Source organism: Mycobacterium sp. Root265 (assembly GCF_001428895.1).
Taxonomy (GTDB): domain Bacteria; phylum Actinomycetota; class Actinomycetes; order Mycobacteriales; family Mycobacteriaceae; genus Mycobacterium.
Map to the genome: position 1 here is coordinate 573,536 of NZ_LMJA01000030.1, position 115,343 is coordinate 688,878.

General features: G+C 68.5%; 97 protein-coding genes (2 of these 97 running past the window's edge). 55 read left to right on the forward strand and 42 right to left on the reverse strand.

Annotated features, from left to right (window positions below; all coding sequences use genetic code 11):
* From ASE48_RS25155 to ASE48_RS25210, 12 genes are all read left to right on the forward strand, one after another.
* Window positions 1–645, forward strand: the 3' portion of a protein-coding gene (locus ASE48_RS25155) for an ABC transporter substrate-binding protein (protein WP_057169864.1). Its footprint begins 423 nt before the window's first position; only the last 645 of its 1,068 coding nucleotides appear in the window; the start codon falls outside the window, past its left edge; its stop codon occupies window positions 643–645.
* An 18-nt stretch (window positions 646–663) separates the two neighbouring features.
* Entirely contained in the window at window positions 664–1,533 is an 870-nt protein-coding gene (locus ASE48_RS25160) for an ABC transporter permease (protein WP_057170029.1), read from the forward strand.
* A complete protein-coding gene (locus ASE48_RS25165; RefSeq protein WP_057169865.1) occupies window positions 1,509–2,285 on the forward strand; it encodes an ABC transporter ATP-binding protein in 777 nt (258 codons plus the stop codon). Before ASE48_RS25160 ends, ASE48_RS25165 begins: the two co-directional genes overlap by 25 nt.
* A 117-nt stretch (window positions 2,286–2,402) precedes the next feature.
* A complete protein-coding gene (locus ASE48_RS25170) occupies window positions 2,403–3,554 on the forward strand; it encodes a YeiH family protein (RefSeq protein WP_057169866.1) in 1,152 nt (383 codons plus the stop codon).
* A 16-nt stretch (window positions 3,555–3,570) separates the two neighbouring features.
* Window positions 3,571–4,515, forward strand: coding sequence for an ABC transporter substrate-binding protein (locus ASE48_RS25175; RefSeq protein ID WP_057169867.1), 945 nt, complete (start codon window positions 3,571–3,573; stop codon window positions 4,513–4,515).
* 21 nt (window positions 4,516–4,536) lie between these two features.
* Window positions 4,537–5,217 carry a queuosine precursor transporter gene (locus ASE48_RS25180; RefSeq protein ID WP_057170030.1) on the forward strand — a complete coding sequence of 227 codons (681 nt, stop codon included), beginning with the start codon at window positions 4,537–4,539 and terminating at the stop codon, window positions 5,215–5,217.
* A 74-nt stretch (window positions 5,218–5,291) separates the two neighbouring features.
* A complete protein-coding gene (locus tag ASE48_RS25185; RefSeq protein ID WP_057169868.1) occupies window positions 5,292–5,951 on the forward strand; it encodes a 5-oxoprolinase subunit B family protein in 660 nt (219 codons plus the stop codon).
* 61 nt (window positions 5,952–6,012) lie between these two features.
* Window positions 6,013–6,891, forward strand: a complete 879-nt coding sequence (locus ASE48_RS25190; RefSeq protein ID WP_057169869.1) for a 5-oxoprolinase/urea amidolyase family protein — start codon at window positions 6,013–6,015, stop codon at window positions 6,889–6,891.
* A 50-nt stretch (window positions 6,892–6,941) separates the two neighbouring features.
* Window positions 6,942–7,484: a GNAT family N-acetyltransferase gene (locus tag ASE48_RS25195; protein ID WP_057170031.1), complete on the forward strand. Its 543-nt coding sequence runs from the start codon at window positions 6,942–6,944 to the stop codon at window positions 7,482–7,484.
* A gap of 189 nt (window positions 7,485–7,673) precedes the next feature.
* Window positions 7,674–8,822 (forward strand): uroporphyrinogen-III synthase, encoded by a 1,149-nt coding sequence (locus ASE48_RS25200; RefSeq protein WP_057169870.1) that lies wholly within the window; start codon window positions 7,674–7,676, stop codon window positions 8,820–8,822.
* Window positions 8,819–9,529 carry a sirohydrochlorin chelatase gene (locus tag ASE48_RS25205; protein WP_057169871.1) on the forward strand — a complete coding sequence of 237 codons (711 nt, stop codon included), beginning with the start codon at window positions 8,819–8,821 and terminating at the stop codon, window positions 9,527–9,529. Before ASE48_RS25200 ends, ASE48_RS25205 begins: the two co-directional genes overlap by 4 nt.
* Before the next feature lie 50 nt (window positions 9,530–9,579).
* Complete coding sequence (locus tag ASE48_RS25210; protein ID WP_057169872.1) at window positions 9,580–9,843, forward strand: transcriptional repressor; 264 nt, start codon at window positions 9,580–9,582, stop codon at window positions 9,841–9,843.
* On the opposite strand, the gene nirD is transcribed toward ASE48_RS25210, so the two are convergent.
* Together nirD and nirB are read right to left on the reverse strand one after the other, a co-directional pair.
* Complete coding sequence (gene nirD, locus ASE48_RS25215; protein WP_057169873.1) at window positions 9,809–10,180, reverse strand: nitrite reductase small subunit NirD; 372 nt, start codon at window positions 10,178–10,180, stop codon at window positions 9,809–9,811. The two genes, ASE48_RS25210 and nirD, sit on opposite strands and share 35 nt — an antisense overlap.
* A complete protein-coding gene (nirB, locus tag ASE48_RS25220) occupies window positions 10,177–12,738 on the reverse strand; it encodes a nitrite reductase large subunit NirB (RefSeq protein WP_057169874.1) in 2,562 nt (853 codons plus the stop codon). The genes nirD and nirB overlap by 4 nt, the downstream gene beginning before the upstream one ends.
* A 150-nt stretch (window positions 12,739–12,888) precedes the next feature.
* Between nirB and ASE48_RS25225 the strand changes: the two genes are divergently transcribed.
* Window positions 12,889–13,725 (forward strand): hypothetical protein, encoded by an 837-nt coding sequence (locus ASE48_RS25225; protein ID WP_057170032.1) that lies wholly within the window; start codon window positions 12,889–12,891, stop codon window positions 13,723–13,725.
* Between the two features lie 61 nt (window positions 13,726–13,786).
* Here ASE48_RS25225 and ASE48_RS25230 read toward each other — a convergent pair whose 3' ends face one another.
* Window positions 13,787–14,545 (reverse strand): isocitrate lyase/PEP mutase family protein, encoded by a 759-nt coding sequence (locus tag ASE48_RS25230; RefSeq protein WP_057169875.1) that lies wholly within the window; start codon window positions 14,543–14,545, stop codon window positions 13,787–13,789.
* 114 nt (window positions 14,546–14,659) lie between these two features.
* Here ASE48_RS25230 and ASE48_RS25235 point away from each other — a divergent pair, with 114 nt between their 5' ends.
* The 5 genes from ASE48_RS25235 to ASE48_RS33225 all read left to right on the forward strand — a co-directional run bounded on the left by ASE48_RS25235 (window position 14,660) and on the right by ASE48_RS33225 (window position 18,866).
* A complete protein-coding gene (locus tag ASE48_RS25235; protein WP_057169876.1) occupies window positions 14,660–14,953 on the forward strand; it encodes a hypothetical protein in 294 nt (97 codons plus the stop codon).
* Between the two features lie 78 nt (window positions 14,954–15,031).
* Complete coding sequence (locus ASE48_RS25240) at window positions 15,032–15,871, forward strand: hypothetical protein (RefSeq protein WP_057169877.1); 840 nt, start codon at window positions 15,032–15,034, stop codon at window positions 15,869–15,871.
* Between the two features lie 33 nt (window positions 15,872–15,904).
* Window positions 15,905–17,818, forward strand: a complete 1,914-nt coding sequence (locus ASE48_RS25245) for a fumarate reductase/succinate dehydrogenase flavoprotein subunit (protein WP_057169878.1) — start codon at window positions 15,905–15,907, stop codon at window positions 17,816–17,818.
* Between the two features lie 2 nt (window positions 17,819–17,820).
* On the forward strand, window positions 17,821–18,570 hold the full coding sequence (locus ASE48_RS25250; RefSeq protein WP_057169879.1) for a succinate dehydrogenase/fumarate reductase iron-sulfur subunit: 750 nt from the start codon (window positions 17,821–17,823) through the stop codon (window positions 18,568–18,570).
* Window positions 18,571–18,704: 134 nt separating this feature from the next.
* On the forward strand, window positions 18,705–18,866 hold the full coding sequence (locus ASE48_RS33225) for a hypothetical protein (protein WP_200962258.1): 162 nt from the start codon (window positions 18,705–18,707) through the stop codon (window positions 18,864–18,866).
* Here the strand turns inward: ASE48_RS33225 and ASE48_RS25255 are convergent.
* Both ASE48_RS25255 and ASE48_RS25260 read right to left on the reverse strand, forming a co-directional pair.
* Window positions 18,863–19,345, reverse strand: coding sequence for a flavin reductase family protein (locus ASE48_RS25255; protein WP_057169880.1), 483 nt, complete (start codon window positions 19,343–19,345; stop codon window positions 18,863–18,865). The two genes, ASE48_RS33225 and ASE48_RS25255, sit on opposite strands and share 4 nt — an antisense overlap.
* A 13-nt stretch (window positions 19,346–19,358) precedes the next feature.
* The gene (locus ASE48_RS25260; RefSeq protein WP_057170033.1) at window positions 19,359–20,405 is read right to left on the reverse strand and encodes an isopenicillin N synthase family dioxygenase; all 1,047 of its coding nucleotides are present in this window, start codon (window positions 20,403–20,405) and stop codon (window positions 19,359–19,361) included.
* 43 nt (window positions 20,406–20,448) lie between these two features.
* Between ASE48_RS25260 and ASE48_RS25265 the strand changes: the two genes are divergently transcribed.
* Both ASE48_RS25265 and ASE48_RS25270 read left to right on the forward strand, forming a co-directional pair.
* Window positions 20,449–22,161, forward strand: a complete 1,713-nt coding sequence (locus ASE48_RS25265; RefSeq protein WP_057169881.1) for an AMP-binding protein — start codon at window positions 20,449–20,451, stop codon at window positions 22,159–22,161.
* A 12-nt stretch (window positions 22,162–22,173) separates the two neighbouring features.
* A complete protein-coding gene (locus ASE48_RS25270) occupies window positions 22,174–22,806 on the forward strand; it encodes a GAP family protein (RefSeq protein ID WP_057169882.1) in 633 nt (210 codons plus the stop codon).
* Window positions 22,807–22,809: 3 nt separating this feature from the next.
* Here ASE48_RS25270 and pe read toward each other — a convergent pair whose 3' ends face one another.
* The 3 genes from pe to ASE48_RS25285 are packed head-to-tail and all read right to left on the reverse strand — an operon-like array spanning window position 22,810 to window position 28,406.
* Window positions 22,810–23,958: an acyltransferase PE gene (pe, locus tag ASE48_RS25275; protein ID WP_057169883.1), complete on the reverse strand. Its 1,149-nt coding sequence runs from the start codon at window positions 23,956–23,958 to the stop codon at window positions 22,810–22,812.
* On the reverse strand, window positions 23,955–26,930 hold the full coding sequence (locus ASE48_RS25280) for an MMPL/RND family transporter (RefSeq protein WP_057170034.1): 2,976 nt from the start codon (window positions 26,928–26,930) through the stop codon (window positions 23,955–23,957). Before ASE48_RS25280 ends, pe begins: the two co-directional genes overlap by 4 nt.
* Before the next feature lie 54 nt (window positions 26,931–26,984).
* The gene (locus ASE48_RS25285; RefSeq protein ID WP_057169884.1) at window positions 26,985–28,406 is read right to left on the reverse strand and encodes a condensation domain-containing protein; all 1,422 of its coding nucleotides are present in this window, start codon (window positions 28,404–28,406) and stop codon (window positions 26,985–26,987) included.
* 289 nt (window positions 28,407–28,695) lie between these two features.
* On the opposite strand from ASE48_RS25285, the gene ASE48_RS25290 reads away from it, so the two are divergent.
* Window positions 28,696–39,714, forward strand: a complete 11,019-nt coding sequence (locus ASE48_RS25290; RefSeq protein ID WP_057169885.1) for a type I polyketide synthase — start codon at window positions 28,696–28,698, stop codon at window positions 39,712–39,714.
* Here ASE48_RS25290 and ASE48_RS25295 read toward each other — a convergent pair.
* The gene (locus ASE48_RS25295) at window positions 39,711–40,799 is read right to left on the reverse strand and encodes an NAD(P)H-dependent amine dehydrogenase family protein (RefSeq protein WP_057169886.1); all 1,089 of its coding nucleotides are present in this window, start codon (window positions 40,797–40,799) and stop codon (window positions 39,711–39,713) included. The two genes, ASE48_RS25290 and ASE48_RS25295, sit on opposite strands and share 4 nt — an antisense overlap.
* Before the next feature lie 276 nt (window positions 40,800–41,075).
* Here ASE48_RS25295 and ASE48_RS25300 point away from each other — a divergent pair, with 276 nt between their 5' ends.
* The 3 genes from ASE48_RS25300 (at window position 41,076) to ASE48_RS25310 (ending at window position 44,287) form a co-directional block, all read left to right on the forward strand.
* A complete protein-coding gene (locus ASE48_RS25300; RefSeq protein ID WP_057169887.1) occupies window positions 41,076–42,911 on the forward strand; it encodes an acyl-CoA dehydrogenase in 1,836 nt (611 codons plus the stop codon).
* Between the two features lie 184 nt (window positions 42,912–43,095).
* On the forward strand, window positions 43,096–43,695 hold the full coding sequence (locus ASE48_RS25305) for a ClpP family protease (RefSeq protein ID WP_057169888.1): 600 nt from the start codon (window positions 43,096–43,098) through the stop codon (window positions 43,693–43,695).
* A gap of 1 nt (window position 43,696) precedes the next feature.
* Complete coding sequence (locus ASE48_RS25310; RefSeq protein ID WP_057169889.1) at window positions 43,697–44,287, forward strand: ClpP family protease; 591 nt, start codon at window positions 43,697–43,699, stop codon at window positions 44,285–44,287.
* Here the strand turns inward: ASE48_RS25310 and ASE48_RS25315 are convergent.
* Both ASE48_RS25315 and ASE48_RS25320 read right to left on the reverse strand, forming a co-directional pair.
* Window positions 44,284–44,604, reverse strand: a complete 321-nt coding sequence (locus ASE48_RS25315) for a helix-turn-helix domain-containing protein (RefSeq protein WP_057170035.1) — start codon at window positions 44,602–44,604, stop codon at window positions 44,284–44,286. The two genes, ASE48_RS25310 and ASE48_RS25315, sit on opposite strands and share 4 nt — an antisense overlap.
* 218 nt (window positions 44,605–44,822) lie before the next feature.
* Entirely contained in the window at window positions 44,823–45,779 is a 957-nt protein-coding gene (locus tag ASE48_RS25320; protein ID WP_200962259.1) for a TIGR03564 family F420-dependent LLM class oxidoreductase, read from the reverse strand.
* A 72-nt stretch (window positions 45,780–45,851) separates the two neighbouring features.
* On the opposite strand from ASE48_RS25320, the gene ASE48_RS25325 reads away from it, so the two are divergent.
* The gene (locus ASE48_RS25325; RefSeq protein ID WP_235571528.1) at window positions 45,852–46,910 is read left to right on the forward strand and encodes a TDT family transporter; all 1,059 of its coding nucleotides are present in this window, start codon (window positions 45,852–45,854) and stop codon (window positions 46,908–46,910) included.
* Window positions 46,911–47,104: 194 nt separating this feature from the next.
* Here ASE48_RS25325 and ASE48_RS25330 read toward each other — a convergent pair whose 3' ends face one another.
* Window positions 47,105–48,406 (reverse strand): acetyl-CoA C-acetyltransferase, encoded by a 1,302-nt coding sequence (locus tag ASE48_RS25330; RefSeq protein ID WP_057169892.1) that lies wholly within the window; start codon window positions 48,404–48,406, stop codon window positions 47,105–47,107.
* A gap of 47 nt (window positions 48,407–48,453) precedes the next feature.
* On the opposite strand from ASE48_RS25330, the gene ASE48_RS25335 reads away from it, so the two are divergent.
* Window positions 48,454–49,806, forward strand: a complete 1,353-nt coding sequence (locus tag ASE48_RS25335; RefSeq protein WP_057169893.1) for a 3-oxoacyl-ACP reductase — start codon at window positions 48,454–48,456, stop codon at window positions 49,804–49,806.
* A gap of 33 nt (window positions 49,807–49,839) precedes the next feature.
* Window positions 49,840–50,685, forward strand: a complete 846-nt coding sequence (locus tag ASE48_RS25340; RefSeq protein ID WP_057169894.1) for a MaoC/PaaZ C-terminal domain-containing protein — start codon at window positions 49,840–49,842, stop codon at window positions 50,683–50,685.
* On the opposite strand, the gene ASE48_RS25345 is transcribed toward ASE48_RS25340, so the two are convergent.
* Genes ASE48_RS25345 through ASE48_RS25355 form a run of 3 tightly spaced genes read right to left on the reverse strand, consistent with a single transcriptional unit; the run spans window position 50,682 to window position 52,798 of the window.
* Window positions 50,682–51,284, reverse strand: a complete 603-nt coding sequence (locus tag ASE48_RS25345) for a TetR/AcrR family transcriptional regulator (RefSeq protein ID WP_057169895.1) — start codon at window positions 51,282–51,284, stop codon at window positions 50,682–50,684. The two genes, ASE48_RS25340 and ASE48_RS25345, sit on opposite strands and share 4 nt — an antisense overlap.
* 19 nt (window positions 51,285–51,303) lie before the next feature.
* The gene (locus ASE48_RS25350; RefSeq protein WP_057169896.1) at window positions 51,304–52,464 is read right to left on the reverse strand and encodes a glycoside hydrolase family 3 N-terminal domain-containing protein; all 1,161 of its coding nucleotides are present in this window, start codon (window positions 52,462–52,464) and stop codon (window positions 51,304–51,306) included.
* 40 nt (window positions 52,465–52,504) lie between these two features.
* On the reverse strand, window positions 52,505–52,798 hold the full coding sequence (locus tag ASE48_RS25355) for a hypothetical protein (protein WP_156409358.1): 294 nt from the start codon (window positions 52,796–52,798) through the stop codon (window positions 52,505–52,507).
* A 31-nt stretch (window positions 52,799–52,829) separates the two neighbouring features.
* On the opposite strand from ASE48_RS25355, the gene ASE48_RS32325 reads away from it, so the two are divergent.
* Together ASE48_RS32325 and ASE48_RS25360 are read left to right on the forward strand one after the other, a co-directional pair.
* A complete protein-coding gene (locus ASE48_RS32325; protein WP_082614413.1) occupies window positions 52,830–53,003 on the forward strand; it encodes a DUF2613 domain-containing protein in 174 nt (57 codons plus the stop codon).
* A 34-nt stretch (window positions 53,004–53,037) separates the two neighbouring features.
* Window positions 53,038–57,195, forward strand: coding sequence for an alpha-(1->3)-arabinofuranosyltransferase (locus tag ASE48_RS25360; protein WP_200962268.1), 4,158 nt, complete (start codon window positions 53,038–53,040; stop codon window positions 57,193–57,195).
* Here ASE48_RS25360 and ASE48_RS25365 read toward each other — a convergent pair.
* Together ASE48_RS25365 and ASE48_RS25370 are read right to left on the reverse strand one after the other, a co-directional pair.
* Window positions 57,167–58,237: a PDR/VanB family oxidoreductase gene (locus ASE48_RS25365; protein WP_057169898.1), complete on the reverse strand. Its 1,071-nt coding sequence runs from the start codon at window positions 58,235–58,237 to the stop codon at window positions 57,167–57,169. The genes ASE48_RS25360 and ASE48_RS25365 overlap by 29 nt on opposite strands.
* Entirely contained in the window at window positions 58,234–59,130 is an 897-nt protein-coding gene (locus tag ASE48_RS25370; protein WP_057169899.1) for a metal-dependent hydrolase, read from the reverse strand. Before ASE48_RS25370 ends, ASE48_RS25365 begins: the two co-directional genes overlap by 4 nt.
* Window positions 59,131–59,216: 86 nt before the next feature.
* Here ASE48_RS25370 and ASE48_RS25375 point away from each other — a divergent pair, with 86 nt between their 5' ends.
* Window positions 59,217–60,194, forward strand: a complete 978-nt coding sequence (locus ASE48_RS25375) for a phosphotriesterase (RefSeq protein WP_057169900.1) — start codon at window positions 59,217–59,219, stop codon at window positions 60,192–60,194.
* Here ASE48_RS25375 and ASE48_RS25380 read toward each other — a convergent pair.
* Window positions 60,188–61,351, reverse strand: a complete 1,164-nt coding sequence (locus ASE48_RS25380) for an acyltransferase family protein (RefSeq protein WP_057169901.1) — start codon at window positions 61,349–61,351, stop codon at window positions 60,188–60,190. The genes ASE48_RS25375 and ASE48_RS25380 overlap by 7 nt on opposite strands.
* A 191-nt stretch (window positions 61,352–61,542) precedes the next feature.
* Between ASE48_RS25380 and ASE48_RS25385 the strand changes: the two genes are divergently transcribed.
* Together ASE48_RS25385 and ASE48_RS25390 are read left to right on the forward strand one after the other, a co-directional pair.
* Window positions 61,543–62,754 carry a DUF3068 domain-containing protein gene (locus ASE48_RS25385; RefSeq protein ID WP_057169902.1) on the forward strand — a complete coding sequence of 404 codons (1,212 nt, stop codon included), beginning with the start codon at window positions 61,543–61,545 and terminating at the stop codon, window positions 62,752–62,754.
* A 38-nt stretch (window positions 62,755–62,792) separates the two neighbouring features.
* A complete protein-coding gene (locus ASE48_RS25390; protein WP_200962269.1) occupies window positions 62,793–64,388 on the forward strand; it encodes a hypothetical protein in 1,596 nt (531 codons plus the stop codon).
* A 53-nt stretch (window positions 64,389–64,441) separates the two neighbouring features.
* Here the strand turns inward: ASE48_RS25390 and ASE48_RS25395 are convergent, their stop codons facing one another.
* Entirely contained in the window at window positions 64,442–65,614 is a 1,173-nt protein-coding gene (locus tag ASE48_RS25395; protein WP_057169904.1) for a glycosyltransferase family 4 protein, read from the reverse strand.
* 78 nt (window positions 65,615–65,692) lie between these two features.
* On the opposite strand from ASE48_RS25395, the gene ASE48_RS25400 reads away from it, so the two are divergent.
* The 3 genes from ASE48_RS25400 to ASE48_RS25410 all read left to right on the forward strand — a co-directional run bounded on the left by ASE48_RS25400 (window position 65,693) and on the right by ASE48_RS25410 (window position 68,956).
* Window positions 65,693–66,454, forward strand: coding sequence for a class I SAM-dependent methyltransferase (locus tag ASE48_RS25400; RefSeq protein ID WP_057169905.1), 762 nt, complete (start codon window positions 65,693–65,695; stop codon window positions 66,452–66,454).
* Between the two features lie 47 nt (window positions 66,455–66,501).
* Window positions 66,502–67,974 (forward strand): aldehyde dehydrogenase, encoded by a 1,473-nt coding sequence (locus ASE48_RS25405; RefSeq protein ID WP_057169906.1) that lies wholly within the window; start codon window positions 66,502–66,504, stop codon window positions 67,972–67,974.
* Between the two features lie 178 nt (window positions 67,975–68,152).
* Window positions 68,153–68,956, forward strand: a complete 804-nt coding sequence (locus ASE48_RS25410; RefSeq protein ID WP_057169907.1) for a transglutaminase-like domain-containing protein — start codon at window positions 68,153–68,155, stop codon at window positions 68,954–68,956.
* Between the two features lie 73 nt (window positions 68,957–69,029).
* On the opposite strand, the gene ASE48_RS25415 is transcribed toward ASE48_RS25410, so the two are convergent.
* Window positions 69,030–70,865 (reverse strand): acyl-CoA dehydrogenase, encoded by a 1,836-nt coding sequence (locus ASE48_RS25415; RefSeq protein WP_057169908.1) that lies wholly within the window; start codon window positions 70,863–70,865, stop codon window positions 69,030–69,032.
* A gap of 178 nt (window positions 70,866–71,043) precedes the next feature.
* On the opposite strand from ASE48_RS25415, the gene ASE48_RS33715 reads away from it, so the two are divergent.
* Entirely contained in the window at window positions 71,044–71,166 is a 123-nt protein-coding gene (locus ASE48_RS33715) for a hypothetical protein (protein WP_268766330.1), read from the forward strand.
* Here ASE48_RS33715 and ASE48_RS25420 read toward each other — a convergent pair.
* Together ASE48_RS25420 and ASE48_RS25425 are read right to left on the reverse strand one after the other, a co-directional pair.
* Window positions 71,163–71,687, reverse strand: a complete 525-nt coding sequence (locus ASE48_RS25420; protein WP_057169909.1) for a dihydrofolate reductase family protein — start codon at window positions 71,685–71,687, stop codon at window positions 71,163–71,165. The genes ASE48_RS33715 and ASE48_RS25420 overlap by 4 nt on opposite strands.
* Window position 71,688: 1 nt before the next feature.
* Window positions 71,689–72,603: a helix-turn-helix domain-containing protein gene (locus ASE48_RS25425; protein WP_057169910.1), complete on the reverse strand. Its 915-nt coding sequence runs from the start codon at window positions 72,601–72,603 to the stop codon at window positions 71,689–71,691.
* Between the two features lie 110 nt (window positions 72,604–72,713).
* Here ASE48_RS25425 and ASE48_RS25430 point away from each other — a divergent pair, with 110 nt between their 5' ends.
* Together ASE48_RS25430 and ASE48_RS25435 are read left to right on the forward strand one after the other, a co-directional pair.
* Window positions 72,714–73,859, forward strand: coding sequence for an acyl-CoA dehydrogenase family protein (locus tag ASE48_RS25430; protein WP_057169911.1), 1,146 nt, complete (start codon window positions 72,714–72,716; stop codon window positions 73,857–73,859).
* Window positions 73,856–74,842, forward strand: a complete 987-nt coding sequence (locus ASE48_RS25435; protein WP_057169912.1) for an acyl-CoA dehydrogenase family protein — start codon at window positions 73,856–73,858, stop codon at window positions 74,840–74,842. Before ASE48_RS25430 ends, ASE48_RS25435 begins: the two co-directional genes overlap by 4 nt.
* A 3-nt stretch (window positions 74,843–74,845) precedes the next feature.
* On the opposite strand, the gene ASE48_RS25440 is transcribed toward ASE48_RS25435, so the two are convergent.
* Complete coding sequence (locus ASE48_RS25440; protein ID WP_057169913.1) at window positions 74,846–75,667, reverse strand: arylamine N-acetyltransferase family protein; 822 nt, start codon at window positions 75,665–75,667, stop codon at window positions 74,846–74,848.
* 108 nt (window positions 75,668–75,775) lie between these two features.
* Between ASE48_RS25440 and ASE48_RS25445 the strand changes: the two genes are divergently transcribed.
* From ASE48_RS25445 to ASE48_RS25455, 3 genes are read left to right on the forward strand one after another with little or no spacing between them, the layout of a single operon-like run.
* The gene (locus ASE48_RS25445) at window positions 75,776–76,585 is read left to right on the forward strand and encodes a 1-acyl-sn-glycerol-3-phosphate acyltransferase (RefSeq protein WP_057169914.1); all 810 of its coding nucleotides are present in this window, start codon (window positions 75,776–75,778) and stop codon (window positions 76,583–76,585) included.
* Window positions 76,585–78,252: an acyl-CoA ligase FadD12 gene (fadD12, locus tag ASE48_RS25450; protein ID WP_057169915.1), complete on the forward strand. Its 1,668-nt coding sequence runs from the start codon at window positions 76,585–76,587 to the stop codon at window positions 78,250–78,252. The genes ASE48_RS25445 and fadD12 overlap by 1 nt, the downstream gene beginning before the upstream one ends.
* Entirely contained in the window at window positions 78,230–79,441 is a 1,212-nt protein-coding gene (locus ASE48_RS25455; RefSeq protein ID WP_057170037.1) for an alpha/beta hydrolase, read from the forward strand. Before fadD12 ends, ASE48_RS25455 begins: the two co-directional genes overlap by 23 nt.
* A gap of 70 nt (window positions 79,442–79,511) precedes the next feature.
* Here ASE48_RS25455 and ASE48_RS25460 read toward each other — a convergent pair whose 3' ends face one another.
* From ASE48_RS25460 to ASE48_RS25470, 3 genes are all read right to left on the reverse strand, one after another.
* On the reverse strand, window positions 79,512–80,300 hold the full coding sequence (locus tag ASE48_RS25460; RefSeq protein WP_156409360.1) for a hypothetical protein: 789 nt from the start codon (window positions 80,298–80,300) through the stop codon (window positions 79,512–79,514).
* A 42-nt stretch (window positions 80,301–80,342) separates the two neighbouring features.
* Window positions 80,343–81,698 (reverse strand): WS/DGAT/MGAT family O-acyltransferase, encoded by a 1,356-nt coding sequence (locus tag ASE48_RS25465; RefSeq protein WP_442928763.1) that lies wholly within the window; start codon window positions 81,696–81,698, stop codon window positions 80,343–80,345.
* Window positions 81,699–81,786: 88 nt separating this feature from the next.
* A complete protein-coding gene (locus ASE48_RS25470; protein ID WP_057169918.1) occupies window positions 81,787–83,010 on the reverse strand; it encodes an alpha/beta hydrolase in 1,224 nt (407 codons plus the stop codon).
* Between the two features lie 126 nt (window positions 83,011–83,136).
* Between ASE48_RS25470 and ASE48_RS25475 the strand changes: the two genes are divergently transcribed.
* The 3 genes from ASE48_RS25475 to ASE48_RS25485 all read left to right on the forward strand — a co-directional run bounded on the left by ASE48_RS25475 (window position 83,137) and on the right by ASE48_RS25485 (window position 86,844).
* Window positions 83,137–85,305 carry an acyl-CoA dehydrogenase gene (locus ASE48_RS25475; RefSeq protein WP_057169919.1) on the forward strand — a complete coding sequence of 723 codons (2,169 nt, stop codon included), beginning with the start codon at window positions 83,137–83,139 and terminating at the stop codon, window positions 85,303–85,305.
* 79 nt (window positions 85,306–85,384) lie between these two features.
* Window positions 85,385–85,915: a hypothetical protein gene (locus tag ASE48_RS25480; protein ID WP_057169920.1), complete on the forward strand. Its 531-nt coding sequence runs from the start codon at window positions 85,385–85,387 to the stop codon at window positions 85,913–85,915.
* A gap of 14 nt (window positions 85,916–85,929) precedes the next feature.
* Window positions 85,930–86,844: an alpha/beta hydrolase gene (locus tag ASE48_RS25485; protein ID WP_057169921.1), complete on the forward strand. Its 915-nt coding sequence runs from the start codon at window positions 85,930–85,932 to the stop codon at window positions 86,842–86,844.
* Between the two features lie 25 nt (window positions 86,845–86,869).
* Here ASE48_RS25485 and ASE48_RS25490 read toward each other — a convergent pair whose 3' ends face one another.
* On the reverse strand, window positions 86,870–87,256 hold the full coding sequence (locus tag ASE48_RS25490) for a heme-binding protein (protein ID WP_057169922.1): 387 nt from the start codon (window positions 87,254–87,256) through the stop codon (window positions 86,870–86,872).
* Window positions 87,257–87,635: 379 nt separating this feature from the next.
* Between ASE48_RS25490 and ASE48_RS32895 the strand changes: the two genes are divergently transcribed.
* On the forward strand, window positions 87,636–87,773 hold the full coding sequence (locus tag ASE48_RS32895) for a hypothetical protein (protein WP_156409361.1): 138 nt from the start codon (window positions 87,636–87,638) through the stop codon (window positions 87,771–87,773).
* 3 nt (window positions 87,774–87,776) lie between these two features.
* On the opposite strand, the gene ASE48_RS25495 is transcribed toward ASE48_RS32895, so the two are convergent.
* From ASE48_RS25495 to ASE48_RS25520, 6 genes are all read right to left on the reverse strand, one after another.
* A complete protein-coding gene (locus ASE48_RS25495; protein ID WP_057169923.1) occupies window positions 87,777–89,078 on the reverse strand; it encodes an amidohydrolase family protein in 1,302 nt (433 codons plus the stop codon).
* Window positions 89,072–90,187, reverse strand: coding sequence for a CoA transferase (locus ASE48_RS25500; protein ID WP_057169924.1), 1,116 nt, complete (start codon window positions 90,185–90,187; stop codon window positions 89,072–89,074). Before ASE48_RS25500 ends, ASE48_RS25495 begins: the two co-directional genes overlap by 7 nt.
* 27 nt (window positions 90,188–90,214) lie before the next feature.
* Window positions 90,215–91,111: a hypothetical protein gene (locus ASE48_RS25505; protein ID WP_057170038.1), complete on the reverse strand. Its 897-nt coding sequence runs from the start codon at window positions 91,109–91,111 to the stop codon at window positions 90,215–90,217.
* A gap of 85 nt (window positions 91,112–91,196) precedes the next feature.
* Window positions 91,197–91,571, reverse strand: a complete 375-nt coding sequence (locus ASE48_RS25510) for an ArsR/SmtB family transcription factor (protein ID WP_057169925.1) — start codon at window positions 91,569–91,571, stop codon at window positions 91,197–91,199.
* On the reverse strand, window positions 91,513–92,778 hold the full coding sequence (locus ASE48_RS25515; protein WP_057169926.1) for an MFS transporter: 1,266 nt from the start codon (window positions 92,776–92,778) through the stop codon (window positions 91,513–91,515). Before ASE48_RS25515 ends, ASE48_RS25510 begins: the two co-directional genes overlap by 59 nt.
* A gap of 48 nt (window positions 92,779–92,826) precedes the next feature.
* Window positions 92,827–93,645 carry a helix-turn-helix domain-containing protein gene (locus ASE48_RS25520; RefSeq protein WP_057169927.1) on the reverse strand — a complete coding sequence of 273 codons (819 nt, stop codon included), beginning with the start codon at window positions 93,643–93,645 and terminating at the stop codon, window positions 92,827–92,829.
* Between the two features lie 101 nt (window positions 93,646–93,746).
* Here ASE48_RS25520 and ASE48_RS25525 point away from each other — a divergent pair, with 101 nt between their 5' ends.
* The gene (locus ASE48_RS25525; protein WP_057170039.1) at window positions 93,747–94,457 is read left to right on the forward strand and encodes an SDR family oxidoreductase; all 711 of its coding nucleotides are present in this window, start codon (window positions 93,747–93,749) and stop codon (window positions 94,455–94,457) included.
* Here ASE48_RS25525 and ASE48_RS25530 read toward each other — a convergent pair.
* Both ASE48_RS25530 and fadD4 read right to left on the reverse strand, forming a co-directional pair.
* Window positions 94,420–95,334, reverse strand: a complete 915-nt coding sequence (locus ASE48_RS25530; RefSeq protein WP_057169928.1) for an enoyl-CoA hydratase/isomerase family protein — start codon at window positions 95,332–95,334, stop codon at window positions 94,420–94,422. The genes ASE48_RS25525 and ASE48_RS25530 overlap by 38 nt on opposite strands.
* A gap of 13 nt (window positions 95,335–95,347) precedes the next feature.
* On the reverse strand, window positions 95,348–96,865 hold the full coding sequence (fadD4, locus tag ASE48_RS25535; protein ID WP_057169929.1) for a fatty-acid--CoA ligase FadD4: 1,518 nt from the start codon (window positions 96,863–96,865) through the stop codon (window positions 95,348–95,350).
* Window positions 96,866–97,144: 279 nt separating this feature from the next.
* Between fadD4 and ASE48_RS25540 the strand changes: the two genes are divergently transcribed.
* From ASE48_RS25540 to ASE48_RS25550, 3 genes are all read left to right on the forward strand, one after another.
* Window positions 97,145–97,924: a hypothetical protein gene (locus ASE48_RS25540; protein ID WP_057169930.1), complete on the forward strand. Its 780-nt coding sequence runs from the start codon at window positions 97,145–97,147 to the stop codon at window positions 97,922–97,924.
* Between the two features lie 102 nt (window positions 97,925–98,026).
* On the forward strand, window positions 98,027–99,244 hold the full coding sequence (locus ASE48_RS25545) for a mechanosensitive ion channel family protein (RefSeq protein WP_057169931.1): 1,218 nt from the start codon (window positions 98,027–98,029) through the stop codon (window positions 99,242–99,244).
* Window positions 99,241–99,672, forward strand: coding sequence for an SRPBCC family protein (locus ASE48_RS25550; protein ID WP_057169932.1), 432 nt, complete (start codon window positions 99,241–99,243; stop codon window positions 99,670–99,672). Before ASE48_RS25545 ends, ASE48_RS25550 begins: the two co-directional genes overlap by 4 nt.
* Before the next feature lies 1 nt (window position 99,673).
* Here ASE48_RS25550 and ASE48_RS25555 read toward each other — a convergent pair whose 3' ends face one another.
* The 4 genes from ASE48_RS25555 to ASE48_RS25570 all read right to left on the reverse strand — a co-directional run bounded on the left by ASE48_RS25555 (window position 99,674) and on the right by ASE48_RS25570 (window position 105,135).
* Window positions 99,674–100,624 carry an SDR family NAD(P)-dependent oxidoreductase gene (locus ASE48_RS25555; RefSeq protein WP_057169933.1) on the reverse strand — a complete coding sequence of 317 codons (951 nt, stop codon included), beginning with the start codon at window positions 100,622–100,624 and terminating at the stop codon, window positions 99,674–99,676.
* 127 nt (window positions 100,625–100,751) lie between these two features.
* On the reverse strand, window positions 100,752–102,581 hold the full coding sequence (locus tag ASE48_RS25560) for a phosphoenolpyruvate carboxykinase (GTP) (RefSeq protein WP_057169934.1): 1,830 nt from the start codon (window positions 102,579–102,581) through the stop codon (window positions 100,752–100,754).
* Window positions 102,582–102,754: 173 nt separating this feature from the next.
* Complete coding sequence (locus tag ASE48_RS25565) at window positions 102,755–104,200, reverse strand: hypothetical protein (protein WP_235571475.1); 1,446 nt, start codon at window positions 104,198–104,200, stop codon at window positions 102,755–102,757.
* On the reverse strand, window positions 104,197–105,135 hold the full coding sequence (locus tag ASE48_RS25570) for a hypothetical protein (protein WP_057169935.1): 939 nt from the start codon (window positions 105,133–105,135) through the stop codon (window positions 104,197–104,199). Before ASE48_RS25570 ends, ASE48_RS25565 begins: the two co-directional genes overlap by 4 nt.
* A gap of 156 nt (window positions 105,136–105,291) precedes the next feature.
* On the opposite strand from ASE48_RS25570, the gene trmB reads away from it, so the two are divergent.
* The 3 genes from trmB (at window position 105,292) to ASE48_RS25585 (ending at window position 109,722) form a co-directional block, all read left to right on the forward strand.
* The gene (gene trmB / locus ASE48_RS25575) at window positions 105,292–106,074 is read left to right on the forward strand and encodes a tRNA (guanosine(46)-N7)-methyltransferase TrmB (protein WP_057170041.1); all 783 of its coding nucleotides are present in this window, start codon (window positions 105,292–105,294) and stop codon (window positions 106,072–106,074) included.
* Between the two features lie 2 nt (window positions 106,075–106,076).
* The gene (locus tag ASE48_RS25580) at window positions 106,077–106,769 is read left to right on the forward strand and encodes an NYN domain-containing protein (RefSeq protein ID WP_057169936.1); all 693 of its coding nucleotides are present in this window, start codon (window positions 106,077–106,079) and stop codon (window positions 106,767–106,769) included.
* A 64-nt stretch (window positions 106,770–106,833) separates the two neighbouring features.
* Window positions 106,834–109,722, forward strand: a complete 2,889-nt coding sequence (locus ASE48_RS25585) for an MMPL family transporter (protein WP_057169937.1) — start codon at window positions 106,834–106,836, stop codon at window positions 109,720–109,722.
* Here ASE48_RS25585 and ASE48_RS25590 read toward each other — a convergent pair.
* Window positions 109,682–110,827: an AI-2E family transporter gene (locus tag ASE48_RS25590; RefSeq protein WP_057169938.1), complete on the reverse strand. Its 1,146-nt coding sequence runs from the start codon at window positions 110,825–110,827 to the stop codon at window positions 109,682–109,684. The genes ASE48_RS25585 and ASE48_RS25590 overlap by 41 nt on opposite strands.
* Before the next feature lie 79 nt (window positions 110,828–110,906).
* Here ASE48_RS25590 and ASE48_RS25595 point away from each other — a divergent pair, with 79 nt between their 5' ends.
* From ASE48_RS25595 to ASE48_RS25605, 3 genes are read left to right on the forward strand one after another with little or no spacing between them, the layout of a single operon-like run.
* The gene (locus tag ASE48_RS25595) at window positions 110,907–111,989 is read left to right on the forward strand and encodes a TIGR00374 family protein (protein WP_057169939.1); all 1,083 of its coding nucleotides are present in this window, start codon (window positions 110,907–110,909) and stop codon (window positions 111,987–111,989) included.
* Window positions 111,989–113,248, forward strand: coding sequence for a M23 family metallopeptidase (locus tag ASE48_RS25600; RefSeq protein WP_082614417.1), 1,260 nt, complete (start codon window positions 111,989–111,991; stop codon window positions 113,246–113,248). The genes ASE48_RS25595 and ASE48_RS25600 overlap by 1 nt, the downstream gene beginning before the upstream one ends.
* On the forward strand, window positions 113,241–113,603 hold the full coding sequence (locus tag ASE48_RS25605; protein WP_057169940.1) for a DUF3054 domain-containing protein: 363 nt from the start codon (window positions 113,241–113,243) through the stop codon (window positions 113,601–113,603). Before ASE48_RS25600 ends, ASE48_RS25605 begins: the two co-directional genes overlap by 8 nt.
* Here the strand turns inward: ASE48_RS25605 and ASE48_RS25610 are convergent.
* Complete coding sequence (locus ASE48_RS25610) at window positions 113,542–114,969, reverse strand: sensor histidine kinase (protein WP_082614418.1); 1,428 nt, start codon at window positions 114,967–114,969, stop codon at window positions 113,542–113,544. The two genes, ASE48_RS25605 and ASE48_RS25610, sit on opposite strands and share 62 nt — an antisense overlap.
* A 16-nt stretch (window positions 114,970–114,985) precedes the next feature.
* Window positions 114,986–115,343 carry the 3' portion of a response regulator transcription factor gene (locus ASE48_RS25615; protein ID WP_082614434.1) on the reverse strand. The gene runs 311 nt beyond the window's last position, so only the last 358 of its 669 coding nucleotides appear in the window; its start codon lies off the right edge, out of view — the gene reads right to left on this strand; it ends in the stop codon at window positions 114,986–114,988.

Genomic DNA, 115,343 nt, shown 5'->3' on the forward strand with positions numbered 1-115,343 from the left:
ATCGAGAAGCTGGAGGATCTGCGCGGCAAGAAGATCGCGATCAACGAGGGCACCGCCCAGCAGGCGATCGTGTTGCGCAACCTCAAGTCCGCAGGCCTATCCATCAAGGACGTGCAGCCGGTGAACCTCGGGCTCGCCGAATTCGCCGACGGTCTGCGCGCCAACCAGGTCGACGCCGCGGTGCTCAAGCAGCCCGACCGGTTCCGCTACCTGGCCTCCACCGAGGGCAAGGGCAGCAAGGAGATTCCCAACGCTCCGGGCGCCAATCCAGGCCTCTACTACGTGTACGCCAGCAATGACGCGCTCGGAAATGCGGCCCAGGCGGCCGCGATCCGTGAGTTCGTCATCCGCTGGTACCGCGCCGAGAAGTGGCTGAACGAGCACAAGGATGTCTGGGTGCAGGAGTATCTGATCAAGGATCAGAACGTGACGCCCGAGGACGCGAAGGTGATCGCGGAGTCCGACGGCTTGAGCAGCGTACCCGGATTCACCGACGAGACCATCGGCATCCAGCAGGAGACCATCGACCTGTTGCAGAGCGCGGGGGCATTCGCCGGAGAAGACCTGAAAGCCAAGGACGAGTATGACTTCCGCTTCGCGGACCTGACGCTGGATGCCCCGCTGCCGAGCCCGGCGAAGCAGTAGCCGAATCGGGGGACGATGATGACCAGCATTCAGACGGCCGCGCCCGGCAAGGACACTGCCGCCACGGCGCAGAGTTACCCGAACCTGGAGCACCGCTCCGGGACAACCCGCGGCAAACGCCTCGGGCCGGGCCGCAACATCCCCGCCGCCCTGGCCATCGGGCCGTTGTTGCTGGTGATCATCTGGTTCGTCACCTCCGAGCTGGGCATCCTCGATCCGGGCACACTGCCGCATCCGTTCGAGATCGCCCGCACCGCAAGCGAACTATGGGCCGACGGCCGGCTACCCACCAACATCCTCGCCTCCCTGAAACTCGCCTCGGTGTCCCTGGTGATCGGTGTGACACTCGGATTGGTGCTGGCGCTGATCTCCGGGCTCAGCCGTATCGGCGAAGCCATCGTCGACGGGCCCATCCAGGTCAAGCGTGCGGTGCCGACGCTGGCGATCATCCCGCTGGCCATCATCTGGTTCGGCATCGGCGACACCATGAAGATCATCATCATCGCCACCAGCGTGCTGATCCCGGTGTACATCAACACCACCGCACAACTCAAAGGCGTGGATCTACGCCACGTCGAGCTGGCCGAGACCGTCGGGTTGTCCCGGACCCAGTTCATCCGCAAGGTCGCCATTCCCGGTGCGCTGCCGGGCTTCTTCACCGGCCTGCGACTGGCCGTCACCATTTCCTGGACGGCTCTGGTGGTCGTGGAGCAGGTCAACGCGACCCAGGGCATCGGCTACCTGATGACCCAGGCCCGGCTGTACGGCCAGCTCGACATCGTGGTGGTCGGCCTGGTGGTGTACGCGGTGTTCGGGCTCACCGGTGACTACATCGTCCGCGCCATCGAGAGGAGGGCCCTGTCATGGCGACGCGCACTGGGGAACTGACCCGCGACGAAACCGCCTCGGGCTACGGCGATCCCGTGGCGGTGGTACGCGAACTGACCCGGTCCTTCGGTGACAAGGCCGTCCTGGACGCGGTGAACCTCACCATCCACCAGGGCGAGTTCGTCGCCCTGCTGGGCCGCAGCGGTTCCGGCAAGAGCACCCTGCTGCGAGCGCTGGCCGGACTGGACCACGGCGTCGCCGGCGAGGGCGATCTGTTCGTCTCCCGCGACGTCTCGGTGGTGTTCCAGGATTCCCGGCTGCTGCCCTGGGCCCGGGTGCTCGACAACGTCACCCTGGGCCTGTCTGGACGCGATGTCGCGCAACGTGGTTCGACGGTACTCGCCGATGTCGGACTACCCGGCCGGGAACGCGCCTGGCCCTACGAGCTGTCCGGGGGCGAACAACAACGCGTCGCGCTGGCCCGCTCGCTGGTGCGCAACCCGGCGCTGCTGCTGGCCGATGAACCGTTCGGCGCGCTCGACGCGCTGACCCGGATCCGGATGCACGCACTACTGGAAGACCTCTGCGCCAAGTACCGTCCCGGCGTCCTGCTGGTCACCCACGACGTCGACGAAGCGGTCACCCTGGCCGACCGGGTGCTGGTGCTGGACGACGGACGGTTCGTGGCCGACCGGCAACTCGATTTCCACGAGTCCGATTCTCACGGGGCCGGAGAGCGCACGTACCGCAATCCGCAGTTCGTGGCCCACCGCGAGGCCCTGCTGAGCGCGCTCGGCGTCCAACAACACTGACGTACCACGAGCATTGAGAGGTTCGATGAAACTGAACGAGGACTGGTTGGCCGTCATCGTCGGACTGGCGCTGCTCGCCCTGGTACTGGTCGGCGCCATCCCGGGCAGCGTGATCCCGTGACCGACACCGAGAACACCGAGACCGAAGAACGCACCGACCCACGAACCGGGCGCCTCGGCTATGCCGTCGCCGGTGTGCTGGTCGTGATCGCTCTCGGCGCGGCCACCCGGTTCCTGGAGCAGGAGGTTCCGGGCTGGGCGGCCGGGACTTCGCTGGCCAAGGTCGCGAAGTCCATCGAATTCCCGGTCTACGCCATCGCTTTGGGCCTGATCGGCAACTTCGTGCTGTCCAAGCTCGCGCTGCGCGACGCGCTGTCGCGGGGGTTCCGCACCGAGTTCTTCATCAAGACGGGTCTGGTGCTGCTCGGCGCATCGATCAACCTGAAGATTCTCGTCACCGCCGCGGGCCCCGCCATCATCCAGGCGCTGCTGTTGATCAGCATCGTCTTCGGCTTCACCTGGTGGCTGGGCGGCAAACTGGGCCTCGACGACAAACTGCGCGCGCTGCTGGCCTCCGCGGTATCGATCTGCGGGGTGAGCGCGGCCATCGCGGCCGCCGGTGCGGTGCAGGCCAAACGCGAGCAGCTGGCCTACGCCGCGTCGCTGGTGATCATCTTCGCGCTGCCATCGATCTTCCTGTTGCCTTGGCTCGCCTCGGTTTTCGGGCTCCCCGACGCGGTGGCCGGCGCCTGGATCGGCGGCAATATCGACACCACCGCCGCGGTGGCGGCCGCCGGCGCGATCGCCGGCGAGGACGCGCTGCAGATCGCCACCATCGTCAAGACCACCCAGAACGCCTTGATCGGTGTGGTCGCGATCGCGCTGACCGCGTACTTCGTGCTGAAGGTGGAGCGCAAGAGTTGGGCCGGGGCGAGCGACGCGACGGGAGATGATTCTGCGGCGCGGCCGTCACTGCGCGAGTTCTGGGACCGCTTCCCCAAGTTCGTGCTGGGGTTCATCGCCGCGTCCGTCGTCGGCACGCTGTACCTGCAGTGGGGTGGAGACAAGGCCGATATCGCCACCATCAACGATCTGCGGACCTGGTTCCTGATCTTCGCCTTCGTCGCCATCGGGCTGGAGTTTTCGCTGCGCGGCCTGCGTGAGGCGGGCTGGCGCCCGATCGCCCTGTTCGCCTCGGCGACCGTGGTGAACATCGTGGTGGCCCTCGGCCTGGCGCTGCTGCTCTTCGGGAACTTCAGCGTCAGTTAGCGGTTACGCTCACCGCGTGCCGACAAACTGGTCCCGGCGTGCTTTCCTGATGGCGCTTGCCGCCGGCTCCGCGGCCGCGGTGACCGCCTGCAGATCCGACCCGCCGGGCGCCATCGCAGACGACGGCTCCGTCACCGTCGACCACGCCTTCGGCGAGACCAAGGTGCCCGCGCCACCCACCCGGGTGGTCAGCGCCGGGCTCACCGGTCAGGACTGTCTGCTGGCCGTCGGCGTGGTGCCGATCGGGGTCACCGAATGGTTCGGCGGGCAGCCGTTCGCGGTGTGGCCGTGGGCGGTCCCCGCGCTGGGCGCGGCTCAGCCGGCGGTGCTCACCCTCGACGGCGGCATCAACTTCGAGGCCATCACCGCGCTCAACCCGGATCTCATCATTGCCACCAACGCCGGCCTCGACCAGGACACCTACACCCGGCTGTCCAATGTCGCGCCGACCATCGCGCAGGCCGGCCAGGACGCGTTCTTCGAGCCGTGGAAGGACCAGGCCACGGCGATCGGTGCGGCGGTGTTCAAGCACGATCAGATGCAGCAGCTCATCACCGATATCGACACCCGGTTCACCACGCTGGGCACCGAGACCCCGGCGTTCAAGGGCAAGCGGGCGCTGCTGCTGCAGGGCAGCCTGGACGACGGCGGCCTGGTGACCACCCCGGCCGGCTGGCGCACCGAATTCCTCACCCAGATGGGCTTCGAGATACCGGAGGTCGACGCGACGGTGCCGCGCGACCGGATGGCCGACGTGCTGGGCGGCGCGGACGTGCTGATCTGGACCGCCGACGACGCGGAGACCGCGGCGCTGGCCGCCGACCCGATCATCGCCGAACAGGGCCCGCGCAATGTCTTCACCGGCCGTGACCTGGCGGCGGCGATCGCGTTCTCCTCGCCGCTGTCGCTGCCGCTGGTGGCCGATCAGCTGCCACCGATGCTGCGCACCGCACTGGCCTGACAAGATATCCGGGTGAGCAGCCTGACCGACTCCCCCGAACAGCGACCGTCATTTGCCCAAGTCGGTTCGGCCTACTATCCGGTTCTCGTCGCGGTCTTCACCGCCCTGGTGATCATCTCCAACGTCACCGCCACCAAGGGCGTCGCGTTCGGCCCGATCATTACCGACGGCGGCTTCATCGTCTTCCCGCTGACCTACGTGATCGGCGACGTGCTCTCCGAGGTCTACGGCTTCAAGGCCGCCCGCAAGGCGATCCTGCTCGGTTTCGGGATGAACGCCCTGGCCGCGGCGGCCTTCTGGGTGACCATCTATCTGCCCGCCGCCGACTTCTACGTCAACCAGCCGCACTTCGAGAACGTCGTGCACGCCTACACGCAGCTGATCGTGGCCGGGTTGGCCGGCTTCCTCGTCGGCCAGACCATCAACGCCTGGCTGGTGGTGAAGATCAAGGAACGCACCAAGGAGAAGCACCTGTGGGCCCGGCTGATCGGCTCCACCTTCGGCGGCCAGCTCGGTGACACCCTGGTGTTCTGCGCCATCGCCGCCAACGCGATCGGGATCACCACCTTTCACGATTTCGTCGTCTACACCGCCCTGGGCTGGCTGTACAAGACGGTGATCGAGATCGTCATGCTGCCGGTGACCTACCGGGTGATCGCGGTGATCAAGCGTCGCGAGCCGACGTACCAGCCCGCTGTATGAGCCGCGCTTAAGGCTCCTCTGGCAAAGCTCGCAGACCCCTCGAGAATTAACTTACTCGGCGGTAGCTTCGGTAGATGAGCCTGACAACGGAAATCAAGGCGCCCGGCGCACTGGGCACCGTTCACGACTATGGCGACCAGGCGCTGCTGCTCGAGTTCGACAGCACCGCGGATGTATTGGCCTGGACCGACACCCTGCAACGGGCCGGCCTGCCGGGCGTTCTCGATATCGTGCCTGCCTCCCGCACCGTGCTGGTGAAGCTCGACGGGCCGCGATATCTGGCGCCGACCCGGCAACGGCTCGGAAAACTGAGCCCGGAGCAGTCCATCGCCGAGGGCACGACGGCCGACGAGCCCGATGCGGTCATCGAGGTGACCTACGACGGTGCCGACCTGGACGCCGTGGCGGAGCTCACCGGGCTGAGCACCGCCGAGGTGATCGCCGCCCACACCGGCACCCTGTGGCGGGTCGGATTCGGCGGCTTCGCACCGGGATTCGCGTATCTGGTCGGCGGCGATCCCCGCCTGCAGGTACCGCGGCGCGACGAACCGCGCACCCGGGTGCCGGCCGGATCGGTGGCCCTGGCCGGCGAGTTCAGCGGCGTCTACCCGCGCGAATCCCCCGGCGGCTGGCAGCTGATCGGCCGTACCGACGCCACGCTGTTCGACGTCACCCGGGAGAAACCCGCCCTGCTGACACCGGGTATGACCGTCGCGTTCCGGGAGGTCTCATGAGCGACGCTTGCGGAGCGAATCAACAATCGTCATGCGAGACCCGAGCCTGCGAGGAGATCTCATGAGTATCACACTGGAAGTCCTGCGCACCGGGCCGCTGGCCCTCGTCGAGGATCTCGGTCGGCCCGGCCTGGCCCACATGGGGGTGACCCGCTCCGGAGCGGCCGACCGCCGGGCACACACGCTGGCCAACCGGCTGGTCGCCAACCCCGGCGAACGGGCCACCGTCGAGGTCACCTTCGGCGGCTTCTCCGCGCGGGTGCACGGCGGTGACGTCGCCATCGCGGTCACCGGCGCCGACACCGACCCCGCCGTCAACGGAGTTCCGTTCGGCACCAACAGTATTCACTACGCGCGCGACGGCGAGGTGATCTCGCTGGGCTCCCCGCACTCCGGGTTGCGCAGCTACCTGGCGGTGCGCGGCGGCATCGACGTGGAGCCCGTGCTCGGGTCACGCAGTTATGACGTGATGTCCAGCATCGGACCCGCGCCGCTGCAGGCCGGCGATGTGCTGCCCGTCGGTGACCACACCGCCGACTTCCCCGAACTGGACCAGGCACCCGTCGGCACCATCGAGCCCGACATCCTGGAGCTGCAGGTCGTACCCGGCCCGCGCGACGACTGGTTCGTCGACCCGGACATCCTGATCCGCACCAACTGGCAGGTGACCACTCGCAGCGACCGGGTCGGGATGCGGCTGGTCGGCATGCCGCTGGAATACCGCTGGCCCGATCGGCAGCTGCCCAGCGAGGGCGCCACCCGCGGAGCGATACAGGTCCCGCCCAACGGATTTCCGGTGATTCTGGGACCGGATCACCCGGTGACCGGTGGCTACCCGGTGATCGGGGTGGTGACCGACGAGGACATCGACAAGCTGGGTCAGACCCGGCCCGGCCAGACGGTGCGGCTGCACTGGTCGCGGCCCCGCCGCGACCACTGATTGGTGGTAGAAACGCAGTTGTGCGCAGTCACACGCAGGGGCAGGGTGCGGTGCGGGAGGTCCACACCGCCCGACTGATCCACACCGCCGATCTGGACGCCGAGACCCGCGCTGACGCCCACCGGATGGTCGTCGACGCGTTCGCCGGTGACTTCGACGATGCGGACTGGGAGCACGCGCTGGGCGGCATGCATGCACTCATCGGGCACCGCGGCGCCATCATCGCGCACGGGTCGGTCGTGCAGCGCCGGTTGCTCTACCGCGGCACGGCACTGCGCTGCGGGTACATCGAGGCCGTCGCGGTGCGTGAGGACTGGCGCGGGCAGGGGCTGGCCACCGCCGTCATGGATGCGCTCGAGCAGGTGCTGCGCGGCGCCTACCAACTGGGCGCCCTGGGCGCGTCGGAGGCCGGGCTGGCGCTGTATCTGCCGCGGGGCTGGCAGCAGTGGAACGGACCGACCTCTGTGCTGGCGCCGACGGGCATCACCCGCACCCCCGACGATGACGGCGGCGTGTACGTGCTGCCGGTCAACGTCGACCTGGACACCTCCGAGGACCTCGCCTGCGACTGGCGCGACGGTGACGTCTGGTAGGCCGGCACCTCACAGGCAGGCGCCGTTGGTGGTGAGCGGAAGTTCACTGCCGGGTTATCGCGAGCAGCGACTGTGCAACATTGCCCTTCTAGCCTCTGACCTCATGCACAACGCGCACCGGCCCAGTGCGACACCGCCACGCAATCGCCAGGTAACACCGGAGAAACATGCACTGAATAGACAGGGCAAATGACCGAACCTGATTGGGCGCCGCTCACCGGGTTCCGCGTCGCAGTGACCTCGGCCCGGCGGTCCGAGGAGCTGAGCGCGCTGCTCACCCGACGCGGCGCCGCGGTGACCAGCGCCGCCGCCATCACCATGGTCCCGCTGCCCGACGACGACGAACTGCGGACCAACACCGCGGCCCTGATCGCCGAACCCCCCGACATCGTCATCGCCACCACCGGCATCGGGCTACGCGGCTGGATCGCCGCCGCCGACGGCTGGGGGCTGGCCCACGAACTGACCGCGGCGCTGGGCAACGCCCGCATCGTCTCCCGCGGACCCAAGGCGACCGGCGCGCTGCGCGCCGCCGGACTGCCCGAGGAGTGGTCCCCGGAGTCGGAGTCCTCCCGCGAGCTGCTGCACTACCTGTTGGAGGGCGGCATCGTGGGGATGCGGGTCGCCGTCCAGTTGCACGGCACCAATGACGACTGGGACCCGTTCCCGGAGTTCCTCGACGAGCTGCGCGCCGCCGGCGCCGATGTGGTGCCGATCCGGGTGTACCGGTGGAATCCGGCGCCCCGCAACGGCCCGTTCGACCAGCTGGTCCTCGGTATCGCCGAACAGCGGTTCGACGCGGTCAGCTTCACCTCCGCGCCTGCCGTGGCGGCGCTGCTGCTGCGCGCCCGCGACCTCGATGTCGAACCCGCCGTCCTGGAAGCGCTCCGCACGAACGTGCACGCGATGTGCGTCGGACCGATCACCGCCCGCCCGCTGGTGCGCCTCGGCGTGCCGACCTCGGCGCCGGAGCGGATGCGCCTGGGCGCGCTGGCCCGCCACATCACCGATGAGCTGCCGCTGCTGCAGTCCCGCCGGATGCGGGTCGCCGGGCACCTGCTGGAGATCCGCGGCACCTGCGTGTTGGTCGACGAGGTGGTCAAGGAGCTGCCGCCGGCCGGGATGGCAACCATCCGGGCGCTGGCCCACCGTCCGGGCGCGGTGGTGTCGCGCTCCGATCTGCTGAGCGCACTGCCGGGCAGCGGCACCGACACCCACGCCGTCGAGACCGCCGTGCTGCGCCTGCGAACAGCGTTGGGCGACAAGAACATCGTGTCGACCGTCGTCAAACGCGGGTACCGGCTGGCCGTCGACGAGTTCCCGGCAGGTGCGGCATGAACCGGGACACCGCCGCCGTGCTGGTGGCGCACGGCACCCGCAAACCGGGCGGCGTCGCCATGGTCGAGGATCTCGCGCGGCGCGTCGGCGATGTGCTCGACCGTGAGGTGCATGTCGCGTTCGTCGACGTGCTCGGCCCGACCCCGACCGAGGTGCTCGACCGTCTTCCCCAGCACCGGCCCGCGGTCCTGGTACCCGCGTTCCTGGCCGGGGGCTATCACGTCCGCGTCGACGTCCCCGCCCATGTGGAGACCAGTACCCATCCGCAGGTCCTGGTGACCAGGCCGCTGGGCCCGTGCGCGGGGACCGTTCGGGTTCTCGCCGACCGGCTTTTCGAATCCGGATGGCGCCCTGGTGATTCCGTCATCCTGGCCGCGGCCGGGACCTCGGATCGCAGCGCACAGTCCGACCTGCGGCAGACCGCGGCGATGCTCTCCGCGCTCATCGGCGACCGGGTCGAACTCGGCTACGCCGCCACCGGTGCCCCGACGGTCGCCGACGCGGTCGCTGCCGCGCGCGCCCGCAGCGGCGGCGGGAAAATATGCGTGGCGTCCTACCTGCTGGCCGACGGACTGTTCCAGGACCGGCTGCGCGCATCCGGTGCCGACATCGTCAGCGAGCCGCTGGGCATCCACCCGGGCATGATCCGGCTGATCGCGAGCCGGTTCCGGCGCGCGCATGCCGCGCACCTGCCCCTGGCCGCCTGAGCTGAGCTGGCGATTCGGGGACGCCATGTTCCTCGGCTAATATCGCACAAATGGTTTCGCAGGGGGGAGGTGAGCAGTTGCGTGCGCAGCTGCTCACGATATTGCAGGATGCCGACCGCCCGATGACGACCGCGGAACTGCGTGACCACCTGCACACGCATTACGCTTCACGAGTGGTGATCGAGACCGTCTACCGCAATCTCACCGTGCTGCAGCGCCGCGACGAGGTGGAGCGGCGCCCGGGTGCCGGCCGCGACGCGTGCTGGGGCCCGACGGAGGCTACCCAGCGATCTGCACGTAACCGTCCGGCGTGACGCGGGTGCGGTAAACCTGTACCGAGATCTCCGGATCATCCAGGCAGACACCGTCATCGAGCGCAAATGCCTGCTTCTTGATCGGCGACTGCACGCAGGCGCGGCCGGCGCGGTCCCCGACGATGCCCCGGGACATCACGGCAGCACCGGAGAACGGGTCGATATTGCTCACCGCGTGCAGTGCACCGTCATCGAGACGGAACAGCGCAACCTGCACACCGCCGGGTAACAGCACCGCGACACCGCGGCACGGCAGCAGCCGGTCATACGCACACGCCGAGGTCCACTCCGAATTCCCCTGGGCGTCCATCTCTTTGCGATCGTCGAGCAAGGTCATGAGGCCTCCTGTGCTGGCATCTTCGGCATCCCGATCGGCACCTTGCGGCCGAACGACTCGGTGAACTCGATGGTCGGGTCCACGATGTCGGGGGCGTTGACGAACGAGACGAAACGCGACAGCTTCTCCGGGTCGTCCAGCACGCCCTTCCATTCGCAGGCGTAGCCGTCGACATGGCGGGCCACCGCGGCCTCGAATTCCTCAGCAAGACCCAGTGAATCGTTGCAGACCACGTCGCGCAGATGGTCCAGACCGCCGTCGAGGGCGTCCAGCCATGGCGCGGTGCGCTGCAGGCGGTCCGCGGTGCGGATGTAGAACATCAGGTAACGATCGATATAGCGGATCAGCGTCTCGTCATCGAGATCGCCGGCGAGCAGCTGGGCGTGCTTGGGGGTCATCCCGCCGTTGCCGGAAACGTAGAGATTCCACCCGGTTTCGGTGGCGATGACACCGACGTCCTTGCCGCGGGCCTCCGCGCATTCGCGTGCGCAGCCCGAGACACCCATCTTGATCTTGTGTGGCGCACGCAGACCCCGGTAGCGCAGCTCCAGGTTGATCGCCATCTGCACCGAATCTTGCTGACCGTAGCGGCACCAGTCGCTGCCCACGCAACTCTTGACGGTGCGCAGCGACTTACCGTAGGCCTGACCGGATTCCATGCCGCCTTCGACCAGCCTGCGCCAGATCTCGGGCAGCTGGTCGACGCGGGCGCCGAACATGTCGATGCGCTGGCCGCCGGTGATCTTGGTGTACAGGTCGAAATCCCGTGCGATCTCCCCGATCAGGATCAGCTGCTCGGGGGTGATGTCACCGCCGGGTACCCGCGGCACCACCGAGTAGCTGCCGTTCTTCTGGATGTTGGCCAGGAAGTGGTCGTTGGAGTCCTGCAGAGAGGCCTGCTCGCCGCCGAGCACATGGTCCGAACTCGTCGAGGCCAGGATCGACGCGACGGTGGGTTTGCAGATATCGCAGCCCTTTCCGGTGCCGAACTTCTCGATCAGACCGGAGAAGGTACGGATCTCGGTGGCGCTGATAATCTCGAACATTTCGGCGCGCGACTGACTGAAATGCTCGCACAGGGACTTGGACTGCTCGACGCCCTCGGCCTCCAGCAACTGCTTGAGCAGCGGGACACACGATCCGCAGGAGGTGCCGGCCAACGTGCACTTCTTCAGACCCGGCACATCGGTGCAGCCACCGCAGATGGCTTCCTTCAGATCGCCTTTGGTGACGTTGTTGCACGAACAGATCTGCGCGATGTCGGGCAGGGCGCCGACGCCCAGCGCGCTGGCTCCCTCGCCGTTGCCGGCCGGTGCGATGAGTGAGAGCGGATCGCCGGGCAGCTCACTGGCCACCATCGGCCGCAGCACACCGTAGGCCGACGCGTCACCGACCAGGATGCCGCCCAGCAGCGTCTTGGCGTCGTCGGAGAGCACCAGTTTGGCGTAGGTCTGCTTGACCGGATCGTTGACGACGACGTCCAGGCTGTTGGGCGTATGCCCTTTGGCATCACCGAAACTGGCCACGTCCACACCGAGTAGTTTGAGTTTGGTGGACATGTCGGCCTCGGGGAACTCGGCCGCACCGCCGAGCAGCCGGTCGGCGACCACTTCGGCGCTGGTGTAACCCGGGCCCACCAGCCCGTAGCAGCGGCCCTCGATGGCGGCCACCTCACCGACCGCGTAGATGTTGGGATCGCTGGTGACACAGGATAGATCGGTCATCACGCCGCCGCGCTGGGCCAGCTCCAGGCCGACCTCGCGGGCCAGCTCGTCGCGTGGGCGCACACCGGCGGCGAAGATGACGACACCGGCCTCGATGGTGCTGCCGTCGTTGAGCGTCACCCGCACCGCGTCATTGGACTGGGATTTGCGCAGCGGCTGGTTCTTCTGGGCGGGCTGGATGCTCTCGGTGCTCACGCCGGTGTGCACCTCGATGCCCAGGCCCCGGATCATCCGGGTCAGCACGGCGCCACCGGCCTCGTCGAGCTGGGCGGCCATCAGATGCGGCGACATCTCCAGCACGTGGGTGTCCAAGCCGAAACCACGCAACGCGTTCGCGGCTTCCAGACCGAGCAGCCCACCACCGATGACCACGCCGACCGGCGTCTTCGTCTTGGCCGCGGCCAGCGCGCCGTCCCGGATGGCGTCCAGGTCATCCAGCGTGCGGTAGACGTGGCACTGCGGCAGATCGCGCCCGGGTACCGGCGGCACGAACGCGTAGGAGCCGGTGGCCAGCACCAGGGCGTCGTAATCCAGGGACCGGCCGTCTGCCAACGTGACGGTCTTGGCGGCCCGGTCGATGCCCCGGGCCGCCAAGCCCAGATGCAGGACGACACCGTTGTCGCCTGCATAGTCATTGCCGGGCAGGGCCAGCTGAGAACGGTCCCAGTGCTCGGTGTAGCCGGTCAGGCCGACACGGTCATAGGCCGCGTCGGTTTCCTCGGAGAGCACGGTGACCCGCCAGGCGCGGTCGGTGTCGCGGGCCCGCAGCGCCTCGACGAAGCGGTGTCCGACCATGCCGTGTCCGACCACGACCACATGCTTGGCTGATTGCATACCGCGACGGTAGGGAGTCGATATTGCCGCAATGTCGCCTCGTGTGAATCGGCCGTCACGGTGTTCTCACATCGGGCATCGGGCGAGTGTGAGTGCGTCCCTCCCGGACCAACCGTCAGGTCTGTCGGTGTGCCGGCGGACACTGCCGGCATGCGGGATCCGTTCATCGGTAGCGAGGCATTGGCCGATGGCCGCCTGACGCGGCACGAATTGCGGACCCGTTTCGTCGCCGTGCACCAGGACGTCTACGTGCAACGAGGCACCCGTCCGACCGCTGTACTGCGCGCGAAAGCCGCCTGGCTGCGGTCCCGCCGTCATGGGGTGCTGGCCGGTTACTCGGCCGCCGCGCTGCACGGTGCCCGCTACATCGATCCAGGCCTACCCGCGCACATCATCGACACCAATCGACGTCCGACCCGAGGGATCACGGCCTGGGCCGATGCCATCGATCAGGACGACATCTGCGCGGTCGGCGACATGCGACTCACCGATCCGGCCCGAACGGCGATCGACCTGGCCCGTCGAATCAACGAAGACGACGCGATCGTGATCATCGATGCACTCGCCCGGGCAGCGCGACTGAAGACGACCGACATCGCGTTGGCCGCCGATCGCTTCGAGGGCTGGAAGGGCATCGTGCAAGCCCGCAAGACCATCGCCTTGGTGGACCCGGGGTCGGAATCCCCGCAGGAAACCCGGCTGCGACTGCTGATCGTGAGAGAAGGATTCCCGCCGCCCGGTACGCAGCATCCGATCTTCAACGAATACGGGGTACTGATCGGGGAGGCCGACATGGCCTGGCCGGAACTCAAGATCGCGGTCGAGTATGAGGGCCGGCACCACACCGATCCCGACCAGCTGCGCAAGGACATCGCGCGGATGGACGAGATGATGGAGATGGGCTGGATCGTGATCAGGGTGACGGCGCGCGATACACCCGCCGTCACGTTGCGAAAGATACGCCGGGCGTGGGCCTTACGTTCGTAACGCCATGGCGGTCCAAGACCGGAAATTCCGCCGTGACGTTACGAACGACCCCCATGCGGCGTCATTTCCAGGGCGCCACCAATTCGTTGATCCGTTCGGTCAGGGTGAACTGCAGGAACGGCCCGAAGCTGATCCGGCCGACGCCGAGCGGGCCGAAACGCGCCGGGTCGTCCTGGCCCGGCAGCGCGATCGCGTTGATCGGCAGCGGCAGCTCCTCGACGAGCCTGCGGTAGGTGTCGTCATCGTGGCGGCCCACCGGGTAGAGGCTGTCCGCGCCCGCGTCGGCGGCCAGCTTCAGCTTGCGCACCGCGCGCTCGAAACGGTCGGACTCGTCGCCGACCTCGCGCAGGAAGAGGTCGGTGCGGGCGTTGATGACCACATGCACACCGGCGGCGTCGGCGGCCTTGCGAAGATCACCGACGAGTGCGGCGTGATCCTCGTCGGAGCGGATGCGGCCACCCTCGGAGTGCACGGTGTCCTCGATGTTGAGTCCGACCGCGCCGGCGGCGAGCAGACCGTCGATCAACCGGGCGCCCGACTCGCCGTAACCCGACTCGATGTCCACCGAGATCGGCACATCGACGGCAGCGGTGATCTGCGCGACCCGGGTCAGCAGATCGTCGTAGCTCATGCCCTCGCCGTCGGGCTTGCCCACCGAGTCGGCCACCGGGTGGCTGCCGACCGTGAGCGCGGTGAAACCGGCCGCCACCACGGTTTTCGCCGACCATGCGTCCCACACTGTCGGCAGGATCGCGGGGTCGCCGGGGCGGTGCAGCGCGAGCAGCGCGGAGGCTTTCTGCTGAAGATCTTCGTTGGACATCGAAATCCCTTTCCTGGGCATAGACGTGATCTGTCTCACTCTCAAGTCCGTGTTGTGGCTAACATCAAATGCGTAATGTGATCCCTGACACCCTTCAGCCCAAGGAGGTCACCCTTGTCCACCACGACCGAACTTGCCGAACTGCACGAACTGATCGGCAACCTTCGCCGCTGCGTCACATCGCTGCGGGCCCGCTACGGCGACACCCCGGCGATGCGCCGCATCGTCAACGACGCCGAACGCATGCTCAACGATATCGACCGGCTGGACATCGATGCCGCGGAACTGGAGACGCGTGGAGCCCCCGCGCACTCCCGCCCCGCCGAGAAGGTCTCCATCCCCGACACCGACTACACCAGAGATTTCTGGCAGGGAGTCGATGACGAGGGTCTCGGCGGCAGCCGCTAGACCGCCTGACGAGCGGTCGCGCGAGGAAGAAACAGCCGCGGCCGCGTAGTCACCGACAACAGAAGAAGAGGGAACTAAGTGAGCGCACCGACCTCGAATCCTCAAGGGACCGGCGTCTTCTCACCCACCAGAGCGCGAATCAAGCAGCGCACACTGCGTACCGACGCGTGGTGGAAGTCGCCCCTGATCACCGATCTCGGCTTCGCCGCGTTCGTGATCTACGCGACGGTGCGGGCGTTCCTGCAGAACAACTACTGGGTCGCCGACTACCACTACCTGACGCCTTTTTATTCACCGTGCGTCGTGAAGTGGAACGAGGCGACCCAGTCCGGTTGTGTCCCGGAAGCCAGCCACTTCGGCCAGATCCTGCCGGACGTGTGGTGGCTGCCCTACGCGGCGTTCTCCCTGCCGTTCCTGCTGCTGTTCCGGCTCACCTGCTACTACTACCGCGGCGCCTACTACCGGTCGGTCTGGCAGTCGCCGACCGCCTGCGCGGTGGCCGAGCCGCACGCCAAGTACACCGGCGAAACCCGCCTGCCGCTGATCATCCAGAACACCCATCGGTACTTCTTCTACATCGCGGCCATCATCTCGGTGATCAACACCTACGACGCCGTCCTGGCGTTCCGCTCGCCGACCGGATTCGGTTTCGGGTTGGGCAACATCGTGCTCGTCGTCAACGTGGTGATGCTGTGGGTCTACACGCTGTCCTGCCACTCCTGCCGGCACGTCGTCGGGGGACGTCTCAAGCACTTCTCCAAGCACCCGGTGCGGTACTGGATGTGGGGACAGATCAGCAGGCTGAACACCCGGCACAAGCTGTACGCCTGGATCACCCTGGGCACGCTGATGTTCACCGACTTCTACATCATGCTGGTCGCCAGTGGAACCATCAGTGACCTGAGATTCATTGGCTGACAACTCAATACACGAACTAGCGAGGATTACTGAATGACAGAGCTGGAGCGGCACACCTACGACGTCGTCGTGATCGGCGCCGGCGGGGCGGGGTTGCGTGCGGTGATCGAGGCCCGCGAGCGCGGCCTGCGGGTGGCGGTGGTGACCAAATCGCTGTTCGGCAAGGCGCACACCGTGATGGCCGAGGGCGGCTGCGCGGCGGCGATGCGCAACGTGAACACCAAGGACAGCTGGCAGGTGCACTTCGGGGACACCATGCGCGGCGGCAAGTTCCTGAACAACTGGCGGATGGCCGAGCTGCACGCCCAGGAAGCCCCGGACCGCGTCTGGGAACTGGAAACCTATGGGGCGCTGTTCGATCGCACCAAGGACGGCCGTATCAGCCAGCGCAACTTCGGTGGTCACACCTACCCGCGGCTCGCGCACGTCGGTGACCGCACCGGCCTGGAGATCATCCGCACCCTGCAGCAGAAGATCGTGTCGCTGCAGCAGGAGGATTTCAAGGAACTCGGCGATTACGACGCCCGCATCCGGGTCTTCCACGAATGCTCGATCACCGAACTGATCCTCGACGACGGGAAGGTCGCCGGTGCGTTCGGCTACTACCGCGAGACCGGCAAGTTCGTGCTGTTCGAGGCCCCGGCGATCGTGCTGGCCACCGGTGGTATCGGCAAGTCCTTCAAGGTGTCGTCGAACTCCTGGGAGTACACCGGCGACGGGCACGCCCTGGCCCTGCGCGCCGGCTCCGGCCTGATCAACATGGAGTTCATCCAGTTCCACCCGACCGGCATGGTCTGGCCGCTGTCGGTGAAGGGCATCCTGGTCACCGAGGGTGTCCGCGGTGACGGCGGAGTGCTGAAGAACTCCGAGGGCAAGCGCTTCATGTTCGACTACATCCCCGATGTCTTCAAGGGGCAGTACGCCGAAACCGAAGAAGAAGCCGACCAGTGGCTCAAGGACAACGACTCCGCGCGGCGCACCCCGGACCTGCTCCCCCGCGACGAGGTGGCCCGCGCCATCAACGAAGAGGTGAAAGCCGGCCGCGGCACCCCGCACGGCGGCGTCTACCTCGACATCGCCTCGCGGATGCCCGCCGAGGAGATCAAACGCCGGCTGCCCTCGATGTACCACCAGTTCATCGAGCTGGCCGAGGTCGACATCACCAAGGACGAGATGGAGGTCGGGCCCACCTGTCACTACGTGATGGGCGGTATCGAGGTCGATCCCGACAGCGGCGGCGCGGCCACCCCCGGCCTGTTCGCCGCCGGTGAGTGCTCCGGCGGCATGCACGGCTCCAACCGGCTGGGCGGCAACTCGCTGTCCGACCTGCTGGTGTTCGGCCGCCGGGCCGGGCTCGGCGCGGCCGACTACGTCCGATCCCTGGCCGACAACCGGCCCACGGTCACCGAGGACGCCCTCGCGGCGGCCACCCAGCTCGCGCTGGACCCGTTCACCCCGAAGGCCAACGCGGAGAACCCGTACACGCTGCACTCCGAACTGCAGCAGTCGATGAACGACCTGGCCGGCATCATCCGCAAGGAGGGTGAACTCCAGGAGGCCCTGGACAAGATCGACGAGCTGAAGGCGCGCTACGCCAACGTCGTCGTCGAGGGCGGTCGTGTCTTCAACCCGGGCTGGCACCTGGCCATCGACATGCGCAACATGCTGCTGGTCAGTGAATGCGTGGCCAAGGCCGCACTGCAGCGCACCGAGAGCCGTGGCGGGCACACCCGCGACGACTTCCCGCAGATGGACTCGCACTGGCGCAACAAGCTGCTGGTGTGCCGGGCGGTGGAAGGTGACCACCAGGTGGTTCCCGACATCACCGTCGAGGCCGAACAGCAGCCGGTGATGCGGCCCGACCTGCTGGCCACCTTCGAGCTCTCCGAGCTCGAGAAGTACTACACCGAAGACCAACTGGCCGAACACCCGGAGCGGAAAGGCTGACCATGGCTGCTTACGACGCGAAGCTACGGGTCTGGCGCGGCGACCCTTCCGGCGGCGAGCTGCAGGACTACACCGTCGAGGTCAACGACGGCGAGGTGGTGCTCGACATCGTGCACCGGCTGCAGGCCACCCAGGCCGGCGATCTCGCGGTGCGCTGGAACTGCAAGGCCGGCAAGTGCGGGTCCTGCTCGGCCGAGATCAACGGCCGCCCCCGGCTGCTGTGCATGACGCGGATGTCCACGTTCGACGAGAACGAGACGGTCACCATCACGCCGCTGCGAACCTTCCCGGTGATGCGCGACCTGGTGACCGACGTGTCCTTCAACTACGAGAAGGCCCGCCAGATCCCGTCGTTCACGCCCCCCAAGGATCTGCAGCCGGGTGAGTACCGCATGCAGCAGGAGGACGTGAACCGCAGCCAGGAGTTCCGCAAGTGCATCGAGTGCTTCCTGTGCCAGAACGTGTGCCATGTGGTGCGTGATCACGAAGAGAACAAAGAGAACTTCGCGGGTCCGCGTTTCCACATGCGCATCGCGGAGCTGGACATGCATCCGCTGGACACCGTGGACCGCAAGGACATGGCCCAGGAGGAGCACGGGCTGGGTCTCTGCAACATCACCAAGTGCTGCACCGAGGTGTGCCCCGAACACATCAAGATCACCGACAATGCGCTGATCCCGATGAAGGAGCGCGTCGCCGACCGCAAGTACGACCCGATCGTGTGGCTGGGGAACAAGCTTTTCCGGCGCTGACGGCATTGGCTCTGCGCTCAGGGCGCGCAAGTGCGAGGGGCATGCGCCGCTGACGCAGAGTCAATGCCTGTGCGGGCCGCAGGATCGGGCGTACGGTTGTGACAGCGGCCAATAATCAACGAAGAGGCACAGCTATGTCACAGCGAGAAACGATCAGCGTCAACGATATTCGCACTGCGATCCGGGAGCTCTCGACCCGCGCGGAACTTGCCCGCAAGGAGGGCAGACCCGAGGATGCCGCCGAACTGGAGCGGCGGGTGGCGAAATACCGCGACGACCTGGGCGCGCGGCCTTAGCTGCCCAGTTTGCGGAACGTGCTGCGGTGGAACACGATCGGCGGCACGTCGTGCACGGTGATCTCACTGACCTGCAGCACCACGATGGTGTGATCCCCGGCGGGAACCTCCTGGGTGATCTTGCTTTCCAGCCACACACTGGTGCCGTGTACGAACACCGCACCGCTGTCGCGGGACTGGGTCTCCAGTCCGGCGAACCGGTCACCGGTCTTGGCGGCCAGGGTGCGCGCGGCGGCGTCATGTGACTCGCCCAGGACACTGATGCCCAGCGAGGGCAGATCCTTGAGCTTGGGCCAGGTCTCCGATGAGTTCTGCACGCAGAACGACACCAACGGCGGGTCCAGCGACACCGGCACGAAGGTGCTGGCCGCCAGACCGACCCGGACGCCGTCCACCTCGGCGGCGATGGCGATGACTCCGGTCGGGAAATGCCCGAACGCCTCGCGCAGCGAAGCCGGGCTCAGTTCTGTGTCGCTCATAACACTTCCATCTTCACACGTAACGGTGCGCGGCGGCCACGTCGGGGTGTGCGCGTACCCGACTCTTCCACGCATTGCGGCCGTATACCGCGTAGATCCGGTCATTGGACGGGTCGTCGCTGACTCCGCGGGCCCGGGCCGCGAGTTCGGCAGGCAATTGCAGCACGGGCAACTGGGCATCCAGCCGGGGATTGAAGAAATAGGCCACCGAGAGGCGTTCGGTGTCCTGGATACGCACCCGGTGCTCGGTGGCGCGCAGGTATCCGCCGCTGGCGATCTCCAGCATCTCGCCGATGTTGACGATCAGCGCCCCCGGCAGCGGGTCGACATCGACATACTCCGCATCGATGCCCGAGTCGCTACGCTCCGGCCCGCCGGACCCGGCCGTCCGTACCTGCAGCCCCCGGCTGCCCGGCTCGGCCAGCAGCAGGGTGAGCACCCCGGCGTCGCGATGCGCCCCGACGCCCTGCTCGGAGTCCGCGCGGCCCGGATAGCGGATCACCTTGATCAGCGTCGCGGGCACCTCGGCGAACGCCGAGTCGAACACCTCGGCCGGGTTACCCAGCGCGGCGGCCCAATGCTGCAGCAGGGTGCGGCCCACCCGCGCGAGTTCGGCATCCCATTCGGCGATGACGGCCGGCAGCTCCGGCAGCGCGGCCGGCCACTGATTGGGCCCCTGCAGGCGCAGATACGGCTCGGCGGGGTCGGCCAGCGGGACGCGTTCGGGTCCGATGTCGATCTGCTCGCGCCAGTCCACCGCGCCGCCGGTCAGCTCGCCGCCGAGCCGGGTGTAGCCCCGGAAGTGCGGGCTGTTGACCATCGCGATGGCGTCCTTGTCGGCCTGTGGCAGGGCGAAGAAGCGCCGGGAGGCCGCGAGCAGCCTGGCGATCAGGTCCTCCGGGACGCCGTGGCCGGTCAGGTAGAAGAAGCCCACCTCGTGTGCCACCTGGCCCAGACGCTGCCGCAGCGCCGCGGGCTCATCGCGGAGATCGACGACGGGCAGCGCCGTCTGCACAGAAACCACCCGTCCATCGTGCCCTCCGAATGCCCGGGCGGCCATGGTCACGCTCAGCCTGAACGCAACCTTGAGTAGCCTGACCCCCATGCCCAACGCGTCCATCCTCACCGTGCTGCGGGAACGTGCTGGCGATACACCCGACGAGCTCGCGTTCACCTACACCGACTACGACCGGGATCCCGAGGGCGTCGCGGAAACCCTGACCTGGGCGCAGCTGTACCGGCGCACCCTGAACATGGCCGAGGAAGCCGCGCAGTACGGATCTCCGGGGGAACGGGCGCTGATCATCGCGCCGCAGGGGCTGCCCTACATCGTGGCGTTCCTGGGCGCCATGCAGGCCGGATTCATCGCCGTTCCACTGTCGGCGCCGGTCCCCGGCTCCCATGACGAGCGCATCGGCGCGGTGGTCGCCGACACCTCGCCCGCGGTGGTGCTGACCACGTCCGCCCTGTTCGACATCGCCGCCCAGTACGTGGACGACGGCGCCGCCATGACCGCGGTGATCTCGGTGGACACCCTGGATCTGGACGCAGGTGAACCCGTCCCCGCCGACGCGCCCGACGGCCCGGACATCGCCTACCTGCAGTACACCTCGGGGTCGACCCGGGCACCGGCGGGCGTGATGATCAGCCACCGCAACCTGATCGCGAACTTCGAGCAGCTGATGCCCGATTACCTGCGCCAATACGGCGGTAGGGTGCCGGCTGGCGGTGCCATGGTGTCGTGGTTGCCCTTCTACCACGACATGGGACTGATGCTGGGCGTCGCGGCGCCCATCCTGTCCGGGACACAGGCCGACCTGATGAGCCCGCTGGCGTTCCTCACCCACCCGACCCGCTGGCTCAAGACCATGGCCCGGCACCCCGTGACGGTCTCCGGCGGACCCAACTTCGCCCTGGATCTTGCCGCCCGGCGGACCACCGACGATGATCTCGCCGGCCTGGACCTGAGCGTCATCGAGAGCATCATCTGCGGCGCCGAACGGGTCCAGCCGCCCACCGTCACCCGCTTCCTTGATCGGTTCGCGCCGTTCGGTTTTCGGCCGGAGGCTCTTATGCCCTCCTACGGCCTGGCCGAGGCGACGGTGTTCGTGGCCAGTGGCGGCATGGGGCGTGTCCCCGAGGTCGTCGAGTTCGCGGTCGACGAGCTGACCGAGGGCACGGCGGTACGCAAGCCCGGCGGGACCCCACTGATCCGTTACGGGGTGGCGCCCTCGCCCCTGCTGTTGATCGTTGACGCCGAGACCGGCCGGCCCTGCCCGGACGGCACCGTCGGCGAGATCTGGACGCACGGCGAGAACGTGTCGGCCGGGTACTGGCGCAAACCCGACCAGACCGGCACCGGATTCGGCGCGCAACTGATCGACGGACCGGCCGGCGCGCCGACGACCGACTGGCTGCGCACCGGGGACCGTGGGTTCATCTCCGAGGGCGATCTGTTCATCGTCGGACGCATCAAGGACATGCTGATCGTGCGCGGCCGCAACCACTACTCCGAGGACATCGAGGAGACGGTGCGCGGGATCACCCGGGGCAGGGTGGCCGCGATCGCCGTGACCGATGATCACGACGAAAAGCTGGTCACCATCATCGAGTTCAAGAAGCGCGATGAATCCGAGGAACTCGGCGAGGCGAAAAGTGATGTGACCGCGGCGATCTCGCGGGCTCACGGATTGCAGGTGGCCGATATCGTGCTGGTGCCGCCCGGGTCGATCCCCACCACCACCAGCGGCAAGATCCGTCGCTCGGCATGCGTCGAGCAGTATCGACAAGGGCAATTCGTGCGGCTGGACGCGTAGCCAGCGCCCGCGATGTGGATCACCCTGCTGGTCATGGCTGTCGCCGTCAGCCTCGAACCGTTCCGCATCGGGATGTCGGTGCTGATGCTCAACCGTCCGCGCCCACTGCTGCAGCTCACCGCCTTCCTGTGCGGTGGCTTCCTGATGGGCCTGACGGTCGGCGCGGTGGTCTTGTTCCTGCTCGAATCACGGCTGGAGTCGGCGCATTTCACCCTCCCCCGGGTGCAGATCGCGATCGGGCTGCTGGCCCTGCTGGTGGCCGCTTTCCTGGCGCTCACCAAGGGCCGTCCCCGTACACCGCCGGCCTGGCTGACGCGGTTGCTCGACGGCCAGTCGCTCTGGGTCGCCGGTGCGGCCGGACTGGGCATCGCGCTGCCCTCGGTCGACTATCTGGCCGCGCTGGCGGTCATCGGCACCGCCGACATCGGCTCCACGACGCGGTTCGCGGCCCTGCTGATTTTCAACGTGGTGGCCTTCGCCCTCGTCGAGATCCCGCTGCTGGCTTACCTTGTCGCGCCGGATCGCACCCGCGCGCGGCTGGCCGCACTCAACGACTGGTTGCGTGAGCGCGGCCGCCGCGGGGTGGCCGTGCTGGTTGCGGTCGTCGGCGTGGTGCTGCTCGCCGTCGGCCTGGCCGGGCTGTAGTCGCTATTTGGGCGGGTTGTTCAACACATACTGCAGGCCGGCCATCAACTGCGACACCGGGTCCGCGCCGCCACCGAAGGCGGCCTGGGTGGCCGGGGCGGTGACCTCGGCGGGATCGTAACCGTTCACCGGGTCCACCGTGATGGGCGCCGTCAACGGATCGTCGTTACGCGTATAACCGGCATCCACATAGGGTTTCAGCACGTTGTCGAGATCGGTGAGGGTCTTCTGATCCACCCCGAGGTACTTGAACGGCAGCACCAGCGGCAGATGCTGCTCGGGGATCATGTAGGTCGTCGTCCGCGCACCCCGCGAGTTGACGGTCGTCCGGATGTTCTGCGGCGGAACCATTTTCGGGTTGGTGAACGCGACCGCAGTGTGGCCGGTGGCCAGGCCGACGATCGCATTGGCCACCGAGATCCAGTTGTCCGGACGCTGCGGCCAGTCCGCGATGCTGTCGTAGGCCGAGACGAACAGATGCGAGTCGTACTGGCTCTCCACCGGGGCGGGCATCCGGTAGTCGAGCGAGGGCACGACGCTGCCGACGGGGAAGTTCTGACTCAGGAAGCTCTCGCCGAACGCGTGCTTGCCCACCGGGTTGCCGTAGGTCGCGAAGCTCAGCTGGTCCGGCGGCGGGGCCGTCGGATCATTGGCCAGCCGCGCCCGCACGTCATCGAGTACCGACGCACCCTCGGACAGGCCGATGGCCATGCCGGGGCCGCCGGACTTGATCGCATTCAGCAGGTTGGGACCGCCGACGTCGATCGACTCGCCGTAGCTGGGGCCGTCGATCCCGAGGCCCGGGAAGCTGTCGTCGAGGCGCCCGATACCGGGGAACAGCCGTTCCAGAGTGTGTCCCTGGACCTGGCCCGCGGGGTAGTCGACGATCTGGCGGTCCAGGCCCGGGAACCACTCGGCGCCGGTGCGCATGATGTATTCGTCGTACGGGATGCCGAGCACGTGCGCGCCACCGAGGGCGTAGCCGCGGCCCTCGATGGTGCGCGCAGCTTCGGGACCTGCCGGGCCGGGCACGGCCGGGCCGGGGACGGGCGGTCCGGGCGGCGGCTCGTCGGCGGTGGCGATCCCGACGCCCAGCGGGCCGGAGGCGCCGATGGTCAGCATTGCGGTGGCCGCTGCGAGAAGCTTCTTCATGCTCTACTGCTCCCCCGCGCTGTGAGTCGAGACGGCCACCAATTCGCCTTTCCGACCAGCGTAGCCATGGCTGGCACGGTGACGGTCCGGACCAGGAAGGTGTCCAGCAAGATGCCGATGCCGATGACGAACCCGCCCTGCACCACAGTACCGATGCTGGAGAACAGCAGGCCCCACATGGAGGCGGCGAAGATCAGGCCCGCCGCGGTGATGACACCGCCGGTCGAGCTCAAGGTCCGGATGATGCCGAACCTGCCCAGCGGGGCCTCGTCGCGCATCCGGGAGACGAGCAGCAGGTTGTAGTCGGCGCCGACGGCGACGAGCACCACGAAGGCCAGCGGAGGCACCGACCAGTGCAGCTGCTGGTCGAGGATGACCTGGAACACCAGCACCCCGAGGCCGAGCGCGGCGAAGTACGAGATCACCACGGAACCAACCAGATACAGCGGCGCGATGACCGCTCGTAGCAGGGCCATCAAAATCAGCAGCACCACGATGATGGTCACGATGACGATGAACCGGATGTCGTTCTCGTAGTAGTCGCGGGTGTCGGCCAGCGCCACCGGATAGCCACCCATCGATACCGAGGCATCCGCCAGCTCGGTGTTGGGCAGCGCGCCGCGGGCAGCGTCCTCGATGGCGCCGACCTGATCCATCGCGGCCGGGCCGAACGGATCGAGCTTGGTGAACACCAGATACCGCGCGGAGTGCCCGTCGGGCGAGACGTAGGCCTTGGTGGCCGCCTTGAAATCCTCCAGCTGCAGGATCTCGGGCGGGATGTTGAACCCCGCCATGGCCGGCGAGCCGGCGTTCTCGGCCATGGTCAGCAGGAAGGCCGCGGCCTGATCGAGCCCGGTGCGCATCACCTTGATCTGATCGACGATCTGATCCACCCCGTCGGCCACCTGCCGGCTGCCGCTGGCCGAGCGTTCGGCGCCCTGCTGAAGCTGGGCCAGCGTCGCCTGGGCGCCCTTGGGTGAATCCAGTCCCATGGCCTGCATCGCCTTGGTGAGCCGGGTGAACGCGGTGCCGACCTGTTGCAAGGCGGCATTGAGGGACTGGCGGTCCTGCAACGACTCCAACTGCCCGGCCAGATCCTCGATCTCGGCGAGGGTGCCGTCATTGCGGGCGGCGGCGAGCCGGGACAGGTGGATGCGGGTCTGGCTGCAGGATGGGTCCAGATCACAGACCACGCTGCCCTGCAGGGCGGTCAGCACCGGAGGGACCCAGGCGAACATGTCCCTGGTCGCCATCAGGTTCACGCCCATGGAGTTGCCGAGCCGGTTGATGGCGGCCACCAGTTTGGCCGCCACGTCGACGTTCTTGACCAGCTTGTCGCCGCCGTACTGCCCCCGCAGTGCCGCGAACGCGTCGACCATCTGCTGCAGGCTGCCCGCGATGTCGGTGACCTGGCCCCGCACATCGCTGAGGCCACCGGCCAGCGTGTTGGCACCCGAGGACAACCGGTTCATATCGGCGGTGCCGTCTGTGATCATCTTCGCGCCGTCGGCGAGCCGGGTGCCGACAATGCCGGCCTGGTAGGTGGCCCGGAACTCGGGCGGTACCGACCCCAGCGGCCGGGTGATACCGCTGACCATCTGGATGTCGGGCAGCTGGCCGATCCGCTCGGCCAGCTGCTCCAGGTCGGCGAGCGCCTCCGGATTGCGCAGATCCTTCGGGGAGCGGATCAGCACATAGGACGGGATGGACTGGTTGATGTCGAAGTGCTTCTCCAGCGCGACATATCCCAGCGAGCTGGGCTCCGAGGCCGCGACGGCCTTGCGATCGTCGTAGTTGAACGTCGCGAATCCGGCGAGACCGGCCAGCAGGAAGAGCACCAGCAGGCTGCCCACCAGGTGCGTCCACGGCCGGCGCACGATGCGCACGCCCGAGCGTCGCCACAGCCGGGAGGTCAGTTCCTTGCGGGGCTTGATCCAGCCGAGCGGTCCGACGACGGCGAGCAGGGCGGGCAGCAGCGTCATCGCCGCCAGGTAGGCGACGCCGACGCCCACCGCGGAGGACACGCCCACGGTGGAGAACACGCCCATCTTGGCGAAGCTGATGGCGAGGAAGGTGACGCCGACGGTCGCCGCCGACGCGGTGATCACCTTGCCCACCGAACCCAGCGCCTTGCGGACCGCGTCGTGCTGGTCCTCGCCCATCCGCACGTAGTCGTGATATCGGCTGATCAGGAAGACGGCATAGTCGGTCCCCGCGCCGAAGATGATCGCGCTGAGCAGGATCATCGCCTGGTTCGAGACCCCGAGCCCGGTGAACTCCGACAGCGCGGCGACCGTCGACTGCGCGATCACCAGCGACATCCCGATACCGGCCAGCGGCAGCAGCATGGTCACCGGGTTGCGGTACACCACCAGCAGCACCAGCAGCACCAGCACCGCGATGGCGATCTCGATCGGCAGGCGGTCCTTCTCACCGGCGACCGTGAGGTCCGCGACGGTGGCGGCCGGTCCGGCCAGGTGGACCTCCAGCGGTCCCCCTGCGGTGGTCCGTTCGATGAGCTCGGAGACCTGATTGAACGAGGTGTAGGACTGCGGGGTTCCCAGCGCACCGGCCAGCCCGACCGGCAGCACCCAGGACTTCTCGTCCTCGCTCGTCAAAGTCGAACGCAGGGCCGGTGTTCCGATGAACTCCTGCAACATGACGACGTTCTGTTGGTCATCGCGCAGGGCGTCCACCAGCTTGCGGTAGGTGGCCTCGTGCTCGGGGCCCAGCCCGTCTTCGTCGGTGAGCACGACCAGCAGCAGGTCGTCGGTGCCCGGTTCCTGGAACGCTTCCTCCATCTGCCGGGCCGCGACGCTGGACGGCGCGTCACCGGGCAGCATCGAGAGCGGGTGCTTCTGGGCCATCTCGTTGAGGCTGGGCACCGTCAGTGGCAGGGCCACCGCCAGCGCGACCCACAACGCGATCACGACCAGCGGCCAGCGCACGACGACATCGGCTAGCCGTCGCAACACACACCCCCTGGAGATACCGACCCGGACATACCCATCGGCAGACCCCTACGCTCAGGCAAAACGGCCCCAGTCTCCGCTGTCGGCGACCTGCTCGATCACGGATCTCATGGTGGCGATATAGCGGGCGACCGACTTATGGGCCACCTCGTTGTCCGGGAACATCACCGCCATTGCGGTGCCGGCCTCGTAGCGGAATACATAGATCGTCAACTGGTAGGAGAACCGGCCGTCGGAGTAAATGCCGATATTGTTCGAATAACCCATCTCGGCTGCGGCGAGTACGGCATTCAGTGGCGCGGCGCCGCCGTGCAGGAAGTTCGACACCGGAAAGTTGGGTCCCGGTTTGTCCAGCCACGGCGCCAATTCCAGCACGCGGTAATACGGGACCCGCGCCAGGTTCAGACCCGAGTCGAATGAGGTCTGCGCCGACCACGCGGCCTCGGCAAACGTCGTCGCGGCGATCGGCACGGTGATCGGGACCAGGCCGGTGAACCAGCCCTGGGTCATGAAATTGTCCGACGTGCGGCGGGTGTCCCGCGGAGTGAGTCCGTAATAGGTTGCCGCACCGGTCAACTCGTGCTCGACCATGGCGGTACAGGCGTACAGGCCGCCGACGAAGCGGGTACCGGCGGCCGTGCAGGCCGCCTCGAACCGGGCGGTCTGGTCCGCGTCGAGCAGCATCTCCCCGACCATGTCGGCAACCGTGGGTTCCAGCGGATTGCCCAGCGGCAAAGGAAATTCGGGCATGCTGCCGTTGTTGTTCTCGGCGAACTCGATCCAGGCCTGGACCTCCGGGGAATCCACCGTCAATTCCGCGGTGTTCTCGCGTTCCTGAATGCAGAAATCGTCGAATCGGCCGGCGTCCGGCAGCGCCATCGGCTGACCGGTGGAAAGCAGCGAGGTGTACATGCCGTGCGCCTCGAGCATGGTGATCCCGATCAGCGCCGCATCCCCGTGCACATGGTCGATGGCGGCATAGAAATCGAAATGGTCCTCGCTCTGCACGATTCCGAATGAGAAACAGCCCCACTCCAGCGGAGTGGGGATGTCGACAATGTGTTTGCGCGCGTCCTCGGCCGTTATCTCGCCATGGTTGACAGGTTCGAATTCGATATCGGCGGGGTCGACGATGCTGTGCCGGACGATCTCCCCGGAACCGGAGTATTCGAACCAGGAGCGGTAGGTGTCATGGCGCCGCAGATAGTGGTTGAGCGCGTGGTCCATCGCCGAGATATCGCAGATACCAGGCACTTCACAGGTGGCGATGATCTGCCGCGAATAATCGAGGCCTTTGGCGTCCTGCTCGTAGACGCCGCGGATGTGCTGGCCCTGCATGTAACTGACCGGGACGGCGCTGACCGGGGCCTGCCGGGCCTTCTCCATGGACGCGCTCGTGGGGTGCCAGGACGTCACCACACCGGGGGCCGGTTTCCAGTCATCGATCGTGCCGATCGTGATCTTCCCGATTTGCAAGACTTTCCCTCCCGGGTCTGATCGGCGGCGGTCCGGCAACACCGACGGCGACTTCACGATAGCGGCTGTCGGCATCGGGGGCCTCCGCCCACCGCCGGGCTCAGCGGCAGATATGAAACCGCATGCGGTAGCAACCTACATGCAATACTGACCGACGAGTAAGGTACCGGCCGTTGCTGTCGGCAGATAGCGGGTCGCGGCCGTTCAACAGACCTGTGCGCGGCCTCCACCGATGGCACCGAAATCTCATCACCGGTAGTTCATCGGATCGACGCGGGGAGTACACCTCATGGCAGCAACCGACCATGCACAGTCTGGCGTAGAGCCGACCCGTTTCGCCATCATCGGCTACGCCGCGCGGCTGCCCGGTGCCGCCGACGCCGAGCAGTACTGGGATGTCTTGCACGACGGCCGCGACGCGGTCTCGGAGATCCCCCAGGACCGGTGGGACGTCGACGAATTCTTCGACCAGGATGCCTCCACGCCCGGCAAGATCGTGGCCCGCCGCGCCGGCTTCGTCGACGACGCCACCGGGTTCGATGCGCCGTTCTTCGGCGTGTCCGCCCGTGAGGCCAGGCTCATGGACCCCCAACACCGGCTGCTGCTGGAGACGTCCTGGCGCGCCGTGGAGCATTCCGGCACCGCGCCAACATCTTTGGCGAACACCCAGACCGGTGTCTTCGTCGGTCTGTCCACCCACGACTACCTGGGCATGGCGTCCTCGGAACTGACCTACCCCGAGATCGAGGCCTACCTGGCCATCGGCACCTCGGGTGCGGCCGGAGCGGGCCGGATCAGCTACCGGCTGGGGCTGCACGGGCCGGCGGTCACCGTCGACACGGCGTGCAGCTCGTCGCTGGTCGCCATCCACCAGGCCTGCCAGGCCCTGCAGCTCGGGGAGTGCGACCTCGCGCTGGCCGGCGGTGCGAACGTCCTGCTGAGCCCGGCGACCATGATCACCTTCTCGCAGTCCCGGATGCTCTCCCCGGACGGCAAGTGCAAGACCTTCGATGCCGCGGCCGACGGCTACGTCCGCGGCGAGGGCTGCGGTGTCGTCGTCATCAAGCGCCTTGAGGACGCAGTGCGCGACGGCGACCGCATCCGGGCCGTCATCCGCGGCAGCGCGGTCAACCAGGACGGCGCCTCCGGCGGACTGACGGTGCCCAACGGTGTCGCCCAGCAGCGGGTCATCACCGAGGCCCTGGAACGCGCCGGTATCGCCGCCGGCGATGTCGACTACCTGGAGGCGCACGGCACCGGAACCTCGCTGGGTGATCCCATCGAGGTCCAGGCCGCCGCCGCCGTCTTGGGCAAGGGCCGCGCCGCCGACCAGCCGCTGCTCATCGGGTCGGCGAAGACGAACATCGGCCACCTTGAGGCCGCCGCCGGTGTCGCCGGGGTGCTCAAGGTCGTCCTCGCGCTGGAGCACCAGGAGCTGCCCAAGCACCTGAACTTCCGCAATCCGTCCCCGCACATCCCGTGGGACCGCATCCCGGTCCGCGTGGTGGAGGAGTCCACCGCCTGGGAGCGCACCGCACGTCCCCGCGTCGCCGGCGTCAGCTCGTTCGGATTTTCGGGCACCAACGCGCACATCATCCTGGAGGAAGCGCCGGCCGTGGCGCCGGCTGCCGCCGAGGACAAGGCCGACGCCCGGCGCTTCATGGTGCTACCGCTGTCCGCACGCACCCCGGCCGCCCTGGTGCAGACCGCCGAGAAATACCGCAGCTGGTTGAGCGAGCATCCCGACGCCGACCTGGCCGACGTGTGCCTGACCGCGGGTGACGGACGCGCCCACCTCGAACACCGTGCCGCGCTGGTGGTGAACTCGATCGAGTCCGCCCGCGAACTGCTCGGTGCCCTCGCCGACGACCGGCCCGCGCCGGGACTTGTGCGCGGCCACTGCGCCGACGCCCCGAAGACCGCATGGCTGTTCCCCGGACAGGGCAGCCAGTACGCCGGGATGGCCCGGGAGCTCTTCGAGACCGAACCGGTGTTCGCCGAGACCGTGCAGCGGTGCGCCGACGCCGTCGCCGGCATTCTGGAAAGGCCTTTGCTGGAGGTCATCTACGACTCGGCCGACGGTGACGAGGCACTGCGCCAGACCCGGCACACCCAGCCGGCGATCTTCGCCATCGAGATGGGCCTGGCCCAGCTCTGGCAGTCGTGGGGTTACGAACCGGACGTGGTGCTCGGCCACAGCGTGGGCCAGTACTCGGCGGCCTGTGTCGCCGGTGTGTTCAGCCTCGAGGACGGCGCCCGACTGCTGGCCGAGCGGGGCCGCCTGTTCGGCGATCTGCCCGCCGGCGGGCGGATGGCCGCCATCTTTGCCGCCGCCGACCGCGTCGAGCGGCTCACCGACGAATACCCCAGCCTGTCGGTGGCCGCCTACAACGGCGCCAACACCGTGCTCTCGGGCCCCGGCGGGGACCTGGAGCGCGCGGTGGCCGGATTGACCGCCGACGGTGTGCGCTGCGACTGGCTGGACACCAGCCACGCCTTCCACTCCGCACTGCTGGATCCCGCGCTCGACGCGTTCGAAACCTACGCGGATCAGTTCACCTTCGCAGCGCCGCAACGGATTCTGATCTGCAACCGGACCGGCGCCGCGCTGGGCCGCACCGCCAAGCTGGACGGCGCCTATTGGCGCCGCCACGCCCGCCAGCCCGTCGAGTTCGCCAAGAGTGTGGCCACGCTGTCCGATCTGGGCTGCGCGATGCTGCTGGAGGTCGGCCCGCAGCCCGTGCTGACCGCTTCGGCCATGCGGGCCTGGCCCGACCCGGCGAGCGCACCGCGCGCCGTTGCCTCCATGCGGCGCAACGGCTCCGACCATCGCCACATCGCCGAGGCCGTGGCCAACACCTACGTGGCCGGGCACCTGCCCGACTTCGCCGCGCTGCTGGCTCGTCCGGCGCGCAAGCTGGATCTACCCACCTACCCGTTCGAGCACCGGCAGTACTGGTTCCGCGACAAGCAGGTGCAGCCGACCAAGAACGATGCCGTTCGCACCGACGCCGTCCGGTTCCTCGAAGACGGCCGGATCGAGGAACTGGCGGCGCTGCTCGACAATTCGGGCACCAGCCTGACCACCGCTGACGTTCTCAACAAGCTTGCGGCCCAACATAATCGGCAGCGTGACGCCCAGTCCATCGCGGACGCCCGGTACGAAATCCGCTGGCTGGTGTCCGCGCCGGCCTCCGCCACGCCGACCGGTGAGGGCTCGGCCTGGCTGGTCATCGGGGATGACGCCGACACGGTGGCACCGGTGCTCGACGCGCTGACCGCGCAGGGCCACCGACACCGGACGCTACGGCTGCCGGCATCCGACGCCGACGAGGAGCGCCTGGCCGCCGATCTGCGCGCCGCGGTGGAAGACGAACCGACGCTGCGTATCCTGCATGTCGCGGCGCTGGAGAAGGACAACGCGCCGTCGATGCGGACGCTGCTGCGGATGCAGCATCGCGTCCTGGACGGCACCCAGCGACTGTTCCGTGCCGCCGCCGCAGCCGATCTGCGCGCCCCGATCTGGGTCGTCACCCGCGGTGCGCAACGCGTACTCGACACCGACCCGGTGTCACCGGAGCAGACCAGTCTGTGGGGCTTCTGCCGGGCCGTCGCCCTGGAGTACCCCCAGGTCTGGGGTGGGCTGGCCGATGTCTCCGGCGTTGCCGAAGAGTGGTCGCGGCTGATCGGCCAGATCGTCGGTGCCGGTCGCGGGGAAGACCAGATCGCGCTGCGCGGGCAGCTGATCCACGTGCCCCGGCTGAGCAGGCGCACCGGGCAACCGAACCCCACCGCCCTCGAATTACGTTCCGATGCCACCTATCTGGTCACCGGCGGTCTGGGTTCACTGGGACTGGAGATCGCCGGCTACCTGGCCGCACACGGCGCCCGCCATCTGGTGCTGACCAGTCGTCGCGCTCCCAGCACCGCCGCGCAGCAGCGGATGGATGCGCTGCGCCAGCAGTACGGCTGTGAGGTTCGTGCCGTCGCCTCCGACGTCGCCAACCCGCACGACATCGCGCATCTGATGGCCACCATCGCCGCGGAGTTGCCGCCGCTGGCCGGCATCGTGCACGCCGCCGGCGAGAACAGCACCACACCGCTGAGTACCCTGGATCCCGCCGAACTGGATCGAGTCTTCTCCGGAAAAGTCTGGGGTGCTTGGTATCTGAGTGAGGCGATCACCGATCTGCAACTGGACTTCTTCCTGTCCACGTCCTCGATCTCCTCGGTGTGGGGCAGCTACGGACAGAGCGCCTACAGCGCGGCCAACGCGTTCCTCGACGGATTGACCTGGCGGCTGCGTGAGCAGGGCGTGCCCGGCTTCAGCGTCAACTTCGGCCCGTGGTCGGCCGGCATGGCCGACGGCGAGGCCCGCGCCCAACTGGACAAGCGCGGCGTGCGCACGCTGTCACCGGTCGACGCGCTGGCCGGTATGGCCGATGTCATGGTCGGCGCCGACAATCAGGGTGTGGTGGCCCGGATCGACTGGGCCCGCTTCCTGCCCATCTATCTGCAGGCCGGCCAGCGTGCACTGCTGGCCGAGGTGGCCGGTGAGGTTCCCGAGACGGCATCCATACCGGCGGGATCGGTGGGTACGACCCGGCTGGTCGAACGCCTCACCTCCGCTCCGATACAGCAGCGCAAGAAGCTCGTCCTGGAGGAACTGCGCGACGCGGTCGCCGAGGTGACCCAGATCGACGCCGCCGAGATCCGTGAGGAGACCGGGCTTTTCGATCTCGGCCTGGATTCGCTGATGGCCGTCGAACTGCGACGGCGACTGGAACAGTCCGTCGGCGCCGAACTGCCCGCCACGCTGGCGATGGATCACCCGCGCCTGACCGACATGGCGGACTATCTGCTCGGCGATGTGCTGAAGCTCAACGAGCGAGGCGCCAAGAAGGCTGCCGCGCAGCCGGTCTCGCTGACCACCACGGCCGCCGACGAGCCGATCGCCATCATCTCCGTCGCCTGCCGCTTCCCCGGCTCACCCGATCCGGACGCCTACTGGGATCTGCTGGCCGGCGGAGTGGATGCCATCCGGGAGATCCCGGAGGACCGCTTCGACGTCGACGAGTTCTACGACCCGGATCAGCAGATGCCGGGCAAGATCTACACCCGAAGCGGCGGCTACCTGGAGAGCGTCGACGGATTCGATCCGGAGTTCTTCGGCATCTCCCCGCGTGAAGCCGTCTGGATCGACCCGCAGCAGCGCCTCATGCTCGAACTCTCCTGGGAGGGTCTGGAGCGGGCCGGCTATTCGGCTGCGTCCCTGCGCGGCAGCCGCACCGGCGTGTTCGTCGGTGTCGGCGCCAACGAGTACTCGCACCTGCTGTCCAGCGACTCGCTGGAGAACCTGCAGCCCCACTTCATCACCGGCAACGCCCTCAACGCCATCGCCGGCCGGGTCTCCTTCACCCTCGGACTCGAGGGCCCCGCGATGGCGGTGGACACCGCGTGCAGTTCCTCGCTGGTCGCCGTGCACCAGGCCGCTCAGGCCCTGCACTCCGGTGACTGCGACATGGCCATTGCCGGCGGGGTGAACGTGCTGCTGAGCCCGGCGTCGGTGGTCGCCGCCTCACGGGCCCGGATGCTGTCCCCCGATGGCCGGTGCAAGACGTTCGACGCCGCCGCCGACGGCTACGTCCGCAGCGAGGGCTGCGGTGTGCTGGTGCTCAAGCGGCTGTCCGACGCCCAGCGCGACGGCGACCGGATCAGCGCGGTCATCCGCAGCAGCGCGGTGAACCAGGACGGCGCCTCCAGCGGTCTCACGGTGCCCAATGGTGGTGCCCAACAACGACTCATCAGCTCGGCGCTGGCCCGGGCCGGCCTGTCCGGCGACGACGTCGACTACCTCGAAGCGCACGGCACGGGCACCCCGCTGGGAGACCCGATCGAGGTGCAGGCGGCCGCGGCCGTGTACGGCGAGGGCCGGGACCCGAACCGCCCACTGCTGATCGGCACCGCGAAAACCAATGTCGGCCATCTGGAGTCGGCGGCCGGTGTCGCCGGCCTGGTCAAGGTCGTGCTGTCGCTGCAGCACGACCTGCTGCCGCAGACCCTGCACTTCCACAACCCGTCACCGCACATCCCGTGGGACAGCCTGCCGGTGCAGGTCGTGGACAAGCCCACACCGTGGCATGCCAACGGCCGGCCGCGCCGGGCCGGGGTCAGTGCCTTCGGTTTCACCGGCACCAACGCCCACGTCCTGATCGAAGAGGCCCCCGAAGTTCTCCCGGCACAACCCATTGACGAGTCCCCGGCCGAGCCGGTCGCGGACCCAGCGACTCCCGCACGGGAACCGCTGAGCGTGTTGCCGCTGTCGGCGCGTTCGTCGCAGGGGCTGGTGGCGTTGGCACAGCGGTATTCCGCTTGGCTGGATGCCCACCCGGACGCCTCGGTCGCCGATGTGGCGTTCACCGCCGGTGCGGGGCGCTCGCACTTCGAGCACCGGGCGGCGGTGGTCGCCAATACCGTCCCCGAAGCCAAGATGCTGCTCGACGACCTGGTGGCCAACCGGCTACGCCCGGGCGTGGTGCGCGGCGAATGCACCGACCCGCCGACGACGGCCTGGTTCTTCCCCGGCCAGGGCAGCCAGTACCCGGGGATGGCGCGCGAATTGTTCGAGTCCGAGCCGGTTTTCGCCGACACCGTGCGCCAGTGCGCGAAGGCCGTCGACGGCATGCTGCCCCGCCCGCTGCTCGACGCGATCTTCGACACCGGCCGGGAGGCCACCGAAACGCTGCGGCACACCTCGTTCGCCCAGCCGGCGATCTTCGCCGTCGAGATGGGCCTGGCCCGGTTGTGGCAATCCTGGGGTATCGAGCCCGACGTGGTGCTCGGCCACAGCGTCGGCCAGTACGCGGCGGCCTGCGTGGCCGGGGTTTTCAGCCTCGAGGACGGTGCCCGGCTGATCGCCGAGCGTGGCCGGCTGTTCGGCAGCCTGCCTGCCGGTGGCCGCATGATGGCGGTGTTCGCCGACCCCGAGTACGTCGAGGGCGCCGCCGAGGCGTTCCCGCGGGTGTCGGTCGGCGCCTACAACGGCCGCAACACCGTGCTGTCCGGGCCCGGTGAGGATCTCGAACAGATCGTCGCCAACTGCAGCGCCGACGGCGCACGCTGCACCTGGCTGGAGACCAGCCACGCGTTCCACTCCGAGCTGCTGGACCCGGTGCTCGACGAGTTCGAGGCCTTCGCCGGCCAATTCGAGTACGCCGTGCCGACCCGCCCGCTGGTCTGCAACCGGACCGGGGCCGTGCTGACGGCCGAGACACCGATCAACGCGCAGTACTGGCGGCGGCATTCGCGCCAGCCGGTGCAGTTCACCGAGAGCGTGCGCACCGTGGCGGCCCTGGGCTGCTCGGTGCTGATGGAGGTCGGCCCGCAGCCGATCCTCACCGCCGCCGCGCTGCAGAGCTGGCCGGAGTCCTCGGCCACGCCGCGGACCATCGTGTCGCTGCGCAAGGGCGCCAACGCGCAGCGTCAGATCACCGAGGCCCTTGCCACCGCCTACATCTGCGGGCACCGGCCCGATTTCGCCGCCAAGCATCACGGCGAGCAGCACCGGCTGGAACTGCCCACGTACCCGTTCCAGCGTCGCCGCTTCTGGCCCAAGACGTCCATCGCCGGCATGGGCTCCGGCGGGGTGTCGGTGTCCGGACTCCTGGGCAGCGCCAAGGACCTGGCCTCCGGCGACACCGTCTACAGCAATGTGCTGTCGGTCAAGACCCAGCCGTGGCTGGCGCACCACGTCATCTACGGCACCGTCGTCGTGCCGGGTGCGACGTACGCCGCGATGGCCCTGGCCGCCGCGGAAGCTCCGGCGCACGTGAAGGATGTCTACTTCTACGAGCCGATCATCCTGCCCGACAAGGCGTCTCGCGAGGTGCAGCTGACCCTGCATCCGCAGGATGACGGCTGGAAGTTCCAGGTGCACAGCCGCCCCTACGGCGTGCGCGAGGCCGAGTGGTCGCTGAACGCGGACGGCACGCTCGGTTCGGGCGCCGACATCGACGCGCCGTCCGAGGACGCCCCGGCCCTGAGCCCGGACGAAGCGGTCGAGCACATGAACCGCACCCGCCCGCAGGAACTCTTCGAGATCTTCAACGATCTGGAACTCGCCTGGGGACCCACCTGGTCGACCTCGCTGAAATCGCTGTGGGTCGGCGAGGGTGAGGCGATCGGGGATGTGTCCGTCGGTGAAGAACTCGCCGAGCATCTGGGCAGCGAGCCGATCCACCCCGTCCTGCTCGATCTGTGCACGGGTGTCGCCTTCCCGGCCTTCCCGGCGGTACTCGCCGCCGAGCAGGGCATGCACGACCTGTTCCTGCCGCTGCGGTACGGGCGGGTGCAACTGCTGGAGAAGATGCCGAACCGGTTCTACTGCCGGGCACGCTGGCACGAGGGTCCGCTCAACAGCGAAACCCTGGTCTTCGACATCGATTTCGTGCACCGCGACGGGCGGGTGCTGGGCGGGATCCGTGAGTTCACGGTGAAGCGCGCACCGCGCGAGGCGTTGCTGCGTGGGCTCGGCGGTGACTCGACCCGGCTGCTGTACACGGTGGGCTGGCACGAGGGCGCGGCCCCGGGCAGCGTCGTCGACGCCGGTGAGGAGGCCGCCAAGATCGCCGGCGGCGCCTGGCTGGTCGCCGGCGATGACGCCTTGGCCGGCATCGTCCCCCATGCCGTGTCCGTGGACCAACCGGCCGATCCGGATGCCTGGAAGAAGGCGTTCGCCACGGCCGCCGAACGGGGCACGCCGGTCAGCGGGATCGTCTGGCGCAGTTCGGGACAGACCGGTGCTGGGGCGAGCGGAGCCACGGGGAAAATCAGCGACGGACCCACCGCGGATCTCGCGGTGCGGCTGGAGGCCGAGGTGTCGGCTCTGCTCGCGGCCACCCAGACCGCGCTGGCCGGGCAGACGAGCAATCTCCCCGGCGGGCTGTGGATCATCACCGAAGGCGCGGTCGCCACCGAACCCGGTGAACCGGTCGACCCGGTGCAGGCCGCGCTGTGGGGATTCGGGCGCACCCTGATCGCCGAACAGCCGACCCTGCGCTGCCGGCTGCTGGACGTGGCGGGTTCCGGAGAGTCGCTGGGCTGGCTGGCCGACGCACTCGGCACGCCGGTCGTCGAACCCGAAATGGCGGTGCGACAGGGACGGTTCCTGGTGTCGCGGCTGCTGCACTGGGCCCGCACCGGTCATCTGCCCATGCCGCGGTCCGACGACTTCGCGCTGGCTCCCACCGAGCGCGGCGCGATCGACAACCTGCGTCTCACCGAGGCCGAGGTGACCCCGCCGGACGTCAATGAGGTCCAGGTGCGGATCGAGGCCGCGGGCCTCAACTTCCGCGACGTGCTCAATGTGCTCGGTCTCTACCCCGGCGATCCGGGTCCGATCGGTGGCGACCTGTGTGGTGTCGTCACCGAGATCGGCTCGGAGGTCACCGGATTCGAGGTCGGCCAGCGGGTCTTCGGCTCCATGCAGGGCGCGTTCGCCAGTCGGCTCAACGTTCCGGCGCAGCTGCTGGCGGTGGTGCCGGACGGGATCGGCGCGGTCGATGCCGCGACCATTCCCGCTGCGGCGCTGACGGTTCGGCTGGCGTTCGACTGGGCCAAGCTCAAGCCCGGCGACAAGGTGCTCATCCACGCCGCCAGTGGTGGTGTCGGGTTGGCCGCGGTGCAGATGGCACGCCACCACGGCGCGACCGTCTTCGCCACGGCCAGCACCTACAAGCGCGCCACACTGCGCGCCATGGGTGTGGAGTATGTCTACGACTCGCGGAGCACCGATTTCGCGGATCAGATCCTCGCCGACACCGACGGCACCGGCGTGGACGTGGTGCTCAACAGCCTGACCAACGAGGGCTTCATCGAAGCCACGGTGCGGGCGACCGCGCAGGGTGGCCGCTTCGCCGAGATCGCCAAGCGCGATATCTGGACCGCCGCGCAGATGTCGGCGGTGCGTCCCGATATCGACTACGAGATCGTCGCACTGGACGTGACGATGATGAGCGATCCCGACCACATCCAGCGGCTGATGTCCGAGGTGTCCGACGGGCTGGCCAGTGGCGAGTGGACGCCGGTGCCTGCCGAGGTCTACCCGCTGACCGAGGCCAGGACCGCCTTCCGCCGCATGCAGCAGGCGCGCCACATCGGCAAGATCGTGGTGCAGATGCCCAAACCGCTACAGCCGCACGGCGATCGGAGTTACCTGGTCACCGGCGGTCTGGGCGCGCTGGGGCTGCACACGGCGGCATATCTGGCTCAGCTCGGCGCCGGTGACATCGTGCTCACCAGCCGCCGGGCTCCCGATGCCGAGGCCCAGCAGGCCATCGACGCCATCACCGAGCGCTACCACTGCCGGGTCCACGTCTACTCCGCCGATATCGGCGAGGTGGCCGAGGTGGCCGCGCTGCTGGAGAAGATCCGTGCGGAGCTGCCCCCGCTGGCCGGCGTGGCTCATCTGGCGGGCGTGCTCGACGATGCCCTGTTGCCGCAGCAGAGCCTGGAGCGTTTCCAGGCGGCGTTGGGGCCCAAGGCTTATGGCGCCCACTACCTGCATCAGCTGACCAAGACCGACGATCTGGATTTCTTCATCGTCTACTCGTCGGCGTCGGCCGTGCTGGGTTCGCCGTCCCAGGCCAACTACGCGACCGCGAACGCCCTGCTCGACGGGCTCGTCGCGCAGCGCAGGGCGCAGGGGTTGCCGGCGACCGCGGTCAACTTCGGTCCGTGGGGCAGTGGCGGTATGGCCAGCTCGCAGGCTGCGCTTGCCAATCTCAGCGCTCAGGGCATGATGCCGCTGGAGCCGTCGGCGGCGCTGGCCGCACTCGGCGAGGTCGTCCGGCACGGCACCGCGCAGGCCACCGTGCTGAAGGCCAATTGGCAGCGGACCGCGAAGATGCTGGGCGGTATCCGACCTCCGCTGCTGGATCAGGTGCTGCCCAGCGGGGACACCGCGACCGGTGGGGACAGCGAGTTGCTCCGGCAGCTGCAGGAGCTGCCGGTGGCGGCGCGAGCCGGTTTCATCACCGAGTTCCTGCAGCGCGAGGTGCAGGGATTCCTGCGGCTGGCGCAGCCGCCGGCCGCCACGAGCCGGTTCCTGGACCTGGGCACCGACTCACTGATGGCCGTGGAACTCCGCAACCGGTTGTTCGGCCAGTTCGGCGGCAAGTTCGATATCAGCCCGACGGCGGTGTTCGACTATCCGACCATCGGCGAACTCGCCGAACACCTGGTCTCGCAGCTGCCCGATGCCGAATCACCCGCGGCTGAGCCAGAATCGGAGCCGAAGACCGAGGGCTAGGCCCAGCGCGTCGCTTCCACCTCGGTGGGCAACGCCGAACGCAGCGGCACATCCAGCCCGTCGTAGATCCCGGCGGGCTGGGTGGCCAGCCAGTCGATGGCGCCCAGCAGCCGGTTGGCGGCGGTGGTGTTGCCGCCGTCGGCGCGGGTACCGCCGGGCACGTCGGCGCGGGTGGTGATGGTGAGCTGCGGATCGCCGTCGACGATGACGCGGTGATCACCCACCCCCTGGTCGGGCTGCGGCCAGTCCGGCGCGCAGGTCGGGTGGATGCGGGTGATGTGTTCGATGATGACCCGCTGCTTGCCGCCGGACCAGCCGATCACCTTGAGGAAGAACGCCCCCTGGGTGCCCTTCTCGAACGGTCCCATCACGGTGTCGACGGTCTCCTCGAGGGCAAGGCGCTCGACCTCCTCGGTGATCTCGTCGATCTCGATGCCCAGACCCCGCCCGATCAGGCGGACGTTGCCGCCCCACACCATCGTCGGGATGGACGGCAGCAGCATCATCGGCGTCTCCTCCATGGAGCCGCCGAATCCGCAGGACACCTTCACCGCGAACGGCTGGTTGTAGGTGGAGTAGTCGAAGATTTCCTGGCAGGTGATCGTCTCGATACGGGTGCACAGGCTGGCCGCCGTCACCGCCAGCGCGTCGTTGCCCCAGCCGGGATCGACGCCGGACACCAGCAGACTGGCGCCGCCGGCCTGCGCGGCGTCGGTGAGGCGCTGCACCCATTCCGGTGGCGCCGAACGCGGGTCGTAGAGCGAGTAGAGCGACGGGGTCACCACGTGCGAGCCGGCGCGCAGGGCGCGTTCGATATCGGCGATGGCCTCTTCGGGCCGGATGTCACCGGAGGCCATGTAGGCGACGGCGTCGCCGTCCTTGAGTGCAGCGTCCACCTCGGCGGGGTCGCTGACCGCGAGGACGCCGGTCTCGGCGTCCAGACCTGCGAAGGAGGCGGCGTCGCGGCCGGTCTTCTCCGCCGATGAGGTGATCAGTCCGGACAGGCTCAACCCCGGAAAGGCGACTGTCGACCGGATTGCGGTCGCGCCCATATTGCCGGTTCCCCATACCACCACACGCCTCATCGGCCTCACTCTAGAGGGCGCGCCGGGGCCATCGTGGCCAGCATCACATTTTCGAAAGACGAGCAGCTCAGGGGCGGTTTTCGACCACGGTACAACGCCCAATCAACCACCGGGTTGGGCGGCTGCGGAAAATTCGCTCCAGACCACTTTGCGCGAAGGTTACTCGGCGGTATAGTTCATGGCAGTTACTGGTGGGTAACTTAGTGCAGTCCAGTCGCAGGTACCCAACCGCCGCATGTACCAACTGCTTAGACCCAATCTCATTGAGGAGACACTGTGAGTCACTACAAGAGCAACGTTCGTGACCAGGTATTCGCCTTGTTCGATGTGCTCGGTCTCGACAAGGCGCTCGGCACCGGCAGCTTCGCTGACCTCGATGCCGACACCGCCCGCGAGATGATCAACGAGATGGCGCGTCTGGCCGAGGGCCCGATCGCCGAATCGTTCGCCGATGGTGACCGCAACCCGCCGGTCTTCGATCCCGCGACGCACACCGTCACGCTGCCCGAGTCGTTCAAGAAGTCCGTCAACGCCACCATCGACGGCGGCTGGAACAAGGTCGCCCTCGACGAGGATCTCGGCGGCATGCCCGCCCCCAAGGCGCTGCTGTGGGCCCTCAACGAGCACATCCTCGGCGCCAACCCGGCGGTCTGGATGTACAGCGGCGGAGCCGGTTTCGCGCAGATCTTCGCGCACAACGGCACCGACGAGCAGAAGAAGTGGGCGGCCATCGCCTCGGAGAACAACTGGGGCGCCACCATGGTGCTCACCGAGCCCGACGCGGGTTCGGATGTGGGCGCCGGCCGCACCAAGGCCGTCAAGCAGGAGGACGGCTCCTGGCACATCGACGGTGTGAAGCGCTTCATCACCTCCGCCGACGCCGACGACCTCTTCCCGAACATCGCGCACCTGGTGCTGGCCCGCCCCGAGGGCGCAGGCCCGGGCACCAAGGGTCTGTCGCTGTTCTTCGTGCCGAAGTTCCTCTTCGACTTCGAGACCGGTGAGCTCGGCGAGCGCAACGGCGTCTACGTCACCAATGTCGAGCACAAGATGGGCCTGAAGGTTTCAGCCACCTGTGAGCTGTCCTTCGGCCAGCACGACAAGCCGGCCGTCGGCTGGCTCGTCGGCGAGGTGCACAACGGCATCGCGCAGATGTTCGACGTCATCGAGCAGGCCCGGATGATGGTGGGCACCAAGGCCATCGCCACCCTGTCGACCGGCTACCTGAACGCGCTCGAGTACGCCAAGGACCGTGTCCAGGGTGCCGACCTGACCCAGATGACCGACAAGACCGCACCGCGGGTGACCATCACTCATCACCCGGATGTGCGTCGCTCGCTGATGACCCAGAAGTCCTACGCCGAGGGCATGCGTGCGCTGTACATGTACACCGCCACCTTCCAGGACGACGAGGTCGCCCAGGCACTGCACGGTGTGGACGCCGAGATGGCGGTCCGCATCAACGATCTGCTGCTGCCGGTGGTCAAGGGCTTCGGCTCGGAGACCGCCTACGCCAAGCTGACCGAGAGCCTGCAGACCTTCGGTGGATCGGGCTTCCTGCAGGACTACCCGGTCGAGCAGTACATCCGTGACGCCAAGATCGACTCGCTCTACGAGGGCACCACCGCGATCCAGGCGCAGGACTTCTTCTTCCGCAAGATCATCCGCGACAAGGGCCAGGCGCTGGCCTACCTGTCCGGTGAGATCGACACCTTCGTGAAGAACGCGACCGGCAACGGCCGCCTGAAGGCCGAGCGCGCACTGCTGGCGACCGCGCTGGAGGACGTGCAGGGCATGGCCGCCACGCTGACCGGTTACCTGATGGCCTCGCAGGAGGATCCGTCCGCCATCTACAAGGTGGGCCTGGGTTCGGTGCGCTTCCTGATGAGCGTCGGCGACCTGGTCATCGGCTGGCTGCTGCAGCGTGAGGCCGCCGTGGCGATCGAGAAGCTCGACGCCGGCGCCACCGGTGCGGACAAGGCGTTCTACGAGGGCAAGATCGGCGCCGCATCGTTCTTCGCCAAGAACTTCCTGCCGCTGCTGACCAGCACCCGCACGGTGCTCGACGCCATCGACAACGAAGTGATGGAACTGGACGAAGCAGCTTTCTGAGTTTCTGAGTTCCCAAGACCAAGGACCCCCGGCGATCCCGGGGGTCCTTGCATTTGGTGGCGAAACTCGCGTACCCGGGGTAATCCGCGCGCGAATCGGGACCGGTACGCGAGTTTCGCCGAGGCGTTCTGCTCACAGCAGCACCGCATGCGCGAATGCCGTTGCGCGCGGCAGTGTCTAACCCATGACCGAGAAACCACCCCTGTTTGGCCGGCAGCTACGCGAGGATCTGTACCGCAAGCGCGTCCTCGTGCTCGACGGCCCCCTCGACGACGACAACGGCGCCGTGCTGATGGCGCAACTGCTGACGCTGGCCTCCGATTCCGATGACGATGTCGCCCTGTGGATCCACTCCCCCGGCGGTTCGGTGCCGGCCATGCTCGCGATTCGCGATGTGATGCGGCTGATTCCCGCCGATGTGTCCACGCTGGCGCTCGGACTGGCCTGCAGCGCAGGACAATTCCTGCTGTCGTCCGGCACGCCGGGCAAGCGGTTCGCACTTCCGCACGCACGCATCCTGATGCACCAGGGGTCGGCGGGTATCGCCGGTTCCGCGGTCGAGGTGGAGGTGCAGGCCGACGATCTGCGGCACACCCGCGACACCGTGCTTGCCATCATCGCCGCGGATACCGGCCAGGACGTCGAGCGCATCTTCACCGACTCCCTGCACGATCGCTGGTTCACCTCCGAGCAGGCACTCAGCTACGGGTTCATCGACCACATCGTCGGCGACTTCACGCAGATTGCACCGAACCGTAAGCAGCACTTCGGGATCGGAGTCTGACGTGAGTACGTACACCATCCCGAACGTCATCGCCCGCACCCCCAGCGGCGAGCGCATCATGGACGTCTACTCGCACCTGCTCACCGAGCGCATCGTCTACCTGGGCACCGCCATCGATTCCGGCGTCGCCAATGCCCTCATCGCCCAACTGCTGCATCTGGAGGCCGACAACCCGGAACAGGAGATCGGGCTCTACATCAACTCCGAGGGCGGCGATCTGTCGGCGATGCTTGCCGTCTACGACACCATGCGCTTCGTCAAGGCCCCGGTGGCGACCACGTGCGTCGGGCAGGCCGTGGCAACCGGGGCCGTGCTGCTGGCCGCCGGTGAGCCGGGGCGGCGTTCGGTGCTGCCGCACACCCGGGTGGTGCTGCACCAGCCGGCCGCCCAGGGGCGCGGCACCATCCCGGATCTGATCCTGCAGGCCGACGAGGTGGTCCGGATGCGCAGTCAGCTGGAATCGATCCTGTCCCGGCACACCGGCCGCAGCGTCGAACAGCTCCGGCACGACACCGACCGCGACCGGGTGTTCGACGCCGAGGGCGCGGTGACCTACGGCCTGGCGGACCGGGTGCTCGATCAGCGCGTCTAGGCTGCCAGCAAGGTGGCGCCGGTCCCGGGCTCGGAGCGCCGGGTGAGATCGGCCGAGATGCCGCCGAGCAGCCGCCCGAGCTCGATGTTCAGCGCCCCGCACACCGCGGCGATCATCTCGCTGGACGGCTCCTTGCGGCCGCGCTCGATCTCGGAGAGGTACTGCGGTGACACCCCGGCACGGGCGGCGACGTCGACCAGCCGGGCACCGCGGCGCCGGCGGGTGTCGCGTAGCCGCCGGCCGAGGACTTCCCGCCACAAGGGCCCCGGCTCGCGCGACGGCCTGCGGTCCGGGTGGATGCGAATGATGTCGCCCATGCCAGCATCATGGCCGCAATCATCGGGCTGCGGCGCGTTGTTCACCATGGGCAGAAGACATGTGGGCGGGTTCGGGAGGACTGTCGGTCTTTCGACCTCGAGGGCGTCCTCATATACCTTTCGGTATCTCGCGCGGCCGGAGTTTCACCTCGTCCCGGCTCTTTGGATGTGTCACTCCCGAACCCGTCGTGCGGTCGACTGTACGCCTGTGACGACAATCACACCAGAGGTTTTTCGGCACCTTCCAGGTCGACGTCCAGCGCCCGCAACAACGCCCTCGTCCGGTTCCTGACCTCGGGCGACTTGTCGTAGACCACGCCCACATATTCGTGCACGCCGGCGGCGCGCAGCTCGTCGATGCGGGCGGTCACGGTCTCCTCGTCCCCGATCAGCACGGCGTCTTCGGGCCCGGCGTAGCCCTCCCGGTCGAGCATGGCGCGGTAGGACGGCAGGTGCCCGTACATCGCGAACTGCTCGGCGGCCTGGCTGCGCGCGCCGTCGACGTCATCGGTGACGCTGATGGGCAGCGCGGCCACCACCCGGACCGAACGCCCCTCGGGGGCGGCCGCGGCCCGCAACGCCGGGCCGACATGTTCGGCCAGCGTTTTCGGCCCGGTCATCCAGGTCACGGTTCCCGCGGTGCGGCGCCCGGCAATTTTCAGCAGCTGCGGGCCCAGCGCGGCGATGTACACATCGGGTTGCGGTGCGCCGGGGATCTGCAGCGCGCCGCGGGTCGTGTAGATCTCGCCGGGCGCATCGGCGGGTTCGCCCGCCAGCAGCGGCAGCAGCCCGTCCAGATACTCGTTGAGCCGTCGCACCGACCGGTCCCACGGAATGCCCCACATGCCTTCGGTGACGGCCGCGTGCGTCATCCCCAATCCGAGGATGAAGCGACCTCCAGCGATCAGGTTCAGCGTCAGCGCGCGCTGCGCCAGCTGCATCGGATGTTGATTCTGGATCGGCACCACCCCGGTGCCGACCTCGATGGTGTCGACCTCACGCAGGGCCACCGCCAGCACGGTCAGCAGGTCCGGCTCGTACGGCATCTGGGTCATCCAGATCCGGCGGAAACCCTCGTCGCGCAACTTTGCGAATTCCGACACGACGCCGTCGACGAGGGACGTGCCGCCCGATCCGGACAATGACCCGAGGATGCTGATCTGCATGCACCTCATGATGCCCGCCGAATCGTGACCGAAACCGAGACACGGCTGGGAAACTTCGGCCCGAACTGGTTCTCGTCGGTGATGGGGACCGGGATCATCGTCGTCGCGGGCGCGACGCTGCCGGTCCAGCCACCCGGGCTGCGGGTGTTCACCGACATCGTCTGGGTCTTCGCGGCGCTCCTTCTGGTGGCGCTCCTCATCACGGTCACCGTGCAGTGGTTCCGCCACCCCACCGTCGCACGCGGGCATGCGCGCAATCCGCAGATGGCGCATTTCTACGGCGCCGCACCCATGGCGCTGCTGACCGTCGGGTCCGGCACCATGCTCGTCGGCAAGGATCTGATCGGCGAAGGCCTGGCCGTCGACATCAACTGGGTGCTGTGGTCGGCGGGCACCATCGGCGGTCTGTTCACCGCGATGACCATCCCGTACCTGATGTTCACCCAGCTCAACGTGGGCCCGGACGCCGCCTTCGGCGGTTGGCTGATGCCGGTGGTGCCGCCGATGGTGTCCGCTGCGTCGGGGGCGATGCTGATCCCGCACATGGCCCCGGGCACGGGACGGACGACCATGTTCTACGGCTGCCTGGCGATGTTCGGGCTGTCACTGATCGCCGCGCTGATCATCATCACGATGATCTGGAGCCGGCTGGCCCTGTACGGCACCTCCGGCACCGCGCGGGTCCCGACGCTGTGGATCGTGCTCGGTCCGCTGGGCCAATCGATCACGGTGGCCGGGCTGCTCGCCAACGAGGCGCACCTGGCCGTCACACCGCAGCTCGCCGCCGGAATGGGGATCTTCGCGATCCTGTTCGGGGTGCCCGTATGGGGTTTCTGCGTGCTGTGGATCGCCCTGGCCACCGCGCTCACGGTCCGCACCCTGCGGCGCGGGATGCCGTTCGCGTTGACCTGGTGGAGCCTGACGTTCCCGGTCGGGACGTTCGTCACCGGGACCACCCAGCTGGCGGTGCACACCGGGCTGCCGGCGTTCGAGGTCGCCGCCTCGGCGGCCTACGCCGGCCTGCTGTGCACATGGGCCCTGGTCGCGGTGCGGACCGCGCGCGGCAGTCTGGCGGGCAGCCTGTTCGCGCCACCCGGAGCGGGGCCGGTCACCGCATCCAAGGACGTGGGCGAGAAATAGAGAAGCCCCGTGTTGCCGTCGGGTCGGGGGGTCAGACGGCAACACGGAGCTATCCCATGTATCGACGGTGCTCCGGCGAGCGTTACAGGAATCCGAAAAACTTTTTTCTGCAACTTTCCGGGCCGGGCCGAAACTGTATTCCAGCAGGGAAAACGCGAGTAGGCGCCGTCCGGAACACAGTTTCGGCGACGTGACTAGGCCTCCAGGATGGCCGTCACACCCTGCCCACCTGCGGCGCAGACCGAGATCAGGCCGCGCACCGGCTGGCCGGTCTCCTTCTTCTTCTCCGCCAGCTGCTTGGCCAGCTGCGCGACGATGCGTCCGCCGGTCGCGGCGAACGGGTGCCCGGCCGCCAGCGAGGAGCCGTTGACGTTGAGCTTGCTGCGGTCGATGGCCCCCAGCGGGGCGTCCAGTCCGAGCCGGCCCTTGCAGTAGTCAGGCGACTCCCAGGCCGCCAGCGTGGCCAGCACCACGGAGGCGAACGCCTCGTGGATCTCGTAGAAGTCGAAGTCCTGCAGCGTCAGGCCGTTGCGGGCGAGCAGCCGCGGCACCGCGTAGGTCGGCGCCATCAGCAGCCCGTCGGGCCCGTTGACGTAATCGACCGCGGCGGTCTCCCCGTCGACGAAGTACGCCAGGACCGGGAGGTTGTGCTCGGCGGCCCACTCCTCGGTGGACAGCAGCGCCACCGAAGCGCCATCGGTCAGTGGCGTGGAGTTGCCCGCGGTCATCGTCGCGTCACCGTTGCGCACACCGAAGACAGGCTTGAGCTTGGCCAGCTTCTCCGGCGACGAATCGGCACGCAGATTGTTGTCGCGGTAGACGCCGAGGAAGGGGGTGACCAGGTCATCGAAGAACCCGCGGTCATAGGCGGCGGCCATGTTGCGGTGGCTGGCCGCGGCGAGCTCGTCCTGATCCACGCGCTTGATGCCCATCTCCTTGGCGGTGATGGCGGCATGCTCGCCCATCGACAGCCCGGTGCGGGGTTCGCCGTTGGTGGGGATCTCCACACCGAGAGCGGCGGGCAGCTTGCCGACCAGCTTGAGCCGATCGAGGTTGGACTTGGAGCGGCGCAGGCTGAGCAATACGCCGCGCAGGTCATCACCGAACGCGATGGGCGCATCCGAGGTGGTGTCCACGCCGCCGGCGGCAGCCACCTGGTAACGGCCGCGGGCGATCCCGTCGGCGGCGGCGATCGCCGACTGCAGGCCGGTGCCGCAGGCCTGCTGCAGGTCGATGCCCGGGGTGTAGGGCGACAGGGAGCTACCCAGCACGCTTTCGCGCATCAGGTTGAAATCACGGCTGTGCTTGAGCACCGCGCCACCGATCACGGCGTCGAGCTTCTCGCCGCGCAATCCGAACCGTTCGGCGAGGCCGTCCAGGACGGCGGTGAACATGTCCTGGTTGGAGGCATTCGCGTAGGCGCCGTCGGAGCGCACGAAGGGGATCCGGTTTCCGCCGAGGACGGCGACGCGGCGGTCATTGGTTTCTGAAGGCATGCCCCCAAGGTTACCCGCAAACCTTACTCTGGAGTAAGTTAGTACCCATGGCTTCCGACCTGTTCTCCCAAGTGGTCAATTCCGGGCCCGGATCATTCCTGGCCAAACAACTCGGCGTTCCGCAGCCCGAAGAGCTGCGCCGCTACCGCGCCGGCCAGCCGCCGCTCGCCGGATCGCTGCTGATCGGCGGGGAAGGCCGGGTGGTCGAACCGCTGCGCGCCGCCCTCTCCGACGACTACGACGTCGTCTCCGACAACATCGGCGGGCGGTGGGCCGACTCGTTCGGCGGGCTGGTGTTCGACGCCACCGGTATCACCGAACCCTCCGGGCTCAAGGAGCTCTACAAGTTCTTCACCCCGGTACTTCGCAACCTCGGCGCCTCGGGCCGGGTGGTCGTCATCGGCACCACCCCGTCGGGCACCGGCACGGCGCACGAGTACATCGTGCAGCGCGCCCTGGAGGGGTTCACCCGATCACTGGGCAAGGAACTGCGTCGCGGCGCGACGGTCTCACTGGTGTACCTGGCCGACGACGCCGACGCGGGCGCCTCCGGCCTGGAATCGACGCTGCGTTTCATCCTGTCCGGCAAGTCCGCGTTCGTCGACGGGCAGGTCTTCCGCGTCGGTGCCGCAGCGTCGCAGGCGCCTGCGGACTGGGACAAGCCACTGGCAGGCAAGGTCGCCGTGGTGACCGGCGCCGCCCGCGGTATCGGCGCGACCATCGCCGAGGTCTTCTCCCGCGACGGCGCCGCGGTGGTCGCCGTCGACGTACCGGCCGCCGAGGAGGCGCTGAAGGAGACCGCCGAGAAGGTGGGCGGGACGGCGCTCGCGCTGGACGTCACCGCGCCCGACGCGGTGGACCAGATCGTCGCGCATCTCACCGAGCACCATGGCGGCAAGGTCGACGTCCTGGTCAACAACGCCGGTATCACCCGCGACAAGCTGCTCGCCAACATGGACGAACCGCGTTGGGATTCGGTGGTCGCGGTGAATCTTCTTGCGCCGCTGAATCTCACCGAGGGCCTGGTCGCCGCCGGCGCGCTCGGCGAGGGCGGCCGGGTGGTCGGCCTGTCGTCGATGGCCGGTATCGCGGGCAACCGCGGCCAGACCAACTACGCGGCGACCAAGGCCGGCATGATCGGCATCGTCGAATCCCTGAGCCCGTCCCTGGGCGAGAAGGGCATCACCATCAACGCCGTGGCGCCCGGGTTCATCGAGACCAAGATGACCGAGGCCATCCCGCTGGCCACCCGCGAGGTGGGCCGCAGGCTGAACTCGCTGTTCCAGGGCGGCCAGCCCGTCGACGTCGCCGAGACCATCGCCTACTTCGCCAGCCCGGCGTCGAATGCGGTCACCGGCAACACCATTCGGGTCTGCGGCCAAGCCCTGCTGGGGGCATGATGAGCGCTTGCGCGAAGAACAAAGGACACCGGTATGTCGCAACCTAACGGTCTCGTCAACATGGCACGGGCCGTCGCCGGCGCGCTGCCGTTCGTACCGCGTGCCGGTGGCCTGCCCGACCGCACCGTCCACGTCCCCGAACTCCGGATCGACCCGGCCAACGTCGCCGCGTACGCGAACGTCACCGGGCTGCGCTTCGACAATGCCGTGCCGCTGACCTACCCGTTCGCGCTGACCTTCCCGACCATGATGTCGCTGGCCACATCGTTCGATTTCCCTTTTGCGGCAATGGGTTCGGTGCACACCGAAAACCACATCACCCAGTACCGGCCGATCACCGTCAGCGATGCGCTGGACGTGTCGGTGCACGCGGAGAACCTGCGCGAGCACCGCAAGGGCCTGCTGGTGGATCTGGTGACCAGCATCAAGATCGGCAACGATCTGGCCTGGGAGCAGACCACCACCTTCCTGCACCAGCAGCGCACCAGCCTGTCCGGCGAGCCGCGGCCCGAGCCGCCCAAGCAGAAGAAGCTCCCACCGCCGAACGCGGTGCTGAGCATCTCGGCCGGCCAGATCCGCTCCTATGCCTCGATCGGCGGTGACCACAACCCGATCCACACCAGCTCACTGGGCGCCAAGCTGTTCGGGTTCCCCACCGCCATCGCGCACGGGATGTTCAGCGCGGCAGCCGTGCTGGCCAATATCGAGGGCCGGCTGCCCGATGCGGTGAAGTACTCGGTGCGCTTCGGCAAGCCGGTGCTGCTGCCGGCGCGCGCCGGGCTCTACGTGGACGCCACCGACAATGGTTGGGAGCTGGCGCTTCGGCACCTGTCGAAGGGCTACCCGCATCTGACGGCATCGGTGACCGGGCTGTCCTAACCCTTGTCGGTCGGCTTGCCCTTCAGGCCGCGCCAGAACAAGTTGATCATCAGTTCGGTGGCGTCGTGCACGCCGGCGTCACCGGTGCTGACCCGGTCCGCGATGGCCTCGCCGGCACCCACCAGCGCAACGGCCATCATGTTGAAATCGGCGTCCGGCTCCGGGTTTCGGGTACCGGACTGCAACAGCCTGCCGACCAGATCGATGATCCGTTCCCGACCCTCACGCACGGTGTGCGCGAACGCCTGCGAACTGGTGGCCTGGCTGTAGAGCACGATCCACGACGCGCGGTTGCTGTCGATATAACCGAGGAACGCGCCAACGGCGTTGCTCAGCATGTCCTTTGGGCTCTGCGTGAAGTCGATCTTGCCGCGCACCTCGTCGACGAACCGGTTCAGTTCACGGTCCAGGCACGCCCCGAAGAGATCTTCCTTGGAGCCATAATAGAGGTAGAGCATCGGTTTGGAGATCTGCGCCTCGGCGGCGATCGCATCCATCGACGTCTCGTGATAGCCGTTGATGGAGAACATCTGCACGGCAGCGTCGAGCATCTGCTGCTCGCGCACCGCGCGCGGCAACCGCTTGGTTCCACCGGCCATCGGCTCAGAGTACGGGTGATCAGCGGCCGCAGTTGGGGTTAGGCCCCTTGGAGGCCGCCACCCGCTGCACCGACGCATCCACCGCGGCCGGGGACAGCTCGCCGGCGGCGACCGCCTGCTCCAGGCGGTCCAGGACGGCGGGAACCTCGGCGGTGGTGATCCACAGCGCGACATCGGCGCCGGCCTGCAAGGACTTCAGCACCGCCGCCGCGACTCCATACTGCTGGTTGATCGCGGCCATGCTGGACAGGTCGTCGGTGTAGACGAGGCCACCGAAACCGAACTCGGTGCGCAGCAGGTTGTAGGCCGCGGGACTCAGGCTGGCCTGCTCGCCGCCGGTCAGCCCGGGCACCTGCATGTGGCCCACCATCACCGCCACCGGCGGCTGGGCCGTCAACGTGCGGTACGGGACCAGGTCGTCGTTCTGCAGTTCGGCCAGCGGCGGGGTGGACACGGCACCGGTGTGCGAGTCACCCGAGGCGCGCCCGTGGCCGGGAAAATGCTTGAGCACCGGCAGCACGCCGGCGTCGCGCAGGCCGCGCGCATAGGCGCCGGCGTACTCGGTCACCGTCTCCGGATCGTCCCCGAACGAGCGGTCACCGATCGCGGCGCTCTCACCGGTCACGTCGACGACCGGCGCGAAATCCACGGTGATGCCCAGGCCGCGCATGGCCCGGCCGCGCTCGAGCGCGATCCCGTACACCTCGTCGGAGGTCTTGGTCTGGGCCAGCTCCCGTGCCGAGGGCTGGCTGCCGATCACACCGGCCAGCCGGGACACCCGGCCGCCCTCTTCGTCGACGCTGACGGCCAGCGACAGCGGGCCCGAGTTCGCCGCGATGTCGGCCAGTGGCGCACCGAGCATCGACTTGTCGGTCCAGCTGCCGATCATGATGCCGCCGACATGCTGGTCGGCGACCACCGCGCGGGCGTCGGCGGCATTGCTGACACCGACCATCAGCAGCTGGGCGAGCTTGTCGCGCGTCGACAGGGTGGCGATATCGCAGGAGCCGGGCGCCGGTGCGGCCGGCAGCGGCTGATCGAAGGAGGCGTTGCTCGGCACGGGCGCGCCGCTGCTCGCCGGGGCCGGCGGGGCGGCCGCCTCCTGCGGTTCGGCGGGCGAGCAGGCCAGCAGGAGACCGGACAGCGCGGTCAGGGCACAGAGTGCGCGCGACATCGACATGGGTCTCGAGACTAGCGGTCCGCACTCGATCGGCAGCCGTTCACCAGACCTGCAGTGCGCACGGGACCCCGTGGGACTGCAGCCAGCTGCGCTCGCCGACGGCCATGATCGTGTCGGCTGCGGCACACACCGCGTCGAGCAGGGCGGCGTCCGGACCGACGCCCAGTGCGGCCCGCAGCGCCGGCAGGTCCTCGGGTTCCACCGACACGTGATATTCGTATCCGTCCAGGTAGGCGCGGTCGAACCCGGCGAACACCAGGGCGCCGGTGGGCCCGAGGCTCACCCACACGGTGCACGTCGCCGAGCGCCAGAACTCCCGCTCCGCCGAAGTCACCCCACCATTCTGACGTGCTAGGTTGGCGGGCATGGAACGGTTCGTCGTGCCCGCTGCGGCCAGCGTTGTGGTCGGCCTGCTGTTGGGCGCGGCGGCGATCTTCGGCGTGACGCTGATGGTCCAGCAGGACACCAAGCCACCGGTGCAATCGGGAGACCCGGCGTCCTCGGTGCTCAACCGCGTTGAATACGGCGACCGGGCCTGACCCGGGCGCGCCGGCAGCCGGAGTTCGGAATCAACTGTCGCGGCGTTGGCTGTGGCTGGTCGGCACCGCATTTCTGATACTGGCGTTCATCCAGTCGCCGGGCCGCATCTCTCCTGACACCAAACTCGATCTCACCGCCAACCCGCTGCGGTTCCTCGCACGTGCCGCCGATCTGTGGAACAGCGACCTGTCGTTCGGGCAGGCCCAGAACCAGGCCTACGGCTACCTGTTTCCGCACGGCGCGTTCTTCCTGGCCGGCGATGTGCTGGGCGTGCCGGGCTGGGTGACCCAACGGTTGTGGTGGGCGCTGCTGCTCACCGTCGGGTTCTGGGGCCTGCTGCGGGTGGCCGAGGCGCTGGGGATCGGCACCACCAGCGCGCGGATCATCGCCGCGACGGCCTTCGCCCTGTCCCCGCGGGTGCTGACCACCCTGGGCGCCATCTCCTCGGAGACGCTGCCGATGATGCTGGCGCCGTGGGTTCTGCTGCCCGTGATCTACGCCATGCGCGGCGACGACCGGATCCGGTTGCTGGCCGCGCGTTCGGCAGCGGCCGTGGCGCTGATGGGCGCGGTCAACGCCGTCGCCACCCTGACCGGCTGCCTGGCCGCCGTCATCTGGTGGGCGGCGCACCGCCCGAACCGGCAGTGGTGGCGGTTCACCGCGTGGTGGGCGCTGTGCACGGCGTTGGCCATCACCTGGTGGTCGGTCGCGCTGGTGATGCTGGGCCGCATCAGTCCGCCGTTCCTGGATTACATCGAGTCCTCCGGGGTCACCACTCGCTGGCTGTCGCTGACCGAGGTGCTGCGCGGCACGGACAGCTGGACACCGTTCGTCGCGCCCACCGCCACCGCGGGTTCGACGCTGGTCACCAGTTCGGTCGCGGTGCTGGCCACCACCCTGGTCGCGGCGGCCGGGCTGGCCGGCCTGGCGATGCGCACCATGCCGGCCCGGGGCCGGCTCATCGCGATCCTCTTCGTCGGCATCACCCTGCTCGCCGTCGGTTACTCGGGCGGGCTGGGTTCCCCGATCGCCACGCAGGTGCAGTTGTTCCTCGACGCCGACGGCACCCCGCTGCGCAACGTGCACAAGCTGGAACCGTTGATCCGGCTGCCCCTGGCGCTGGGCCTGGCGCATCTGCTGGGCCGGATACCCCTGCCCGGCACCGTGTCCCGGCCCAGCTGGGTGCGCGCGTTCGCCTACCCCGAACGCGACAGGCGGGTCGCCGTCGGCCTGGTCATCCTGACCGCGCTGGCCGCGGGCACCTCACTGGCCTGGACCGGCCGGCTGACCCCGCCGGGGAGCTTCGAGGCGATCCCCGGCTACTGGCACGACACCGCGGACTGGCTCGATGAGCACAACACCGACCGCGGACGGGTGCTCGTCGCGCCGGGCGCCCCGTTCGCGACCCAGGTGTGGGGCAACAGCCATGACGAGCCACTGCAGGTGCTGGGCAACAACCCCTGGGGCGTGCGCGACTCGATCCCGCTGACCCCACCGGAGACCATTCGAGCGCTCGACTCGGTGCAGCGGCTGTTCGCCGCCGGGCAACCCTCGGCCGGCCTGGCGGATACGCTTTCCCAGCAAGGTATTTCGTTTGTGGTGGTGCGCAACGACCTGGATCCGGACGCATCACGGTCCGCACGCCCGATCCTGGTGCACCGTGCCATCGACGGGTCGCCCGGCCTGACCAGGGTCGCGGAATTCGGTGATCCGGTGGGGCCGGGAACCCTGGAGGGGTTCGTCACCGACAGCGGCCTGCGTCCCCGCTACCCGGCGATCGAGATCTACCGCGTCGACGACGCCCGGCCCGCGCCGTATCTGACCGACCTGGATGCGATGGCCCGCGTCGACGGCGGCCCGGAAGCCTTGTTGCGCCTTGCCGAACGACGCCGACTGACCGGGCGTGAACCCCTCGGGCCGATGCTGCTGACCGCCGACGCACAGCGTGCCGGTGTCGGCGCCCCGCTGGTGACGGTGACCGACACGCCACTGGCCCGCGAAACCGATTACGGCCGGGTGGACAACCATTCCTCGGCGGTGCGCACCCCCGACGAGCGGCGTCAGACCTTCAACCGGGTGATGGACTATCCGGCCGGCACCGACCCGCTCTATGCGAGGTGGACCGGCGGCAATATCAGCGTCTCCAGCTCTGCGGCGGATTCGACTGCGCTACCCAATGTTTCGCCGTCCTCCGGGCCGGCCGCGGCCATCGATGCCGATTCCTCGACAAGTTGGGTGTCCAACTCGCTGCAGACCGCGCTGGGCCAGTGGATGCAGGTCGACTTCGACCATCCGGTGACCAACGCCGCGGTCACCATCACCCCCAGCGCCACCGCTGTCGGCGCGCAGGTCCGCCGCATCGAGGTGTCCACGATCAACGGCACCACCACTCTGCGATTCGACGAGCCCGGTAAACCGTTGTCCGCGGCGCTGCCGTTCGGTGAGACGCCGTGGATGCGGATCACCGCCGTCGGCACCGACGACGGCTCACCCGGTGTGCAGTTCGGCATCACCGATCTGTCCGTGACCCAGTACGACGCATCGGGTTTCGCCCATCCGGTCACCCTGCGGCGCACCGTGGACGTGCCGGGTCCGCCCGCGGGATCGGCGGTCGCGCAATGGGATCTCGGCTCCGAGCTGCTGGGCCGGCCGGGCTGCGCGGAAGCACCGGACGCCATCCTCTGCGCGGCCACCATGGCGCTCGCCCCCGAGGAGGCGGTCAACATGAGCCGCACCCTGACGGTTCCGGAGGCCACCGCGGTCACCCCGACGGTATGGGTGCGGGCGCGACAGGGTCCACGGCTGGCCGATCTGATCAGCGAGCCCGGAAACACCCGCGCGACCGGCGATTCGGATCTGATCGACGTACTCGGCTCGGCCTACGCCGCCACCGACGGCGATGTGCGCACCGCGTGGACGGCACCGCAGAACAATGTGCAGCTCAAGAAGCCGCCGACGCTGACGGTGAAACTGCCCGCGCGCACCGAGGTTTCCGCGCTGACCCTGACACCGAGTGCCACGGTGCTGCCGGCACATCCGACGATGGTCGCCATCGACCTGGGCGCCGGCCCGCAGGTCCGCCGCCTCGACGGCGGCGGGCCGCAGACCTTCGACCTGTTCCCCGCGGTGACCGACACTGTGCAGGTGTCGATCCTGGACTGGACCGATGTGATCGACCGCACCGCACTGGGTTTCGATCAGCTCAAGCCCACCGGCCTGGCCGAGGTGACCGTCCTGGACCGCGCGGGCAAGCCGATTGCGGCGGCCGACCCGGCCGACGGGGGCCGCCCGATCACGTTGCCGTGCGGCAGGGGGCCGATCATCGGTGTGGCCGGGCAGTTCATCCAGACCTCGGTAGCCACCACCGTCGGTGCGCTGCTGGACAACGAGCCCATCGCGGCGAAGCCCTGCCAGACCGAGCCCGTCACGCTACCCGCGGGCCAGCAGGAACTGGTGGTCAGCCCGGGCGAGGCATTCGTGGTCGACGGCGTCCAACTGGACACCCCGCGCGCCGCTGAACTGCGCCCGGCACCGATCATCGACGCGCCCACCGGCAAGTGGACCTCCGATCACCGCGAGGTGGAGGTGGACGCGGTGGATCACGACCGGGTGATCGTGGTGCCCGAGAGCGTGAATCCCGGCTGGGTCGCCCACACTCAGGACGGCACGGCACTACGCGCCATCACCGTCAACGGGTGGCAGCAGGGCTGGGTGGTCCCCACAGGCACCAGCGGCACGCTGACGCTGACCTTCCCCTCCAACCTGACCTACCGGATCGGGCTCTTCGGCGGGCTGGCGCTGCTCCCGATACTGGCTTTGCTTGCGCTGCTGCCGATCCGGCGTGAGAGTACCGGCGAGTCGGCGCAGCCGTGGGTGCCCGCGCCGTGGCTGTCGGGCGCCGCGGTCCTCGCGGTGGGCGCGCTGATCAGCGGGGTCACCGGGATCGCGGTGGTGGCGGCGGCGATCGGCGTGCGGTACCTGCTGGCGGGACGGGCTTGGTCAGAGAGGATCACCGTCGGGGTGTCCGCCGGTGGGCTGATCGCCGCCGGCGCGGCCCTGTCCCGTGGCCCGTGGCGCTCGGTGGACGGGTACCTCGGCCATTCGGTCGGCGTGCAGTTCCTCGCGCTGTTGTCGGTGGCGATGCTCGCGGCGTCGACGGTTGCTATAGATCGAGCACGAGACGTGAAGTGAGCGAACGGGATACGCAGGTCAACATCGAGGTCTCACGCTCTTCGGCGGTGAGCCTGTTCTCGCGGTGCTCGGGTGTGCCGGCCAGCACCCCGACGCGGCAGGTACCGCAGAAACCCTGGCGACACGAGTAGGCGGTGTCGGGGCGGTGCCGTACCAGCGCGTCGAGCACCGATTCGTCGGCGGCCACCGGCAGCACCTCACCGCTGCCGGCCAGTTCGATCTCGAACGCCGTGCCGTCGCGCACCGGCGGAGCGCTGAAACGCTCGAAATGCAGTGCCGCGGCGCCGGATCTGTCGAAGTTCTGGCGCACCGTCTCGATCATCGGCGGCGGCCCGCACACGTAGACCGCCCCGCCGGCGGGTGCGTGACCCAGCAGGTCCTCGACGGTCGGCAGTCCGTGTTCGTCATCGAACCGGATGGTCACCCGGGACGGGTCCCAGGATGCGATCTCGTCGAGGAACGGAATGCTCTCCGCGCTGCGCCCGCAGTACACGAAATGCCAATCGGTGCCCAGCCGTTGGGCCGCGAGCACCATCGGCAGCACCGGGGTGATGCCGATACCACCGGCGATGTAGAGCGCCCGGTCGTAGGGAATGAACGGGAAGCCGTTGCGCGGGCTGCGCACGCTGACCGAATCCCCCACCGACAGCGCATGCATCTCCAGCGATCCGCCACCACCGCCGGGGATCCGGCGCACCGCGATCCGGTACTGCGACCGGTCCTGCGGGTCACCGCACAGCGAGTACTGCCGGCGCCGCCCCGACGGCAGGTGCAGATCGAGGTGACTGCCGGGCTGCCACGCGGGCAGCGTGGCGCCGTCGGGCGCGGCGAAGGTCAGTGCGACCACGTCGTTGTCCTGGGCGACGACGGTGCGTCCGGTCACCTGCAGCGTGAGCGCGGCGTCAGCGCCGCGAAGGGCACGTTCGTCGCCGTAGTCGGCCTGGGTGACGCGCCCCAGCCAGAACCGTTCCAGAAGCGACACAACAAAATTCGTCGCCCGGTCGTCGAGCGGTGTGCCCAGCGGCGGTGCGGGACGCTTCACCGCGCCGCGGCCCGCGCGGCGGGCGAGGAGGCCAGGTAGGCGACGGCCTGGGCGGTGTCCCCGACATCGCCGGGGTGATACCGCGGCGAGAAGTACTGCATCCCACGCCATGCGGTGTGCGTGATCGACGGGGTGACGCCGCGGCGCCCGGAACGGATCAGGCCGCGCCAGATTGCTTTTCGCTTGCACCGCGACATCGTCAGGTTCGGGTCGACCCGCATCAGGTACCGGGTGGCCTGCCACAACAAGTACAACAACATCGGGCCTGCCACGACCTGCGCCCAGGCGCGCCGCGCGTAGTTGTGGTCGAAATAGCGCAGCACGTCGTGGGACACCATGCGGTGCTCGACCTCTTCGGCGCCGTGCCAGCGCAGCAGGTCGACGATCGTCGGGTGCGCCGTCTGGCCGTTGAGCCGTTCGGCGTTGAGCACCCAGTCGCCCAGGAACGAGAAGATGTGTTCCAGCGCGGCCATCACGGCCAGCCGCTCCACCAGATAGTTGTGCGCCTTGGCGCCGGTGGCGTCGCGCGGGCCCAGGAGGCTGCCGAACACCCAGTGCGCGCGGTCGAGCACCGGGGCCGGGTCGATGCCGTGCCGCTCCAGGTACTCGTTGACGCCGGAGTGGGCGTTGGCGTGCATGGCCTCCTGGCCCATGAAGCCGATGACGTCCTCGCGGAGTTTCTCGTCCTCGATGTGCGGCAACGCCTCTTTGAGGATCGAGACGAACCACTCCTCACCGGCGGGCAGCAGCAGGCTCAGCCCGTTGTACAGGTGCGATGCGTACGGGTCGTCGTACACACACTGAGCAGGCACGTCGGTGAGATCGAACTGCACCGCACGTGCGTGCAGCGCGATCGCCGCACCGTCCGGGGTGTCCGTGTCCAACTTCTCCATCGGCAAAACGGTACCCCGGGTACCGGGTAGATGTCGATACTCGCGAACCGCCTCGGCCGCAGTGGGCGGCTCCTAGCATCGGCGGGGTGGCCGATACGAACACCGCACGCGGGCCGGTCGATACCGCTGACCTCGGCGTCACGCTCATGCACGAGCACGTCTTCATCATGACCACCGAGATCGCGGAGAACTATCCAGAGGGCTGGGGCGATGAGGATCGCCGCGTCAGCGACGCCATTGCCCGGCTCAACGAACTGAAATCCCGCGGTGTGGACACCGTCGTCGACCTGACCGTCATCGGGCTGGGCCGCTACATCCCGAGGATCGCGAAGATCGCGGCGGCCACCGAGATCAACATCGTGGTGGCCACCGGCCTCTACACCTACAACGATGTGCCGTTCCGGTTCCACTACCAGGGTCCGGGCACCCTGCTCGACGGACCCGAGATCATGACCGAGATGTTCGTCCGCGATATCACCGAGGGCATCGCCGACACCGGCATCAAAGCGGCAATCCTGAAGTGCGCCACCGACGAACCGGGCGTCACCGCGGGGGTGGAGCGGGTGCTGAGAAGCGTGGCCGCCGCGCACCGGGAGACCGGTGTGCCCATTTCCACCCACACCCATGCCGGCCGCCGGCGCGGCCTGGAGCAACAGCGGATCTTCGCCGAGGAGGGCGTCGACCTCAGCCGCGTCGTCATCGGGCACTCCGGGGACAGCACCGACCTGGACTACCTGGAGGAACTCATCGCGAGCGGCTCCTACCTGGGCATGGACCGGTTCGGCATCGATTCGATCCTGCCGTTCGAGCAGCGCGTCGACACGGTGGCCCGGATGTGCGAACGCGGCCACGCCGAGAAGATGGTGCTCTCCCACGACGCGTCCTGCTATTTCGATGCGCTCCCCGAGGACATGGTGTCGGTGGTGATGCCCAACTGGCATTACCTGCACATCCACAACGACGTGATCCCGGCGCTGAAAGAGCGCGGGGTGACCGACGAGCAGCTCACGACCATGCTGGTCGACAACCCGCGGCGGATCTTCGAACACGGCGGCGGTTACTGAGCGGTGTCACGCACCGCACTGTCCAGCGGCGCCGAACGACGGTGCCGGGCCTCCCAGCGCAGCAGCGCCTCCCGGCACGGTGACTCGACCAGGGCATAACTGACCGCTGCGATCGCGAAGCCGAAGATCAGCGTCAGCACCAACACCACCGGCATGTGGCCGTTGAACGGGAAATACCCCATGACCGGAAACACCATCGCCAGGGCAGCCAGGTGCCAGATGAACAGCCCGTAGGACCAGCGGCCCAGCGTCACCATCACCGGGCTGCCCAGCACCCGGTGCGCGGTGTCGGGCGCGTCGAGCACCAGGGGTGCCAGCAACGTCCCGGCCACGATCGCGCCCATCGTGGTCTTCACCACGAACTGGCCCACCGTTCCCGGCGTCAGCCCCTCCGGGCCGGCCAGCGGCGAGGCCGCGACCAGAAACGCCCCCACCGCCACCGCCGCCATCAACAACCGGCGCCGCGCCAGCCGGTGCGCCCAGCCGACCCGGCTCACCGACAGCTCGGCCAGCACGATTCCCGCGGCGAACCAGGAGAAGAAGGCCGGTGGCCAGTTGAGCGGGTTCACGCCGTAGGGCGGGTCGAACGGGATCAGCCCCCAGGCCAGGCTCGCCGCCGCCAGCGCGACGACGGCGGGGATGCGCGCACCCACCGGCAGCCGCCGGGCCAGCAGCGCCAGCACCGGTAGCGCGATGTAGAAGCAGACCTCCACCGACAGGCTCCACATCTGGGTGAGCCCGTTGGTCAGCGTCAGCGGAACATAGATCTGGGTGAGCGTCAGATTGGCCAGCCAGACGGTGAAGTCGGCGTTGGTATCGGGCATCAGCGTCAGGATCACGATGACGGCCACCAGGTAGCCGGGCATGATTCGGACCAGCCGCGAGCGCAGGTAATGCCCGGTCGGAGGGCGACGGCGCAGGCCGCGTTCTGCTGCCGCGTGCCCCCGCCACAGCAGGAAGCCCGACAGCGCGAAGAACACGGCGACCGCCAGGTCGAAGCGGCCCAGCAGCCTGCCGGTGACGCCACCGGTGTTGCCGGTCTGGAACGCCACGTGGGTGATGACAACCCCGACCGCGGCGCAGGCCCGCATTCCCTCGACGGCGGGCAGAAAGCTGCGCGCGGCACCTGAGGTGGTGCGATCGCCAGACGCCGTCATGGCGACCAGTGTGCCCCCGGCGGGCAGGAGCGAAGCGACCGGGGAATGAGACCGGCGGGCAGGAGCGAAGCGACCGGGGAATGAGACCGGCGGGCAAGAGCGCAGCGACCAGGGAGTGTCGAAGTCGATCGTCACAGTTCTCGCCCTCACAGAGTGCTGTTAGGGTCGTCAGCGACCGAAGGGAGCACGGGTTGAACCGCGCCGTAGCCCTGCGAATTGCCGCATGTGGACTTCTGGGGCTGGGTGCTGCCCTGTTGATCGCAGCCCTGCTGCTGTCCACGTACACCCAAGGCAAGATCGCAAAGATCCCGCTGGATCTCGATGCCGACCTCATGAGTGAGGGCACCGGCACCGCGCTCGATCCGGCGTCGCTGTCCTCGGGGGAAGCGTTCGTCATCAACGAGAACGTCCCAGTGGCGCTGCAGCAGCAGCTCAGCGTGGAGGCTCCGGCCAACGCCGAGGTGGTGACCCTGCAGGTCGGTAGCACGCTGCGGCGCACCGACAAGCAACAGGACGAAGGGCTGCTGTTGGCCCTGGTCGACACCGTCACCCTGGATCGCGCCAGCGCGCTCGCAGTGTCCAGCGACACCAATCCCGGCGGCGCGGTGCAGAAGCCGCGCAGCATCGAGGATGACAACCCGCCGACGAACGTGGCGTTGCCGCACGAGGGACTGTCCTACCGGTTCCCGTTCGACACCGAGAAGAAGACCTACCCCTACTTCGATCCGATCGCGCAGAAGGCCTTCGACGCCAACTACGACGGCGAAGAAGACGTCAACGGACTGACCACCTTCCGGTTCACCCAGAACGTCGGCTACGACGCGGACGGCAAGCTCGTCGAGCCGGTCCGGTACGCCTCGCTGTACGACAACGACGAGGACGGCGAAGTGACCGCCCGCGCGTCGCTGTGGGGTGTGGAAGCCGAGAGCCCCGAAGATCCGATCACCATGACGCGTTACTACGCGGCACAGCGCACCTTCTGGGTGGATCCGGTGACCGGCACCATCGTGCGGGCCAAGGAACACGGATTCCACTACTACGCACGTGACGAGCTCAGGCCCGAGGTGACGTTCGCCGACTACACCGTGAACTCCACCGAGGAGACGGTCGAGTCGCAGGTCGCCGCCGCGCGCGACGAGTCCGATCATCTGGCGTTGTGGAGCCGGGTCCTGCCGATCACCTTCACCGCGCTGGGTCTGGTGGCCCTGGTGGGCGGCGTGCTGCTGGGCTCGTTCGCCTTGCGCGCCGAGTCCGCGCTGATCGATCCCGGCCTCGACGGATCGGACCGCGGCTTCTTCGGCCGGCGTGACGACGAATCCGGGCCGATGCCCGCAGCCGAGGCGCAGACCGAGAAGATCCCCACCCGACGGCCCACCGACCTGCCGCCGGACCGACCGGTCTGACCACCCCTGCATCACCGGCCACCGCCCACCGGCGGTGGATCGCGCCTGCATACGCGTTCGCGCTGGCACTGATCGTCACCGGGCCACTGCTGGCACCGGGCTACGTGCTGCTGCGGGACGCCGTCTCCACCCCGCGGTCGCACCTCTCCGACGCCGCGCTGGGCCTGACCCAGGCCGCGCCGCGGGCGCTGCCGCAGGACTTCGTGATCGCGCTGCTCTCGCCGGTGATCGACGGCGGCGTGCTGGTGAAGCTGCTGCTGATCGGTGGGCTGTGGCTGGCCGGCTGGGGTGCGGCACGGCTGGTCGCGCAGGTGCTGCCGGAGGCCGGAGTGGCGGGTCAGTGCATGGCCGCGACGGTGGCCATCTGGAATCCGTATGTCGCCGAGCGGCTGCTGCAGGGGCATTGGAGCCTGTTGGTCGGCTACGGCTGCCTGTCCTGGGTGGCCGCGATGATGCTGCAGCGCCGGTACTGGCCGGCGGTGTTCTGGATCGCGCTGGCGGGCCTGACGCCGACCGGGCTGCTGCTGGCGGCGGTGGTGGCGCTGGTGTGCTGCCGGGGGTGGCGCGATATCGCAATCACCGCGGCGGCGGCGGCCGGTGCGGCACTGCCCTGGCTGGTGGCCGCGGTGGTCGCAGACTCGCTCTCCTCGACGGCCGGTGCCGGGGTGTCGGCGTTCGCGGCCCGCGCCGAGCCCGGTCTCGGGACCCTGGGCAGCCTCGCCGGCCTCGGTGGTATCTGGAATGCCCAGGCGGTACCCGATTCACGCACAACACTTTTCGCGCTGCTGGGCACCGTCGTGCTGTTGGCCACGGTGTGCGCGGGACTGCCTGCGGCGATCCGCTGTGCGCAGGCACGCCCCCTGCTGGTGCTTGCCGCGATCGCGGTGGTGCTGCCCGCGGCAATGGCCACCGGGCCCGGGATGGCGGCGCTGGAAGCGGTGATGCGCGCGGTGCCCGGGATAGGGCTGCTCCGGGACGGGCAGAAGTGGGTGGCGCTGGCCGTTCCCGGCTACGCGCTGGCCGCCGCCGGGGTTGCGCGACTGGGCCGTTCGGCGGCGGTGCTGGGCTGCGTCGCCCTGATCGCGGTGCTGCCCGATCTGGCCTGGGGTGTCGGCGGGCAGGTGCGTTCGGTGACCTACCCGGCGGGCTGGACGACGGTCGCGGCCATGATCAACGCCGACCCGCGACCGGTGGCGGTGCTACCGCCGGACAGCATGCGCCAATTCTCCTGGGCGGGTGAGGCTCCGGTGCTCGACCCGCTGCCCCGCTGGGTGTCCGCCGAGGTACTCAGCAGCGGCGACCTGGTGATCGGCGGGCAGACGGTGCCCGGCGAGGGTGCGCGCGGCCGCGAGGCGACCCGGCTGCTGCTCGACGGGGCCTCCCAGCGTGAGCTGGCCGACGCCGGGATCGGCTGGGTGGTCGTCGAATCAGGCTCCGGTGCACTGGATTTGCCGGTGGCCTACCGAGACGGCGACATCGCGCTGTATGACATCGGCGGGACGGCGCCGGCGGCTTCGGGACGTGGGTTGCTGATCACCGCGCACGTGGTGTGGCTGGCGATCCTGATCGGCACCGGGGTGGGCGCGCTGGTAACGCGACGCCACCCGGTTCTCGTGCCGAGACTGTATTCCTGAAGGCGTTCACCCGCACTTCGCCGTCTGGAATACGGTTTCGGCGCGTGGGTTGGTCAGACGACGCCGCTGACGTAGCGGCCCGCGTGCACCGATTCGAGGACGGTGCGCATCGCATCCGCGCTGAGCACCCAGGAGAATTCCGCGCTGCGACTCCGCGCCTTGGCGCCGAGTTCGTCGCGCAGCACCCGGTCGGTGAGCAACCGGCGCAGCCCGTCGACCAGTTCGTCGGGACCGTCCACCAACAATCCGGTGACACCGTCGACGACGGAGTCCGTCAGGCCACCGGAGCTGCGGTAGCCGATGGTCGGCACCCCGTGCTGGGCGGCCTCGATGACGGCCAGCCCCCACCCTTCCTTGCGGGAAGGCATCAGGTGAACCCAACTTTGCTGCACCACATGGTGTTTGGCTTCATCATCGATATGGCCGTGGAAGGTGACGGCATCGGCAATCCCGAGCACGGCGGCGTGGTCGACCAGCCGCTGTTCCCACCAGCCGCCGCCCACGATGTCGAGGTGCAGGTCCGGAATCCGGCGGCGCAGCACCGCGACCGCGTCCAGGGCGTCCTCGATCTGCTTGTGCGGCACCAGCCGTGAGAGCACCGCGACCCGCGGGGTGGCGGAGCGCTGCGCGGTCAGCGATGCCTGCGGCGCCTCATCGACCCCGTTGCGCACCACCGCAATCTGGGCGGGCGCCACACCAAGATCGGTGAGCTCGCGCGCCGAGGGCAGCGACACGGTGACGTACTGATTGCGCCGGTGCAGGGCCGGAGACAGCCGCGATTCGACGAACCAGCCGAACCGGCCGGTGCGCCGGCCTGCCACCGGCCACTGCTCGCGGTGGCAGTGGTGTACCAGCAGCACCGAGCGCTTGCCGTAGGCGAGCCGGGCCAGGAAGGGGATGCCGTTCTGGGTGTCGATGACGACGTCGGGCCGGGCACGGCGCAGCGGCCCCACCCCGACCCGCGCGGCCACCATCGCCAGCCCCGCCCAGACGTAGACCGAGTAGGGCCCGCCGCCGCGGCTGACCGTCACCCCGTCCAGGCTGTCGCGGCGTGGGGCACCCGGGTAGCGGGCGGTGCGCAGGGTGACCGCCACCCCGGCGTCGGCCAGTTGGGCGCCGATGCGCTGCAGGTAGGCCTCGCTGCCGCCGCCCTGCGGATGCCCGGTGTCGCGCCAGCCCAGCAACAGCACACGCTGCACCTGGGGGTCACGGGATGTTCGGGGCATAACGTCGCCCAGCCTAACCGGCCCGCCGGCAACGCCTCGGCTCGCTGGTGGGCCACGGTTGAACCGTAGGCTGACCGGGTGCGGCCCACCCGTGACTTCGCCCGCCGGGCCACCCTGCGCCGCTCGGTCCGCCTGCTCAGCGCGTTCCGGTTCGAACAGTCCGACCCCGCCCGGTTCTACGGCGCGCTGGCCGAGGACACCGTCGACATGGTCGGTGAGCTGTGGACGGGGCTCAACGCCACCACCCCGGCCGGGCGTACCGCGCTGGACGTCGGGGGTGGCCCCGGGTACTTCGCGTCCGCGTTCACGGCGGCCGGGATGCATTACATCGGTGTCGAACCGGACCCCGCCGAGATGCACGCGGGTCCGGCCGGCGAACCGGGCGGGGGCTCCTTCGTCCGCGCCTCGGGCACCGCGCTGCCGTTCGCCGATGACAGCGTCGACATCTGTCTGTCCTCCAATGTCGCCGAGCATGTGCGCCACCCCTGGTTGCTGGGCAACGAGATGCTGCGGGTCACCCGGCCCGGCGGCCTGGCGGTGCTGTCCTACACGGTGTGGCTGGGCCCGTTCGGCGGGCACGAGATGGGATTGACGCATTACCTGGGCGGGGCCAGGGCCGCCGACCGGTACGCCCGCAAGCACGGGCACCGGCCCAAGAACGACTACGGATCGTCGTTGTTCGCGGTGTCGGCGGCCGACGGGTTGCGCTGGGCCGCCAGCACCGGCGCGCTGGTCGCCGCTTTTCCCCGCTACCACCCTCGATGGGCCTGGTGGATGACCTCGGCGCCGGGCCTGCGCGAATTCACGGTGAGCAATCTGGTGCTGGTCCTGCAGCCCTGAACTGCAACAGGTTCTCGTTTCGCCGGATTCTGGGTAATGTGACGTCCATGACACAGACGGCGTTCAAGACAACGTGGGACAAGCTGTTCATCGGTGGTCAGTGGGTCGAACCGTCGACCCCAGAGGTCATCGAAGTCTTCTCCCCCGCGACCGAGCAGAAGGTCGGCCAGGTTCCGCTGGCCGCGAAGGCGGATGTGGACGCCGCGTGCGCCGCAGCGCGCACGGCATTCGACGAGGGCCCCTGGCCGCGGATGTCCCCGAAGGAGCGCGAGGCGGTCCTCGCCAAGGCCGTCGAGCTGATCGAGGCCCGCGCCGAGGAGTTCAAGCATCTGCTCAAGCTGGAGACCGGCCAGCCGCAGACGATCGTCGACATGATGCAGTACGGCGCGGCGATGTCGACGCTGCAGTTCTACGCCTCCGGTGCCGACAAGTTCGCCTGGCAGGACATCCGCGACGGGCTCTACGGCCAGACCCTGGTGCTCAAGGAGCCCATCGGCGTCGTCGGCGCCGTCGTGGCCTGGAACGTGCCGTTCTTCCTGGCCGCCAACAAGCTGGGCCCGGCCCTGCTGGCCGGCTGCACCATCGTGCTCAAGCCCGCCGCCGAAACCCCGCTGACCACCAACCTGATGGCCGACGTGTTCGCCGAGGCCGGCCTGCCCGAGGGTGTGCTCTCGGTGGTGCCCGGTGGGGTCGAGACCGGTCGTGCGCTGACCGACAACCCGGCGCTGGACAAGTTCACCTTCACCGGGTCGAGCGCGGTCGGCAAGGAGATCGGCAAGATCGCCGCCGAGAAGCTCAAGCCGTGCACGCTGGAACTCGGCGGCAAGTCCGCCGCGATCATCCTGGAGGACGCCGACCTGGACTCGACGTTGCCGATGCTGATCTTCTCGGGCCTGATGAACTCCGGGCAGGCCTGTGTCGGGCAGACCCGCATCCTGGCGCCGCGGTCGCGCTATGACGAGGTCGTCGAGAAGGTCGCCGCCGCAGCGGCCGGTATGCAGGCCGGCACGCCCGACGATCCGGCCGCCATGATCGGGCCGCTGATCTCGGAGAAGCAGCGCGAGCGCGTCGAGGGCTACATCAAGAAGGGTGTCGACGAGGGCGCGCGCATCGTCACCGGCGGCGGCCGGCCCGAGGGCCTGGACAGCGGCTGGTTCGTGCAGCCCACCGTGTTCGCCGATGTCGACAACTCGATGACCATCGCCCAGGAGGAGATCTTCGGACCCGTCCTGGTGGTCATCCCCTTCGATGACGAGGCCGACGCGGTGCGCATCGCCAACGACTCGGTGTACGGACTGGCCGGTTCGGTGTACACCACCGATTACGGCAAGGCCGTGGAGATCGCCAAGCAGATCCGCACCGGCACATACGGAATCAACATGTACGCCTTCGATGCGGGTGCGCCTTTCGGTGGGTACAAGAACTCCGGTATCGGTCGCGAATGTGGCCCCGAGGGCATCTCGGGCTACTGCGAATCCAAGAGCGTGCTGCTGCCGTTCGGCTACACCCCGGAGCAGTAGCTACACCACGTTCTCTGCGCGAGCAGACACGAATGGCTCCCAAAACCGCGGTTTTGGGGGCCATTTGCGTCTTCTCACCAGCTAATTCGCCGTGTGCGGTGCGCTGCGGATCACAGTTTCGCCGGTTGACGGGCCGGGTAGACAGCGCCGTCACACTTACAACAGAAAGCACCAGCCCATGAAACGTGATGTGAGAGCCGAACTCGATGTGGACATCACCGCGCCGACCACCCTCGAATTCCAGATCGCCGTCGCTCCACACCCTGGTGCCGAGGTCACCGAATCGCTGTCGTTCGTGTTGAACGGCAAGGAGATTCAAGCCCGCGAACTGTCCAGCGCGCACGGCACCCGGATCCATGTCTTCGACGCACCCGAGGGCAACCTCAAGGTCGACTACACCGCGACGGTGATCGGTCAGACCGAACCCGCGCCGGTGGCCGATGTCGACCTGTCCACCTACCTACGGCCCAGCCGGTACGCCGAGGCGGACAAATTCTTCGGTTTCGCCGCAACCGAATTCGGCCAGTACGCCGACTCGGCCACCTTGTTGGAGAAGGTGTCCTCCTGGGTGGGCACCCGGCTCAGCTACGTGCCCGGATCCAGCGATCCCATCGACGGCGCGGCCGACACCCTGTTGGCCGGGGCCGGGGTGTGCCGCGACTACGCGCACCTGGTGGTCGCGTTGCTGCGGGCGGTGAACGTGCCGGCCCGCTTGGTGGCGGTCTACGCGCCCGGGTGCTCGCCGATGGACTTCCACGCCGTCGCCGAGGCCTATGTCGACGGGCAGTGGCGCGTGGTCGACGCGACGTGCCTGGCCCCCAGGCAGAGCATGGTGCGGATCGCCACCGGCCGCGATGCCGCGGACACGGCCTTCCTGGACAACCACAAGGGTTCCATCACGCTGAACAGCGCGACGGTGACCGCCGTCGTCGACGGCGACCTCCCCCAGGATTCGATCGATCAGCTGGTGTCGATCCGCTGAGGCCCGGCGAAACCCGCGTACCCGGGGTTCCGGCGGCCCGGATTGCCCCGGGTACGCGAGTTTCGGCGAAGGGTCAGAACGCATCCTCCGGCAGGTCCATCGCACCCAACTGCATCGACTCGATGACGGCGCGGTCCGAGGACAGCCGCGGAAGGATGTGCCGGGCGAAGAACTCCGCCACCCCGACCTTGCCCTCGTAGAAGGCGCGGTCGCGATCCGGTGCGCCCTCATCGAGCGCATCGAGGGCGATCTCGGCGTGCTCCAGCAGCAGCCAGCCGATCAGCAGGTCACCGATGGCCATCAGGAACGGCACCGAGGCCAGGCCCACCCGGTACAGCTCGCGGGGCTCCTGCTGCGACTCGACCAGGTAGCCGATCAGCGCGCCGACCATGCCCTGCGCATCGCCGACCGCCGTCGCCAAAGCCGCTCTGCCATCGGCGATCTCGGTCCGGGCGGTGTCCTTGTCCAGGAAGGCCCGCACCCGGCCCAGCAGATGTGACAACGCGGCGCCCTGGTCGCGGGCGATCTTGCGGAAGAAAAAGTCCTGCGCCTGGATCGCGGTGGTGCCCTCGTACAGCGAGTCGATCTTGGCGTCGCGGATGTACTGCTCGATCGGGTAGTCCTGCAGGTAGCCGGACCCACCGAAGGTCTGCAGCGAATCGGTGAGGTAGCGGTAGGCGCGTTCGGACCCGAACCCCTTGACGATGGGCAGCAGCAGATCGTTGACGTGTTCGGCCATCCGGGCGTCCGCCCCGGACACGATGGCCGCGACGCTCGGGTCCTGATGCGCCGCGGTGTACAGGTACAGCGCGCGCAGACCCTCGGCGTAAGCCTTCTGTGTCAGCAGCGAACGGCGCACATCCGGGTGGTGCAGGATCGTCACCCGCGGCGCGGTCTTGTCCGTCATCTGGGTGAGGTCCGCGCCCTGCACGCGGGTCTTGGCGTACTCGAGGGCGTTCAGGTAACCCGTGGACAGTGTCGCGATCGCCTTGGTGCCCACCATCATTCGCGCATACTCGATGATCTTGAACATCTGGGCGATACCGCTGTGCTCATCGCCCACCAGCCAGCCGACGGCCGGCGTCCCGTGCTGACCGAAGGTCAGCTCACACGTCGCGGAAGCCTTGAGCCCCATCTTGTGCTCCAGGTTGGTGACGTAGACGCCGTTGCGCTCACCGATCTCACCGGTCTGCGGGTCGAAGAGGAACTTCGGCACGAAGAACAGCGACAACCCCTTGGTGCCCGGGCCCGCGCCGGCGGGCCGGGCGAGCACCGCATGCACGATGTTCTCGTAGATGTCCCCGGTGTCACCGTTGGTGATGAACCGCTTGACGCCGTCGAGGTGCCACGAACCGTCGGGCTGCTCGACGGCCTTGGTGCGTCCCGCGCCCACATCGGAGCCGGCATCCGGTTCGGTGAGCACCATGGTGCCGCCCCAGTTGCGTTCGGCCATCAGCGACGCCCAGTGCTTCTGCTGTTCGTTGCCGAGGCCGTGGACGATGTCGGAGAGCACCGGTCCGGAGTGACAGATGTAGGCCGCGGGCTGCGCGCCCAGTGCGAACTCACCGATGGCCCAGGTGAGCATGGCCGGCGCGGGCAGTCCACCCACGGCCTCGTCGAGCCCGACCCGGAACCACTCGCCGTCCTGCCAGGCCTGCAGCGCGGCCTTGAACGGTTCGGGGTAGCTGACGGTGTGCGTCGACGGGTCGAATGTGGGTGGGTTGCGGTCGGTTTCGGCGAACGCCTCGGCCAGCGGCCCTTCGGCGAGCCGGGCAGCTTCGCTGAGCATCTCACGGACCGACGCACCGTCGAGGTCGCCGAAGTCACCGGTTGCCAGCGCTTTGTCGATGCTCAGCGCCTCGAACAGGTTGAACTCGACATCACGGACGTTGGAAATGTAGTGCCCCATGCCGGTGAGAATAATCCGGCAGCCGGCTCACGTCCCAACGATTCGGATAGCTGTGAATGCCGCACCGCGTCGGGTGTTCATCAGTTGTTCACGCGCGACCTGCGGGTATGCCGGAATATCGGATGCCGACCTCGGCGTTCATTCTTTATGCTTGACCCATAGAACAGGAGGGGCACCGATGTTGCTCATCGAGCTCAACGTCGCCGGCCGTCGCTTCACCCGACAGCTGGGTGATCGCCGACGCCCCGTGGAACTGCTCAACCGGCTCAACCGGCAGTTACGGTCCTCGCGCGCCGCTTAGGCGGCCGTGCGCCAGCGCGCACAGACGAACTCACCGTTGCGGCCCACGTCGGCCAATACCCATTCCGAGCGCATCGGCAGCAGCCGCGCACCGGCCCCCAATGTGCACGGCGCGTAGGTGACCACCATCTCGTCGACCAGGCCTGCGGCCACGAATTGCGCCGCGGTCCGACCACCACCGACCACCCAGACATCCTTGTCCCCCGCGGCAGCCAACAGTTCGCCATGCAGGCTCGTGATGTCGCCGTCGAACGTCTGCACCGGGTGCCCGTCCTGCACTATCCCGGGCCTGCTGGTGAGCACCCAGCTGGGCTGCGAGTACATCCACTGCCCCGGTTGATTTTTGACGATCCACTCGTAGGTGGACGATCCCATGGCCAACGCGCCGATATCGGCGACGAAGGCCTCGTACCCGAACGGTCCGTTCGGGTCGAAATCACGGGTCAGCAGCCAATCCAGGCTGTCGTTCTCGTCGACGATGAACCCGTCCAGGGTGGAGGCCGTGAAGTAGATCGTTGCCATGTCAGTCCTTTCGCATCCATTCGAGTGGGTCGCCGCGGTGCACCGTGATGCCGTGGCGGATCAGCATGGCGCGCACCACTTCCCGACGATGTGCCGAGTAGGTGAGGACGTGCGCGATGATGCCGTACAGCTGGAAGGATTCGGGGGGATCGCACAGCGCGTCGATCACGGTGTCGGCCAGCCGGCCCTGCTCGCCATGGTCGCGCACCATCGCCGTCCAGCGCGCCGACACCTCGTCGTGGTCGGCGGCCAATTGCCGGACCGAGCGGACACCGGGATGGGCGGGCTGGTCGCGGCCCTCGATGCTGGCCAGCCAGACCTCCTTGGTCCACACCAGCGCACCGAGCACCGCCGCGACGCTGGGCTCCTCGCCGTCCCAGTCCAGGATCACCTGGCCGGGTGAGACGGCTTCGGCCCATTGAGATTCCGACAACACGGCGGCCGCGCCGATGAGCGCCGCCGTGTCGGCGACATCGTGCGCGATCATCAGCAGCGAGATGTCGGGGCGCTGCGCGTCGCCGGGGCTGTCCAGCCACAGCGACTCCGGCGGATGGAAATGCACCCCGTTGGGGGCGGGCAGCCGGAACCCGACGTCGGTGGCCTGCGACGGCGGCACCCCGAACGCGCGCCGGAACGCGCGGGAGAACACCTCCGGTGCCGACCATCCCTCGTCGAGGGCCACCGCGGCCACACCTTCCCCGCGCTGCAGCCGCCACGCCGCTCGTTCCAGCATCACGCGGCGGCGCAGCGCGGCGGGCGGTTCGCCGGTGAGCCGGCTGACCTCGCGGGAGAAGTGGAACTCCGAGGCGAAGCTGCTGCGGGCCATGTCGGCGACGTCGGTGTTGCCGCTGTCGACGACCGAGTCGAGCAGCTCACGGAGCCGGTCACGGCGCGGCACATTCGGCTGAACACTCACAGCTTCCGAGTATCGCGGCAGACGCCGACCGGCGACATGACTATTCCTGCTGGAGAACCAGCATTCCCGTGTCGCTGCGCTCCAGCCCGCCGAACTAGACTCCGGAACCGGTGAGTGAATTCGATGCGCTGTGCGCCAACGACGGTGACCTGGCCGACCTACGACTCAAGGTTCGGCAGTTCGTGCGCGCCGACCGGGAGAGCTTCGGCTGGCAGCCCGAGATCGACTCCTGGCTGACCAGCTGGGACGCCGGATTCAGCGAACGGCTGGCCGACGCCGGTTTCGTCGGGCTGACCATCCCCACCGAGTACGGCGGGCACGGGCGGGGGTTCCTGGACCGCTACGTCGTCACCGAGGAACTGCTCGGGGCGGGCGCCCCGGTGGCCGCACACTGGTTCGCCGACCGTCAGGTCGCGCCGTCACTGCTGAGCTACGGCAGCGAGGAGCAGCGCCGACGGCTGCTGCCCGGTATCGCGGCCGGTCGGCTGTACTCGGCGATCGGGATGAGCGAACACGGCGCCGGCTCCGACCTGGCCGCCACCGCCACCCGCGCCACCCGCACCGACGACGGCTGGCTGCTCAACGGCACCAAGGTGTGGACCAGCGGCGGGCACCGCGCCCACTTTGCGATCGTGCTGGCCCGCACCAGCCCGCTGGATCCCGACCACCGGCATGCCGGCTTCAGCCAGTTCATCGTCGCCCTCGATGCTCCCGGCATCACCATCAGCCCGATCATCACGCTGGACGGCCACCATCATTTCAACGAGGTGACCTTCGACGATGTCGCCGTCGGCGACGCCGACGTGCTGGGCGAGGTCGGCGACGGCTGGCATCAGGTCACCGCCGAACTGGGTTTCGAACGCAGCGGCCCGGAGCGCATCCTGTCCACCGCCATCCTGATCTTCGGGGTCATCCGAGCGCTCGGCGCCCAGGGTGTCGACGACCGTACCGCCGCGGAGGTCGGCGACCTGATGGGGCGGGTGATGGCGTTGCGGCAGCTGTCGGTCTCGGTCGCCCGGGCATTGTCCGACGGCCAGGACGCGGCGACACGCGCCGCCCTGGTGAAGGATCTGGGAACGCGTTTCGAGCAGCAGTCAGTGGAACTGTGCGCGGACCTGCTGGAGTATGTCGACGACGATCGGGACCTGCGGACGATTCTCGGCACCGCGCGTCAGCATTCGCCGATGTTCACGCTGCGCGGCGGGACCAACGAGGTGCTGCGCGGCGTGATCGCCCGCGGTCTGGGGGTGCGATGAGCGAGTTGGATGAGCTGAAGCAGCTGGTCGACGACATCGGCCGCCGGTCCTATGACGCGCAGTTCGGCAAGCGCCGACTGCCCGAGGTGTACGACGCCGACCTGTGGCGCACCCTCGATGAATCCGGGCTGACCCGGCTCACCACCGAGCAGGAAGCCGGGCCGCGCGAGGCCGCCGTCGTGCTGGCCGGACTGGCCCGCCACAGCGCCGCCGTGCCGATCGCCGAGACCGATCTGCTGGCGGGCTGGCTGGCCGGGGAAGCGGGGCTGGAGATTCCGGCCGGTCCGCTCACGGTGGCGATCGGCGCCGGCGGGACTGCCCGTGAGGTGCCGTGGCCGTCGGACGCCGCGATCGTCCTGGCCGCCCGTGAGTCCGACGGGCTGTATGTCGGTCTGCTCGACGACCCCGAGGTCAACCCCGGGCACAACCTGGCCGGGGAGCCCCGCGGCACCCTGGCCTACGGAACCGACGGGCTGACCCGGCTGGAGCCGGCCGTCGGTGACGAACTGGTGCGCCGCGGTGCGTGGGCACGGTGCGTGCAGATCGTCGGCGCCTTCGATTCCGCATTGGAGCTCACCGTCGCCCACGCTGGCGAGCGGGTGCAGTTCGGCCGCGCGTTGAGCAAGTTCCAGGCCGTGCAGCACTCACTGGCCGCCATGGCCGGTGAGATCGAGCAGGCAAGGGCGGCAACGGATCTGGCCACCGCCGCGGTGACCGATCATGGTTTCGGCAGCAGCAGGGCCGATTACGCGGTGACGATCGCCAAGATCGCCGTCGGCCGGGCCGTGACCCCGGTGACGACCATCGCCCATCAGCTACACGGCGCCATCGGCGTCACCATCGAGCACCAGTTGTGGTCGGCGACGATGCGGGCGCGCAGCTGGTCCGACGAGTTCGGCAGCACCGCGTCCTACGCCCGGCGTCTGGGCCGACTGGCGCTCGACGCCGCCGATCCGTGGGACGTGCTGATCAGCTGTCCGTGACGCTCAGGTGTCCAGCACCTGACTGACCCGGGCCTCCACATCGCCGAGCCCGGACACGTCGATGCCGAATCGGTTGACCAGCTGGTCGACCACGTCGGCGGCGGAGCTCAGCCGGATCTTCTCGGTGTCCCCTCCGGAGTGGATGGCGAGATTGCGGCCGCGCAGGTTCCAGCGGGCGTCGTCGGTGACCAGCGCGGCGGACAGCCCGACGACGAAGACGGCGTGGGGATAGGTCGAGGAGTACCAGCTGCCGATGCTCAGATCGACCAACGGCTGGGTGCGCAGGCTGAACTGATAGAGCGGTTGCCATTCGCCGCGCACCTGCGCCTGGAGTTGCAGGCCCTCCGGATGCTCGACGAGGCGATAGGGCTCATGCCGGGTCTGCTGCACCGGCCCGGCCTCCAGCCGGATCGGCGAGGACAGCGTCTGACCGCCGAAGCCCACGTCGACCAGGAACCGTCCGTCTGCACCGGGCACGGCGACCGCCAGCACGTTGTGGGTCAGCCCGGACTGCGGCGCGCCCGGCGGCTGCATCCACACCACCCGGCCGGCCAGCCGGTCCACCTCGTACCCGAGCGCCTCCAGCGCGTAGCCCATGACACCGTTGTTCTCGTAGCAGTAGCCGCCACGGCGGCGGCGCACCAGCTTGGCGGTCAGCGCCTCGGCGCTGAGGTCGTGCACCGGGATACCCATCAGCGGGTCGAGATTCTCGAACGGGATGGACCGGTTGTGCGCGGCGACCAAGCCGTGCAGGGTGTCCAATGTCGGCTCCGCCGGCCCCTGGTAGCCGATCCGAGCGAGGTAGGCAGCGATGTCCGGTGTCATGCCCTCATCCTGTGGCCTCAACCCCGGTTCAGGTCAACGGCCCTTTGACCGCCTACCGGTTCCATGCGAAACTAGAACACGTTCTAGTTTCTACATCGGAGGCATCCCATGAGCTCGCCCGATATCGATCCCACCGAGATCACCAAGTTCGACCCCAGCCTCACCGAGCGGGTGATGGGGCTGCTGCGGCCGTTCCTGAAGGCGTATCACCGCTCCGAGGTCCGCGGTCTGGAGAACTTCCCCAACGGCGGCGCGCTGGTGGTGTGCAACCACTCCGGCGGCATGTTCCCCATGGATGTGCCCATTTTCGCGGCCGACTTCTACGAGCGGTTCGGCTATGGGCGCCCGGTCTACACGTTGAGCCACGCCATGCTGATGATCGGGCCCACCGGCGACTTCTTCAAGAAGACCGGTTTCATCCTCGCCAGCCACGAGAACGCCGATGAAGCGCTGCGCTCCGGCGGAGTCGTGGTGGTGTTCCCCGGCGGCGACTACGACGTCTACCGTCCCAGCAGCGAAGCCAACAAGATCGACTTCGACGGCCGCCAGGGTTACGTGCGCGCGGCCATCAATGCCGGGGTGCCCATCGTGCCGATGGTCGGCATCGGCGGGCAGGAGACCCAGCTGTATCTGTCCCGGGGCACCTGGCTGGCCAAGCGGCTCGGCCCGATCGCCCGGCTGGCGCGCACCAAGATCGTCCCGCTGTCCTTCGGTTTCCCGTTCGGGCTGTCCGCCGTGGTCCCGATGAACGTGCCGCTGCCCGCCAAGATCGTCATGCAGGTGCTGCCGCCGGTCGATATCGAGGCCCAGTTCGGCGAGACCCCCGATATCGACGAGGTCGACGCGCATGTCCGCCGCGTCATGCAGGGCGCCCTGGACGAACTGGCCGCCGAACGTCGCCTGCCGGTCATCGGCTGATGGGGCTGTTCGACCTCCCCCGTCGCTTCGCTCGCCCCACCGTCGACCGGGTCACCGATACGGCGGGCCTGATCGGCACCATGGTGCGCGCCGGTGTCATCGCACCGCTGCGGCCCGACAAGTATCTGCGCATCGGCGCGGCGATGGCCCGCGAGAACATGGGCATCACGTCGGGTTTCGCCAGCGCCGCGCAACGCTGCGGTGACCGGGTCGGCCTCATCGACGAGCTCGGGGCGCTGACCTGGCGCGAGATCGACCAGCGCGCAGACGCGTTGGCGGCAGGGTTGCAGGCGCTGCCTTCCGGAGAGCCGCACGTCCTGGGCATCATGGCCCGCAACCACCGCGGTTTCGTCGAAGCGCTGATCGCGGCCAACCGCATCGGCGCCGACGTGCTGCTGCTCAACACGTCCTTCGCCGGTCCGGCGCTGGCCGAGGTGTGGGAGCGCGAATCCGCAGGCCGCACCGGCGCGGTCATCTACGACGAGGAGTTCGCCCCGACCCTCGACCGTGCACTGGCCGACGCCCCGGAGGTGGCCCGCATCGTCGCCTGGACCGATACCGCGCAGACCGGGCTCACCGTGGCGCAGCTGATCACCGCGCACGCCGGGCAACAACCCCGACGCGCCAGGGAGAAGTCCAAGGTCATCCTGCTGACCTCGGGGACCACCGGAACACCCAAGGGCGCCAAGCATTCCGGGGGCGGACCCGAGGTGCTCAAGGCCATCCTGGACCGCACCCCGTGGCACACCGAGGAGCCGGTGGTCGTCGCCGCGCCGATGTTCCACGCCTGGGGGTTCTCCCAGCTGGCCTTCGCCGCCTCGATGGCCTGCACCGTCATCACCCGCCGCAAGTTCGATCCGGAGGCCACCCTCGCGCTGGTGGACACCCACCGGGCCACCGGGTTGTGTGTCGTGCCGGTGATGTTCGACCGCATCGTCGAGTTGCCCGACGAGATCCGCAACCGCTACAGCGGGCGCACCCTGCGCTTCGCCGCGGCATCCGGGTCCCGGATGCGTCCCGACGTCGTCACCAAGTTCATGGATCAGTTCGGCGATGTCATCTACAACAACTACAACGCGACCGAGGCCGGCATGATCGCCACCGCGACGCCGACCGATCTGCGCGCCGCACCGGACACCGCCGGAAAACCGGCCGAGGGCACCGAGATCCGGATCCTGGACCCCGACCTGCGCGTGCTACCGCCCGGCGAGACCGGCACCATCTACGTGCGCAACTCGACCCAGTTCGACGGTTACACCTCGGGCAAGACCAAGGACTTCCACGACGGGTTCATGAACTCCGGTGACGTCGGCTACCTGGACGTCGACGGCCGGTTGTTCGTGGTGGGCCGCGATGACGAGATGATCGTGTCCGGCGGTGAGAACGTCTACCCCATCGAGGTGGAGAAGACGCTGGTGACCCACGACGCGGTGGCCGAGGCCGCCGTCATCGGAGCGGACGACGAACAGTTCGGTCAGCGGCTGGTCGCCTTCGTGGTGCTGCGCGGCCCCGACGCATCCGTGACCGCCGATGTTTTGAAACAGTATGTCCGGGACAATCTGGCCAACTACAAGGTGCCGCGGGACATCACCATCCTGGATGAGTTGCCGCGCAACAGCACCGGAAAGATTCTGCGCAGTGAACTTGAGGACCGCATTACGGGGTAGGCCCAGGCCGCTGCTGGGCGCGCTGGCCGAGCTGACCAACGCCGCCAACGCGGTACGCCCGTTGGGCCGGAAGGGTTACAGCACCCTGCCGACGTTCGCGTTCGGCTGGCCGACATCGGAGAACGCTCCGCTGCTGTTCACCGGTTCGGTGCTGGACGTGATCCGGCGCGCCCTGCTGGGTCACTACCGGACCCGCAACGGCCGGATCTCGTTGGCGGTCAAGGCCATCACCTGGGGACTGCTGGCGTTGCTGCAGCGCCGGGAGGCGGAGTCGAAGCGGTACTTCGAGGATCCGTTGAAGGCAGCCCTCGGTGCGGACTATCTCGAGTCCAAGGAACCCGAGCGCCGCCCGCGCGGTGTCTTCGGAACCGGCTGGACACGTCGGCGCTACGTGCACGAGACGGCCCGCTACGGGCCGCACGGCCCCAACCTCGCCGATATCTGGATGCGGCCCGACCTGCCCCGCGACGGCAAGGCGCCGGTGCTGCTTCAGATCCCCGGCGGTGCCTGGATGATCGGGATGCGGCGCCCGCAGGCCTATCCGATGCTGAGCAGACTGGCCGAGCGCGGCTGGATCTGTGTGTCGATCGGTTACCGGATCAGCCCGAAATACACCTGGCCCGACCACATCGTGGACGTCAAACAGGCGATCGCCTGGGTGAAGGAGAACATCGCGGCCTACGGCGGTGATCCCGAATCCGTGTACATCAGCGGCGGTTCGGCGGGCGGGCACCTGACGGCGCTGGCCGCCCTCACCCCGAACGACCCGAAGTGGCAGCCCGGGTTCGAGGACGCCGACACGTCGGTGGCCGCGGCGGTGCCGATCTACGGCCGTTACGACTGGTTCACCGATGCCGGCAACGGCAGGCCGGAGTTCATCAAGATCCTGGAAAAGTTCATCGTCAAGCTGCCGTTCACCGACAACCGGCAGGTCTACCTGGACGCCTCACCGATCACCCTGGTGCACGAGGATGCGCCGCCGTTCTTCGTGCTGCACGGTGAGGACGATTCGGTGATCCCGGTGCGCGAGGGCCGCGAATTCGTGAAGGCGCTCAAGCGCGTTTCGAAGGCACCGGTCGTCTACGCCGAGATCCCGCACGCCCAGCACGCGTTCGATTTCTTCGGTTCCGCGCACGGGCACAACACCGCGGCCGCGGTGGAGCGATTCCTGAACTGGGTGCGCGGCTGACCCAGCCTGCCGAACGGCCAGCTGGTGCACGCTTTTTCGCGGTCAGCGTGTCATGACCGGCCACTGGGACTCAGCACAACGTCGTGTGGCGGCAGACCGACGGTGGTGGTGGCGGAAGCTGTGGCGGCGGCGGTAACTGCGGCCGCGGAAGTTGCGGCGGCGGTGGCAGCCGGGGCGGAGGTGGCAGCCGCGGCCCACGCGGGCCACCGTTGCCGCCGGTGTCGCTCGCCGGCGGTGGTGCCGGAGCGGGCTCGGCCGGCGCCGGGGGCCTGGCCGGAGGCAACGGGCCGGGCGGGGCCTCGGGCCCGGAGGCCGCGGGCAGCCCCGACATCGCCCAGATGGCAATTGGCTGCGGGTCGAGCATGTAATTCGCGGGAGCGGCGGTGAGCTGCAGCTGCGTCGGCAGGACACCGGGCCTGACGTGGAAGAACACCCACCCGGTCACGTCGCCGATCACCCGCGCGGGCAGCGGGCGCGATTTCAGGACGACCGGCCGGGACGGGGGGATCTGTTCCCCGCCGCTGACCAACAGGCGGAAACCGCCGTTCGGGCCCGTTGCGTCGATGGGGGCGGACACATCGGCGAAGGAGACTTCGATGCCGAGTTCCTGCTCGTCGACGGAGTCCTGACGGACCAGGGCCATGGTGTCGGCGCGCGGGGTGACGGTGGCGCCCTTCGCGGTCAGCGGGGCACCCAGCAGCGCAGTGCCAGGAAGAATGGACACCTCGGGGTGCTCGGCGTCCGAATTCGTCGCGGTGGACGAACTCGCCGGTGCCGAATGAGGGGCCGGTCCGTAGGAGCAGCCGGTGACCAGGACCGGCGCCACGACGACCGCGGCCACGGCGCCCAGGAGTTTCATGACGTCATTCTCGCCCATCCCCGACGCCGGGGCGCGACCATGTCACGTCAACGCGGTCTCGATGACCGTCAGTTCCTCGGAAATCCCTGCCGCATGCCGAATGTCGCGGAGCTCCTGGACCATCGCGTCGGTCACCTCGTGCGGATCCTTGACCGTGTCGGTGTCGGAGATGACCGAGATGTTGAGCTGGTCCACATAGCTCCACACGGTGATGTTCAGACCGCTGGCCGCGGTCAGCGGACCGACCGAGTAGATCTCGGTGACGGTGGCGCCGCCGACCTTGCCCTGTTCACGCGGGCCGGGCACATTCGAGATGTTGAGGTTGAGCACCTTGTTCTGGCCGTCCTTGTCCGACAGCCGGCGGAACAGCGCCTCCACGGCGGCCGGCGGCATGTAGGAGGCCCAGCGGGCCACCAGTTCGGGCCCGATCAACTGGCTGCTCTCCTTGGCCAGCGATGCGGCCGCACTGGCCTGACGCACCCGCTCCAGGACGTCGGGTTCGTCGACCGGCAGCGCCATCAGCACGCCGGTGAACCGGTTGCCCGAGATGCGATCGGGTGAGAAGTCGAAACTCATCGGCACCGAGGCCAGCAACGGATGGTCGGCCTTGCCCTCGTATTCCAGTTGCAGTTTGCGCAACGCACCGGAGGACATCGCCAGCACCATGTCATTGATGGTGGCGCCCAGCTGTTTTCCGGTCGACTTCACATCGGCCAGCGCGAGCGAGGCGGTCGCGAACCGGCGTCCGGGGGTCAGCACATGATTCATGAAGCTCGGCGGCGGAGTGAACGGTCTGGTCAGTTCCGGACCGAACTTGTGCTGGCTGCGGCGCACCCTGGCGACACCGCCGGCGGTGTATTTGACCAGGCCCGGGATCCGCCCGATCTGGCGCAGGTGGTCGGTGAAGGCCGTGCGCACCAGCTCGGACCTGGACGGGTCGGGATCGGTGGCGTAGGAGTCGCGTTCCCGCTGCGGACCTTCCTGCAGATCCATCCCGCGGGCGAGCAGATTGGCCGAGGCCACCCCGTCGGCCAGCGCGTGGTGGATCTTGCCGACCACGGCGATCCGGTCGTCGGCGAGTCCCTCGACGAAGTACATCTCCCACAGCGGCCGGCTGCGGTCCAGCGGAGTGCTGGCGATCTCTCCGATGGCTTCGTCGAGTTCGCGGCGGCCGCCGGGGGCGGCGACCCGCCACGGCCGAACGTGGTACTCCAGATCGACGTCGGTGTTCTCCCGCCACATCGGGTGGTGGAATTTGAACGGGATGTCGACGAGCTGATAGCGGAACGGGTCCAGCTTGTAGAGCCTGCCGTGCAACACATTACGGAAGTCCTCGACGCCGAAGGTGCGGTCGCCGAGCCCGTGCAGGTCGATGATGGCGATCTTCAAGGTGTGCATGTGCACGTTGGGCGCTTCCGTGTACAGCAGGAACGCGTCCCAACCGCTGAGCCTTTTCACCGGCTATTCCTCCCCTGCCTGGAGGAGTCTATATAACCGCCTTGGCCTTGCGTGCCGCCGAGTTTCGGTGGATCTGGTTGAGGAACAGTCCGATTGCCTTGGCCATCGCGCCGGTACGCGCACCGTCGGTCATGTCGAACCCGTGACCCGCGCCGGGGAACTCGACGTAACTGACCGGTGCGGCCGAGGTGGTTTCGAGACGGTCGACGAAGCTTCGTGCCTGGTCGACCGGGATCACGGTGTCCCCGCTGCCGTGGATGACCAGGAACGGCGGGGCGTCGCGGTGCACCCTGGCGATCGGGGACGCCTGCCGGAAGATCTCGGGATGACGGCCGATCTTGCGGCCGACGACGACGCGTTCCAGGAAGTCGACGAATCGATCCCGCTCGACGGTGGAGCGGTCCTCCCAGTCATAACGGCCGTAGATGCCGACGACGGCGTCCACCGAGGTGTCCGCGTCGTCCGGCAGATCGCCCTGCAGTTCAGGATCATTCGGCGTCAGCCCGGCCAGTGCCGCCAGGTGCCCGCCCGCCGAGCATCCCGCGATGGCCACGAAGTTGCGGTCACCGCCGAACTTGTCGACATTGGCCCGCGCCCACGCGATTGCCGCTTTCACATCGGTCATGTGGCGCGGCCAGCGGTGGTGTGGCGCCACCCGGTAATCGATGGACAGGCAGACCCAGCCCTGCTCGGCCAGGTGCGACAGCATCGCGTAACCCTGCAGCATGCGGCTGCCGTGCACCCAGGCACCGCCCGGGACGAACAGCAGCACCGGTGCGGGCTCGCTGGGCAGTTCCGCGGGACGCCACACGTCCAGCAGTTGCATCGGGTGGTCGCCGTAGCGCACCGAGGTGCGGTGCACGTTGCGCCGGTACTCCATGGTGTTCCACAGCGGCGGCAGCTGCTCGGGGGCCGGCCAATCCCCGGCCAGGTCGGCTGCGGGGACCACGCTGCGCAATCCGTCCTTGGCGACCGTCACCGTCTGGTCCCGCTCGGCCTTGCGCACCGCCCCGTTTCCGGGCGCGAACCAGGCTTTGGCGGTCGACGACATCATCTCGGGGAACTGACGAAAACCCCACACGCCCATGGCGGCCAGGCCACCGAGTGGCTCGAGTTGCTTGCCGATCACCGGCAGCGAAGCCGAAGCCACGGATAATGCGAGCATACGGTCCGCGTGATTGGCCTTCAGCAACCAGCGTGCGCGGCTCATCAGCGTGGGTCCGGGGTACCGGGTGTCCGGTGTGGCCGTCATCACGCGAGCGTACCCGCGCAGCCCCCTCCCTAAGCAGACATTCTCGAGGATCTGTCTACACAGACGTCAAATTGTGATCCGCATCACGACCGACCGCGTAGGTGGTGCCGGTAACTTCAATTCATCATGAGCAAGTCTGCGCTGGCCATCACCGAAGAACACCAGGATCTCGCCGCCGCGGCCATCGGGCGGCTCCAACGCTCCGGCAGCCGCGCCGCCGCCCGCGCCACCCTCGATCAACCCGGCAGCTATCCGCGCGAAATCTGGTCCGCAGGAGCAGAACTGGGCTGGAACGGGTTGGCATTGGCCGAAGAGTTCGGCGGATCGGGCTTCGGGCTCGCCGAGTTGGCGATCATCGCCGAGATCACCGGCCGCGAGCTCACCCCGGGCCCGTTCCTGCCGACCGTGGCCGCGGCCCTGGTGATCGACCGGTGCGCCCCCGATTCCGTGCGGGCCCAGCTTCTCCCGGGCCTGGCCGACGGCAGCACCGTCGCGGCCCTCGGTCTCAACGGGCAGGTGAACATGGAGTCCGATCTGACCGCCACCGCCCAGTGGCCCGCGGTCCTCGGTGCCCCGGATGCCGATGTGCTGGTGCTCGCGGCCGGCGAGGACCTGGTGGTGGTCGAGGCGGCCGCCGACGGAATCACCGTCACCGCACTGCCATCGCTGGACACCACCCGCTCGGTCGGGTCGGTGGCGATGCGGGGCGCCGCGATCTCCGCCGACCGGGTGCTGCGCGGCGCGGCCCGCCACGCCCGCACCGTGTTCCGCATCCTGGCCGCCGCGGAGTCCGTCGGTATCAGCTGGGCCACCCTGGACATGGCTGTCGAGTACGCCAAGGTCCGTGAGCAGTTCGGCCGTACCATCGGTACCTTCCAGGCCGTCAAACACCATGCCGCGAACATGCTCGTCGCCGCCGAGCAGACCACCGCGGCCACCTGGGCCGCCGCCCGGGCCGACGACCTGGATGCGGCCTGGCTGCCGGCAGCGATCGCCGCGGCTCACGCAATTCGCGCTCAGGTCTTCAACGCGCAGAACAACATTCAGCTGCACGGCGGTATCGGGTTCACCTGGGAACACGACGCCCATCTGTACCTGCGCCGGGCGCGCAGCCTGTCCGCGCTGCTGACCGACGGTGCCGACCCGCTGACCGATCTGGTCGACGCACAGCGCGCCGGGCAGACCCACAGCGTGGCGTTCAGCGTGCCCCCGGAGGCCGAACAGTTCCGGGCAGCCGCCGCGGAGGCGGCCGCCAAGGTCCGCTCGCTGCCCGAGGCCGAGCAGCGTGACTTCCTGGTCAACTCCGGCTATCTGGTGGCGCACTGGCCGCAGCCGTGGGGGCGGGGCGCCGATGTGCTGGAGCAACTGGTCATCGAGGAGGAGTTCCGCGATGTCGCCATTCCCGACATGGGTATCACCGGGTGGGTGACCCTGACCATCGCGCAGGCCGGTACCGACGATCAGCGTGAACGTTGGGTGGAGCCGGTGCTGCGCGGGCAGTCGATGTGGTGCCAGTTGTTCTCCGAACCCGAGGCCGGTTCGGATGCGGCCGCGGTGCGGACGTCGGCCAAGCGCGTCGACGGCGGTTGGACGGTGACCGGCCAGAAGGTGTGGACCAGTCTGGCCCAGCACTGCCAGTGGGGCCTGGCCACCGTGCGCACCGATCCCGAGGCACCCAAGCACGCCGGCGTGACGATGATGGCCATTGACATGAAAGCCCCTGGCGTGCGGGTCAATCCACTGCGCGGCATCACCGGTGACGCCCACTTCAACGAGGTGTTCTTCGATGACGTCTTCGTTCCCGACGCCGATGTGGTCGGCGATGTGAACAAGGGTTGGCTGGTCGCCCGCGCCACGCTGGGCAACGAGCGCATCTCGATCGGCGGTGGATCGGGTGCGCCAACCGGGTTCAGCACCGCCGATGTCGTGGCGCTGCTGGACCAGGCGCCGCCCGCGGTGGCCGCCGGCCATGTGCACGAGACGGGCCGGGTGATCGCCGAAACCCTGACCCTGCCCATGCTCAACCTGCGCCGGGTCAGCCGGGCCATCGCCGGCGCCGAGCCGGGGCCCGAGGGCAACGTGACCAAACTGTTGGTGGCCGAACAATCGCAGCGACTCACCGAACTCGGCATGGCGCTGGCCGGCGTCTCGGCGGTCACCGGACAGAACGACGGACTGACCCGGGCATACCTGGGCAACCGCGCCATGACGATCGCCGGCGGGACGTCGGAGATCACCCGCAACACCATCGCGGAGCGGATCCTCGGCCTGCCCCGTGATCCCCTGCTCAAATAGCCGCCGGGAGACCAACATTCGGTGAACAGTCGGCCACGAGGGGTGCGGGGACGCGGCGACTGTGCCTATACCTGAAACCATGCCCGAGCACACCGACCTTGCCGATGTCCTGCTGTCGCTGCGCGGGGTGTGGGATGAGGTCGCCGTCGACGAACTGGACCATGCGCTGCAGTCCGCGGCCCGCGCGATGGAGGACGGGGCCGATGACGAACTGGTGCTGGCCGCCGCCCTGCACGACATCGCACACAGCCCGCTGATGCCCGCCGGCCCGGCGCATGACCTGCTGGCGCGAGAGTGGCTGACGCCCCGGTACGGGCAGCGGGTGGGCTGGCTGGCGGGGGCTCATGTGGCCGCGAAGCGTTACCTGGCGGCGACCGTCCCCGGCTATCGGCTCAGCGCCATCTCGGAACGGTCGCTGCAGCATCAGGGAGGGGCGGCAGTGGACCCCGCCTTCGTCAACCATCCGTGGTGGCCGGATGCGTTGCGGTTGCGTCACTATGACGATGCGGCAAAGGATCCCGGTGCCGTGGGTGCCACCGTCGAGCAGGTGCTCGAGGTCGCGCGCCGGGTGCGCGTCAGCCGCGATCCCGATCCGGACGCCGCCCGGTAAGCAATACTGTCGGGGTGTCGACAACCGCCGCCTTCCATCGGGAGCTGACCCGCTTCGCGCGCGTCCTGCCTCGCAAGATCGTCACTCCGAAGAATCTCGGTCTGTTGCAGCGGATGACCGTGCTGGCCGACCGTCGTGTCCCGCCCGGGGTCGAGGTACTCACCTTGGCCTCCGGTGTCGGGGTCCGGTTGTACCGGCCGGCCGGAGTGGCAGCGCCCGGCCCGGCCCTGCTGTGGATCCACGGCGGCGGTTACGTGATCGGTAGCGCCGCCCAGGACGACGTGCTGTGCCGCCGCTTCGCGTCCGCGCTCGGCGTGACGGTGGCCTCGGTGGACTACCGGCTGGCGCCGCAGAATCCGTATCCGGCCGGCCTGGAGGACTGCTACGCGGCCCTGACCTGGCTGGCCGGACTGCCCGCTGTCGATTCGGGGCGGGTGGCGATCGGCGGTGCCAGCGCCGGAGGCGGACTTGCCGCCGCGCTGGCCTTGCTGGCCCGCGACCGCGGGGAGGTGTCGCTGGTGGCGCAACTGCTGGTGTACCCGATGCTCGATGACCGGTCGGTCGGCGCGCAGTTCGACGATCCGGGGCACCGGCTGTGGACACATGAGAGCAATCGCCTGGCCTGGTCCGCATATCTGGGCGGCGCCGACCCCGAGGTGGCGGTGCCCGCCCGGCGACAGGACCTCAGTGGGCTACCTCCGGCATGGGTCGGTGTCGGCACCCTCGATCTGTTCCACGACGAGGACCTCGCCTATGCCGAGCGCCTGCGCGAGGCGGGCGTGTCGTGCGATGTCGAGGTGGTGCAGGGGGCGTTTCACGGCTTTGACGGCATCGCGCCGAAAACCGCGGTGTCGCGGGACTTCTTCGACAGCCAGTGCGCCACGCTACGGCGGGCATTCACCGGCGAGCCGGTCCCGTCACCCGCCTAGGCGGATGACGGGAGCCCCGGTTCTGCTAGCCGGCCATGAACTCCGAATAGGCCGATGCCAATTCGGGCGACAGCAGCGTGACGTTGCACTGCCGCTGGGTGTCCCCGATCGGTGCCAGGATGCCGCGCAGCTCGTAGTACTCCTGCGAGTTCGCCGTGAAATAGGCCCGGATATTGGCCGAGGCCTCGGCGCGCGGCTGCGTGCGGGCCGCCTGCACCACCTGATTGGCGCCCGGATGGGCATTCAGGTAGGCACTGGCGGCGCCGGTCACCGAGCTGACGGTGCCGGCCACGGCGTCGGGGTTGCAATTCGGAGCGGCCGAGGCGGTCGGCGCAGCTACCAGCGCGACGGTGGCAGCACCGAGCAGACAGCCCGCGGAGACCCGGCGCATGCGTGTGTTCTTCAGCTTCATGATTGATTGGTGTCCTTCGTGTTCTGATCTTCTGTATGCCTCGTGCTAGACATCCCAGGCTTACGGTCCCAGACCCGAAAACAACGGTACGCGTGCCTTGTTGGTGCCCCGCCGGACCGTAGATCAAACGTCGGACGGTAGGCGCCGGTGTTACATCATCCGGACGTGACTTCGGTCGCAATCGCGTCGAAAACCGTCTCGCCCTCTGACAATTTGCGGCATTTTCTTATGTCAACCGGCAAACGTTTAATTGATCGTGATCTGCACTGTGACCGGATTGTTATCCGGATCAGCCGCGGAACGGAGTCCGCTCGGTTTTCCGGATAAGCGTTGTGGGTAGCCGACTCCGGAATGTGTCACAACTGCAGAAAGGGAGCCGATGCCTCGCGGTAAAGGTGTGTACGTCGATGACGACGATTCAGGTGACGGCTCCCGGCCCAAGGTGGACGAGTCCGATGTCGATGAGCAGACACCGGATGTGCACAAGCCCGAACCGGGCACGGAACCACCGGACTGACGTTCACCTGCGATAGGTGATCTCCCCGTCGATCAACGTGGCCACGACGGCGCTGCCGTCCAGGTCGTGGAGAAGCTTCGCCGGCGGCACGTCGAGCACGCACAGATCGCCCGGCTGGCCGGGCGTCACGCTGCGCGGCGCCGTCGGCGCGGTCGCCGTGCCCAGGAACAGTTCCAGGGCGGTGCGGGCACCGACGCGTTCGGCCGCACCCAATAGTGCGCCGTCCGGTGTGCGACGGTGCACCGCGGCGCGCATGGCGGCCCATGGGTCGCCGTCACCGAAGGGCATGTCGGTCGACAACGCCACCCGCACCCCGGCATCCAGCAGCGACGCGAGCCGCCACAGCTGATGGTGCTCGTCGGCCGGGACGTCCGTGAGGTACTGGTCACCGCGCTCGGCCACGAAATTGGGTTGGGTGATCACCGTGACACCCAGGTCGACGAGGTCGGCGAGGCAGTCGTCGGGCACCACCGCGGCGTGCTCGATGCGATCGTCCGGATGACTGCCCGCGGCGCGCAACGCAGCGATGGTGATGACCAGTTGCGCCGCGGTGACACAGTGCACGGCGACCGGAGCGTCGTCACGATGGCGGCGGATGACCCAATCGGTGAGCTCGTCGAGGTTCAGATTGTCGTCATGCAGGATGCGTTTTCCCGGCGCCAGATGGTGTAGCCGCTGACGCATTCCACCGTGCCGGTGCACCTCGTCCAACTTGACGATGTCGCCGATGTCGAGATCCGGTGTGGCATCGGTGATTCCGGTGATCCCGTAGGCGGATAGTCGGTGACTCAGGTCGTCGATCGCGGTGTCGCGGCGCTGCAGCGCATCCGACCAGGTGCGGTCGGCGCTGCGCAACCGGCCATCGGGGTGGTCGGCCAGGCCGACTGCGGCCAGGCCCTCCGAGTTCAAGGTCCACAGGATCCCGCTGCGGTGCTGAATCCGTACCGGAACCGGCGGGGCGAGGGTATCCAGCCGGGCCCGATCCAGCGGGCCGGCCACCGCTTCGTGGTAGCCGACCGCGCGGATCCAGCCGTCCTCTCCCGGTTGTGCGTCGGCCAGAATCCGGGCCAGGTCGTCACGGTCGTTCACCTCGGTGGTGCCGACCCGGACCGAATCGGCCGCCGCCGCAGCCGAATGCACGTGCACATGGTGATCGTGCAACCCGGGGATGACCGCACCGCCGGCCGCGTCGATCACCTGCTCATCGGGGTGCGCGGGGAGTTCGGAGGCCATCTCGGTGATTTGCGCACCGACGCGGAGGTCGACCACCCGTCCGTCGAGCAGCGCTGCTCGTTGGATCAACATGACACGGAATGCCTTTCGTCCAGCAGTGCCTGCACCGCAGCATCGTCGGCGCCCAGCGCGGGTGCCGACGCGCCTGTTGCCGGTTCGACGGGTTCCCGGACGGGCCCGCCGACAAACCCGGCGTAGCCGGCGGCGGTCGCCGACATCGACACCTCCACCAGTTCACCACCGCCCCGCGTCAACGCTTCGGCCACGGCGGCCGCGGCATGCAGACCGGTCAGCGGATCCGCGATCGCGTCGCCGACGAAGACCGGTCCGTCGGAACCCGCGCCGACCAGTCCACCGGCCACTGCCGCGTCGTCGCCGAAGGCGACCCGGGTGCCGCTGTCACCGTCGGAGCCGTATCCACTGATACGCAACCAGATCCGCCCGGCCCGTGGTGCGATGTCGCCCGGCCCGAGGCCACGGCGGATCAGCGCGGCGGGCCGCGACCCCTCGATCACGACATCGGCCGCCGCCAACAGCCGCTGCATCGCCGCGTGGTCATCGAATTCGATGGCATAGGAGAGCTTTCCGCGGTTCATCCAGTCGTAGAAGGCGGCAGACCCCGCTCTGGTGCCATCGGGACGGCGGCGGCTCTCGGCCTTGATCACGGTGGCATCCGCGCCACCGAGCAGCTGCCCGCACAACGGGCCCGCCCACATCGATGACATGTCGACGACCAGCAGCCGGCCGGAACGCTGTGCCCGGGGTCCGTGCGGCAGGGTGACCGGCGGGCGGGGTGCCGCCTCGCCGAGGACGGCCGCCGGCAGGCCCAGCAGCCGGGCCCGGTCCACGGCGGCTGCCGCGGCGCGGGTGGACACCCAGCGCTGCAGCTGCGGCCACGGGTCGGCGCCTACCTCGTCGACCTCGATCAGTGCGGGTACCGCGGCGATGTCGTCGGGGCGGGACAACGTGAACGCGCACCACGTGTCGGCACCGCGCAGGATGCGGGACGCCCCGCCGGCCGAGGTCTGCCCTTTGGCGGTCAGTCCCAGCAGCGCTGCCCGCCCGGTGAGCAACCCGGCGGCGTCGACCGGGGGGCCGGCGTGCGTAGTGAACGCGTCCGCCACCTCCTGGGCGCGCGCACTCAGCGCTTCCGGGACGCCGACGGTGCTCACACCCGCCATCTTGCCTCGTATCAGACTTGCCCCATATCAGAAATGCAAAGCGGTGAAGCGCCAGTCCAGCACCTGACCCCGGCCCTCCCCTACGGCGTGGACCAGTGAGCGCAGCCGTAGCCGCGTGCCCGCCGGGGCGGGCGTGGCGGCCTCGATGTGCAGTTCGCTGTGCAGGGTGTCGTTCTCGTGCACGGGCCCGGTGTGATCGCAGGATTCCCAGCCCAGCACGGTCGCCAGGTTCGGCAGCAACCGGACCGCCTGGGCCAGCGCCAGCCCGATGGTGTGCCCGCCGTACACCAACCGCTGCCCGCCGACACGCCAATCATGATGGGTGGCAGCGATGTTCAGTGACAGTCTGGCCAACTCCGGTGCGCTGGTGACGACATCGGCGGTGCTGTGCAGGACGGTACCGACCAGGGAGTGATCGAACCCGGTGCCGTTGAACGCCTCCGCGTTCCAGTCCGCCGTCGGGTCCGGTGGGCTCTGGCGATCGGCGCCGACGGCGTCGAGGTCATCGGCATGTCCGGTCCGCACATCATCGCCGGACAACGGGAGCATGGCGCAGCGGTAGAAGTCCAGGACCGACCGTCCGTCCTGATCCGCCGTGGTCATCCGCAGCGCGGCCAGGCCGGTCGCGGCCCGCCCCGGTTTTGCCGAGTTCTGCCGCAGTGCGACCACCTCGGTCCGGGTGCTCAAGGTGTCACCGATGGCCGGGAAGCGGTGGAACTGCAGCCCGCGGTAGAACAGGTTGGCCTTGACGCGCTGGGTCACCAGCGTCGACTGACCGATCGCCACATCGCAGACCAACGCGGGATGTGCCAGCGGTCCGCCGCTGCCGGTGACCGCCGCAGCCAGGCGGGCATCCAGTGCCAGCCGGAGACGGTCGCCCAGAATGCTCTGGTGCGTGGCCGCCGCGCCGGAGGTCAGGGTCATCGACGGCGCGGTGTCGAACACCTGCCCGACCTGCAGGTCGTCGAAATAGGGCCCGCCGTTTCCAGTCACGGCTCGGACTCTAGTTTCAGGCGTGCGGTGGCTCGCCGGTCACCCGGTGATCGGCATGGTTGAGGCCCTCCTGCACCAACCTGCCCAGGTGCCCGTCACGCAGTCGGTAGAACACCCGTCGCCCGTCCTTGCGGGTGTCCACCAACCGGGCAAACCGGAGTTTGGCCAGGTGCTGACTGACAGACGTGCGGGAACCGCCGGTGACCTCGGCCAGCGCACTCACATCGGCTTCGCCCTGGGTCAGCAGCCAGAGCAGGTGCAGACGGGTCGGGTCGGCCAGCATCCGGAAGGTTTCGCTGGCGGCGTCGAGGCGGTCGCGGTCCGGGGACGCATCATGGACGAGACTCGGCGACGGCTCGGCTCGGGGTTTCTCGGGCGATGTCCCGCCCATCTGCCTCACCCCTCCCGCGCGTCATGATCCACGCCGCAGCGAGCGCCGCGAATGAACCGAGGATAGCGAGAATCGCGGCGGCGAGCCCTTGATTGACGGCCGCGCCCACCCAGCCGGCGATCGGATAGGTCAGCAGGAACCCGGCGTGTGACATCGAGAACTGCGCGGTGAACAGGGCGGTCCGGTTCGTCTCGGTGCTCGCCCGGCGCAGCAGGCGTCCCGCCGGGGTGTTGACCATGGATGTCGCTGCGCCCAGCAGAGCCCACGTCGACGCCAGCACCGGCCACGTCGGGGTGGCGGCCACGAGCACCGTCGCGGCCACCAGCAGACCGGACGCGGCGACACCCGCTCCGCTCAGCATGACGGTGCGGTCGGTGACCACGGTGAGCAGCCTCGGCACCGACAGTGCCACCACCATCGACCCCGCGCCGTAGGCGGCCAGCATCATCGCGACATCGGCCTCGCTGCCGCCGAGCATGTCGCGGACGTACACCACGGTGTTGACCATGACCAGCGCGGTGGCCGCGGCGACCGCGAGATTCATGGCGACCAGCGCGCGTAATTCACGATGGTTCAGCATGTTTCGCGCGCCCGACAACAATCGCCGCCGCCACGGTGTGCGGTCGGGGTCGATGTCGGGCACCGCCGCGCGCCGCACCAGCGCCGCCGAGAGCAGGAATCCGGCGACGGTTCCAACGAACAGGCTGTTGTAGGTCAGCACCGCCAGCAGTGCGGCCGCCAGGATCGGGCTGACCATCGCCTCCAGGTCATATGCCAACCGGGACAGCGACAATCCCCGGGTGTAGGCCCGCTCGTCGGTGAGTATCGCGGGGATCACCGCCTGGAAGGCGGGTGTGAATGTCGCCGACGCTGCCTGCAGGACGAACACCAGCGCGAAGATCTGCCAGATCTGCCCGACGAACGGCAACATCAGGGCGACCGTGGCCCGGGTCAGGTCCGCCCCGATGAGAACGGCTCTGCGCGGCAGGCGATTCGTCACCGTCGCCATGATCGGTGCGACGAAGACGTAGGCCAGCATCTTGATCGCCAGCACCGTGCCGAGCACCGCTCCGGCGGTGGGTCCGGCCAGGTCGTAGGCCAGCAGGCTGAGCGCGACCGTCAGCAGGCCGGTGCCACCGAGCGCCACGATCTGCGCCGCGAAGAGTCGCCGGAACACCGGGTTGCCGAGGACGGCGGTGCTGCTCACTCGTCAAGCATGACATACATGTGCGCACGTGCGCACATGTATGTGTGTTCACCTGTCGGCGGTCGCCGCCAGACTGCCGAGCAGTGCCACCGCGTCCGCACTCGAGGACCCCGGTTCGGCCTGGTAGACCACCAGCTCCTGGCCCGGCGCCGAACGCACCGCGAACGTCTGCATCTGCAAGGTCAGCCGTCCCACCGTCGGATGCTGAAACGACTTGTTGGACAGCGTTTTTCCGCGGGCATCGTGTCTGGCCCACAGATCGGCGAAGTCGGTGGCGGCAGCCAGCAGGTCGGCCAGGACGTCCGCCACCCGCGGGTCACCCGGGGCTTCGGCGTAGTTGCGGCGGAAACCCGCGACGGAATTCGCCGCGATCGAGGGCCAGTCCACATAGAACTCCCGGGCCCGGGCCTCGGTGAACACCAGCGACAGCAGGTTGCCGTGCGAGCCGAAATCACCGAACAGGGCATCGGCTATCGCGTTGGTGGCCAGCACGTCATAGGCCCGGTTGTAGACCAGTGCCGGATTGTCCGGCCAGGCGTCCATCAGGCGCATCAGTGCGGGGTCGACGCGATCCGGGACGACGACGGTATGCGGCCGCGGCGCCAGCCCCGCCACCCGGAACAGGTGCTGGCGGCCGTCGTCGTCGAGTCGCAGCGCCGCCCCGAGCGCATCGAGCACCTGTGCCGACGGGGACCGTTCCCGGCCCTGCTCCAGCCGGACGTAGTAGTCCACGCTGACGCCGGCCAACAGCGCCACCTCCTCGCGTCGCAGCCCCGCCACCCGGCGGTGCCCGACGCTGACCAGACCCACATCACCCGGGCTGACCAGTGCGCGCCTGCTGCGTAGGTAGTCCCCCAGATCCGACATACCGCCACAGTAGGACGCATCGGCACCGCGCTGCCTGGGTGCGCTGCACCCAGGCACACCGCGTCCTGGCTGACCGTCCGGTGCCGTCCGACGCTGGGGTCATGACAGATAACAAGATCGTCCTCGTCACCGGAGCCACCAGCGGTATCGGCGCGGCGGTGGCCCGCAGGCTCGCCGCCCGGGGCCACCAGGTGCTCGCCGGTGCCCGCCGCGAAGACCGCCTCGCCGAACTGGCGGGTGACAACATTGCGGTGCGCCGCCTCGATGTCACCGACCGCGCCGATGTCGCGTCGTTCGTCGAGTGGGCGGTCGCCGCTTACGGCCGCATCGACGTCATCGTCAACAACGCCGGCGTGATGCCGCTGTCCCGGCTCGACGCGCTGCTGGTGGACGAATGGGACGCCATGATCGACGTCAACGTGCGCGGTCTGCTCAACGGCATCGCCGCGGCGCTGCCGCAGTTCCAGCGGCAAGGCCACGGGCATTTCGTCACGGTGGCCTCGGTCGGCGCTCATGAGGTGGTGCCCACCGCGGCGGTCTACTGCGGCACCAAACACGCCGCCTGGGCGATCACCGAGGGTCTGCGACAGGAGCTCGACCCGTCCATCCGGGTCACCACCGTCTCCCCCGGGGTGGTGGAATCCGAACTGGCCGAATCGATCACCGATCCGACGGCGGCAGCGGCGATGCAGACGTACCGGGCCGACTCGATTCCGCCGGACGCCATCGCCAGGGCCATCGCCTACGCGATCGACGAACCCGCAGAGGTGGACGTCAACGAGCTGGTGATCCGGCCGGCACGTCAGCGCTGATCTCGTCGACCAGCCCCCAGGCCAGCGCGGTCGCCGCGTCGATGGTCACACCGGAGAGCACCAGATACGCGGTGCGCCAGCGCCCGATGCGCCGGGTGATGCTGACGGTGCCACCGGCGCCGGGGATCAGACCCAGCGCGAGCTCGGGCAGACCGATGGTGGCGTCGGGGTGGCACCGGATGTGCCCGCAATAGGCGGCCATCTCCAGCCCACTGCCCAACACCTGGCCGTGCACCTCGGCCCGGCAGGCCGGGCCCAGACGTTCGGTCAGTTCGGCCAGCGCCAGGGCCGGGCTGTGCCGGGTGCGCGCCAGGTGCGCGCTGGCCGGGTCGGCGAACGTGCCGAACTCGGCGAGGTCACCACCGCTGCAGAAGGACGGACCGTTGCCGGCCAGCACCACCTCGGTCACCGAATCGTCCAGCCGGGCCACCTCGAGAGCCTCCAGCAGGGCGGCGCGGGCATCGGTGGTGAAGGCGTTGTGCCGCCGTGTCCGGTTGAAGCGGATCGACAGGGTGTCGCCGCGGCGTTCGGCCTGCACCGGATCCGGCACCACCGGTAGCTGCACGGGCCCGCGTTCGTCGAGCCAGCGGGCGAATTCGGCTCCGGACTGCAGCGTCGAGTACGCCAGCGATTCGGTGATCAGACCCCCGAACGCCGGGGCGGTCGGCTGATGGGCGCGCAGCACGTCATCGCATACCGCCGCGGCCTGCGGCCACCGCCCGCAGCGCTGGGTCAGATCGGCGAGCGCGTCATCCACCGATGCGACCGTGACGACCCGCCGGTCGGCCGAATCCGCTTCGGTCAGCGTGAAAGTCGCGTCGTCGTCCGGCTTCTCGACGGCGACGCGTATTCCGGCGGGCAGCTCCAGCACCGTCATGGGGCCGCCGTCATCACGAGTACCGTGTGATCAACTCCTGCTTGTACAGCTTGCCGGTGTCGGTGCGCGGCAACTGGGCTTCGAAGGAGATCGAGCGCGGGCACTTGTAGTGCGACAGCTGATCCCGCAGCCAGGTCAGCAGTTCGTCGGCGAACTCGGGGGTGGCGTCGGCGGGGTCGACGGTCTGCACGACACCCTTGACGGTCTGGCCCATCTCGTCGTCGGGAATGCCGAACACCGCGGCGTCCATCACCTTCGGATGGATGACGAGCATGTTCTCGGCTTCCTGGGGGTAGATGTTCACCCCGCCGGAGATGATCATGTGGTGGCGCCGGTCGGTCAGGTACAGGTAGCCGTCTTCATCGAGATACCCGATGTCGCCCACCGTCTTCCAGCCGTGCGAGTCCCGCGAGGACGCCGTTTTCGCGGTGTCGTTGAGGTATTCGAAATCGGCGCCGCCCTCGAAGAAGATCTCGCCGTGCTGCCCCGCGGGCACCTCGTTACCGTCCTCGTCGAGGATGTGCACCACACCGGTCATCGCCTTGCCGACCGAGCCGGGGTGCGCCAGCCACTCGTCAGCGCTGATCAGGGTGGCACCGATGGCTTCCGAGGAGGCGTAGTACTCGTCGACGATCGGACCCCACCAGTCGATCATCTGCTTCTTGATCTCCACCGGACACGGAGCCGCCGCGTGCATCACCCGCTGCAGGCTCGACACGTCATACGATTTGCGCACCTGCTCAGGCAGTTTCAGCATGCGGGTGAACATCACCGGGACGAATTGGCCGTGTGTGACGCCGTACTTTCCGATGGCGTCCAACGCGCCTTCGGCATCGAACTTCTCCAGCACCACCGTGGTGATGCCGCCGGCCTGCGCCTGCATCGACCACACCGAGGGCGCGGTGTGATAGAGCGGCGCCGGGCTCAGGTATACGGCCTCGGGGTTCATCCAGAACGACACCAGTGCGGCCATCAGACCCGGCGTCTCCGAGGGCGGCAGGTGGGGCAGATCGCGCTTGATGCCCTTGGGGCGGCCCGTGGTGCCCGACGAGTACTGGAGCAGGTCGCCGTCCCACTCGTCCTCGATGGGAGTGGTCGGCAGATCGGCGACCGCATCCGGGTATTTCGCCCACCCGTCGAGGTCTCCCGTGGTCAGCAGAACCGGGGGAAGTCCGTTGGGCAGGTGCTCGGCCAGCCCCTCCAGTACCGGGCGCAGCGCCTCCGAGCCGACGATGGCCTTGGCCGCGCTGTTGTCGACGATGTAGGCCGCCTCAGCCGCGGTGAGATGGGTGTTGATCGGCACGTAGTACAGCCCGCTGCGACGCGCGGCCCACATGACGGTGTGCATGTGCTCGTTGTTCTCGATCAGAATCGCGACCGCGTCGCCTTCGACCAGCCCGTGTTCGCGGAAGTAGTGCGCCAGCTGATTGGCGCGGGCTTCCATCTCGCCGAACGTCACCACCGTGCCGGTGGGGTACAGGATGACGGCGGGCTTGTCGGGCGCGGCGACGGCCGTTTCACGGATCTGCATGAGGCGACTTTACGATGCCGCCACCGCGCCCCGGCAGCCAAGCCACCAAAAACTTGACATCCGTCAAGATTGCCGACGCCCGGTGCCGGCCTGGACGGGCCTCCCCGACGTCACGATGTGATTTTGGCAACTCATCAATCGATTGCTGTCCAAGACCTTCACAGACAATTAAGCAGCTGATATTACTTAGCTACCGATCTATAAGGTTAGCTTTACCATCACTGGCGAAATACAGAGCATCACGAGTCGCTCCTGATCCCAGCAAGAAAGGGGGCGGCAATGGACGTCGATGTCCGCGAGCGCGAGGACGCCACGACACACTGCGGAGCGACGCACACCGGATTCGCCGCCACCGCGCCCGATGTGGTCGCCGAGATAGACCTGGCGGGCTCGGCCTGTCTGCCGTCCGCCGTCAGTGCCGGATGGCTCGAACAGGTGCGTGGCTTCGCCGCCGACATGGTCGGAGGTCAGCACGAGATGATGATCGAGGGCGTGGAAGCGGCCGGGCTGCCTTTCCTGCAGGAGCTCACCGCCGACGCCGGCCTGCGGCATCTCGCAGAGTCTGTCGCCCGGTTGGCCTATCCCGGTGGCGACGACGATGACCGGGAGTTCGACTGCGCCGTCCGGATCATCGACGGTCCCGATCCGCAGGACCGGCCGCTGTGGCTGCACTACGACGCGTCCGTGCTGACCGTCGTGCTTCCCGTCCTCGTTCCCGAGGCCACAGCCGGCCAGTCCGGAGAACTCGTGTTGTGCCCCAATCGCCGGGGCTATCGCAGGTCGGTGCTGATCAATGTCGCGGAGAAGGCCATCGCGCAGAGCGATGCGTACCGCCGCCGGTTCCTGCGCCGGCTGCGCTGGGGCCTGGACACCGAGATCGTGTCGATGACGCCCGGAAACGCCTACCTTTTCTGGGGCTACCGGTCCTATCACGCCACCCTGCCGTGCGCTCCCGGGACCAGGCGCATCACCGTGGTGCTGCACTACAAGAACGTGCACGCCCACAGCAGGCTGCTCGAGCGCGCCAAGGCCGTCCGGGCACTGCTGCGGCCCGCGTGATCGGAGTCTCCGCGGGCCGGGGTTGATGTGCCGACAGGGCGGGTAGCCAAGCCGGGTGTGCAAGGACGCACGGGCCAACCTGATCCCGACCCGAAAGCAGCCATGCCTGAGGAGTTCGAACTCGTTTCCGCAACAAACCTCGCCGTCACCCTGACCTGGGTGACCGGCGCCGTCACCATCGCCTATTTCTTGGGCGTCGCGGTGTCCTGGGTGCTCCAGCGCGCAGGTCGGCGCAGCCAATGGCTGACCGATATCGCGCTGCTCACCCGCCGGCCGGTGCGTGCCGGCCTGATGGTCATCGCCGCCTCGGTGGCACTGCAACGCACGTCCAACCCCCAGGACAGCTGGCGGCCCTGGGTGGACCACAGCCTGCGGATCCTGACCATCGCCACCGTCACCTGGCTGATCGCCAAGCTGGTCGTGGTCGTGGAGCGCCGGATGATCGCCCGCTTCGGCGGCGGTGACACCGGGCTCACCGACGCCGATCTGCAACGCCGCAAGGTCCGTACCCAGTTGACGGTGCTGCGTCGGCTCGCCATGGCAGTCGTGGTGCTGCTCGGGATGGCCGCGGCACTGATGACCTTCCCGTCCTTCGCCGATATCGGCAAGACGCTGTTCGCCTCCGCCGGTGTGCTCTCGGTGGTGGCGGGCCTGGCCGCGCAGACCTCGCTCGGTTCGGTGTTCGCCGGCTTGCAGATCGCGTTCACCGATGCGATCCGGGTCGGCGATGTCGTGGTGCTGGAGAAGGAATGGGGCCGCATCGAGGAGATCACCCTGACCTACGTGGTGGTGCAGGTCTGGGACGAACGCCGACTGGTGCTGCCGTGCACCTACTTCACCACCACGCCCTTCCAGAACTGGACCCGCAGCGCGACCGAGATACTCGGCACCGTGATGATCGACGTCGACTTCACCGTGCCCCTGGAAGCCATGCGCGCGGAGCTGGACCGGCTGTTGAAACGAAATGAGTTGTGGGACGGCCGTTCCGGAGTCCTGCAGGTCGTCGACGCGGTCAACGGCACCGTGCGGGTCCGGATCACCGTCAGCGCACCCAACGCCGGCGCACTGTGGGACCTGCAGTGCGCGGTCCGTGAGGGCATGGTGCTGTGGCTGCAACGCAGTCAGAGCGGCGCGCTCCCGCGCTGGCGGTTCGAGCCGGCATCGGGTGAGGTCGTGGCACCCCGCCCGCACACCGAGAAAGTCACGGCCACCAACGAATCCGGCCTGTTCTCCGGCAGCGACAAAGCCGAGGAACGCGGCAGGGCCTTCGACGATTCGGGCGAGGATGCCCGGCAGCTCATCAAAGAGGAGAGCAGATGATCGAGATGGAACGTGAGGTCACCACCGCGGTGGCCCCGGAGGTGGTGTTCGGCTACCTGTCGGATTTCACCACCACCGAACAGTGGGAGCCCGGGACAGTACGCACCACCCGCATCGACGGGGACGGCGGCGTCGGCACCCGCTACGCCAACACCTCCCGGTTCGCGGGGCGCACCAGCGACCTCGAATACGAGGTGATCGGTGTGACGCCGGGGCGGTCCATTCAGCTACGCGGACAAAATGATTCGCTGGTCGCGCATGACACGATCACCGTCACCCCGCACGACAGCGGCTCGAAGGTCACCTACCGTATCGAGTTCGCGTTCCAGGGTCTGCTGCGATTCGGCGAGCCGCTGCTGCGCATTCCGGTCGCCAATCTCATGGACAAGGGCGTCGAGGGACTTCAGCGCGAACTCGCCAAACTCTGAATCAGGCCAGTCCGGCCGCGGCGAGGCAGTATTTCCACACCCGTTGCAGCTCCGCGTCGCTGTAGTGCGTGGTCGGCAGGTAGTGGGTGGGACGGACCGCGCGGTCGTGCCAGAACTCACCCGACGGCGGAGTCGGTGAACTCGCCGTCAGCCAGACAGCGGTGTCGGCAGCCTGCTCCGCAGTGCGCAGCACCGGGCGGGTCACCGTGCGGAAGGCGGGCAGCGAGGTGGCCACTCCGGGGGTATCGGCCCAGCCCGGATGCATCGCGGCGACCATGACCGACTGGGCGGCCCACCGGTGGGCCAGCAGCGGTGTCAGCGCGACCTGGATCCGCTTGCTGCGCGCGTAGGCGACCGCGGGGCGGTACTTGCCGGTCCGGTATTCGATGTCATCGACCGGGAGTTTCTGGGTGTACATACCACCCGAGGACATCAGGACCACCCGCGGGTCCGGGGATTCCACCAGCGCCGACAGCAGGAGTTCGGTGAGCAACAGCGGCCCCAGCACGTGGGTGGCCAGCGAAAGCTCATGGCCCTCTTCGGTTCTGGAACGCTGCGGCGGCATGACACCGGCGTTGTGGATCACCGCGTCGAGCCTCGGCACCCGGGACACCAGGTCGGCCGCGAAGGCGCGCACCCCCGCCAGATCCGACACATCGCACCGTTCGATCTGCACGTCCGCGCCGGGGGCGGCTTCGAGGATGTCCGTGCGGGCAGATTCGCCGCGGGCCGGGTCGCGCACCGTCAACAGCACGGTGCCGCCCAGCTCCGCTACTCCGGCGGCGATGGCCTTGCCGATACCGGAATTGGCACCGGTCACCATGACGGTGGACCCGGCCAGCGCGTCCGGATCCAATGGGGACCAGAACCGTTGCCGCACCGCCAGGCCCAGGCGGGTGTAGCCGGGGGCGATCGTCCGGTCGAGCACCTCGTCGAGCACCCTGCGCAACATGTCCGATAGCTCCCGTCAGCCGTTTACCTGTTATTCGGAGCCGGGGCCCTGCTGGCTGGGTGGCGAGCAGACACGAATGGCCCCGAAATCAGGTGATTTCGGGGCCATTCGTGACTGCTGGTGGGGCTCAGTCGGATTCGGCGAGACGCGTCTTCAGCGCGTCGAACTCGTCCTTGATGCCGGTCGGCAGCTTCTCACCGACGAACTCGAACCACTCCTCGATCAGCGGCAGCTCGGCACGCCATTCATCGGCGTTCACGGCCAGCGCCTCGTCGACATCGGCCGGGTCCACATCGAGCCCGGACAGATCGAGATCGGCGGCGGTGGGGACGATGCCGATCGGGGTGCTCTTCCCGTCGGCCTGGTGCTCGATGCGCTCCACGGCCCACTTCAGCACGCGGCTGTTCTCGCCGAATCCGGGCCACAGGAAGCGGCCGTCGTCGCCACGGCGGAACCAGTTGACGAAGAACACCTTCGGGAGCTTGGACTCGTCGGCCTGCTTGCCGATGTTGATCCAGTGCTGGAAGTAGTCACCGACGTTGTAGCCCAGGAAGGGCAGCATGGCCATCGGGTCGCGGCGCACGGTGCCGACCTTGCCCTCGGCGGCGGCGGTCTGCTCGGAGCCCAGGGTGGCGCCGATGAACACACCGTGCTGCCAGTCGCGGGCCTCGGTGATCAGCGGGACCGTCGTCTTGCGGCGGCCGCCGAACAGGATCGCCGAGATCGGCACGCCCTGCGGATCGTCCCACTCGGGCGCCAGCGTCGGGCACTGCGAGATCGGGGTGCAGTAACGCGAATTGGGGTGAGCGGCCTTGGTTTCCGTCTCGCGGAGGACCCAGTCCTGACCCTTCCAGTCGATCAGGTGATCGGGCTCGCCCTCCAGGCCCTCCCACCACACATCACCGTCGTCGGTCTTGGCGACGTTGGTGAAGACGGTGTTGCCGGCGGCGATCGTCTTCATGGCGTTGGGGTTGGAGTCCCAGTTGGTGCCGGGAGCGACACCGAAGAAGCCGAACTCGGGGTTCACCGCGTAGAGCTGGCCGTCCTTGCCGAACCGCATCCAGGCGATGTCGTCGCCGACGGTCTCGGCGCGCCAGCCCGGGATGGTGGGCTGCAGCATCGCGAGGTTGGTCTTACCGCAGGCCGACGGGAATGCCGCGGCCACGAAGTAGGACTTGTTCTCCGGGGAGATGAGCTTGACGATCAGCATGTGCTCGGCGAGCCAGCCCTCGTCGTGGGCCATCGCCGAGGCGATGCGCAGCGAGTAGCACTTCTTGCCCAGCAACGCGTTGCCGCCGTAGCCGGATCCGTAGCTCCAGATCTCACGGCTCTCGGGGAAGTGCGTGATGTATTTGGTGTCGTTGCACGGCCACGGGACGTCCTGCTGGCCGTCTTCGAGCGGTGCGCCGAGTGAGTGCAGGGCCTTGACGAAGAAGCCGTCCTCACCGATCTTGTCCAGCGCCGCCTGGCCCATCCGGGTCATGGTGCGCATCGAGACGACCACGTACTCCGAGTCGGTGAGCTCCACGCCCAGCTTCGGGTCCTCGGCCTCCAGCGGGCCCATGCAGAACGGCACCACCCACAGGGTGCGGCCGCGCATCGCGCCGCGGTACAGCTCGGTCATCAGCGGCCGCATCTCGGCCGGATCCATCCAATTGTTGGTGGGGCCGGCGTCGACCTCACGCTCGGAGCAGATGTAGGTCCGGGATTCGACGCGCGCCACATCGGACGGGTCGGAGAGCGCCAGGTAGGAATTCGGCTGCTTCTCGTTGTTCAGCTTCTGGAAGGTGCCGGCCTCGACCAGCTGAGCGGCCAGGCGCTCGTACTCCTCCTGTGAACCGTCTGCCCACACGACGCGGTCGGGCTGTGTCAGCTCCGCGACCTCGCGGACCCAGGCCAGCAGCCCCTGATGCGTCGTCGGTGCGGTGTCCAGACCGGGAATGGTCGCTGAGGTCATCAAAGTCTCCTGCGTAGTTTCCGTGAACATGCCGATAACCGACTGGTCACGATCGTCCCTAATAAGAGGTTAACGCGGGTGACTTTGGTCTGGGGAATCGGGACAATGTCCGATCACTCACAGGAACGATTCAGAAACCTATTCAGAAAATTCGTACTGAGCGGTAACCGAATTCATCTGATTATTAAATCATCGCGGACGGCATTCAGCGCGGCGTGCAGCGCCGGTAATCGGCGTTCGGCGGCCGAGGCGGCACGCGCCGCGGACACCGCGCGCTCCCGAAGCCGGGCATCGAGGGCATCCAGTTGGCGGGCCGTCTCCGCGGCGGCCCGCTCGTCGGCGGCCGCCGCCTGGCCGGTGAAGTCGACCTCGGCGGCCAGCACCCGGGTGGCGACCAGCGCCTCGGTGTCCTCCCGCAGCGCCGCGGCGACACGGCCGACCCATCGGTCCAGCTGCGCCCGGTCGTGCAGCAGACCCCGGATACCGACCACCCACACCGTGAGCAACAACCCGAGCAGGCCACCGGCCACGGCACCGACCGCGGTCAGACCCGGCGCGAGCCCGCTGAACAGCCGGCTGGCCGCCAGCGCGACACCCAGCCCGAAACCCGCACCCAACACCATCATCAGTTGCATCTCCAGGCGCCGGGACGGCAGCCCGGCACCACCCACCTTCGGGACGGGCGCGGCGGGCGGCGCCGGCGGTGCGGCCAGACCCAGTTCGGCGGCGATATCCCGGAACTGTTCGGTGACACCGGAATCGACCTCCGCGACCACCACGGCGGCGCGGCCGGCCACATGGGTCTGGAAATCATCGGCGCGACGCCGGCCAACCCAGGGCAGTCCACCCCATGTCGCGGCGTCCTCGGACAGTTCGGTGCGCACCGACGCACACCGATTGCGGGCGAAGTAGCCTAGCTGCACACGGGCCTGCTGGATGCGGCTGCGCAACGCGATGGTGCGCTCCGAGCGCGACAACCGGGCGTCCCGCAGAATGTCTTCGCGCCGGCGGTGCAATGCCGCGGCTTCGGCGTCGGCGGCCGCTTCCGAAGCTGCACCGATCAGATCACTGAGATGAGTTTCCCACGTCCGCAAGCGATTTCGGCGCACGAGTGTGTCATCGGACAGCGCCTCCCGCAGCACCGCGACCAGACCGTCGAGGTGCGGCCTGCCGTTGGCTGGCGCGGCGGCCACACCGACCCACGGCATGCCACCCAGTCGCGGTATCCGCGCGCCGACAGCCCCGGCGTCGGCGCTCAGCACCGCCCGCCAGTCCCGGTGGACGTCGATCTTGGTCAGCGCACCGACCACGAGATCGGTATGTCGGACGGCGCCCTCGAGTACCCCGCAGTCCGATTCGGCCAGCGGGGCCACGGCGGAGACCGCGAAAACGACCGCGACGGGCGCGATATCGGGTGCACGTTCCTCGGCCTCGACGAACTCCCGCTCGGGCATGCGCTCCCGTAGTGCCGCGGCCAGACTGGTCACTCCGGCCAGCCACGGACCGATGACCAGGACGGCCGCACCGGGTACCGGTCGCGGCGGGGTCAGCCCGGGGGCCAGCGCGGACATCCTGGCGTCCAGGTCGTGGGGGTCTTCGCGGACCAGTTCGGCGGTCACCACACCCCCGAGCGCAACGCTCCCCGCGCGATATCGGCGCCGCAGCGGCGGTGCAGCGCATTGACCGGGCCCCGGCTGTATCGCTGCCAGCGCACCGCCCGGCGCAGCGGATCATCCGGTCCGGCCTCCGGGCCATCCGCGCCCACCACCTCGGCGGCCGCCGCCATCGCGGCCCGCACGGCGGCATCCCCGGTCAGCATCGCGTCCAGTTTTGGGTCGCCGGTCCTGATCGCCAGGGCCCGCAGCCGGGTCATCGACGCGCACAGCCTCCGGTACCGCAACGGTGCGCCGGCGGCGCGCACACCGGCCAGCACCTCGTCGATATTGCTCACCCGGCGCAGCACCGCGGTCAGCGCGTGTCCGTCCGCGCCGGCGCGGACGGCAGCGACCGCGTGCGCGATCCCGGACAGGTCGGCCACTGCGAGCAGTCGCGCCCGGGTGGCCGTGTCCACGGAGTGCGGCGCGGCGCAGAACGCGTCGGTGGAGCTGAAGTCGGCCGGTTCGGTGGCCAGCACCCGCACCGCGGCGACCAGCGCGTCGTCCAGCGTGGCGGTCGACAGGAGTGCGGACACCGGGATGACCGGGACACCGGTGACCCGGCGGACCGCCGCCGTGCGGTCGGCCGCGGCGGCACCCAGCAGGTCGGCCTTGTTGAGCGCGACGACGAGGTGGCCGTCGGCCGCTTGGGCGGTCCGGCAGTCCTCCGGTTTGGCCGTCTCCGCGAGGACCAGCACCTCGACGTCGGCCCGGACGTCCACCATCGTCAACCCGGCGTCGCGCAACCCGGCCGTCAGGGTGCGCCGTCCCACCCCGGGGCGGCCCGTCGCGCGCACCCGGATCGGGCGGGACAGACCATCGATGATCGGACGTAGCGCGGGCCGCTCGGTGGCTTCGGCGTGGGCGGACAATTCTGAGACGAATTCGTCGACAGACATCCCCCGCTCCTTTCACATCCGTTGCACCGCCACCATGGCTCACATCACATGGTGACATCGCCACGACACCCCGGTGAGCAGTGTTTTCCAGACATATCGGCGCAAAGACAACTGTTGGGTATCAATCTGCACCACGATGCGGGTACACCTGTCTGGATGAGCGACGATGGACCGATGTATGCCCAGCGCGAGGAAGCCGGGGAGGCAACCTCCCCGGAACAGAGCGCAGCAACCGGGGCGGGAGCTTCCCAGCCCCACCACATGCGCCGCGTCACCAGCTTCCGGTCCCGTCGTTCCACCTTGTCCGGCGGGCAGCAGGAAACCTGGGAACGGCTGTGGCCGCAGATCGGCACCGAGGCCCGTGACGCCGACGCCCGGCCGACGGTGCTGGACGCCGCGCAGTGGTTCGGCCGGCAGGCCCCGCTGATCCTGGAGATCGGCTGCGGCACCGGCACCTCGACGGCGGCCATGGCGCTGCAAGAGCCCGACCTCGACGTCATCGCCGTGGAGGTCTACAAGAAGGGGCTGGGCCAGCTGCTCGGCGCGATCGACCGCGACGCCATCCCCAATATCCGGCTGGTCCGCGGTGACGGCGTCGACGTGCTCGAACACTCGTTGACCACGGGATCGCTGACCGGGGTGCGGGTGTTCTTCCCGGACCCGTGGCCCAAGGCCCGCCATCACAAACGCCGGCTATTGCAGTCCGAAACGATGGCCCTGATCGCCGACCGGCTGCGGCCCGGCGGGATCCTGCACGCGGCCACCGATCACATGGGGTACGCCGAGCACATCGCCGAGGTCGGGGATGCCGAACCGCGGCTGCGCCGCGTCAGCATGAACGACGATCTGCCGATATCGGTCGCCAGGCCCGAGACGAAGTACGAGCGCAAGGCCCTGGCCGGGCCGGTCGTGACCGAATTGCTGTGGGAGCGCCTGTGACCATGACGACCGACCCCACCATCCCGGAGACCCCGCCGACGACACCCGAGGTGCCGCCCACCCAGCGAGTGCTGCTGGTCTGGGACGCACCCAACCTCGATATGGGCCTCGGGTCCATCCTGGGTGGCCGGCCGACGGCGGCGCACCGGCCGCGTTTCGACGCGCTGGGCCGCTGGCTGCTGAGCCGCACCGCAGAACTGTCCAGCCGTCGCGACGCCGAGACCGGTGCGGTCGCCACGCTGGAGCCCGAGGCCACCGTCTTCACCAACATCGCCCCTGGTAGCGCCGATGTCGTCCGGCCCTGGGTGGAGGCGTTGCGTAACGTGGGCTTCGCTGTCTTCGCCAAACCCAAGATCGACGATGACAGTGACGTGGACAGCGACATGCTGGAGCACATCGCGCTGCGCCGCCACGAGGGGCTGGCCGGTGTCGTGGTGGCATCCGCGGACGGTCAGGCGTTCCGGATACCGCTGGAAGAGATCGCCCACGAGGGCGTTCCGGTGCAGGTGCTCGGATTTCGCGAACATGCCAGTTGGGCGTTAGCGTCGGATAGCTTGGAGTTCGTCGACCTGGAGGACATCCCTGGTGTCTTCCGGGAGCCGCTACCGCGAATCGGCCTTGATTCGCTGCCCGAGCAGGGCGCTTGGCTGCAGCCGTTCCGGCCGTTGTCCGCGTTGCTGACCTCGCGCGTGTGAAGAACTGAAGTGACTGTGCGCGCGGAGCGTGATTCAGATCGACAAGAACAAATAAGGAGCTGACGTGTTCGCCTGGTGGGGTCGAACGGTGTACCAATTCCGATACATAGTGATCGGGGTCATGGTTGCACTGTGCCTTGGTGGCGGCGTGTACGGGGCCAGTTTGGGGTCCCACGTCACCCAGAGTGGTTATTACGATGTGACCAGCGAGTCGGTGCAGGCATCTCTGATCGGTGACGAGGTGTACGGCCGTGACCGCACCAGCCATGTGGTCGCCATCCTGACTCCGCCCGACGGCAAGAAGGTCACCGATCGGGCCTGGCAGCAGAAGGTGGCCGGCGAGTTGGATCAGGTGGTCGAGGACCACCCCGATCAGATCGTCGGCTGGGTGGGCTGGCTGAAAGCCCCCGACACCAGCAACGCCACGGTCAACCAGATGAAGACCGAGGATCTGCGCCAGACCTTCGTCAGCATCCCGCTCAAGGGCGACGACGACGATTCGATTCTGAAGAACTACCAGGCGGTCCAGCCCGACCTGGAACAGATCAACGGCGGCGATATCAAGCTCGCCGGTCTCAACCCGCTGGCCAGCGAGCTCACCGGCACCATCGGCACCGATCAGAAACGCGCCGAGCTCGTCATCGTCCCGCTGGTGGCGGTGGTGCTGTTCTTCGTCTTCGGCGGCGCCGTCGCGGCGGCACTGCCCGCCATCATCGGTGGACTGACGATCGCCGGCGCGCTGGGCATCCTGCGGTTCACCGCCGAGTTCAGCGCGGTGCACTTCTTCGCCCAACCGGTCGTGACGATGATGGGCTTCGGTATCGCCATCGACTACGGCCTGTTCATGGTGAGCCGGTTCCGAGAAGAGCTGGCCGAGGGCTACGACGTCGAGGCCGCCGTCCGGCGCTCCGTCATGACCTCCGGCCGCACCGTCGCGTTCTCCGCGGTGATCATCGTGGCATCCTCGCTCCCGCTGTTGCTCATCCCACTCGGATTCCTGCAGTCGATCACCTACGCGATCATCGCCTCGGTGCTGCTCGCGGCGGTCCTGTCGATCACGGTGCTGCCCGCGGTGCTGGGCATCCTCGGGCCGAACGTCGACGCGCTCGGGGTGCGCACCCTGCTTCGGGTGCCGTTCCTGGCGAACTGGCCGTTCTCCCGCAAGATCATCGACTGGTTCATCGAGAAGACCCAGAAGACCATGACCCGCGAAGAGGTCGAGAAGGGCTTCTGGGGCAAGCTCGTCAACCAGGTGATGAAGCGGCCCATCGCGTTCGCGGCGCCGATTCTGGTGATCATGACGCTGCTGGTCATCCCGATCGGCCAGCTCGCGCTCGGCGGCCTCAGCGAGAAGTACCTGCCACCGGACAACTCGGTGCGTATGGCGCAGGAACAGTTCGACCGCGAGTTCTCCGAATTCCGCACCGAACCGCTGACCATGGTGATCCGCTCCACCGACGGTGAGCCGGTCACCGATCAGCAGGTCGCGACGCTGCGCGCCGAGGCGCAGACGGTGTCCGGTTTCTCCGGTACCGAGGACCCGGCGAAGATGTGGCAGGAGCGGTCTCCGCAGGAGGGCGGCACCAAGGATCCGTCGGTCCGGGTGCTGCAGAACGGCCTGGTCGACGCCAGTTCCGCGCCCAAGAAGCTGGCCGAGTTGCGTGACCTGCAGCCCCCGCGCGGCACCGAGGTGCTCGTCGGCGGCACCCCCGCGCTGGCCCAGGACAGCATCCACAGTCTGTTCTCCAACTTGCCGATGCTCGGGCTGATCCTGGTCATCACCACCACCATCCTGATGTTCCTGGCGTTCGGATCGCTGGTGCTGCCGATCAAGGCGGCGCTGATGTCCGCGCTCACGCTTGGCTCGACGATGGGCATCCTGACCTGGATGTTCGTCGAGGACGGTCACGGCGACCAGTTGTTCAACTACACGCCGCAGCCGCTGCTGGCGCCGATGATCGGCCTGATCATCGCGGTGATCTGGGGCCTGTCCACCGACTACGAGGTGTTCCTGGTGTCCCGCATGGTGGAGGCCAGGGCGCGCGGTCTGTCGACCGCCGAGGCCATCCGCATCGGTACCGCCACCACCGGCCGCCTCATCACCGGTGCCGCCCTGGTGCTGGCAGTGGTGGTCGCGGCCTTCGCGTTCTCCGATCTGGTCGTGATGAAGTACCTGGCCTTCGGCCTGCTGATCGCCCTGCTGCTCGATGCCACCGTCATCCGGATGTTCCTGGTGCCGGCCATCATGAAACTGCTCGGCGACGACTGCTGGTGGGCGCCCAAGTGGATGAAGCGCGTGCAGGAACGCATCGGCCTCGGTGAGACCGAGCTTCCCGACGAGCGCAAGCGACCCGTCGTGCGCGAGCCCGAGGGCGAGGTCGCCGATCAGGAAGCTCTGGTCGGCGCCGGTGCGACGGCACACCCGGCCCAGCACGATCCCGGGCATCCGGCCATCCCGCCGGCGCCGGGACCGCGTGGCGCGTTGCCTCCGGTCCGCCCGTCCGGCCCGTCGGCCGCGGGCACCACCCGCATCCCGACCGCACCGCCCGGACCCGCACCGGAACCCCCCACGACTCGCTTTGCCGCACAACCGGATTCGGCTGCGACCTCGGCGATCAACGCCGTGAACGCACCCCCGACGGAGCGTGCCCCGCGGGTCGACCCGTCACCCGGTCGCGAACGCCGCGAGATCGAGTCCTGGCTGGGCGAGCTGCGCGGCAGCAGCACCCCGACCACCGCGATCCCGACCGCGACCCCCACGTCGCGTCCGTCGACGGACCCGACTCGCGCCATCCCCGATGCCGGCGGTAGCGAACCGACGACTGCCATTCCCGCCCAACAGGATCCGGAGTCGACCGAGAAGATCGACACCCGCGACGCCGGTGAGACGCCGACCCGCCGTGGCGGCGGCGTCAGCGCGGCGGATCTGTTGCGCCGGGAGGGTCGCCTGTAACTCCGTCGGGCGCGAGTTCGGCGGCAATCTGCTGATGCTCGGCCTCCGGGTCGGGCGCCAGCAGCACCCGGACCGCGCTGTTGAGCACGGCCATGACGGGGACCGCGAGCAGCGCACCGACGATGCCTGCGAGCACGCCGCCACTGGTGATCGCCAGCACCACCGCCAGCGGATGCACCGCCACCGCACGGCCCATCACCAGCGGTTGCAGCACATGCGATTCCAGCTGCTGCACCGCCAGGATCAGGCCGAGGGTGATCAGCGCGTAAACCCAGCCCTTGGCGATCAGCGCGACGATGACGGCCACCCCGCCGGCGAACACCGCGCCGATCAGCGGGACGAAGGCGCCCAGGAACACCAGCGAGGCCAGCGGCAACGCCAGCGGCACGCCCATGATGGCCAGACCGGTGCCGATGCCGACGGCGTCCACCAGTGCGACCAGGCAGGTGGCCCGCACATAGCCGGTCAGTGTCCGAAATCCGGCGCGCCCCGCGTCGCGCACCCGTTCCCGCACCGTGGTCGGGAAGATCGAGGTGACGAAGGCGAAGATGCCGCGACCGCCGTGCAGCAGGAAGATCAGGGTGAACAGCACGAGCACGGCACCGGTGACGATCTCGGTGACGGTGCCCGCCGTGGACAGTGCGCCGCTGGTGACCTTGGCCTGGTTCTCCTGCAGCGCCTTGATCACCGCGTCACCGGCGTGGTCGATCTGATCGCGGCTCAGGTGCACCGGGCCTTCGATCAGCCAGGTACGCAGGCCGTCCACGCTACGGGTCACCTGCTCCACGAGTCCCGGTGCGCCCGAAATGAATTGGCTGACCACGAAGCTGAAGATGCCGCCGACGACCGCGATCGCGCTGAGCAGGACCACGGCCACCGCCCACCCGCGCGGCACGCGGCGCCGCTGCAGCAGATCCACCCCGGGCAGCAGCAGCGCGGCCAGCAGTGACGCCAGCGCCACCGGCACCACGATCAGCGTCAGCTTCGACACCAGCCACAGCAGCGCCACCACCGCGGCGCCCAGGATCAGCAGCCGCCACGCCCACGCCGCGGCCTTGCGCACCAGTGGACTCACCGCCTGATCGGCGACCGAATCTATCGTCATGGCCGCAGCGTACGACCGGGTGGCGGCGCGCCGCCGGAACCGGCGGGAACCCGCAGCGCGCGCCGTTACCCTGTAGGACGTGTCGCACGACGCGCCGATGAGCGACGCCCCTGGCCAGGACGCGCGCCCGCGGGGCAAGTACTGGTGGGTGCGGTGGGCCGTCCTCGCGGTCGCCGTGCTGGTGCTGACTGTCGAACTGGTGCTGGTGTGGGATCAGCTGGCCAAGGCCTGGACCAGCCTGTTGTCGGCGAACTGGTGGTGGGTGCTGGCGGCCGTCGTCGCGGCGATGGCCTCGATGCACAGCTTCGCGCAGATCCAGCGCACCCTGCTGCGTTCGGCGGGCGTCACGGTGCGGCAGTGGCGGTCCGAGGCCGCGTTCTATGCCGGTAACGCGCTGTCCACCACGCTGCCCGGCGGACCGGTGCTCTCGGCCACCTTCGTGTACCGCCAGCAGCGCATCTGGGGCGCCTCCCCGGTGGTGGCGTCCTGGCAATTGGTGATGTCCGGCGTGCTGCAGGCCGTCGGCCTGGCGCTACTGGGGCTGGGCGGGGCGTTCCTGCTGGGCGCCAGCAAGAACCCGCTCTCGCTGATCTTCACCCTCGGCGGGTTCTTCCTGCTGCTGGTGCTGGCCCAGTCGGTGGCCTCCAACCCCCAGCAGCTCGACGGTATCGGGGTCCGGCTGCTGTCCTGGTTCAATTCGCTGCGCGGCAAACCCACCGACACCTGGCTGGACAAGTGGCGCGAAATGCTGCGCCAGCTGGAATCGGTGCGGCTGAGCCGGCGTGCGCTGGGCAATGCGTTCGGGTGGTCGCTGTTCAACTGGATCGCCGATGTCGCCTGCCTGGCGTTCGCCGCCTACGCGGCGGGCGGACATCCGTCGCTGGCCGCACTGACGGTGGCCTACGCCGCCGCGCGCGCCGTCGGATCGATCCCGCTGATGCCCGGCGGCCTGCTGGTGGTGGAGGCGGTGCTGGTGCCCGGCCTGGTGTCCAGCGGGATGACGCTGGCCTCGGCGATCTCGGCCATGCTCATCTACCGGTTGGTCAGCTGGATCTTCATCTCGTCGATCGGCTGGGTGGTGTTCTTCTTCATGTTCCGTACCGAGATGGACGTCGACCCCGACGCACCGGAGGACCCACCGAAGCAAGCAGGAGACCCGTGATGCGCCGAACATCCTTCCTGGCACTGACTTTCGGCGCTGTCGCGGTCCTGGCAGCCTGTTCGCCCAGCACCGAACAGGCGAGTACCGAGACGTCGGCGACGTCATCGTCGATTCCTGCGCCCACATCCACCACCAGCACGCCCGCCGCGCCGGTGGCCACCCCACTGCTGGCCCGGGTCCTGGCCGCCCCGGTACCGGTGCCCGCCACCGATGGCCGTACCCACCTGGTTTACGAACTGCTGCTGACCAATTCGATGAACCAGGACGTCACCGTGGACTCGGTCCTGGTGCGTCCCGGCGCCGGCGATCCCCTGCTGACACTGGCCGGCGCCGAGCTCGCCGGCCGCACCCGGGTGCTGGGCACCACCACCCCGACCGCAACACTCGGACCGTCGCAGTCCGCGCTGGTCTGGCTCGATGTGATCACCGAGAACGGGCAGGCGCCCACCGAACTCGACCACCAGGTGCGGGTGAGACTGACCCAGCCCGTGCCGCCGCTGATGCCCGCCGAGGTGACCGAGACCGTCGCGCCGGTGACCGTGCAAACCCGGAAACCGGTCACCATCGCCGCACCGCTACGCGGGCCGCAATGGTGGGATGCCAACGGCTGCTGCGGGATGACGGCGCACCGGATGGCGATCAACCCGATCGACGGCGGACTCTGGGGAGCCGAACGGTTCGCCATCGACTACGTGCAGCTGATGCCCGACGGCCGGCTGTACGACGGCGCGGTCGAGGACCTGCAGAGCTATCCCTACTTCGGCGCCGATATCCACGCCGTCGCCGACGGTCCGGTGGTCGCCGTCCTCGACGGCCTGCCCGAGCAGGTGGCCGGCGTCAACCCCACCGGGCTGCGGCTGGACGAGTACGGCGGAAATCATGTGGTGCAGGACATCGGTAACGGGAACTACGCGTTCTACGCGCACCTGAAAACCGGTTCGGTCGCGGTGAAACCCGGCGACCGGCTCAGCACCGGGCAGGTGCTCGGGCAGCTGGGCAACAGCGGCAACACCGACGCACCGCATCTGCATTTCCACGTGATGGACGGACCGGACCCGCTCAAGGCCGACGGCCTGCCCTTCGTCATCGACGAATTCCGCCTCACCGCACGGACATCCGATCAGGTCGGCCCGGACGGCGATGCGGTCGACGCCGCGATGGCCGGCAAACCCGCACCGTTGCAGCCCGACGTGTCACCGCGTGACGAAACCGGGCTGCTCCCATTGTTTTCCGATGTGATGGACTACTCCGGTGAATGAACGTCCGCGCCCGCTGGTGGCGCTGCTGACCGACCTGGTGTGCGTGGTGGTGTTCTGCACCATCGGCAGACGCAGCCACGCCGAGGGTCTGACCGTCGCCGGTGTCGCCGAGACGGCCTGGCCGTTCCTGACCGGCACCCTTGCGGGCTGGGCCGCGGCGCGGGCCTGGCAGCGGCCCGCCACCCTCTACCCCACCGGGCTGATCGTCTGGGTGTTCACCGTGGTCGTCGGAATGTTGTTGCGCAGGGCCACCTCTGCCGGAACCGCCACCAGTTTCATCGTGGTGGCCTCGATCACGACCGCCGTGCTGCTGCTCGGCTGGCGCGCCATCGCGACGGTTCTGGCGCGGCGCTGAGCGCCGAGGCCTCCGCACCGTCCTCGATCTGATCGGGCGCGCGGTCGGAGATCGTCAGCGTCGCACGCAGCCCGCCCAGTGGGCTGTCCGACAGTTCGAGCCGGCCGCCGTGCAGCGCCGCCTGCTGAGTGACCAGCGCCAGCCCCAGACCCGAGCCGCCGGGCGCGGCGGTGCTACCCCGCGCGAACCGGCCGAGCACCGCGGTGCGTTCCTCGGCGGGCAGGCCGCGCCCGTCATCGTCGACCACGATGCGCAATTGCCGGTCCGGGCCGCGGATCCCGGACAGCACGATCCGGTGCGCCGCACCGTGCGCGACGGCGTTGCGCACCAGGTTGTCCACCGCGAGGCGGAGCCCGCCGGGCCACCCCCACACCATGCCGAGATCGTCGCCGGCCTCCACCGTGATGTCCGCCGGGGCGTCGGCGCGCGCGTTCTCACGTGCCACCCGGTCCAGCAGATCGGTGATGTCGATCAGTTCGCGGTCCTCGGCCTGGGCCAGTTGACCCGAGGCCAGCTGACCCAGCGCGGTGATGATGGCTTCCACTCTGCGCTGGGCGCGCAGCAGGTCGGCCACCACCTCCTCGCGCTCCTCGGTCGGCAGATCGTGGATGCGCAGGGTGTCCAGGTCGGCCCGCATGGCCGTGAGCGGGGTGCGCAGTTCGTGCGCCGCGTTGGCCGCGAAATCCTGTGCGGCCTGCAGAGACCGGGTGGTCGCCTGCTGCGCGGCCACCAGCCTGCTCAGCATGCCCGCCATCGCATCCGACAGTTCCTCGGCTTCGCGCGCACCGGTGACGGCGGGCATCTGCGCACCCGATTTGTTGCCCAGCAGCTTGGTCTGCTCGGTCAACCTGCGCAGCGGCCGCACCGCGGGCCCGGCCAGCAGCCAGCCGAATCCGGCCGCCACCAACACCGTCAGCACACCGACCGCGATGTAGATCGGAATTCTGGCCTGGCTCAACAGGATACTGTCGGCGCGGATGCCGATCGACAGCAGCACACCGCCGCCCTGCTGGTCCATCGGGATGGTGCGGACCCGGTATTCGACACCGTTGACCGCGACGGTCTCGGTGCCCGGCGGCAGTGCCGGCAGCTGGAATCCGCGCTGAAACATCACCTGCCCGCTGGACCGGGACCGGCCGGTGGTGAGGACTCCCCGGCGCGGGTCGGACAGCTGCTCGGGGAACATGCTCGCCTCGACGATCGAGTCCAGACGCCGATCCAATTGTGCGGCATCGTTGTTGACCAGCACCACGGTGGTCAGCACGGTGAAGGCGGCCACCACCGCGGAGGCCGCGATCGCGGACGCCACGGCGACCCGGGTGCGCAGCGAGGCCGACCGGCCGATCAGGGGAAGGGATAAGCGCACCGGCAGCCCCTTCTCATTACGCCTCTTCCCGCAGCACGTACCCGATACCGCGCACGGTGTGGATGACCCGCGGCCGGTCCTCGCGCTCCAGCTTGCGCCGCAGATAGGAGATGAACACGTCGGCGACGTTGGTGTCGACGTCGAAGTCGTAGCCCCACACCAGCTCGAGCAGGCGCTGCCGGGTGAGCACCACGCCGGCGTTCTCGGCCAGCACCGCCAGCAGATCGAATTCGCGCTTGGTCAGATCGGCGCGTTCACCGTCGACGTAGACCAGGCGGCGCGCGGTGTCGATGGTCAGCGGCCCCACGATCATGACGTCCGATTCCTGTTCGGAATGGCTGGACCGGCGCAGCAGGGCATGCAGGCGGGCCACC

Excerpts from the sequence above, each read along its gene's own strand:
- ASE48_RS25160 (WP_057170029.1), top strand. The coding sequence starts at position 664 with ATGACCAGCATTCAGACGGCCGCGCCCGGCAAGGACACTGCCGCCACG.
- ASE48_RS25165 (WP_057169865.1), top strand. The coding sequence starts at position 1,509 with ATGGCGACGCGCACTGGGGAACTGACCCGCGACGAAACCGCCTCGGGC.
- ASE48_RS25185 (WP_057169868.1), top strand. The coding sequence starts at position 5,292 with ATGAGCCTGACAACGGAAATCAAGGCGCCCGGCGCACTGGGCACCGTT.
- ASE48_RS25190 (WP_057169869.1), top strand. The coding sequence starts at position 6,013 with ATGAGTATCACACTGGAAGTCCTGCGCACCGGGCCGCTGGCCCTCGTC.
- ASE48_RS25200 (WP_057169870.1), top strand. The coding sequence starts at position 7,674 with ATGACCGAACCTGATTGGGCGCCGCTCACCGGGTTCCGCGTCGCAGTG.
- ASE48_RS25205 (WP_057169871.1), top strand. The coding sequence starts at position 8,819 with ATGAACCGGGACACCGCCGCCGTGCTGGTGGCGCACGGCACCCGCAAA.
- ASE48_RS25210 (WP_057169872.1), top strand. The coding sequence starts at position 9,580 with ATGGTTTCGCAGGGGGGAGGTGAGCAGTTGCGTGCGCAGCTGCTCACG.
- nirD (WP_057169873.1), bottom strand. The coding sequence starts at position 10,180 with ATGACCTTGCTCGACGATCGCAAAGAGATGGACGCCCAGGGGAATTCG.
- nirB (WP_057169874.1), bottom strand. The coding sequence starts at position 12,738 with ATGCAATCAGCCAAGCATGTGGTCGTGGTCGGACACGGCATGGTCGGA.
- ASE48_RS25225 (WP_057170032.1), top strand. The coding sequence starts at position 12,889 with ATGCGGGATCCGTTCATCGGTAGCGAGGCATTGGCCGATGGCCGCCTG.
- ASE48_RS25230 (WP_057169875.1), bottom strand. The coding sequence starts at position 14,545 with ATGTCCAACGAAGATCTTCAGCAGAAAGCCTCCGCGCTGCTCGCGCTG.
- ASE48_RS25245 (WP_057169878.1), top strand. The coding sequence starts at position 15,905 with ATGACAGAGCTGGAGCGGCACACCTACGACGTCGTCGTGATCGGCGCC.
- ASE48_RS25250 (WP_057169879.1), top strand. The coding sequence starts at position 17,821 with ATGGCTGCTTACGACGCGAAGCTACGGGTCTGGCGCGGCGACCCTTCC.
- ASE48_RS33225 (WP_200962258.1), top strand. The coding sequence starts at position 18,705 with ATGTCACAGCGAGAAACGATCAGCGTCAACGATATTCGCACTGCGATC.
- ASE48_RS25255 (WP_057169880.1), bottom strand. The coding sequence starts at position 19,345 with ATGAGCGACACAGAACTGAGCCCGGCTTCGCTGCGCGAGGCGTTCGGG.
- ASE48_RS25260 (WP_057170033.1), bottom strand. The coding sequence starts at position 20,405 with ATGGCCGCCCGGGCATTCGGAGGGCACGATGGACGGGTGGTTTCTGTG.
- ASE48_RS25265 (WP_057169881.1), top strand. The coding sequence starts at position 20,449 with ATGCCCAACGCGTCCATCCTCACCGTGCTGCGGGAACGTGCTGGCGAT.
- ASE48_RS25270 (WP_057169882.1), top strand. The coding sequence starts at position 22,174 with ATGTGGATCACCCTGCTGGTCATGGCTGTCGCCGTCAGCCTCGAACCG.
- pe (WP_057169883.1), bottom strand. The coding sequence starts at position 23,958 with ATGAAGAAGCTTCTCGCAGCGGCCACCGCAATGCTGACCATCGGCGCC.
- ASE48_RS25290 (WP_057169885.1), top strand. The coding sequence starts at position 28,696 with ATGGCAGCAACCGACCATGCACAGTCTGGCGTAGAGCCGACCCGTTTC.
- ASE48_RS25295 (WP_057169886.1), bottom strand. The coding sequence starts at position 40,799 with ATGAGGCGTGTGGTGGTATGGGGAACCGGCAATATGGGCGCGACCGCA.
- ASE48_RS25305 (WP_057169888.1), top strand. The coding sequence starts at position 43,096 with ATGACCGAGAAACCACCCCTGTTTGGCCGGCAGCTACGCGAGGATCTG.
- ASE48_RS25315 (WP_057170035.1), bottom strand. The coding sequence starts at position 44,604 with ATGGGCGACATCATTCGCATCCACCCGGACCGCAGGCCGTCGCGCGAG.
- ASE48_RS25320 (WP_200962259.1), bottom strand. The coding sequence starts at position 45,779 with ATGAGGTGCATGCAGATCAGCATCCTCGGGTCATTGTCCGGATCGGGC.
- ASE48_RS25325 (WP_235571528.1), top strand. The coding sequence starts at position 45,852 with ATGGGGACCGGGATCATCGTCGTCGCGGGCGCGACGCTGCCGGTCCAG.
- ASE48_RS25330 (WP_057169892.1), bottom strand. The coding sequence starts at position 48,406 with ATGCCTTCAGAAACCAATGACCGCCGCGTCGCCGTCCTCGGCGGAAAC.
- ASE48_RS25335 (WP_057169893.1), top strand. The coding sequence starts at position 48,454 with ATGGCTTCCGACCTGTTCTCCCAAGTGGTCAATTCCGGGCCCGGATCA.
- ASE48_RS25340 (WP_057169894.1), top strand. The coding sequence starts at position 49,840 with ATGTCGCAACCTAACGGTCTCGTCAACATGGCACGGGCCGTCGCCGGC.
- ASE48_RS25345 (WP_057169895.1), bottom strand. The coding sequence starts at position 51,284 with ATGGCCGGTGGAACCAAGCGGTTGCCGCGCGCGGTGCGCGAGCAGCAG.
- ASE48_RS25350 (WP_057169896.1), bottom strand. The coding sequence starts at position 52,464 with ATGTCGATGTCGCGCGCACTCTGTGCCCTGACCGCGCTGTCCGGTCTC.
- ASE48_RS32325 (WP_082614413.1), top strand. The coding sequence starts at position 52,830 with ATGGAACGGTTCGTCGTGCCCGCTGCGGCCAGCGTTGTGGTCGGCCTG.
- ASE48_RS25370 (WP_057169899.1), bottom strand. The coding sequence starts at position 59,130 with ATGGAGAAGTTGGACACGGACACCCCGGACGGTGCGGCGATCGCGCTG.
- ASE48_RS25380 (WP_057169901.1), bottom strand. The coding sequence starts at position 61,351 with ATGACGGCGTCTGGCGATCGCACCACCTCAGGTGCCGCGCGCAGCTTT.
- ASE48_RS25395 (WP_057169904.1), bottom strand. The coding sequence starts at position 65,614 with ATGCCCCGAACATCCCGTGACCCCCAGGTGCAGCGTGTGCTGTTGCTG.
- ASE48_RS25405 (WP_057169906.1), top strand. The coding sequence starts at position 66,502 with ATGACACAGACGGCGTTCAAGACAACGTGGGACAAGCTGTTCATCGGT.
- ASE48_RS25410 (WP_057169907.1), top strand. The coding sequence starts at position 68,153 with ATGAAACGTGATGTGAGAGCCGAACTCGATGTGGACATCACCGCGCCG.
- ASE48_RS25415 (WP_057169908.1), bottom strand. The coding sequence starts at position 70,865 with ATGGGGCACTACATTTCCAACGTCCGTGATGTCGAGTTCAACCTGTTC.
- ASE48_RS33715 (WP_268766330.1), top strand. The coding sequence starts at position 71,044 with ATGTTGCTCATCGAGCTCAACGTCGCCGGCCGTCGCTTCACCCGACAG.
- ASE48_RS25420 (WP_057169909.1), bottom strand. The coding sequence starts at position 71,687 with ATGGCAACGATCTACTTCACGGCCTCCACCCTGGACGGGTTCATCGTC.
- ASE48_RS25435 (WP_057169912.1), top strand. The coding sequence starts at position 73,856 with ATGAGCGAGTTGGATGAGCTGAAGCAGCTGGTCGACGACATCGGCCGC.
- ASE48_RS25440 (WP_057169913.1), bottom strand. The coding sequence starts at position 75,667 with ATGACACCGGACATCGCTGCCTACCTCGCTCGGATCGGCTACCAGGGG.
- ASE48_RS25445 (WP_057169914.1), top strand. The coding sequence starts at position 75,776 with ATGAGCTCGCCCGATATCGATCCCACCGAGATCACCAAGTTCGACCCC.
- fadD12 (WP_057169915.1), top strand. The coding sequence starts at position 76,585 with ATGGGGCTGTTCGACCTCCCCCGTCGCTTCGCTCGCCCCACCGTCGAC.
- ASE48_RS25460 (WP_156409360.1), bottom strand. The coding sequence starts at position 80,300 with ATGAAACTCCTGGGCGCCGTGGCCGCGGTCGTCGTGGCGCCGGTCCTG.
- ASE48_RS25465 (WP_442928763.1), bottom strand. The coding sequence starts at position 81,698 with ATGCACACCTTGAAGATCGCCATCATCGACCTGCACGGGCTCGGCGAC.
- ASE48_RS25470 (WP_057169918.1), bottom strand. The coding sequence starts at position 83,010 with ATGACGGCCACACCGGACACCCGGTACCCCGGACCCACGCTGATGAGC.
- ASE48_RS25475 (WP_057169919.1), top strand. The coding sequence starts at position 83,137 with ATGAGCAAGTCTGCGCTGGCCATCACCGAAGAACACCAGGATCTCGCC.
- ASE48_RS25480 (WP_057169920.1), top strand. The coding sequence starts at position 85,385 with ATGCCCGAGCACACCGACCTTGCCGATGTCCTGCTGTCGCTGCGCGGG.
- ASE48_RS25490 (WP_057169922.1), bottom strand. The coding sequence starts at position 87,256 with ATGAAGCTGAAGAACACACGCATGCGCCGGGTCTCCGCGGGCTGTCTG.
- ASE48_RS32895 (WP_156409361.1), top strand. The coding sequence starts at position 87,636 with ATGCCTCGCGGTAAAGGTGTGTACGTCGATGACGACGATTCAGGTGAC.
- ASE48_RS25495 (WP_057169923.1), bottom strand. The coding sequence starts at position 89,078 with ATGTTGATCCAACGAGCAGCGCTGCTCGACGGACGGGTGGTCGACCTC.
- ASE48_RS25500 (WP_057169924.1), bottom strand. The coding sequence starts at position 90,187 with ATGGCGGGTGTGAGCACCGTCGGCGTCCCGGAAGCGCTGAGTGCGCGC.
- ASE48_RS25505 (WP_057170038.1), bottom strand. The coding sequence starts at position 91,111 with ATGACCCTGACCTCCGGCGCGGCGGCCACGCACCAGAGCATTCTGGGC.
- ASE48_RS25510 (WP_057169925.1), bottom strand. The coding sequence starts at position 91,571 with ATGGGCGGGACATCGCCCGAGAAACCCCGAGCCGAGCCGTCGCCGAGT.
- ASE48_RS25520 (WP_057169927.1), bottom strand. The coding sequence starts at position 93,645 with ATGTCGGATCTGGGGGACTACCTACGCAGCAGGCGCGCACTGGTCAGC.
- ASE48_RS25525 (WP_057170039.1), top strand. The coding sequence starts at position 93,747 with ATGACAGATAACAAGATCGTCCTCGTCACCGGAGCCACCAGCGGTATC.
- ASE48_RS25530 (WP_057169928.1), bottom strand. The coding sequence starts at position 95,334 with ATGACGGTGCTGGAGCTGCCCGCCGGAATACGCGTCGCCGTCGAGAAG.
- fadD4 (WP_057169929.1), bottom strand. The coding sequence starts at position 96,865 with ATGCAGATCCGTGAAACGGCCGTCGCCGCGCCCGACAAGCCCGCCGTC.
- ASE48_RS25540 (WP_057169930.1), top strand. The coding sequence starts at position 97,145 with ATGGACGTCGATGTCCGCGAGCGCGAGGACGCCACGACACACTGCGGA.
- ASE48_RS25545 (WP_057169931.1), top strand. The coding sequence starts at position 98,027 with ATGCCTGAGGAGTTCGAACTCGTTTCCGCAACAAACCTCGCCGTCACC.
- ASE48_RS25550 (WP_057169932.1), top strand. The coding sequence starts at position 99,241 with ATGATCGAGATGGAACGTGAGGTCACCACCGCGGTGGCCCCGGAGGTG.
- ASE48_RS25555 (WP_057169933.1), bottom strand. The coding sequence starts at position 100,624 with ATGTTGCGCAGGGTGCTCGACGAGGTGCTCGACCGGACGATCGCCCCC.
- ASE48_RS25560 (WP_057169934.1), bottom strand. The coding sequence starts at position 102,581 with ATGACCTCAGCGACCATTCCCGGTCTGGACACCGCACCGACGACGCAT.
- ASE48_RS25570 (WP_057169935.1), bottom strand. The coding sequence starts at position 105,135 with ATGTCTGTCGACGAATTCGTCTCAGAATTGTCCGCCCACGCCGAAGCC.
- trmB (WP_057170041.1), top strand. The coding sequence starts at position 105,292 with ATGAGCGACGATGGACCGATGTATGCCCAGCGCGAGGAAGCCGGGGAG.
- ASE48_RS25580 (WP_057169936.1), top strand. The coding sequence starts at position 106,077 with ATGACGACCGACCCCACCATCCCGGAGACCCCGCCGACGACACCCGAG.
- ASE48_RS25590 (WP_057169938.1), bottom strand. The coding sequence starts at position 110,827 with ATGACGATAGATTCGGTCGCCGATCAGGCGGTGAGTCCACTGGTGCGC.
- ASE48_RS25600 (WP_082614417.1), top strand. The coding sequence starts at position 111,989 with ATGCGCCGAACATCCTTCCTGGCACTGACTTTCGGCGCTGTCGCGGTC.